This is a genomic window from Geothrix terrae (assembly GCF_022808775.1).
GTDB classification, from domain to species: Bacteria; Acidobacteriota; Holophagae; order Holophagales; family Holophagaceae; genus Geothrix; species Geothrix terrae.
This window is the reverse complement of the sequence record NZ_JAKZLA010000003.1, coordinates 390,771-504,479: the sequence shown is the minus strand read 5'-3', so window position 1 is coordinate 504,479 and position 113,709 is coordinate 390,771. Positions and strand designations below refer to the sequence as shown.

The 113,709-nt window shown below is 69.2% G+C and carries 93 protein-coding genes, 1 other RNA gene and 1 pseudogene (2 of these 95 running past the window's edge); 50 read left to right on the top strand and 45 right to left on the bottom strand.

Annotation, left to right across the window (positions count from 1 at the left end):
• The 9 genes in view from MLE42_RS08235 to MLE42_RS08195 are tightly spaced (at most 49 nt apart) and all read right to left on the bottom strand, a layout consistent with a single transcriptional unit that may run on beyond the window.
• Positions 1-1,700, bottom strand: partial view of an ABC transporter ATP-binding protein gene (locus MLE42_RS08235; RefSeq protein ID WP_243287392.1) — the 5' portion only. Its footprint begins 106 nt before the window's first position; the window shows 1,700 of its 1,806 coding nt (coding positions 1-1,700); its start codon is at positions 1,698-1,700; the stop codon falls past the left edge of the window.
• A gap of 49 nt (positions 1,701-1,749) precedes the next feature.
• Positions 1,750-2,571: a tetratricopeptide repeat protein gene (locus tag MLE42_RS08230; RefSeq protein ID WP_243287391.1), complete on the bottom strand. Its 822-nt coding sequence runs from the start codon at positions 2,569-2,571 to the stop codon at positions 1,750-1,752.
• Positions 2,568-3,254: a hypothetical protein gene (locus tag MLE42_RS08225; protein ID WP_243287390.1), complete on the bottom strand. Its 687-nt coding sequence runs from the start codon at positions 3,252-3,254 to the stop codon at positions 2,568-2,570. The genes MLE42_RS08230 and MLE42_RS08225 overlap by 4 nt, the downstream gene beginning before the upstream one ends.
• Entirely contained in the window at positions 3,251-3,841 is a 591-nt protein-coding gene (locus MLE42_RS08220) for an RNA polymerase sigma factor (RefSeq protein WP_243287389.1), read from the bottom strand. The genes MLE42_RS08225 and MLE42_RS08220 overlap by 4 nt, the downstream gene beginning before the upstream one ends.
• The gene (locus tag MLE42_RS08215; RefSeq protein WP_243287388.1) at positions 3,838-4,863 is read right to left on the bottom strand and encodes a hypothetical protein; all 1,026 of its coding nucleotides are present in this window, start codon (positions 4,861-4,863) and stop codon (positions 3,838-3,840) included. The genes MLE42_RS08220 and MLE42_RS08215 overlap by 4 nt, the downstream gene beginning before the upstream one ends.
• 42 nt (positions 4,864-4,905) lie before the next feature.
• Complete coding sequence (locus tag MLE42_RS16115) at positions 4,906-6,690, bottom strand: hypothetical protein (protein ID WP_275975781.1); 1,785 nt, start codon at positions 6,688-6,690, stop codon at positions 4,906-4,908.
• 11 nt (positions 6,691-6,701) lie between these two features.
• Complete coding sequence (locus tag MLE42_RS08205) at positions 6,702-7,418, bottom strand: HisA/HisF-related TIM barrel protein (protein ID WP_243287387.1); 717 nt, start codon at positions 7,416-7,418, stop codon at positions 6,702-6,704.
• A gap of 44 nt (positions 7,419-7,462) precedes the next feature.
• A complete protein-coding gene (locus tag MLE42_RS08200) occupies positions 7,463-8,170 on the bottom strand; it encodes a ribonuclease III family protein (RefSeq protein ID WP_243287386.1) in 708 nt (235 codons plus the stop codon).
• A 2-nt stretch (positions 8,171-8,172) separates the two neighbouring features.
• A complete protein-coding gene (locus MLE42_RS08195; protein WP_243287385.1) occupies positions 8,173-9,849 on the bottom strand; it encodes a serine/threonine-protein kinase in 1,677 nt (558 codons plus the stop codon).
• 158 nt (positions 9,850-10,007) lie between these two features.
• On the opposite strand from MLE42_RS08195, the gene MLE42_RS16285 reads away from it, so the two are divergent.
• Entirely contained in the window at positions 10,008-11,426 is a 1,419-nt protein-coding gene (locus MLE42_RS16285; RefSeq protein ID WP_243287384.1) for a tetratricopeptide repeat protein, read from the top strand.
• A 25-nt stretch (positions 11,427-11,451) separates the two neighbouring features.
• On the opposite strand, the gene upp is transcribed toward MLE42_RS16285, so the two are convergent.
• Positions 11,452-12,078 (bottom strand): uracil phosphoribosyltransferase, encoded by a 627-nt coding sequence (gene upp, locus MLE42_RS08185; RefSeq protein ID WP_243287383.1) that lies wholly within the window; start codon positions 12,076-12,078, stop codon positions 11,452-11,454.
• Positions 12,079-12,559: 481 nt separating this feature from the next.
• Here upp and MLE42_RS08180 point away from each other — a divergent pair, with 481 nt between their 5' ends.
• From MLE42_RS08180 to MLE42_RS08140, 9 genes are all read left to right on the top strand, one after another.
• The gene (locus MLE42_RS08180; protein ID WP_243287382.1) at positions 12,560-14,008 is read left to right on the top strand and encodes an indole-3-glycerol phosphate synthase TrpC; all 1,449 of its coding nucleotides are present in this window, start codon (positions 12,560-12,562) and stop codon (positions 14,006-14,008) included.
• Between the two features lie 82 nt (positions 14,009-14,090).
• On the top strand, positions 14,091-15,368 hold the full coding sequence (eno, locus tag MLE42_RS08175) for a phosphopyruvate hydratase (protein WP_243287381.1): 1,278 nt from the start codon (positions 14,091-14,093) through the stop codon (positions 15,366-15,368).
• 8 nt (positions 15,369-15,376) lie between these two features.
• On the top strand, positions 15,377-15,679 hold the full coding sequence (locus MLE42_RS08170; protein ID WP_243287380.1) for an FtsB family cell division protein: 303 nt from the start codon (positions 15,377-15,379) through the stop codon (positions 15,677-15,679).
• Between the two features lie 232 nt (positions 15,680-15,911).
• Complete coding sequence (locus tag MLE42_RS08165; RefSeq protein WP_243287379.1) at positions 15,912-16,475, top strand: diaminopimelate epimerase; 564 nt, start codon at positions 15,912-15,914, stop codon at positions 16,473-16,475.
• A gap of 127 nt (positions 16,476-16,602) precedes the next feature.
• On the top strand, positions 16,603-17,382 hold the full coding sequence (locus MLE42_RS08160) for a ParA family protein (RefSeq protein WP_243287378.1): 780 nt from the start codon (positions 16,603-16,605) through the stop codon (positions 17,380-17,382).
• Positions 17,382-18,251 (top strand): ParB/RepB/Spo0J family partition protein, encoded by an 870-nt coding sequence (locus MLE42_RS08155; protein WP_243287377.1) that lies wholly within the window; start codon positions 17,382-17,384, stop codon positions 18,249-18,251. Before MLE42_RS08160 ends, MLE42_RS08155 begins: the two co-directional genes overlap by 1 nt.
• Before the next feature lie 8 nt (positions 18,252-18,259).
• Entirely contained in the window at positions 18,260-19,114 is an 855-nt protein-coding gene (accD, locus tag MLE42_RS08150) for an acetyl-CoA carboxylase, carboxyltransferase subunit beta (protein WP_243287376.1), read from the top strand.
• On the top strand, positions 19,078-20,343 hold the full coding sequence (locus MLE42_RS08145) for a bifunctional folylpolyglutamate synthase/dihydrofolate synthase (protein ID WP_275975780.1): 1,266 nt from the start codon (positions 19,078-19,080) through the stop codon (positions 20,341-20,343). The genes accD and MLE42_RS08145 overlap by 37 nt, the downstream gene beginning before the upstream one ends.
• A gap of 20 nt (positions 20,344-20,363) precedes the next feature.
• A complete protein-coding gene (locus MLE42_RS08140) occupies positions 20,364-21,266 on the top strand; it encodes a cation diffusion facilitator family transporter (protein WP_243287490.1) in 903 nt (300 codons plus the stop codon).
• On the opposite strand, the gene MLE42_RS08135 is transcribed toward MLE42_RS08140, so the two are convergent.
• From MLE42_RS08135 to MLE42_RS16105, 3 genes are read right to left on the bottom strand one after another with little or no spacing between them, the layout of a single operon-like run.
• Positions 21,267-21,884 carry a flavin reductase family protein gene (locus tag MLE42_RS08135; protein WP_243287375.1) on the bottom strand — a complete coding sequence of 206 codons (618 nt, stop codon included), beginning with the start codon at positions 21,882-21,884 and terminating at the stop codon, positions 21,267-21,269.
• A gap of 2 nt (positions 21,885-21,886) precedes the next feature.
• The gene (locus MLE42_RS08130; RefSeq protein WP_243287374.1) at positions 21,887-22,321 is read right to left on the bottom strand and encodes a secondary thiamine-phosphate synthase enzyme YjbQ; all 435 of its coding nucleotides are present in this window, start codon (positions 22,319-22,321) and stop codon (positions 21,887-21,889) included.
• A 59-nt stretch (positions 22,322-22,380) separates the two neighbouring features.
• Positions 22,381-24,234 carry a PKD domain-containing protein gene (locus MLE42_RS16105; protein WP_275975779.1) on the bottom strand — a complete coding sequence of 618 codons (1,854 nt, stop codon included), beginning with the start codon at positions 24,232-24,234 and terminating at the stop codon, positions 22,381-22,383.
• A 146-nt stretch (positions 24,235-24,380) separates the two neighbouring features.
• Here MLE42_RS16105 and MLE42_RS08120 point away from each other — a divergent pair, with 146 nt between their 5' ends.
• Entirely contained in the window at positions 24,381-25,454 is a 1,074-nt protein-coding gene (locus MLE42_RS08120; protein ID WP_243287373.1) for a hypothetical protein, read from the top strand.
• Positions 25,455-25,485: 31 nt separating this feature from the next.
• Here the strand turns inward: MLE42_RS08120 and MLE42_RS08115 are convergent, their stop codons facing one another.
• On the bottom strand, positions 25,486-26,667 hold the full coding sequence (locus MLE42_RS08115) for a S1C family serine protease (protein WP_243287372.1): 1,182 nt from the start codon (positions 26,665-26,667) through the stop codon (positions 25,486-25,488).
• Positions 26,668-26,788: 121 nt separating this feature from the next.
• Between MLE42_RS08115 and MLE42_RS08110 the strand changes: the two genes are divergently transcribed.
• The 4 genes from MLE42_RS08110 to MLE42_RS08090 all read left to right on the top strand — a co-directional run bounded on the left by MLE42_RS08110 (position 26,789) and on the right by MLE42_RS08090 (position 34,013).
• Complete coding sequence (locus tag MLE42_RS08110; RefSeq protein ID WP_243287371.1) at positions 26,789-28,306, top strand: tetratricopeptide repeat protein; 1,518 nt, start codon at positions 26,789-26,791, stop codon at positions 28,304-28,306.
• A 73-nt stretch (positions 28,307-28,379) separates the two neighbouring features.
• On the top strand, positions 28,380-31,793 hold the full coding sequence (locus tag MLE42_RS08105) for a methylmalonyl-CoA mutase family protein (RefSeq protein WP_243287370.1): 3,414 nt from the start codon (positions 28,380-28,382) through the stop codon (positions 31,791-31,793).
• Positions 31,794-32,372: 579 nt separating this feature from the next.
• Complete coding sequence (locus MLE42_RS16100; RefSeq protein WP_275975778.1) at positions 32,373-33,230, top strand: transglycosylase SLT domain-containing protein; 858 nt, start codon at positions 32,373-32,375, stop codon at positions 33,228-33,230.
• An 81-nt stretch (positions 33,231-33,311) separates the two neighbouring features.
• The gene (locus MLE42_RS08090; RefSeq protein WP_243287369.1) at positions 33,312-34,013 is read left to right on the top strand and encodes an SDR family oxidoreductase; all 702 of its coding nucleotides are present in this window, start codon (positions 33,312-33,314) and stop codon (positions 34,011-34,013) included.
• 4 nt (positions 34,014-34,017) lie between these two features.
• Here MLE42_RS08090 and MLE42_RS08085 read toward each other — a convergent pair whose 3' ends face one another.
• Positions 34,018-34,392 (bottom strand): Hpt domain-containing protein, encoded by a 375-nt coding sequence (locus tag MLE42_RS08085; protein WP_243287368.1) that lies wholly within the window; start codon positions 34,390-34,392, stop codon positions 34,018-34,020.
• Between the two features lie 85 nt (positions 34,393-34,477).
• Between MLE42_RS08085 and MLE42_RS08080 the strand changes: the two genes are divergently transcribed.
• The 5 genes from MLE42_RS08080 to MLE42_RS08060 all read left to right on the top strand — a co-directional run bounded on the left by MLE42_RS08080 (position 34,478) and on the right by MLE42_RS08060 (position 38,643).
• Positions 34,478-34,951, top strand: a complete 474-nt coding sequence (locus tag MLE42_RS08080) for a hypothetical protein (RefSeq protein WP_243287367.1) — start codon at positions 34,478-34,480, stop codon at positions 34,949-34,951.
• A 147-nt stretch (positions 34,952-35,098) separates the two neighbouring features.
• A complete protein-coding gene (locus MLE42_RS08075; RefSeq protein WP_243287366.1) occupies positions 35,099-36,079 on the top strand; it encodes a PstS family phosphate ABC transporter substrate-binding protein in 981 nt (326 codons plus the stop codon).
• 135 nt (positions 36,080-36,214) lie between these two features.
• Positions 36,215-36,742: a Spy/CpxP family protein refolding chaperone gene (locus MLE42_RS08070; protein ID WP_243287365.1), complete on the top strand. Its 528-nt coding sequence runs from the start codon at positions 36,215-36,217 to the stop codon at positions 36,740-36,742.
• 24 nt (positions 36,743-36,766) lie between these two features.
• The gene (locus tag MLE42_RS16095) at positions 36,767-37,936 is read left to right on the top strand and encodes a sensor histidine kinase (RefSeq protein ID WP_275975777.1); all 1,170 of its coding nucleotides are present in this window, start codon (positions 36,767-36,769) and stop codon (positions 37,934-37,936) included.
• Positions 37,933-38,643: a LytR/AlgR family response regulator transcription factor gene (locus MLE42_RS08060; protein WP_243287364.1), complete on the top strand. Its 711-nt coding sequence runs from the start codon at positions 37,933-37,935 to the stop codon at positions 38,641-38,643. The genes MLE42_RS16095 and MLE42_RS08060 overlap by 4 nt, the downstream gene beginning before the upstream one ends.
• 484 nt (positions 38,644-39,127) lie before the next feature.
• On the opposite strand, the gene MLE42_RS08055 is transcribed toward MLE42_RS08060, so the two are convergent.
• Genes MLE42_RS08055 through MLE42_RS08045 form a run of 3 tightly spaced genes read right to left on the bottom strand, consistent with a single transcriptional unit; the run spans position 39,128 to position 43,617 of the window.
• Positions 39,128-39,502 carry a RidA family protein gene (locus MLE42_RS08055; RefSeq protein WP_243287363.1) on the bottom strand — a complete coding sequence of 125 codons (375 nt, stop codon included), beginning with the start codon at positions 39,500-39,502 and terminating at the stop codon, positions 39,128-39,130.
• An 18-nt stretch (positions 39,503-39,520) separates the two neighbouring features.
• Entirely contained in the window at positions 39,521-40,495 is a 975-nt protein-coding gene (locus MLE42_RS08050) for an SWIM zinc finger family protein (RefSeq protein WP_243287362.1), read from the bottom strand.
• Entirely contained in the window at positions 40,492-43,617 is a 3,126-nt protein-coding gene (locus tag MLE42_RS08045; protein WP_275975776.1) for a DEAD/DEAH box helicase, read from the bottom strand. The genes MLE42_RS08050 and MLE42_RS08045 overlap by 4 nt, the downstream gene beginning before the upstream one ends.
• An 86-nt stretch (positions 43,618-43,703) precedes the next feature.
• Between MLE42_RS08045 and rpiB the strand changes: the two genes are divergently transcribed.
• From rpiB to gcvPB, 5 genes are all read left to right on the top strand, one after another.
• On the top strand, positions 43,704-44,135 hold the full coding sequence (gene rpiB, locus MLE42_RS08040; protein ID WP_243287361.1) for a ribose 5-phosphate isomerase B: 432 nt from the start codon (positions 43,704-43,706) through the stop codon (positions 44,133-44,135).
• A complete protein-coding gene (gene rph / locus MLE42_RS08035; protein ID WP_243287360.1) occupies positions 44,135-44,854 on the top strand; it encodes a ribonuclease PH in 720 nt (239 codons plus the stop codon). Before rpiB ends, rph begins: the two co-directional genes overlap by 1 nt.
• On the top strand, positions 44,851-47,652 hold the full coding sequence (locus tag MLE42_RS08030) for a patatin-like phospholipase family protein (RefSeq protein ID WP_243287359.1): 2,802 nt from the start codon (positions 44,851-44,853) through the stop codon (positions 47,650-47,652). Before rph ends, MLE42_RS08030 begins: the two co-directional genes overlap by 4 nt.
• A 111-nt stretch (positions 47,653-47,763) precedes the next feature.
• Positions 47,764-49,116: an aminomethyl-transferring glycine dehydrogenase subunit GcvPA gene (gene gcvPA / locus MLE42_RS08025; RefSeq protein WP_243287358.1), complete on the top strand. Its 1,353-nt coding sequence runs from the start codon at positions 47,764-47,766 to the stop codon at positions 49,114-49,116.
• A gap of 10 nt (positions 49,117-49,126) precedes the next feature.
• The gene (gene gcvPB / locus MLE42_RS08020) at positions 49,127-50,656 is read left to right on the top strand and encodes an aminomethyl-transferring glycine dehydrogenase subunit GcvPB (RefSeq protein ID WP_243287357.1); all 1,530 of its coding nucleotides are present in this window, start codon (positions 49,127-49,129) and stop codon (positions 50,654-50,656) included.
• A gap of 46 nt (positions 50,657-50,702) precedes the next feature.
• Here the strand turns inward: gcvPB and MLE42_RS08015 are convergent, their stop codons facing one another.
• On the bottom strand, positions 50,703-51,143 hold the full coding sequence (locus MLE42_RS08015) for an Lrp/AsnC family transcriptional regulator (RefSeq protein WP_243287356.1): 441 nt from the start codon (positions 51,141-51,143) through the stop codon (positions 50,703-50,705).
• Positions 51,144-51,235: 92 nt separating this feature from the next.
• On the opposite strand from MLE42_RS08015, the gene MLE42_RS08010 reads away from it, so the two are divergent.
• A complete protein-coding gene (locus MLE42_RS08010) occupies positions 51,236-52,291 on the top strand; it encodes a S41 family peptidase (protein ID WP_243287355.1) in 1,056 nt (351 codons plus the stop codon).
• On the opposite strand, the gene MLE42_RS08005 is transcribed toward MLE42_RS08010, so the two are convergent.
• Genes MLE42_RS08005 through modA form a run of 3 tightly spaced genes read right to left on the bottom strand, consistent with a single transcriptional unit; the run spans position 52,292 to position 54,851 of the window.
• Positions 52,292-53,398 (bottom strand): ABC transporter ATP-binding protein, encoded by a 1,107-nt coding sequence (locus MLE42_RS08005; RefSeq protein WP_243287354.1) that lies wholly within the window; start codon positions 53,396-53,398, stop codon positions 52,292-52,294.
• Positions 53,383-54,057, bottom strand: a complete 675-nt coding sequence (modB, locus tag MLE42_RS08000; protein WP_243287353.1) for a molybdate ABC transporter permease subunit — start codon at positions 54,055-54,057, stop codon at positions 53,383-53,385. Before modB ends, MLE42_RS08005 begins: the two co-directional genes overlap by 16 nt.
• Positions 54,057-54,851: a molybdate ABC transporter substrate-binding protein gene (gene modA / locus MLE42_RS07995; RefSeq protein ID WP_243287352.1), complete on the bottom strand. Its 795-nt coding sequence runs from the start codon at positions 54,849-54,851 to the stop codon at positions 54,057-54,059. Before modA ends, modB begins: the two co-directional genes overlap by 1 nt.
• Before the next feature lie 189 nt (positions 54,852-55,040).
• Here modA and MLE42_RS07990 point away from each other — a divergent pair, with 189 nt between their 5' ends.
• From MLE42_RS07990 to folK, 9 genes are all read left to right on the top strand, one after another.
• Positions 55,041-57,635, top strand: a complete 2,595-nt coding sequence (locus MLE42_RS07990) for an ATP-binding protein (RefSeq protein ID WP_243287351.1) — start codon at positions 55,041-55,043, stop codon at positions 57,633-57,635.
• A 14-nt stretch (positions 57,636-57,649) separates the two neighbouring features.
• Positions 57,650-58,783: a hybrid sensor histidine kinase/response regulator gene (locus MLE42_RS07985; protein WP_243287350.1), complete on the top strand. Its 1,134-nt coding sequence runs from the start codon at positions 57,650-57,652 to the stop codon at positions 58,781-58,783.
• 48 nt (positions 58,784-58,831) lie between these two features.
• Complete coding sequence (locus tag MLE42_RS07980) at positions 58,832-60,631, top strand: M2 family metallopeptidase (RefSeq protein WP_243287349.1); 1,800 nt, start codon at positions 58,832-58,834, stop codon at positions 60,629-60,631.
• A 2-nt stretch (positions 60,632-60,633) separates the two neighbouring features.
• Positions 60,634-61,458, top strand: coding sequence for an Hsp33 family molecular chaperone HslO (locus MLE42_RS07975; protein WP_243287348.1), 825 nt, complete (start codon positions 60,634-60,636; stop codon positions 61,456-61,458).
• Positions 61,455-62,174: a lysophospholipid acyltransferase family protein gene (locus MLE42_RS07970; protein WP_243287347.1), complete on the top strand. Its 720-nt coding sequence runs from the start codon at positions 61,455-61,457 to the stop codon at positions 62,172-62,174. The genes MLE42_RS07975 and MLE42_RS07970 overlap by 4 nt, the downstream gene beginning before the upstream one ends.
• Positions 62,167-62,883, top strand: a complete 717-nt coding sequence (queC, locus tag MLE42_RS07965; RefSeq protein WP_243287346.1) for a 7-cyano-7-deazaguanine synthase QueC — start codon at positions 62,167-62,169, stop codon at positions 62,881-62,883. The genes MLE42_RS07970 and queC overlap by 8 nt, the downstream gene beginning before the upstream one ends.
• 18 nt (positions 62,884-62,901) lie before the next feature.
• Positions 62,902-63,285 (top strand): GxxExxY protein, encoded by a 384-nt coding sequence (locus MLE42_RS07960; RefSeq protein WP_243287345.1) that lies wholly within the window; start codon positions 62,902-62,904, stop codon positions 63,283-63,285.
• 109 nt (positions 63,286-63,394) lie between these two features.
• Positions 63,395-63,754 (top strand): preQ(1) synthase, encoded by a 360-nt coding sequence (gene queF / locus MLE42_RS07955; protein WP_420843088.1) that lies wholly within the window; start codon positions 63,395-63,397, stop codon positions 63,752-63,754.
• 4 nt (positions 63,755-63,758) lie between these two features.
• Complete coding sequence (folK, locus tag MLE42_RS07950) at positions 63,759-64,244, top strand: 2-amino-4-hydroxy-6-hydroxymethyldihydropteridine diphosphokinase (protein WP_243287343.1); 486 nt, start codon at positions 63,759-63,761, stop codon at positions 64,242-64,244.
• A 66-nt stretch (positions 64,245-64,310) separates the two neighbouring features.
• On the opposite strand, the gene MLE42_RS07945 is transcribed toward folK, so the two are convergent.
• From MLE42_RS07945 to gmk, 4 genes are all read right to left on the bottom strand, one after another.
• Positions 64,311-66,338 (bottom strand): dipeptidyl-peptidase 5, encoded by a 2,028-nt coding sequence (locus MLE42_RS07945; RefSeq protein WP_243287342.1) that lies wholly within the window; start codon positions 66,336-66,338, stop codon positions 64,311-64,313.
• A 13-nt stretch (positions 66,339-66,351) separates the two neighbouring features.
• Complete coding sequence (locus MLE42_RS07940) at positions 66,352-67,509, bottom strand: acyl-CoA dehydrogenase family protein (protein WP_243287341.1); 1,158 nt, start codon at positions 67,507-67,509, stop codon at positions 66,352-66,354.
• Positions 67,510-67,521: 12 nt separating this feature from the next.
• Positions 67,522-69,102: a S41 family peptidase gene (locus MLE42_RS07935; RefSeq protein WP_243287340.1), complete on the bottom strand. Its 1,581-nt coding sequence runs from the start codon at positions 69,100-69,102 to the stop codon at positions 67,522-67,524.
• 65 nt (positions 69,103-69,167) lie between these two features.
• A complete protein-coding gene (gmk, locus tag MLE42_RS07930) occupies positions 69,168-69,782 on the bottom strand; it encodes a guanylate kinase (RefSeq protein ID WP_243287339.1) in 615 nt (204 codons plus the stop codon).
• 82 nt (positions 69,783-69,864) lie between these two features.
• On the opposite strand from gmk, the gene MLE42_RS07925 reads away from it, so the two are divergent.
• The gene (locus MLE42_RS07925; RefSeq protein WP_243287338.1) at positions 69,865-70,398 is read left to right on the top strand and encodes a DUF1579 domain-containing protein; all 534 of its coding nucleotides are present in this window, start codon (positions 69,865-69,867) and stop codon (positions 70,396-70,398) included.
• A 21-nt stretch (positions 70,399-70,419) separates the two neighbouring features.
• On the opposite strand, the gene MLE42_RS07920 is transcribed toward MLE42_RS07925, so the two are convergent.
• The 4 genes from MLE42_RS07920 to MLE42_RS07905 all read right to left on the bottom strand — a co-directional run bounded on the left by MLE42_RS07920 (position 70,420) and on the right by MLE42_RS07905 (position 78,160).
• Positions 70,420-73,434 carry a PEP/pyruvate-binding domain-containing protein gene (locus tag MLE42_RS07920; protein ID WP_243287337.1) on the bottom strand — a complete coding sequence of 1,005 codons (3,015 nt, stop codon included), beginning with the start codon at positions 73,432-73,434 and terminating at the stop codon, positions 70,420-70,422.
• A 99-nt stretch (positions 73,435-73,533) separates the two neighbouring features.
• The gene (gene gdhA / locus MLE42_RS07915) at positions 73,534-74,883 is read right to left on the bottom strand and encodes an NADP-specific glutamate dehydrogenase (protein ID WP_243287336.1); all 1,350 of its coding nucleotides are present in this window, start codon (positions 74,881-74,883) and stop codon (positions 73,534-73,536) included.
• 242 nt (positions 74,884-75,125) lie between these two features.
• Positions 75,126-77,144: a molybdopterin oxidoreductase family protein gene (locus tag MLE42_RS07910; protein ID WP_243287335.1), complete on the bottom strand. Its 2,019-nt coding sequence runs from the start codon at positions 77,142-77,144 to the stop codon at positions 75,126-75,128.
• Between the two features lie 47 nt (positions 77,145-77,191).
• Complete coding sequence (locus MLE42_RS07905) at positions 77,192-78,160, bottom strand: helix-turn-helix domain-containing protein (RefSeq protein ID WP_243287334.1); 969 nt, start codon at positions 78,158-78,160, stop codon at positions 77,192-77,194.
• Positions 78,161-78,265: 105 nt separating this feature from the next.
• Here MLE42_RS07905 and MLE42_RS07900 point away from each other — a divergent pair, with 105 nt between their 5' ends.
• From MLE42_RS07900 to MLE42_RS07870, 7 genes are all read left to right on the top strand, one after another.
• The gene (locus MLE42_RS07900; RefSeq protein WP_243287333.1) at positions 78,266-78,901 is read left to right on the top strand and encodes a cysteine hydrolase family protein; all 636 of its coding nucleotides are present in this window, start codon (positions 78,266-78,268) and stop codon (positions 78,899-78,901) included.
• A gap of 81 nt (positions 78,902-78,982) precedes the next feature.
• Positions 78,983-80,266: a 4Fe-4S dicluster domain-containing protein gene (locus MLE42_RS07895; RefSeq protein ID WP_243287332.1), complete on the top strand. Its 1,284-nt coding sequence runs from the start codon at positions 78,983-78,985 to the stop codon at positions 80,264-80,266.
• 207 nt (positions 80,267-80,473) lie between these two features.
• Positions 80,474-81,535 carry an NAD(P)-dependent alcohol dehydrogenase gene (locus MLE42_RS07890; RefSeq protein ID WP_243287331.1) on the top strand — a complete coding sequence of 354 codons (1,062 nt, stop codon included), beginning with the start codon at positions 80,474-80,476 and terminating at the stop codon, positions 81,533-81,535.
• 24 nt (positions 81,536-81,559) lie between these two features.
• The gene (locus MLE42_RS07885; protein WP_243287330.1) at positions 81,560-82,555 is read left to right on the top strand and encodes an aldo/keto reductase; all 996 of its coding nucleotides are present in this window, start codon (positions 81,560-81,562) and stop codon (positions 82,553-82,555) included.
• 35 nt (positions 82,556-82,590) lie between these two features.
• Positions 82,591-83,193, top strand: a complete 603-nt coding sequence (locus tag MLE42_RS07880; RefSeq protein ID WP_243287329.1) for an NAD(P)H-dependent oxidoreductase — start codon at positions 82,591-82,593, stop codon at positions 83,191-83,193.
• Between the two features lie 129 nt (positions 83,194-83,322).
• On the top strand, positions 83,323-84,081 hold the full coding sequence (locus tag MLE42_RS07875) for a carboxymuconolactone decarboxylase family protein (protein WP_420843079.1): 759 nt from the start codon (positions 83,323-83,325) through the stop codon (positions 84,079-84,081).
• A gap of 74 nt (positions 84,082-84,155) precedes the next feature.
• A complete protein-coding gene (locus tag MLE42_RS07870; protein WP_243287327.1) occupies positions 84,156-85,118 on the top strand; it encodes an AraC family transcriptional regulator in 963 nt (320 codons plus the stop codon).
• Between the two features lie 18 nt (positions 85,119-85,136).
• On the opposite strand, the gene nadE is transcribed toward MLE42_RS07870, so the two are convergent.
• The 9 genes and pseudogenes from nadE to MLE42_RS07825 all read right to left on the bottom strand — a co-directional run bounded on the left by nadE (position 85,137) and on the right by MLE42_RS07825 (position 92,700).
• Entirely contained in the window at positions 85,137-85,973 is an 837-nt protein-coding gene (nadE, locus tag MLE42_RS07865) for an NAD(+) synthase (RefSeq protein WP_243287326.1), read from the bottom strand.
• A 42-nt stretch (positions 85,974-86,015) separates the two neighbouring features.
• Positions 86,016-86,543, bottom strand: coding sequence for a DinB family protein (locus MLE42_RS07860; protein ID WP_243287325.1), 528 nt, complete (start codon positions 86,541-86,543; stop codon positions 86,016-86,018).
• A 1,017-nt stretch (positions 86,544-87,560) separates the two neighbouring features.
• Positions 87,561-87,951: a transfer-messenger RNA gene (ssrA, locus tag MLE42_RS07855) on the bottom strand.
• A 131-nt stretch (positions 87,952-88,082) separates the two neighbouring features.
• A pseudogene (locus MLE42_RS07850) lies at positions 88,083-88,301 on the bottom strand (tautomerase family protein); the annotation flags it as partial.
• Positions 88,302-88,319: 18 nt separating this feature from the next.
• Positions 88,320-88,898, bottom strand: a complete 579-nt coding sequence (locus MLE42_RS07845) for a DNA-3-methyladenine glycosylase (RefSeq protein WP_243287323.1) — start codon at positions 88,896-88,898, stop codon at positions 88,320-88,322.
• On the bottom strand, positions 88,895-89,374 hold the full coding sequence (locus MLE42_RS07840; protein ID WP_243287322.1) for a YcxB family protein: 480 nt from the start codon (positions 89,372-89,374) through the stop codon (positions 88,895-88,897). The genes MLE42_RS07845 and MLE42_RS07840 overlap by 4 nt, the downstream gene beginning before the upstream one ends.
• Positions 89,375-89,583: 209 nt before the next feature.
• Positions 89,584-90,639, bottom strand: a complete 1,056-nt coding sequence (locus MLE42_RS07835) for a hypothetical protein (protein ID WP_243287321.1) — start codon at positions 90,637-90,639, stop codon at positions 89,584-89,586.
• Between the two features lie 118 nt (positions 90,640-90,757).
• Positions 90,758-92,005: a Glu/Leu/Phe/Val family dehydrogenase gene (locus MLE42_RS07830; protein ID WP_243287320.1), complete on the bottom strand. Its 1,248-nt coding sequence runs from the start codon at positions 92,003-92,005 to the stop codon at positions 90,758-90,760.
• A gap of 74 nt (positions 92,006-92,079) precedes the next feature.
• On the bottom strand, positions 92,080-92,700 hold the full coding sequence (locus MLE42_RS07825; protein ID WP_243287319.1) for a hypothetical protein: 621 nt from the start codon (positions 92,698-92,700) through the stop codon (positions 92,080-92,082).
• A 90-nt stretch (positions 92,701-92,790) separates the two neighbouring features.
• Between MLE42_RS07825 and MLE42_RS07820 the strand changes: the two genes are divergently transcribed.
• Together MLE42_RS07820 and MLE42_RS07815 are read left to right on the top strand one after the other, a co-directional pair.
• Positions 92,791-93,249, top strand: a complete 459-nt coding sequence (locus tag MLE42_RS07820; RefSeq protein ID WP_243287318.1) for a 23S rRNA (pseudouridine(1915)-N(3))-methyltransferase RlmH — start codon at positions 92,791-92,793, stop codon at positions 93,247-93,249.
• Positions 93,250-93,382: 133 nt separating this feature from the next.
• Entirely contained in the window at positions 93,383-95,431 is a 2,049-nt protein-coding gene (locus tag MLE42_RS07815) for an ATP-dependent DNA helicase (protein ID WP_243287317.1), read from the top strand.
• 47 nt (positions 95,432-95,478) lie between these two features.
• Here the strand turns inward: MLE42_RS07815 and MLE42_RS07810 are convergent, their stop codons facing one another.
• Positions 95,479-97,491 (bottom strand): M56 family metallopeptidase, encoded by a 2,013-nt coding sequence (locus MLE42_RS07810; RefSeq protein ID WP_243287316.1) that lies wholly within the window; start codon positions 97,489-97,491, stop codon positions 95,479-95,481.
• Positions 97,488-97,871, bottom strand: coding sequence for a BlaI/MecI/CopY family transcriptional regulator (locus MLE42_RS07805; protein WP_243287315.1), 384 nt, complete (start codon positions 97,869-97,871; stop codon positions 97,488-97,490). The genes MLE42_RS07810 and MLE42_RS07805 overlap by 4 nt, the downstream gene beginning before the upstream one ends.
• Before the next feature lie 222 nt (positions 97,872-98,093).
• On the opposite strand from MLE42_RS07805, the gene MLE42_RS07800 reads away from it, so the two are divergent.
• Complete coding sequence (locus MLE42_RS07800) at positions 98,094-100,673, top strand: PIG-L family deacetylase (protein ID WP_243287314.1); 2,580 nt, start codon at positions 98,094-98,096, stop codon at positions 100,671-100,673.
• 102 nt (positions 100,674-100,775) lie between these two features.
• Complete coding sequence (locus tag MLE42_RS07795; protein ID WP_243287313.1) at positions 100,776-102,485, top strand: sodium:solute symporter family protein; 1,710 nt, start codon at positions 100,776-100,778, stop codon at positions 102,483-102,485.
• Positions 102,486-102,594: 109 nt separating this feature from the next.
• On the opposite strand, the gene MLE42_RS07790 is transcribed toward MLE42_RS07795, so the two are convergent.
• Positions 102,595-104,049 carry a glycoside hydrolase family 130 protein gene (locus tag MLE42_RS07790; protein WP_243287312.1) on the bottom strand — a complete coding sequence of 485 codons (1,455 nt, stop codon included), beginning with the start codon at positions 104,047-104,049 and terminating at the stop codon, positions 102,595-102,597.
• Positions 104,049-106,331 (bottom strand): glycosyltransferase family 4 protein, encoded by a 2,283-nt coding sequence (locus MLE42_RS07785; protein WP_243287311.1) that lies wholly within the window; start codon positions 106,329-106,331, stop codon positions 104,049-104,051. Before MLE42_RS07785 ends, MLE42_RS07790 begins: the two co-directional genes overlap by 1 nt.
• A gap of 328 nt (positions 106,332-106,659) precedes the next feature.
• On the opposite strand from MLE42_RS07785, the gene MLE42_RS07780 reads away from it, so the two are divergent.
• Entirely contained in the window at positions 106,660-108,861 is a 2,202-nt protein-coding gene (locus MLE42_RS07780; protein WP_243287487.1) for an aconitate hydratase, read from the top strand.
• A gap of 6 nt (positions 108,862-108,867) precedes the next feature.
• Here MLE42_RS07780 and MLE42_RS07775 read toward each other — a convergent pair whose 3' ends face one another.
• Both MLE42_RS07775 and MLE42_RS07770 read right to left on the bottom strand, forming a co-directional pair.
• The gene (locus MLE42_RS07775) at positions 108,868-109,491 is read right to left on the bottom strand and encodes a trimeric intracellular cation channel family protein (RefSeq protein WP_243287310.1); all 624 of its coding nucleotides are present in this window, start codon (positions 109,489-109,491) and stop codon (positions 108,868-108,870) included.
• Positions 109,484-110,758 (bottom strand): amidohydrolase, encoded by a 1,275-nt coding sequence (locus tag MLE42_RS07770; protein WP_243287309.1) that lies wholly within the window; start codon positions 110,756-110,758, stop codon positions 109,484-109,486. Before MLE42_RS07770 ends, MLE42_RS07775 begins: the two co-directional genes overlap by 8 nt.
• A gap of 151 nt (positions 110,759-110,909) precedes the next feature.
• On the opposite strand from MLE42_RS07770, the gene leuS reads away from it, so the two are divergent.
• Positions 110,910-113,336 carry a leucine--tRNA ligase gene (gene leuS / locus MLE42_RS07765; protein ID WP_243287308.1) on the top strand — a complete coding sequence of 809 codons (2,427 nt, stop codon included), beginning with the start codon at positions 110,910-110,912 and terminating at the stop codon, positions 113,334-113,336.
• A gap of 4 nt (positions 113,337-113,340) precedes the next feature.
• A protein-coding gene (locus MLE42_RS07760; protein ID WP_243287307.1) for a PLP-dependent cysteine synthase family protein crosses the window boundary here: on the top strand, positions 113,341-113,709 show its 5' end (the start). 570 nt of this gene lie beyond the right edge of the window; 369 of the gene's 939 nt are visible here — the first part of the coding sequence; the start codon lies at positions 113,341-113,343; its stop codon lies beyond the right edge, outside the window.

Sequence of the window (113,709 nt, the reverse complement as noted above, 5' to 3'; positions counted from 1 at the left end):
CAGATGCGGGTGGCCCGCTGGATGGTGCTGAGGCGGTGGGCGATCACCAGCGTGGTGCGGTCCTGCATGAGGGTTTCCAGGGCGGCCTGCACGGCGCGCTCGCTCTCGGTGTCGAGGGCGCTGGTGGCCTCGTCGAGGATGAGGATGGGTGGATCCTGCAGCAGGGCCCGGGCGATGGCGAGGCGCTGGCGCTGGCCGCCACTGAGGCTGGAGCCGGTCTCCGCCAGGGGGGTGTCGTAGCCGTGGGGCAGGCTCACGACGAAGTCATGGGCGTGGGCCTTCTTCGCGGCCGCGATGACGGATTCGCGGCTGGCCTGCTTGCCGTAGGCGATGTTGTCGTGCACCGTGTCCATGAAGAGCAGGGTCTCCTGGGTGACGATGCCGATGATCTTGCGGAGCTCCCGGGGATCGAAGTCGCGGAGGTCGAGGCCGTCGAGGGTGATCCGTCCACCGGTGGGGTCGAAGAAGCGGGGCACCAGGTTCACCAGGGTGGTCTTGCCGCCGCCGCTGCCGCCCACCAGGGCCACGGTCTCACCGGCGCGAACCTCGAGGTCGATGCCGCGCAGCACGATGTGCTTGTCGTCGTAGGCGAATTCCACACCCTCGAAGCGCAGCAGGGCGGGCCTCGCGGGCACGGGCTTCGGATCCGGGTTCACGGGCAGCTCCGGCTTCCGGTCGAGCATGGAATAGACCCGGTCCAGGCTGGCGGAGGCCACCTGGATCTCGTTGTTGAGCTTGGTGAGGCGCCGCAGGGGATCGTATAGGGCGTAGATGGCCAGGATGTAGGTGAGGAAGTTCTCGGTGGTGAGGGTGCCGGACTTGAAGCGCCCGGCGGCGTACGCGGCGAGGCCCGCCAGCAGGAAGCCCCCCACCAGCTCCATGATGGGCGTGGAGAGGGCCGAGGCCCGGGCGCTCTTCATGCCCAGGCGGTAGAGCTCCTGGTTCTGGACCTGGAAGCGGCTCACTTCGTAGGACTCGCGGGCGAAGCCCTGGACCACGCGGATGTTGCTGAACACCTCCTTCAGGCGCTGCAGCAGGCGGCTGGAGGCCTCCTGGTTCCGGTGGTTCACCCGGCGGATGCGCTGGCTGAGCTTCTTCACGGGCAGCACCACCAGGGGGCCGGCCAAGAACAGGGTGAGGCTCAGCTTCCAGTCCATGTAGAGGACCGTGGCCAGCATCGTGAGGGCCACGCAGATCTCGCGCACGGCCTCCGCCAGCTGGTTGCTGGCGATGCCCTGCACGGCGCCCACGTCGCTGATGCTGCGGGTGATGAGCTCGCCCACGGGGTGCTTCTGGAAGAAGGCGGGCTCCTGGGTCAGCAGGTGCGCGAAGAGCCGTTCCCGGAAGGCCTGGGTGGCGCGAATGCCGCTGCGGACCATGAGCAGGGTGCCGGCGTAGGTGAAGAGACCCTTCAGGGCGAAGAGCAGCACCAGCACCAGCGGCACCAGCAGGCCCGTGCGCAGGGCGGAGGCCTCGGGCAGGTGGGCCAGGACCCAGGCCCGGAGGTGTTCGAGCTGGCCGAAGAGGCCCGTCTGGGCCCCGCTCAGGGCGTGCGCCTTGCCATCGTCGAACACGAACTTGATGGAGGCGATGAGGGCCCCCTGGCAGAGGCCCGCCAGGAGCAGGAGCAGCGAGGCCCCCGCGATGAGGGGGGCATGGGCCCGCAGATGGTCGTTGAAGAAGCGCAGGAGTCGCGACATGGTCAGCGACCAGCTTAGCCGCACTGGTTCATGCCGCCGTCACGGGCGGCTACTCGACGGTCACGGTCACCGTGCTCTTGCCGTCATCCAGGCTGAAGAGTTCCGTGCCCTTGGGGGCGTTCAGGGCCTGGTCCATGAGCCGCTCCAGGTCCACCCCCTTCTTCTTGGCCTGGCGCAGCTGCTCGTCCGAGAGGTAGCCGCCCACGGCCCGGGCCAGGCCCACGGTCAGCCGCACGGTCAGGGCCTCGGGCTTGGCCCGCTCCTTCACGCGGATCACCAGGAACCGGCCCTGGGCGGGGCCCGCGGCCTGGGGCTGGACCCCCATGGCCTGCAGGGCGAGGCGGCAGGCCTCGGAAGAGGCGTCCACCCGCAGCCCGGCCTGGAGCACGGGCACGGCGCGGGCATCCCGCCGCTTGGCCAGCTGGAGGGCGGCGGCGATGCGGACCTCCTCGCGGTCGTCGGACAGGGCGCCGGCCAGGCCGGCCTGGGCCGCGGGGCTGTTCCACTGGCGGATGCCCCAGCAGCGGACGCGGTTCAGCTTGGCCTCCTTGCCCAGCATCCGCTGGTCCGGATGCCGGGCCAGGAAGTCGGTGTAGGCCTCGGCGGCCTCATCCCACCGCTGGTCCTGCTCCAGGCTGGAGGCCAGCCAGTAGCGGGCGTCCGGGATCCGGGAGGACCGCGGGAACTCGCGGATGAGCGAACGGTAGGCCTGGGCCGCTTCGTACCAGCGCTGGGCGTAGCGGAGGTCGCGGCCCTGCCGGAACAGAGCGTCCGCGGGGCTCTCCGGGCCCGCCAGGACGAGGGGGACGGCGGGCTCCGGGGCGGCGGGCGCGATCAGCGCCGGCACGGCCACGAGGAGGGAGAAGGTCATGCGCCGTCTCCCCTGAGGCGCCGTTCCATGCGCTCGGACTCGCCCTCCAGGTTGTGGGCCGCGGCCCACTGTCGGAGCTCACGGGCCCGCTCGACGCTGAGGCAGTCATCCTCGAAGGCCACTTCGGACAGCCAGGCGTGGAGGTTGGCGCGGATGGCCTCGGCCTCCTGGATGGGCGCGCCCTGGGCGGCGAGCTGGTGGCTGGCCTCCAGCAGGGTCAGGGCCATCTCCCGCTCCTGGCGCCGGTCCTCCTCCCCCTTCTTGCACAGGGTCGGGTCCTGCTCGAAATCCTGGAGCAGGGTGGTGCTCTGCCGGAAGAAGGCGATCCAGGCGCGGTCCTGGGTGCGTTTGCGGGCCAGCTGCTCCAGCCGGGCCGTGTCCTGGGCCTGGGCGCGGAGGCTCTGGGTGTGCAGCACGGTGTAGGTGGCCGGGATCAGGGCCACCAGCAAAACCGCGGCGGCCGCCAGGGTCCAGGACCCGGTCCAGTGGAGGCGGGGGGGTGGGGCCAGGCTTTCGGCCAGGCCGGGGCCGTGGCTCTCCAGGGCGAGGTGGAGCTCGAGCAGCCCTGCCAGCTCGGCCTGCTGCGCCGGATCGTCAGGCCAGAGCTCGGGCCGTTCGAGCAGCTCGAAGCGGCGGGCCTCTTCCTGGGGATCAAGGCGGTTGGGGTCGGGGGCGGCGGTCATGGCTGGGGTCCAAGGGTCTTGCGGAGCTTCTGGAGGCTTTGGAACAGGGTGGCTTTCACGGTGCCTTCGGCGCAGCCCAGGTCCTGGGCGATGCGTTTCACCGGGTGCTCGTGGACGTAGTAGGCGAGCACCATGGCCCGCTGGCGGGGGGTGAGGCCCTCCAGGGCCCCGCGAAGGGCCTGGATGCGCCGGCTTTGGTCCACGGATTCCCAGGGTGAAGCCTGCTGGGGATCCGGTGCGTCAAAGGTCTCGGGAGGGGGTACCTCTCTCCCCCGTCTACGGAGGTGGTCGGTCGCCGCATTAGCCGCCAATGTAAAAAGCCAGGCAGCCACCGGGCGGCCTTCCTCGAATCGCTGACAATGCTGGAGACACTTGAGAAAAACCTCCTGGACCAGCTCCTGGACCACCCCGGCCTCGCCCTGCAGGCGCCGGTGGAGGAAGGCGCAGAGGGGGCGCTCGAAGCGGGCCATGAGGTGGGCCAGGGCCTCCTCCCGGCCGGCCTTGAGCTGGGCCATCCAGAACTCGGGGGACTCCGTCTCCGGCAGGAGGGGGCCGTCAGTCGGCGGCTGGGGGAGGGCCGCGCTCATGCCTTGGGGACTCGGACGGGGAGGGTGAAGGAGAAATCCGGTTGCCCCAGCTTCTCCATCACCAGCTTGAGCTGCTCGGGCGTCAGTGCACAGCGCAGCCCCACCCGGCGCTGTTCCTGCAGGAGCTGGGGGGCGGCGCCGGGGGCGGCCTGCACGGCATTGGCGGCGGCGACCAGCCGCTGGAGCCAGGGCGTGACCTGGTTGATCCCCTCGGGCGTGCCCGCCAGGGCCAGCTCGAAGCGGATGGCCTGCTCTTTTCCGGCGGGCTCCTTCCCGGCGGGCGGTGTGATGCTCCAGAAGAGGGCACTGACACCCTGGGGCAGGTCCTTCACGAGGGTCCCCTCCAGGTTGCGGCGCAGCCCGCCCAGCAGGGCCTCGGGCTGGAGGTAGCCCTGGAAGGGCGCCCGGGGGTTGATCCACTCGGCGGCGAGGGCCGCGTCCGGCCGGGTGGCGAGGCTGTCCTTGGCCGCCATGCGCTGGAGGGCCTCCAGCGAGCCGATCCAGATCTGGCCCTTCTCGTCGCTGGCGGCCCGGATGTGAGCCTTCGCCCCGCCGGCCTCCAGGTCGAGGATCACGTGGAGCGGCCAGTCCCGGCCTTGGAGGCGCAGGCTCCCCTCCTGGGGGAAGGATTCGGAGAGGGCCGCCACCAGCGACGTCGGATCGGCGAACTGGTTCAGCTGGATGAGGACGTGCTCAAGGCCTTTCTGGATGTTCGATTCGCCCTGTTGCGGCACGCCGATGACATGGAAGGTCACCCGGCCCGTCTCCGTGCGCGGGTTGATGCGCGCCTTCTGGAGGAAGAGATCGAGGGCCCGCTCCACCGAGGGATCCCGGGAGATAAGGGACTGGACCTCCTTGTGGGTGAGCATCCAGGCCGCTTCGCCGGAGAATGAGGCCACGCTGTCGGTCGGCGCGGACTGCACCCAGCCGGGAACACGGGGCTTAGGCCGGCACGAGGTGACGAAAGGCAGACAGACCAGCGCCACCGCGGCGGGGATCAGAATGGCGGCGGGGCGGCGCATGGGGGCTCCTGGATCTGGGTTACGGGGCGGTCCTGCCCCCGTTTACCCGAGGGTCCGCAGGGTCACGGGCAGGTGCGGGCTGCGGAGAAGTTGCTGCTGCTCGGCCTCGGACAGCAGACCCCAGATGCGGGCCGAGGCTTCCCGGGGCGTCTTGGGGTTCAGCAGCAGCTCGGACATGATCGCGGCGTGGGCCATGAGCACCGGATGCCCGGCGATCTGCTCCAGCACGGCGCGGGGGGTCAGCTTGTTCCGGGCGAGGCGGAGGAGGATCCCGGGATCCAGCTGGCGGTCGGACACCATGCGCCGCAACGTCTCCTCGTCCTGGAGCACCTCCTGGGGAAGGTGGCGCATCAGCTCACCGCCGGAGGTGCGGAGGGCGGTGATCCGGTCGGAGACGTCCATGGCCAGGTAGAGGGTGCGGAGGGTCTCCAGGGCCCGGCGCTTGACCTCCAGATGCTGGAGCCGCGGATCCCGCAGGATCTCGATGGCGGGCTTGAGGCCGGGCAGGTTCGCGAGCAGGCGGAGGGCCGTGGCTTCCGTCAGGTGGGGATGGTGCACCAGGGTTTCCGCCACCAGCGGATCTTCCTGCCACTTGGCGTGCGCGGCCACCTGCTCGGCCCGGTCGCGGTCCAGGGTGGGTAGGGTGGAGGCCAGCATCCGCGGCGTGAGGGCCGGATTGTCCAGGGACAGGTGGAACACCTGGGGATCCGGATCCTTGAGCACCTGGATGAGCTGGTCCTCCTGGGTGGCCTGGGTGGCGAGGAACACCCGCTCCTCGAGGCTGGCCCAGCGGCCGTCCTCGCCGCGCTCGGGCAGGGCGGTGGACAGCCCCGACCGCTGGCGGAGGAGGCGGTCGTAGAAGTATTTCACCACCCGGAGCAGGTGGGGGGACTGCCGCTTGGCCCAGTAGGTGACGAACTGGTACTCGCCTTCCTCCAGCTGGGAGAAGAGGCTCACGATGCGGCGCAGGGAGGCGGGCTTCGATGCGCCCCGTTCCAGCGTCGCCACGAGGAGGCGGGAAAGGGCCAGGCGGCGCGACAGCCCGGCGGGACAACCAGGGGCCTCCTGGATGCCCTCCCGCACGGGCTCCCGGAAGTACCAGCGGGCTTCGGCGTACACCTCCTCGAAGAGCTCCGGCACGGCGCTCTGGCCCAGGGCCCGGAGGAGGAGCTCCTCGGAGATGAGCGGGTTCTGGAGGGCGGCCAGGCGGAGATCCGCGTCCGGGTCCACCAGGAAGCCCACCAACTCGTCGGGCTGGGCGGTCTGCTGGGCCCGGGTGAGCCGATCCCCCTTGTTCGCCACTGGCGCCGGCGCCGGCGTGGCGGGGGCCTCCGGCAGGGTCGTGAGGGTCTCCCAATCGGGATCCTCCCCGGGCAGGGGAGGCAGCTCCTGGGTGGAGCCGGTGGCGGAGACGGACTTGGCGATCTGCTTCGCCAGGAGCTTGGCCACGGGCTTCAGCTCGGGATTCAGCTGGGCGTAGAGCGCCTTCACCGCCTCGGAGCGGTCCTCCTTCTCGGTAGTGGGCGCCTGGTCCATCTCCCGCATCTGGCCGAACAGGGAGACCACCATCTCCAGGTCGCGGCGGATGGCCTCGGGGGTGGCCTCGTTCTCCGCCAGCCCCAGGAGGATGGGCCAGTGGGCCAGCCAGTGGGGCGTGCGGGCCATGAGGGTCAGCAGGCGCGGCGAGTCCAGGGACCGGGCCAGGCCCTCCAGCATGAGGATCTGGCTTTCCGACGGCAGCTGCGGGCGCACCAGGGCCAGGTGGCGGAAGTGGATCCGTTCCGGTTCCGTTAGGCTGGCGAGGAACGCGCCTTTCGGTTCCGTCACGGGTCCTCCAGTCAGGCGCAGGCGGCTTGGAGGAGGGCCAGGAGTCCGGGATCTTCGCGGAAGAGGAGGGCGTCGACCAGGGCGCCCTTGAGGCCGAGGTGGGTGGGCGCGGCGTCCAGATGCCGGAGGGACGTGATGCTGCCGCCCATGACCAGCGGCAGGCCGGTGGCGGTGGCCAGCGCGATCGCGGTCTCGAAGTCGGGATCGGCGCCGGGCACTTCGGGGATGTCCACGAAGAGCAGCCGCTTGAAGCCATAGGCCTTGGCGCGCAGGGCGAGGTCGAGGGCGCTGAGGTTGGCCGTGTCCACCCAGCCCGAGCGATGCACCCTCCCGCCCCGGGCGTCGATGGCCGCGGTGAGGAAGGGCTGGAAGCGGGCCATGAGCTGTTCCGACACGAGGGACGACTTGTGGAGGATCGTGCCCGCCACCAGCCAGACCGCGCCGTGGTCGATGAAGAACTGGGCCTGGTCCGAGCTGCGGATGCCGCCGGCCACCTGGATGCAGACCTTCCGGCCCCGGGCATGGCAGCGCTGGAGGATCTGGGCGATGAGCTCGCGGTTGTTGCCCTTGCCCATGGCGGCATCCACGTCCACCAGCGCCATGCGCGTGGCGCCCTCGTCCAGCAGCCGGGCGGCGAGATCCAGCGGGGCCTCCGCCGAGGGCTCGCCCTGTCCCGTGGTGGGGATGACGCGGCCATGCTGGAGGTTCAAGGTTGGGTAGATCTTCAAGCGGACACCCCGGTAGACCGGTAGATGGGAGTGTAACGCAAGGGTTACGCCTGTGAGGATCCCGTCAGCAGATCCAGGAGGTGCCGGGCGGCGTCGCTTTCGGCCCGCTTGCGGGAGGACCCCCGGGCGTCGACGCTGCGATCGCCCACGGCCACCCGCACAGTGAAGAGGGGGGCGTGACCGGGACCGGATTGGGAGATCAGGGTGTACGCGGGAGTGGGCAATCCTAGCCGGGCGGCGGCCTCCTGGAGGGAGGTCTTGGGATCCAGGCGGGACCACGCATCCGGATGGGCCTGGCGGATGGGCTCCAGGAACCGGCCTTCCGCCAGGGCCATGGCGGCGGCGTGTCCATCCCTTCCCGAAGCCTGGGCGTCCAGGTAGACCGCCGCCAGCAGGGCCTCCAGGGCATCGGCCAGGGGTTTGGGTCCCATGGGGGGGGCCTTCCTGGGATGCGCGGCGCTCAGGGCGCGATCCAGGCCCAGATCCAGCGCCCACCGGTGCAGCGAATCCGTGCACACCAGCACGCCCCGGAACTTGCTCATGGGGCCTTCCTGCCAGTCCGGCCGCTCCCGGTGGAGCAGCAGCGCCACGGAGAAATTCAGGAGGGCATCCCCCAGGAACTCCAGCCGCTGGTTGTCCCGGCCCCTGGCGGCGGAGGTGTGGGTCAGCGCCTCCTGGAGCAGCGCGGGATTCGCGAACCGGTAGCCCAGTGCGGCCTCCAGGGCGGCCCGTTCTTCGGCGTGTTTCGCCATGGTCAGTCCGCCAGATCCGCAGGGAGCTTCCGGTTGAAACGGGCCTGGTTGAGGACGGCCCGGAAGCGGATGTTGCGCGCGGCCATCTGGCCGAGGATGCCCTGGCGCCGCGCCTCGCGCAACTCCTGGACGAATTCGGCATGGCGGCCCTGATCATAGAGCACGGTGGCCAGCCAGGCATGGGCGTTCACGTTGGTCGGATCAGCCTTGATGGCCTGCCGGAACCCGTGGATGGCCTTGTCGGGCTGGCTGTCCGCCAGCTGGATGGCCTCGCTCATGGAGACGTTGCCGAGGTTCAGGCGCTCGTGGGTCTGCAGCTTGTCGAGCTTTTCAGGCTGGTAGAGCTCGGGCTGATCGATCGCCCGGGATTCGGCCCGGGGTTCGCCGGTCCTGGCTTTGCCCGCATTCGGCTCGGCGGGTCCGGGGTCCTGTGCGCGCGGTTGCCCCGGCGCGGGCTCCGCAACCTGGGAGGCGCGAGAAGACGCAGCCTCGGGCTTGGCCCCTGCGGGAGCGGGGATACCGCCACCCGCCGAGGCGGGCGCTCCGGCGGATGGAGGCGTCGCGGTTTCCCGGGTTTCCGCAGGGAGCGTGGGCGCGGGAGCGGCGCTTCGATGGAGAGCCCACCAGCCCGCACCGCCGGCGCCCGCCAGAACGAGGGCCGCGAGGCCGATCCAGAGGACCGGCTTGCCTCCCGCCGGGCGGGCCGGGAGCGGAGTCGTCACCGGCGGACGCGGCGCGACCGGGGCCTGCATCGTGGGTGCCGAAGAGGCGGCCGCGGGGGCGGGTGCCGGCGGCGCCACCGGCGCGGTGGGCGTGGCGGCCTGGAGAAGGGCGGTCGCCTCCTCCAGCTGGCCTGTCCAGGAGGGATCCTTCGCAGCGCGCAGGGCCTTGGCGAGGTCCTCGGCCGTCTGGAACCGCGCGTCCGGATCCTTCGCCAGGGATCGGTCCAGCACCGAGCGGATGGCGGGGCTGATGCCTTGCAGCATCCCCACCTCGAGGGGCTCGGGCGCCTCGTTGACGATCTTATAGAGGACCGTGGGCGTGGTGTCTCCGGCGAAGGGCTTCCGTCCGCTCAGGCACTCGTAGAGCATGACGCCCACGGCGAAGAGGTCGCTGCGGGGATCGGGCTTCCCGGTGCGGATGTACTCCGGCGCCATGTAGCTCACCGTGCCCATGACCATGCCCGTGGCCGTCATGTCCGAGTTGCTGATCTTGGCCACGCCGAAGTCCATGACCTTGGCGTGGAGGCGCCGCCCGTCGCGCTGGACGCGGACGTTGGTGGGCTTGATGTCGCGGTGGACGATGTGCTGGCGATGGGCGAAGCCGAGGCCGTCGCAGACCTGGGCCAGCACCTCCAGGGTCTCGGAACGGGTGAGCGACTGGTCCCGCAGCAGCTCGTCCAGATCGTGGCCCTTGACGAACTCCATGGCGATGTAGAGCACGCCCTGGTCCTCGCCGAACTCATAGATGGTGACGAGATTCGGATGGTTCAGCACGCCGGCGGCGCGGGCCTCGCGGGCGAAGCGCTCCTTGGCCTCGTCGCCCTGGGCCGCGGAGGGGAGGATGGTCTTGATGGCCACTTCGCGGCCGATGGAGGGATCCTCGCCGAGGTAGACCTCGCCCATGGCGCCGTTGCCGAGAACGCGCTTGATCTCGAATTTTCCGAGCTTCTCGAACATGGGAAGGTCCCCCCGGATGGGATGAGGATGGAGGGACAGCATAGGTCCTGTCCTGCGCAGGTCCAAGGACTTGGGATAATTCGGCATCCAGAAGCCCCGTTTGGGCTGGCATCCGGGCAGGGAACATGCAAACTAGAATCCACCCTCCGGAGCCTCCGGTGCCCGAAGTCCGTCTTCGCTATTTCCTGCCAGCCCTCATGGGCTCGCTGCACCAGCAGCGGGCCGAAGGGGAGCTTGTGCTCGAGCAGAACGACGGCACGCGCCGGCTGTACTGGCGGGGAGGGGACCTCGTCTACCTGCGGAGCGATGCCGTCGGAGAGCAGTTCGGGAACTTCCTCATCCGCCGCGGCGTGCTGGACATGGCCTCGCTCAAGGAGCTGCTGGCCGACGGGGAAGGCTCCCGCATGGGCGATCGCGTGGTGCAGAGCGGGCTCATGACGGTCGCCGAGCGGGACAAGCGCCTGCACGAGCTGCTGGGATCGGTCCTGCTCCACGCCATGGAGCACCCCATCCTGAAGATGTCCTGGATGCCCGGCGTGCTCGAGGACAACCTGAGCGGGGATCTCCAGTTCTGGCTGGATCATCGGCGGCTTGTGTGGGACACCTTCCAGAGCGCCAAGGTGGACCTCGAGCTGGTGGAGATGTTCCAGAGCGAGCCGGATTGGCGGTGGGAAGCGAGGGCGGATCTCCTGGAGTCCCTCAGCGACCTGTCCCTCACGCCGACCTTGGCCTATGCCCTGTCGCTGCTGGGTTCTGAGCCGCTCGGCTACGAGACCATCAATTCTCTCTCGGGGCTCTCGCCCGGGGAGTCGGCCCGGCTGGTGGCCACCCTCTGGGCCTTGGGCGGCCTGAACCTGGTGCGGGGGGACCTGCCGCTGCTTCCCCGCGAATCCGCCCCGCCCACCCCGGCACCCGAACCCCTGGAACCTCCCGAGCCCGTGTTCGAATCCATCCCGGTCCTCGAACCCGAAGCGCCGCCGGAGCCGATCCTGCTGCTCGAGGAGGAGGACTTCCCGCCGCCCCGGGCCCACACGCCGCGCTCCCTGCCGCCGCCGGCGCCGGAGACGGTGGAGCGGGCCTTCAATGAACCCACGCCTTCGGTGCTTCCCCTGCTTCCTTCCAGGATGGATGAGGAGTCCCTCCCCTCGGCGGATCGGGCCCACCACCTCGTGGTGAAGGCCAAGTCATACGTGATGCAGAACCGCACCAGCGAGGCCATCCGGGCCCTCGAGCAGTCCATCAAGCTGGACGGCGATTCCCCGGCAGCCTATGAGGCCTGGCTGCTTCTTGGCCGGTTGAGGCTGACCAATCCCGCCTGGTCCACCCGGGCGGTCGAGGCGCTCCAGGTGGCTTCCCGCATCCGGCCCAGGGCGGCCGAACCCTGGGCCCTCATGGGAGAGCTCTACCACCGGAAGGGATTCCGCGCCAACGCGCAGGGCTGTTTCCGCCGGGCTCTCGAACTCGATCCCTCGGTGGCGGTGCCTTCCGATTACGGCGGCCAGGACGCCCCTGACGTGAGCCGGGGCGAGGGCCTCATGGGGCGCCTGCGCTCCATGCTCGGACGCGAAAAGGGCTGATGGGCCCCGTGCGTGCTCGAAGGGCCTAGGCGGTTCCGAACAGCCGATCCCCCGCGTCGCCGAGGCCGGGGAGGATGTAGCCCTTCTCGTTGAGCTGGCGATCCACGGCGGCGACGACGATGGTGAGATCCGGGTGGTCCGCGATCAATCGCTCCAGGCCTTCGGGTGCCGCGAGCAGCGCGACAAGGGTGAGGTTCACCGCGCCCGCGCCCTTGAGCTGACGCACGGCTTCTGAGGCGCTGCCCCCGGTGGCGAGCATGGGGTCCAGCACGAAGACGGGGCGATCCTCAAGCAGGGGGGGGAAGTTCCGGTAGTACGGAACGGGCACGAGGGAATCGTGGTCCCGGTAGAGCCCCAGGTGCCCCACCTTCGCCGTCGGCAGCAGCTTGAGGAAGGAGGGGAGGAGGCCGAGGCCTGCGCGCAGGACGGGCACCAGCACGGGATCCAGGGACTTCAGCCGCAGCGTGCTCGTGCGCTCGAGCGGGGTCTCCACCACCATCGATTCCACGGGGAGGCTGCGGGTCGATTCGGTCGCGAGGATCAGCCCCACTTCCTCGATGAGCGAACGGAAGAGGATGCCGGAGGTCTTCCGGTCGCGGATGAGGGAGAGCTTGTGATGCACCAGCGGATGGTCGAGCACATGGATCGTCATGGGGGCCTCTCGTCGCTTCCGGCGGGACCGCGAATGCCGCTTGCACAGGGCCCGGGGCGGAAGGCGCGAGTTGAAGCGTAGCAGGCGCGGACTCGGATGAGGGACACGAACCCCCGGGCTCCTGGAGCTCCCCGGAGAGGGTCCTGTTGGGGTCGCCAGCTGGTGGAGCCGACGATGCGACGGCACGCGGATCGCGGCTGATGGTGCGGGTTTCAGAAGGTGCGAACCGCAGCCGTCGGTGCGTGTGATGCGCGCACGGCGGCTCCCGTAGCGGACTCGGAGATCGTCCGAGAGGGGGTCCGGGAGGTCGGAAACGAATGGGGGGTGGGCGGAGAGGTAGCGTCAAAAAAAATGAAGATTTTTTTGATTTCTCTGTTGACCTCATCCGAATCACTGGTTTGATGTTGAATCAGAGGAAAAACGACCGATCATCTTCCCCATAGGGCCAGCAGCGAGGTATCTGAGATTTGGAGCGTGGGAAATGCTAAAGAAAGTCGCCATCTTCAAGGCCCTCGACGTGGAAATCAAAAAGCAGAGGGGCCCCGTGGCGGTGAAAGATGCCTACAAGGGTCACCACTCCCTGAAGGAAGAACTCAGCCAGCCTGGAATCACGATCTTGGGTGAAGTTGCCGGGGGGGACCCCGGCCGAGGTCAGGTCCGGGATTCTTACAAGGCCTCCACCCACGCCAAGAGTCTTGCCGAAAACGGCGCCAGGGTCCTCTCCGTCGCCACGGACAAGTTCCTCTATCACGGCGACGACAAGCACCTATCCGAGGTGCGGGCCCAGGTGAAGCTGCCCCTGATCCGCCGGGACTTCATCTTCGAGGAGTACCAGGTCGAGGAGAGCAAGATCCTCGGCGCGGACGCGATCTTCCTCATGCCCGCCCTCCTGGGCCAGGAGCGGCTCGAGACCCTGCTGAAGTTCGCCACCAGCAAAGGGCTCGACGTGGTGGTCGAGGTGACTTCGGAGGCCGAGCTTCAGCGGGCCGTGGAGGCCGGGGCTGACATCATCTGCGCCGTGGGCCGCAACCTCGACACCTGGGAGCCCTCCTGGGACCAGGCCGTCGCCCTGGTCAAGAAGATCCCCAAAAGCTGCCTGAAGCTGGTCGAGGGGGGCATCCACCGGCTGGATCAGATCAAGCAGATGGAGGCCCTGGGCGTCCATGGGCTGCTGATCGGCGACGCCCTCCTTGATGACTACTATCCCGGCAAGCGCCTGGCGCAGATCCTGGCAGGCGTCGAGCCCCCGAAAAAAGCCGCGAAGCCCAAAGGCAAGACCGGCTCTGCCGCCGATGCGGCGCATCCCCCCGCGGCTGCTGCCGCAGCCAAGGAACGCATATCCTCCCAGCGGAAAGACGCGACCCCAACTGGCACGAAAGGTGCCACTGACAAGCCATCTTCCCGCACGACCCCTTCCAACCTCGCCCAAAAGGGCGTAAAGGAGCCACCCATGGCCGAACTGACCAACATGGTCGCCACCCCCGCCGCCCCCGCGGCCGCGAAGCCCGCCGCCAAGAAGCCGGCCGCGAAGAAGGCCGCGCCGAAGAAGAAGGCCGCCGCCAAGAAGCCGGCTGCCAAGAAGGCCGCGCCGAAGAAGGCCGCCGCCAAGAAGCCGGCCGCCAAGAAGGCCGTGAAGAAGGCCGCGCCGAAGAAGGCCGCCGCCAAGAAGGCCGCGCCGAAGAAGGCTGCCGCCAAGAAGGCCGCGCCGAAGAAGGCCGTCGCCAAGAAGGCCGCGCCGAAGAAGGCCGCCGCCAAGAAGGCCGCGCCGAAGAAGGCCGCCGCCAAGAAGGCCGCGCCGAAGAAGGCCGCTGCCAAGAAGGTCGTGAAGAAGGCCGTGAAGAAGGCCGCGCCGAAGAAGGCCGCTGCCAAGAAGCCGGCCGCCAAGAAGGTCGTGAAGAAGGCCGCGCCGAAGAAGGCCGCGAAGAAGTAGACGGATTCCACCGAATCCATCTGCGCAACCTGGCTAACATCAGAGAGGCGCGCCAGCGCGCCTCTCTGAGCCGGGTGACGACATGATCACGATCGAACGGGTCTCTGCCCTCGAAGTCCTCGACAGCCGGGGGAACCCCACGGTGCTTGCCCGGGTGGAGCTCTCGGACGGGACGGTGGGCCAGGCGCTTGTTCCTTCCGGCGCCTCGACCGGCAGCCGCGAGGCCCTTGAGCGCCGGGACGGCGACAAGAAGCGCTACCTGGGGAAGGGCGTGCTCGGGGCGGTGGATGCCGTCAACGTGGAGCTGGCCCAGGCCCTCCAGGGCATGGATCCCTTCCAGCAGGCCGAGCTCGACGAGCTGATGTGCGACCTGGACGGGACCGACAACAAGGCCCGCCTGGGCGCGAACGCCATCCTGGGCGTCTCCATGGCCCTGGCGGACGCCGCGGCCAAGGCCTCCCGCCTGCCCCTGTATCGTTATCTCGGCGGTGCCTCGGCCCGCCTGCTTCCCGTGCCCATGATGAACATCCTCAATGGGGGTGCCCACGCCGACAACAACGTGGACATCCAGGAGTTCATGGTGCTGCCCGTGGGCGCACCGACCTTCCGGGAAGGACTCCGCTGGGGCGCCGAGGTCTATCACGCCCTGAAGGGGGTCCTGAAGGCCCGCAAGCTCCCCACCGGCGTGGGGGACGAGGGCGGCTTCGCCCCGAACCTCGGCTCCAACGAGGAGGCCCTGGAGCTCATCGGGGAGGCCGTGAAGAAGGCCGGCTACAAGCTCGGCAAGGAAGTCTTCCTGGGTCTGGACTGCGCTGCCAGCGAGTTCCATGACGGGAAGGCCTACGCCCTGGACGGGGCGAAGAAGACATCCGCCCAGCTGGTCGACTACTACGCGGGGCTGGTGTCCCGGCATCCCGTTATCTCCATCGAAGACGGCTTCGCCGAAGGCGACTGGAAGGGCTGGAAGCTCCAGACGGATGCCATGGGAGCCAAGACCCAACTGGTGGGGGACGATATCTTCGTCACCAATCCCGCCATCCTGGCCAAGGCCATCCAGGAGGGCGTGGCCAACGCCATTCTGATCAAGCTGAACCAGATCGGCACCGTCACCGAGACCCTCCGGGCCGTGGACATGGCCCACAAGGCCGGCTACCGGGCGGTCATCAGCCACCGCAGCGGTGAGACCGAGGACAGCTTCATCGCGGACCTGGCGGTGGCCACGGGGGCGGGCCAGATCAAGACCGGCGCCCCCTGCCGCACGGACCGGATCGCCAAGTACAACCGCCTGCTCCAGATCGAATGGGAGCTGGGGGCCGCGGCCCGCTATGCCGGCCGGGAGGCCTTCGGGTCCCGCCTCTAGGAGGCTCCATGAACGCCAACTGGCTCCTGAAGTCCTCCACCCTGTGGGGCGTGTTCGGGGCCTCGGCCTTCTTGTCCCTCATGGCGCTGCTCTTCTCCCAGGGGGGGCTGCCCGAACTGCGGAAGCAGGAGGCCGAGCTGGCTGCGACCCGCGCCCGGCTGCTGCAGCTCAACAAGCGCAACCGCGAGCTGCTCGAGGAGGTCCAGCGCCTCGCCGCGAAGGATCCCGAGCTGATGGAGGCCTTGGCGCGGCGCCAGGGCTACGCGCGTCCCGGCGAGACCGTCTACACCTTCGGAAACCGCGGGAAGTAGGTTGGACCTCTTCCTCGCCTCCGCGGCCGGCAACGTCTTTGGCTACCTCTGGGAGGAGGAGGCTAAATGTTGCAGCGGTTCGGATTGGGCCAAAACCCTTTGTCCAAGGGGGACGGGGTTCGGTTTAGATGGCCTTTTTTTGATGCAAAGGCCCGAAACGGGCCCCTGGGTTCTGGAGCACTGGGATACTGACGGAGCCAAGTCATTTTGTTCCAATGGTAGCAGGGCGGCCATGGCCGTCCCGGGGGCTCCGGGAGGGCCCCTGATCGAAGCCATCTCCAGCGGCGAGCGCATCCTCCTCCGGCAGGATCGCGAAGGCGGTGTCGGCATCCGCATGCCCGAGGGTAAGGGCTTCGCGCTTCGTGAAGTCCCCATGCCGACGCCCCATCCCGCGGGCTTCGGCTGGATCGGCAATCCCCAGCTGGTGCTCGAGGTGCCCTCGGTCGCGGCCGTGGACCTCCGCGATTACGCCCCGCCCCTGCGTCACCATGCCGCGCTGGCCGGCGGCACGAACGTGAACGTGGTCGAGGTGACCGCCCCCGGCGAAGCGAGGATCCGTTCCTGGGAGCGTGGCGTCGAAGGGGAGACCCTCTGCTGCGGGACCGGGTGCGCCGTCGCCGCGGTCTGGCTGGCCCGTGGCGGTGGACCCTGCACGTGGCGTTTGCGCACGGCCAGCGGAGAGGACGTCACCGTGACCTTCCTTCCCGAGGCAGGTGGTGGCTGGCACGACTTGTGGCTTTCCGGCCCGGTGCGGCGGCTGGGGCACGTGCAGCCGGATCCCTCGCTTCACCCTTGACCCCCCAAGGTTCTCCTGGGCTCTCTTGGCCGTGGAACCCGACCTGCTAGACTGGCGTGTTCCACACCCGAGGGGATGCCGAGATGCGTGGTTTGACCAGCGCCTGCGCGACGATGAGGGCCGCCTGATGCGCGCCCGGGTGGTGGCTCTCGCGAACCAGAAGGGCGGGGTGGGCAAGACCACCACGGCCATCAACCTCGCCGCGTCCCTCGCCATGATGGAGAAGATGGTGCTGCTGGTGGATTTCGATCCCCAGGGCCACAGCACCACGGGGCTCGGCTTCCCGAAACCCGACCATCGGGCCGGCGCCTATGCGTTGATGAAGGGCGCGCCCGCCGAGGCCCTGGTGCTGAGCACCGAAGTCCCGATGATGCAGGTCATCCCCGCGGGCAAGGATCTCGCGCAGCTGGAGTTCGAGCTCTTCGAGCTGCCCCAGCTCCAGGTGCTGAAGCAGGGGCTGGCTCCGCTCATGGACCGCTTCGACTACATCCTCATCGATCCGCCCCCGAGCCTCGGCATGATCACCCTGAATGCGCTGACCGCGGCGAACGAGGTCATCGTGCCCATGCCCTGCGAGTTCTTCGCCCTGGACGGCCTGGCGGAGCTGACCGAGACCCTGCGCCGCATCCAGGCGGGCCCCAACCCCAACCTGCAGCTGGGCGGCATCCTGCTCACCATGGCCGAGGAGCGCACCAACCTGGGCGCCGCCGTGGCCAGTGAAGTGCGCCACGCCTTCCCGGGCAAGGTGTTCGAGACCGTGATCCCCCGCAACATCCGGCTCGCCGAGGCGCCCAGCCACGGCAAGCCTGTGGCCTTCTATGACCTGCGCTCCAAAGGTGCCCAGGCCTACCTCAACCTTGCCAAGGAGTGGTTGGGACTGGAGCTGCCCGCGAGGAGGGAAGCCTGATGACCCAGCTGAAGCGTCCGGCCCTGGGCCGGGGACTCACCTCGCTCATGAGCCAGATGGCCCCCGAGGATGCCAATCAGCGGGAGCTCCCGCTGGGGAAGCTGGTGCCCAACCGCGCTCAGCCGCGCACCCACTTCGATGAAACGGCCCTGGCCGAGCTGGCCGAGAGCCTCAAGCAGCACGGCATGGTCCAGCCCATCGTCGTGCGCAAGGTGGGCGAACAGTTCGAGATCATCGCTGGCGAGCGCCGGTGGCGGGCCGCGCGCCTGGCCGGACTCGCCATGGCTCCCGTGGTCATCAAGGAGGTCCCGGACGACCGCCTCCTGGAATTCGCCCTGGTGGAGAACATCCAGCGCCAGGAGCTGAACCCCATCGAGGAGGCCACGGCCTACTGGCAGCTGGGCGAGCACCTGCGCCTCACCCAGGAGCAGGTGGCCGACCGCGTGGGCAAGTCCCGCCCGCAGGTGGCCAACACCCTCCGCCTGCTGCGGCTGCCCGCCGAGCTGAAGGCGGACGTGGCCCATGGCCGCCTCAGCACCGGGCACGCCAAGGTGCTGCTGGGCGTGCCCGACCCCCGGATGCAGGAGCAGCTCGCCCACGAGGTGGTGGCGCAGCAGCTCAGCGTCCGCGCCCTCGAGGCCCGCATCCAGCAGCTCCAGAAGCAGGCCAAGGCCAAGGGGGGGAAGAAGAAGCACCCCCAGGAGCTGTTCATCAAGGCCGCCGCGGAGGAACTGACCCAGTCCTGGGGCACCCGCATCGAGATCAAGGCCAAGGGCAAGACGGGCACCCTGGTCATGCACTACGGCAGCGAAGCGGAGCTGGATCGGCTCTTCGAGGCCCTCAAGCAAGGTCCGGTCAAGGGCCGGTAGGAGTCGTCATGTCCTGGTTCGTGAAGAAGCGTCAGCAGAAGACCGCCGTCGAAGAAAAGACCGTCCGGGTGCCCGAGGGCCTCTGGATCAAGTGCGAGGCCTGCAAGGAGCTGATCTACCGCAAGGAGCTGGTCAACACCCACAATGTCTGCCCCAAGTGCGGTTACCACTTCCGCATCGGCGTGGCGGAACGGCTTGAGAACCTCATGGACGAGGGCTGGACCACGCTCTTCAGCGACCTGCGGAGCGGCGATCCCCTTGGGTTCGTCTCCACCAAGAGCTACAAAGACCAGCTGAAGAAGCTGGAGCAGGCCGGGGAGACCGAAGACGCGGTGGTGATCGTGGAGGGCACCCTGTCGGGCCTGCCGGTGGTGACGGCCATCATGAACTTCGATTTCCTGGCCGCCAGCATGGGCAGCGTGGTGGGCGAGAAGCTGCGTCTGGGCGCCGAGCGGGCCCTGGCGAAGCAGTGCCCCTACCTCATCGTCAGCTGCAGCGGCGGGGCCCGCATGCAGGAGGGCACCCTCTCCCTCATGCAGATGGCCAAGGTCAGCGCCGCCCTGGCCAAGCTGGACAAGGCGGGCCTGCCCTACCTGAGCATCCTGACGGATCCCACCACCGGCGGCGTGAGCGCCAGCTACGCCATGCTGGGCGACCTGAACATCGCCGAGCCCAAGGCGCTCATCGGCTTCGCCGGGCCCCGCGTCATCGAGCAGACCATCAAGCAGAGCCTGCCGGAAGGCTTCCAGCGCTCCGAGTTCCTCCAGACCCACGGCATGGTGGACAAGGTCGTCACGCGCGACCACCTCAAGGACTTCATCGCCGCATGCCTGGCCTGGATGACGCCCTCGCCCAGGGACTGATGCGCGAGGGGCTCGAGCTCGTCTTCATCCCGCGCCTCCAGGCGCGCGGCCACATGGGGATCAAGTGCGGCCTGGAGAACATCCATGCCCTGCTCGACGGGCTGGGCCGCCCCGACGCGAACTTCCCCGTCATCCTCATCGCCGGCACCAACGGCAAGGGCAGCACCGGGGCCTTCCTCGCCCACATGCTGAAGGCCGCGGGCTTCGTGGTGGGATGGACCACCTCGCCGCACCTGGTGGACGTCACCGAGCGGATCTGGGTGGACGGGGAGCCCATCGGCGAAGGGGCCCTGGAGCTGCTGCTGGGGGAGGCCTTCGACTCCGAGGCCCGCACCGGCGTGAACGCCACCTACTTTGAACTGATGATCACGGCGGCCCTCTCCGCCTTCCGCATGACCGGCGTGGAGGTGGCGATCCTGGAGGTGGGCATGGGCGGGCGCTGGGACGCCACCAATGCCACGGACCCCATCCTCACGGTCCTCACCAGCGTGAGCCTGGATCACCAGCAGTACCTGGGGGATACGCGGGAGGCCATCGCCCGGGAGAAGCTCTGCACGGCCCGGGATGGCCGGCCCCTGGTGCTGGGGCCGACCTTGGACCCGGCGTGGATCCGTCCCCTGCTGCCCTGCGAGCCGGTGCTCTGCCCGGCTGCGCGCCTGGGTCCCGCGGATATCCGCTGGGACCACTCCCGCGTGACGGGCCGGCGCGTGGGTCTCGCGGGGTTGCACCAGCTGGACAACCTCGCCACGGCCTTCGAGACGATCCACCAGCTGCGGGGGCTGGGTTTCCCCGTGCCCGAGGACCGGCTCTGGGAAGGCGTGGCGGCCACGCGCTGGCCCGGTCGGCTCTGGGCCCCGCCGGGGCTCCAGGGCGTGTGGATGGACGGCGCCCACAATCCGGATGGCGCCCGGGTCCTGGCGGATCATGCCCTGGCCTGCGGGGTGCGCCCCCACCTGTTCTTCGGCGCCATGGGCGACAAGGATCTGGCCGGTGTCGCCCGGGAAATGAAGCGCATGCGCCCCCTGTCCGTCACCTTCATCCGGGGGGAGGCTCCCCGCTATGCCACGGCGGAGGCCCTGCGGGAGGCCTGGGGCCTCGAGGTTCCGATGCTCGACCTCCGCGAGGCGGCGGCGCTGCTGCACACGCCCGCGGAGGCCCCCCGCCTGGTGACGGGCTCCCTCTACCTCCTGGGCGACCTCCTGCGGGAGCTGGACATCCGGGCCTTCTGATCCGGCTCTATGCTGGATCCATGTCCACCGGATCCACTCGCGCCATCGCCCTGGCCCTCGCCGCCAACGGGGGCATCGCCGTCTCCAAGTTCGGCGTGTTCCTGTTGACCGGCAGCTCCAGTCTCCTCACCGAAGCCATCCACTCGACCGCCGACTGTGCGAACCAGGTGCTGCTCTTCCTGGGCATGCGACAGGGGACCCGCCCCGCGGGGCCGAAGCATCCGCTGGGTCACGGCCAGGCGGCCTTCGTGGCCAGCTTCCTGGTGGCCCTGCTGCTCTTCAGCGTGGGCGGCCTCTATTCCCTGGTGGAGGGGATCCACAAGATCCGCCATCCCGAGCAGCCTCACCACCTGGGTTGGGCCGTGGCCCTTCTGGTCTTCGCCATCCTCCTGGAAGGCGCCTCCCTTCGCGGGGCCCTCCGCGCGGCCGAACCCGAACGCCACGGCCGGTCCCTGGTGCGCTACCTGCGCCAGTCCAGCCGCACGGAGCTGGTGGTGGTGCTGGCGGAGGATATCGCCGCCCTACTGGGTCTGGTGTTCGCCCTGGCGGCCGTGCTGCTCACCCTGGCCACGGGCAACCCCGTTTGGGATGGGGTTGGCAGCGTGGCCATCGGGCTCCTCCTCATCGCCGTGGCCCTCTTCGTGGGCGTCGAGGTGGCGAGCCTGCTCATGAACGAGGCGCCGCCCCTGGCCCTGCGCGCCGCCCTCCGTAGCGCCGTGGAGGAAGCGCCCGCCGTGGACCAGGTGCTGGGCCTCGTGGCCGTCGTCGTGGGCAGCGACCGGCTCATGGTGGCCCTGAAGGTGAAGTTCCGCGACCAGCCCAGCGGGGCGGCCCTGGTGGTGGCCATCAATGCCCTGGAGCGGGATCTCCACCAGCGCTTCCCCCAGATCCAGCACCTGTTCGTGGAGCCCGACGAGGCTTGATCAGGGCAGCTCGGAAGGACCGAGGCTGAAGGTCTCGCCCAGGGCGCCATAGTTGGGCCCCACCACGGAGGCCAGCCGGACGACGGGCGTCCACTGGCTGGCGTCCGCGCAGTCATGCTCGGCATTCCAGATGCGCTCCGCGGCGTGGGCCATCACCACGTCCAGCAAGACCAGGGTGGTGGTGGGTCCCAGGTCCAGCTCCCGGTTCAGCCGGCACTCCAGGGCGACCGGGGCATCCCTCAGGCGGGGCGGGGCTACCTGGAGGGAGGATTCCGTGGCCAGCCCCAGGCGCGCGACCTCGCTGATGTCCGGTTCCACCTCGGCCCCGCTGGCGTGGAGGGGCCCCAGCAGGGGCAGGTCCGCCAGGTGGACCACCGCCTGGCCGTTCGCCTTCAGGTTGCGCTGGGTGTCCTTCAGGGAGCCGTCCCGGCGGCGGCTCACGGTGAAGGCCAGCATGGGTGGCCCGAAGATGCCCATGAAGCTGCTGAAGGGAGCCAGGTTCACCCGGCCCGCCTCATCCACCGTCGTGATCCAGGCGATGGGGCGGGGGATCACCAGGCTGGAGAGGATGCGGTAGGCGTCGCGCCTGGGGAGGGAGGCGAGGTCGCGGCTGATCATGGTCACTCCCCGAGGATCTTGATGAGGACGCGCTTGTCCCGGCGGCCGTCGAACTCGCCGTAGAAGATCTGTTCCCAGGTGCCGAAGTCGAGCTGCCCGCCGGTGATGGCCACCACCACCTCGCGGCCCATGACCTGGCGCTTGTGGTGGGCGTCACCGTTGTCCTCGCCCGTGCGGTTGTGGAGGTAGCCTCCGGTGGCGGGATCACTGCCGGCGTTGTAGGGTGCCAGCTTCTCCAGCCAGCGGAGGTAGTCCTGCTTGAGGCCGGACTCCTCGTCGTTGATGAAGACGCTGGAGGTGATGTGCATGGAGTTCACCAGACAGAGGCCCTCCCGGACGCTGCTCTCCCGGACCGCGGCGGCCACCTCGGCCGTGATGTTCACGAAGCCGGTTCGACCCGGCAGGTGGAGGGTGAGGACCTTCCGATGGCTCTTCATGGGCGAAGCATAACGAAAAACCCCGGGCCGGGGCCCGGGGTTCCTGGAACGCGGGTGGATCAGTAGCCGGAGATCTGGAAGTCGTCGAAGTTCACCCGGTTGGCGGTGCCGTCCGTCTTGCGGATCTGGAAGCGGATGGCGCCGGTCACGTTCACGGTAAAGGTGGCCGTGGCCAGGGTGGTGGAGGTGGTGGTCACGCTGCTTCCGGCCTGGATCCAGGTGGAGCCGCTGTTGGTGGAGTACCAGAGGCCCCACGTCGAGCTGGCGTCGGTGCCGTACTTGGCGTGCTTCACGGAGGCAGTCTTGGCGCCCGTGGCGAAGTTGAAGGCCATCGTTACTTTGCCGCTGTTGCGGGTGCGCACGCTCTGGGCGCCCACCTTCGGGTCCGAGGTGGTGTTGCCCAGGAGGGCGTCGTCCAGGGTCCAGGAGCCGGTGGAGAGGGTGACGGTGCCCACGGCGTAGGCGGTCTTGGTGCCCGTGTCGAAGGTCTCCTTCAGGCTGCTGCCGGCGCTGGCGGCGAAGGCGGCGGCGATGGTGTGGGCGGCGGTGACGTTGCTGAAGGTGTAGGAGCTGAGGGCGCCCTGGCTCACGCCGTCCACGGTGACGCTGCTGATGACGTAGCCGGTGGCCGGGCTGATGGTGAAGGTCTGGCTGCCGCCGGAGGCCACCGTGACGGCGCCGGAGGGGCTGATGGTGCCGCCGGTCCCGGCACTGGCCGTAATCGTGTAGGTGGCCGGGGTCACCGTGATGGTGCGGCTGGCGGAAGCCGACTTGCCCTGGTTGCTGGTGGCGGTGAAGGTGGCGGTGTAGGTGCCCGCAGCCGCGTAGGTGTGGCTGATGGGGCCCAGCACGGCGGCGGTGCCCCCGTCACCGAAGGACCAGCTGTAGGTCATGGCGCTGCCATCCGAGATGGTGGCGCTGCCCTGGAAGCTGACGGAGCCGCCGGCCGTGATCGTCACGTTGCTGGCGGGAGAGGTGATGCCCACCACGGGTGTGGGGGCCACGGGGCCCGCATCACCGGCGAGGTAGGTGGTAGCGTTGAGGTAGAAAGCCCGGTTGCTGTTGATCGAGTAGCTGGTGTGGAGGGACTTGCCGGCGGTGGTGGTGGTGCCGTCGTCCGAGGGGGAGCTGTCGCTGATGGCCACCACGCGGCCCGAGCCCACGGTGCAGGTCACGATGAAGGAGCCCGTGTCCCCGCTGATCTGGGTGTGGAGGATCTCCTTCACGTTCGGATTCTGGGCCGTGTTGAAGTTGAGGTACGAGTAGGAGTGGAAGTCCATCAGGCCCAGACCGCCGTAGGCGCCGTGGATGATGGCCTGCTCTGCCGGGCTGGTGCCGGTGGCGAAGGCGGTGCTGGTGGTGTTGGCCAGGGTGTCGCCGGGGCCGTGGCCGGGCACGAAGGTGAAGCCGTAGGGGTTGCCGCCGTTCACGGCCACCAGGTCGTTGAACACGGTGTAGGCGTCCGTGCCGCCGGTGCCGCTGTAGCGGATGGCACCCGGGTGGTTGCAGACGATGAAGAGGCCGCCGCCGTTCTGGACGAAGCTGAGGATGGCCTGCTTCTCCGCCGCCGTGAACAGCAGGTAGGGCTCGGGGATGACGTAGACCGCGTAGGCGGAGAGGTCCTGGGCATTGGTGGCGTCCCCGTAGGTCACGCGGCCCGCCGGGGGCAGGGACTGGACCTTGTACCCGGCCTTGTAGAGGTCGAAGGCCCAGGCGCTGATGCCGCCGTTCCAGTCGGTTTCGGAGGCGGGGGCCGCGGGGCTGGGATCGGGCTCGCTGGCGGAGCAGATCACCCACTCGGCGGAGGTGCCGGCCTCTTCGTGGCGGGTGTGGTCGAACAGGATCTTCTTGGGGGTCTGGGCCCCGAGCGCCACGGCCAGGGCCAGGCTCAAGAGGACGTGGAAGACACGCATGGTCACCTCGGGAAGGGATGGGTTCCCTCCCATTCCACCCAGACCGCCTGTGACCGCGGGGTGAATTTGATGCACTTAACAACAATTAACATTCAGGCGCTCCACCGGCCTCGCGGCACACTGGAGGAACCCTTCCCGGACCCCACATGCTGCTCCTCCCCGCCCTCCTCCTTCTGATGCAGACGCCTCCGGCGCCGGCCAAGCCGGACCTTGCGCCAGCCAAACAGGACCCTGCGCCAGCCAAACAGGATCTGGTCCCACCCGCCCGCATCGAGCTCACCACCCCCTTCCCGGTCCACCTGGGCAGTGTGGGTCCGCGCGAGATCCGCGAGGCGGCCTACGGCATCAAGAGCCTCCATGACCGGCCCTTCCGCCTGCGCGTGCTGGACCTGTCCCTGGGGCTCAACCTGGACGAGGCGCAGCTGGCGGCGCCCCTGCAACCGGGCGAGGTCCGCCTGGTGAAGGTGAAGGTGGATTCCACGGGCCTGGTGGGACCCATCAAGGGGGCCGTGCGCCTGGGCACCGACGATCCGGGCCAGCCCAACTACATCCTGCGCTACGACATGATGGTGCGGCCCGAGGTGACGGTGGATGCGGAGCGCAAGAGCTTCGGCGAGGTGGCCCCCCACGAGAGCCCCGAGCTGGACTTCCACTTCCGGCGGGAAGGGGGCGACCCGTTGAAGCTGGTGTTGGCCTCGGAGATCCCGGGCTACCTCGAGGCGGAGCTGGTGCTCGGGGATGGCGGGGGGAACCTGCGGCTGACCCTGCGGCCCCGGCGCCTGAAGCCGGGTGTCACGGCGGGCCTGGAGGTGCTGAAGGTGGCCACCAACGCGCCGAAGCAGCCCCTGTTCACCCTCTACCTGGACTGGCGCATCGCCCTGCCCGTGGTGCCCGAGCCTTCGCGCGTGGTGTTCACGGAGCCGAAGACCACCCTGCTGGCCCTGGAGCTCCGCGCCCGGGACGGCAAACCCTTCCGCATCCTGAAGACGGAGGTCCAGGGGCGCGGGTTCCAGGTGCTAGACGCGCCCGGATCCGAGGCCGCGCGCCAGGTTCTGCGGATCCGACGCACGGGGATCGCGCCGGAGGCCCTGCTGCTGGTCCACTGCTCCAACCTGGACGAGCCCCTCCGGGTGCCCCTGCACTACCTCGATCCCAGGGCCCGTCCAGCCAAGGGCGCGGTGCCGCCCTCGGCCGCGCCGGAGCCGCACCACCACCACTGAGGCTTGGCGCCGGCGGGCGCTATGAGGGCGCTCAGATGCTCGTGGGCTCCTTCTTCTTCGGAGCCTTGAGGTTCAGCTTCACCTTGATGACCCGCCCATCCCGGAGGACATCGAAGATCACCTCGTCGGCCGGGGACTCGAGCTCCAGCATCGCCATGAACTGGCCTTCGTTCTCGATCTGCCTCCCCTGGTAGCCCAGGAGGATGTCGCCCATGGTCTTGACGCGGCCCGACGCATCCACTTCGAGGGCGCGGAGGCCAGCCCGGCCGGCGGGCGAATCCGGATCCACCACCTTCACGACCAGTCCGTGCGTGATGCCGAAGATCTGCTGGGCCTCGTAGCTGCCCATGGTCTCGAAGCCCATGCGGGGGGGCTCCAGCCGGCCCTTCGCGATCAGCAGGGGCACCACCCGGTTCAGGGTGTCCACGGGAATGGCGAAGCCGATGCCCACGGAGGCGCCCGTGGCGGCGGCGATGGCGGTGTTCATGCCCACCAGGCGCCCGGCGCTGTCCAGGAGCGGCCCGCCGGAGTTGCCGGGGTTCACGGCGGCGTCCGTCTGGATGACGTTCAGGATATGGGTGTTGTAGCCCGTGCCGATCTCCCGGCCCAGGGCGGAGATGACGCCCCGGGTGAGGGTATGGTCGAGGCCGAAGGGGTTGCCGATGGCCGATACGGACTGACCCACCTGGAGGTCAGAGCTGCGCCCGATGGGAATGGGCCGCATGGCGCTGAGGGGTGCGAAGACCTGCAGCACGGAGATGTCATAGGCGAAGCTGGTGCCGATGACCCGGCCCTTGTAGGTCTTGCCATCCGCGAGGGTGACCTCCACCTCGTTCACGTCGCCGATGCGCTTGCCCTGGTCCTCCACGGTGATGACGTGGTGGTTGGTGACCACATGGCCCCACTCGTCCCACACGAAGCCGGTGCCCGTGCCCGTGGGGATCTTGGTGATGTCCCGGGTCCGCAGATCCTGGACGGGGGCGATGGCGGAGACATAGACCACGCTGGGCTTGGTCTCCTTGAATCGCTGAATGGTGTTCCGCTCCTCGGCGCTGAGGGGGGGGCGCTTGGCGACGGCGCGGGGGGCCGCGTGCGCGCGGAAGCGCTGGATGGTGGCCTCCTCGCTGGGCGGCTGAGCCGGCGACTGGGCCATGAGTGGCCAGGCCGCGAGGGTGGCCAGGACCGATAGGAGGCGGCGAGGGCTGGGGTTCATGGCGGCTCCTCGGAGATTATGCGGCCTTGCGGTGACGTGGGGCCAACCGGGGACCCGAGGTTTACCGAGCCACCTTCCTCCTATGGAGCATCATGAAAAACCCGTAATCTGGAATGACCCGATGCGTGAATCCACCTCTCGTCCTCGCCGCCCGGCCATGATCCTGGGCCTGATGTTCCTCGCCGCCCTCGGCGTGGGGGGCGGCCTAGCCTGGTGGCTGGCCGCCCGGGGCCTTCGCAGTCCCCTCCGCGTGCTTCTGATCACGCCCTCCCAGGGATCGAGCGCCGGGCTCGACACAGCCTCCTGCCGGGCCATCGGGGCCCTGGTGCAGGACCACCTGGAGGCCTTCGGCCAAGCAGCCGTCACCAGCGTCACGGAGCTGCCGGTGGACCTGGAGGACCTCCGCACCCAGGCCCAGACCCTAGTGGTGGAGCTGCAGCCGTCCCGACAGGGAGAGTCGCTGGAGCTCTCCTATCGCTATGCCTGGGGGGACAGCCTGGCGAAAGGGGCGCCCCCTCCCTGGAAGCGCGTCCAGGCGTCGCCGTTGAAGCCCGTGGAGGCCTTCGGGGCCTTCCTGGGCGGCTTCCCGAGGCGCATCCGTGTGCCTTCGGCCTCCCCGTTGGTCCCCCGGCAGCCCGCCGGTTTCTGGGACCTGATCCAGGCTGGCGCCTGGCGGCTCAAGAACGAGCACCTGGACGAAGCCCTGGCGCTCGCGGAGCGCTCCGCCACGGCGGAGCCGTCCTGCGCCAGCACCTGGATCCTCATCGGCAACCTCCGCTACCGGCGCATGTTGAACAATCCGGCCGCCTTCCGCCAGGAGCAGGCGGAGACGGAAAACCTCCTCCAGCGGGGGTTGGACCTGGCCCCCTACCATCCCAGGGGGCTCTTCCTGCTGTCGCTGCTGAAGACGGACGGCGGCGACCAGGGCGAGGCCCTGGACCTGCTGATGCAGGCGCGACGCCGGCAGCCCTACAACCCCACGCTGCTCACCGGCATCGCCTATGCGGCCCGGGGGGCCGGGCTCCTGCCCCTGGCGCGGCGCGCCATGGACCTCCGGGACCGGCTGGCCTTCGCCCATCTCCAGCCCCAGGCCGTGGACATCACCTGCCTGTACACCGGGGAGATCCAACGCTTTGAGGCCAGCCTCCAGGAACAGCCGGGCCACCTTCGCAGCACCTCCGGCGTGCTGCCCTTCTACCGGGGCTACCTGGCCCTGGTGCTGGGAGACCAGGCGCGGGCCCAGCGGGAGTTCAAGACGGCAGGCACCCTGGCCAACGGCTACCCGAACATCCGCCGCCTGAGCCAGATCTACGACCTGATCCTGGAGGGCCGGAAGGACGAGGCCTGGAAGCGGCTGCGGGAGTACGACCAGGAGCGCATCGGCATGCGCGAGCCCGACGGGGAGTTCACCCTCCGGCTGGCGGAGGCCTATGCCCTGATCGGCGATCGGGCCAGCGCCATGGACATGGCAGGGCGGGCCTTCGCCCGCGGGTTCGGCTGCACGGCGTGGTACGAGCGCAGCCCCATGCTGGAGCCCCTCCGGGGCCTGCCCAAGTGGAAAGCCCTCCTGCAGCACCTGAAGGAGCGGCAGAGCCTCATGGAGGACCGCTTCCCCGTCGGTCTGCTCGAGGACAACTGACCTCCGGGTGAACAGCCCTTCGGGAGGGGCGCAGGCCCCGGGTAGACTGAGGGTTCGCCCGATGGGGGGATCCATGTCCACACTCGCCATGCCCGAAGCCGCCCACGCGACGGACGGCTATACGCCCAAGCACAAGATCCGGTTCGTCACGGCCGCCAGCCTCTTCGACGGCCACGACGCGGCCATCAACATCATGCGGCGCATCATCCAGGCCACGGGCTGCGAGGTGATCCACCTGGGCCACAACCGCTCGGTGCAGGACATCGTCGAGACGGCCATCCAGGAGGACGCCCAGGGCATCGCCCTCTCCAGCTACCAGGGCGGCCACGTGGAGTTCTTCAAGTACATGGTGGACCTGCTGCGGGAGCGGGGCGCCGGCCACATCCAGGTCTTCGGCGGCGGCGGCGGCGTCATCGTCCCCGAGGAGATCCGCGAGCTGGAGGCCTACGGCGTCGCCCGCATCTACAGCCCCGAGGACGGTCGCCACATGGGCCTCCAGGGCATGATCGACGACATGGTGGCGCGCTGCGACTTCGACCCGCGCACCCAGCCCGCGGCGCTGCCGTTGGCCAGGAAGATCACCGAGATCGAGATGGGCGAGGCCGGTACCGCCAAGGTGCCGGCGAAGAAGGTGCCCGTCCTCGGCATCACCGGCACGGGCGGCGCTGGCAAATCGTCCCTCATCGACGAGCTTCTCCGCCGCTTCCTGGTTGATTTCCCTGAGAACCGCGTCGCGGTTCTCAGCGTGGATCCCACCAAGCGGAAGACCGGTGGTGCCTTGTTGGGCGACCGCATCCGCATGAACTCGCTCTACCACCCGCAGCTTCGGGACCGGGTCTTCATGCGCAGCCTGGCCACCCGCGGCGCGGCCCATCGGGCCACCAGCGAGGCCCTGGTGGCCAGCATCGCCGCCGCCAAGGCGGGAGGCTACGACCTGGTGATCGTGGAGACCGCGGGCATCGGCCAGAGCGACAGCGAGATCGCGGACCTGGTGGATCTGTCCATGTATGTGATGACGCCGGAATACGGGGCTGCCAGCCAGCTCGAGAAGATCGACATGCTGGACTTCGCGGACCTCGTCGTGCTGAACAAGGCCGACAAGCGCGGGGCCGAGGACGCCCTCCGCGACGTGCGGAAGCAGTATCAGCGGGCCCACAAGCGCTTCAGCGAGCCCACGGAGGACATGCCGGTCTACGCCACCTGCGCCAGCCAGTTCAACGACCCCGCCACCAACTGGCTCTTCGTGAACCTGGTGAAGGCCCTGGCGGCGAAGACGGGCGTGGACTGGGCCCCGATGCTGGAGGCCGAGCCCGGGAGCCCCCGCCGGGCCGCCATCATCCCCCCCGAGCGGGTGCGCTACCTGGCGGAGATCGCCGACGCCGTCCAGGGCTTCAAGGCCTGGGCCCGGCGGCAGGCGGAGACCGCCGAGCTGGCCCACGCGCTCTGGACCAGCCTCCTGGCCCTGGGCGACAAGGTGCCGCCCGCCGGAGCGTTCTACGATGCGGCCCGTCTCACTGAATCCGGGGAAGGGGACCAGGGCACGGCCATCCTGGTGCTGCGCCAGCGCTACCAGGAGCACCTGGGCGAGCTGCACGCCGAGAGCCGCCGCCTCATCCACGACTGGGCCGAGCTGAAGCGCAGCTACACCGAGCCCGAGAACGTCTACGTGGTGCGCGGCCGGGAGATCCGGACCCAGAACTACACCGCGTCTCTCAGCGGCTCCCTGGTGCCCAAGGTGGCCCTGCCGCCCTTCACGGGCTGGGGCGAGCTGCTGCGCTGGCAGCTGCTGGAGAACCTGCCGGGCCGCTTCCCGTACACGGCGGGCGTGTTCGAGTACAAGCGCGTGGGGGAGGATCCCACCCGCATGTTCGCCGGCGAAGGCACGCCCGAGCGCACCAACAAGCGCTTCCACTACGTGAGCAAGGGCCAGCCGGCCGTGCGCCTGAGCACCGCCTTCGACAGCGTCACCCTCTACGGCGAGGACCCCCACGTCCGCCCCGACATCTACGGCAAGGTCGGCAACAGCGGCGTCTCCGTCTGCACGGTGGACGACGCCAAGAAGCTCTATTCGGGCTTCGACCTGCTCTGCCCCACCACCAGTGTGAGCATGACCATCAACGGGCCCGCGCCCACCATGCTGGCCTTCTTCCTCAACGCCGCCATCGACCAGCGGGCCGAGGCCTGGCTGAAGGAACACGGGCAGCTGGAGGCGGCCCAGAAGAAGATCGACGCGATGTACGCGGCCAAGGGCATGACCCGTCCGCGCTACGGCGAGACCCTGCCCGAGGGCAACGATGGCCTGGGCCTGGCGCTCCTGGGCGCCACCGCCGACGAGGTGCTGCCTCCCGAGGTCTACGCCAAGCTGCGGACCGAAGCCCTCCAGACCGTGCGCGGCACGGTGCAGGCCGACATCCTCAAGGAGGACCAGGCCCAGAACACCTGCATCTTCAGCACGGAATTCAGCCTCAAGGTCATGGGCGACATCCAGCAGACCTTCATCGAGGAGAAGATCCGCAACTTCTACTCCGTGAGCATCAGCGGGTACCACATCGCCGAGGCCGGGGCGAACCCCATCAGCCAGCTGGCCTTCACCCTGGCCAACGGCTTCACCTTCGTCGAGTACTACCTGTCCCGCGGGATGCACATCGACGACTTCGCGCCGAACCTCAGCTTCTTCTTCAGCAATGGCCTGGATCCCGAGTACAGCGTCATCGGCCGCGTGGCCCGCCGCATCTGGGCCGTGGCCATGAAGGAGAAGTATGGCGCCAACGACCGCTCCCAGAAGCTGAAGTACCACATCCAGACCTCGGGCCGCTCCCTCCACGCCCAGGAGATCGACTTCAACGACATCCGCACCACGCTGCAGGCGCTCTACGCCATCTACGACAACTGCAACAGCCTGCACACCAACGCCTACGATGAGGCCATCACCACGCCCACCGAGGAGAGCGTGCGGCGGGCCATCGCCATCCAGCTCATCATCAACCGGGAGCTGGGCGAGGCGAAGAACGAGAACCCGCTCCAGGGCTCCTTCCTCATCGAGCAGCTCACGGAGCTGGTGGAGGAGGCCGTGCTGGCGGAGTTCCGCCGCATCGCGGACCGCGGCGGCGTGCTGGGGGCCATGGAGACCATGTACCAGCGCGGCAAGATCCAGGAAGAGTCCATGCACTACGAGCACCTCAAGCACAGCGGGGAGCTGCCCATCGTGGGCGTGAACACCTTCCTGAACCCGAAGCCCGCCGAGCTGGGCGCCCCCGAGCTGATCCGCAGCACCGAGGCCGAGAAGCAGCAGCAGATCCGAAACCTCGAGGCCTTCCACGCCCGCAACGCCGACCGCGCGCCCGCGGCCCTGGCCCGCCTGAAAGACATCGCCCGCGCCCGGGGGAACCTCTTCGAGGCCCTGCTCGACGCCGCCAAGGTCTGCAGCCTCGGCCAGATCAGCAGCGCCCTCTACGAGGTGGGCGGGCAGTACCGCAGAAACATGTAAGGCGAAGCCCAGACGGGTGGCGAGGGACGCTGCAGTGCAGCGTTCCGAGCCGGGACCCGTCGGGCTGAGCATCACAACCAGGTTGGCCACTCAGCCGACCGGAGCTGTTCCGAGCCGGGACCCGTCGGGCTGAGCATCACAACCAGGTTGGCCACTCAGCCGACCGGAGCTGTTCCGAGCCGGGACCCGTCGGGCTGAGCATCACAACCAGGTTGGCCACTCAGTCGACCGGAGCTGTTCCGAGCCGGGACCCGTCGGGCTGAGCATCACAACCAGGTTGGCCACTCAGCCGACCGGAGCTGTTCCGAGCCGGGACCCGTCGGGCTGAGCATCACAACCAGGTCGGCCACTCAGCCGACCGGAGCTGTTCCGAGCCGGGACCCGTCGGGTTGAGCATCACAACCAGGTTGGCCACTCAGTCGACCGGAGCTGTTCCGAGCCGGGACCCGTCGGGTTGAGCATAAGCAACCGGGTTGGCCACCACGCGGGGCAGCCTGCGAAGTCGGGATCCCACGCAGAGGCTATGCCACGAGCGCCCGGACAGGCATGGAAATCTCCGTGCACGTATCATGGAGTTCGATGGTCCGTCCGGTCCTCATCCTCCCCTTCGCCGCCCTGGTGCCAGCTCTGATGCTCGGCGCTGGGATGCCGAAGGCATCCAGGGCGGCGAAGCCCGGCGTCACCTACCTCTACACCTACTACGACAGGCAGGGCCGGCTGGTGATCAACAACCTGCCGCCCAGCTACGTCAAGAGCCAGGGCCTGGTGCTCAAGCATGTGGGCGTGGGCAAGGTGCGCCTCGCGGTGACCTCCGCGGAGATGGCCCGGGCCCTGAAGAGCCCCGAGCTCATCGCGCTGGTGGACGAGATCGCCCAGGCCGAGGGTGTGGACATCCACCTGGCCCGGGCCATCATCCAGGCGGAGAGCGCCTTCAACTACAAGGCCCGCTCCAAGGCCGGAGCCCTGGGCCTCATGCAGCTCATGCCCTCCACGGCCGAGCGCTTCGGCGTGCTCGATCCCTTCGATCCCCGCCAGAACATCAGCGGCGGCGTGAAGTACCTGAAGTGGCTCCACGGCTACTACGAGGGGGACCTGAACAAGGTGGTGGCGGCCTACAACGCCGGCGAGGGCGCGGTGAACCGCTACAAGGGCATCCCCCCCTTCCGCGAGACCCGGGCCTACGTGCCTAAGGTGCTGGATCTCTACCAGCGCAAGGCCGTCCAGCCCGATCCGAAGCTGGCGGGCAGCATGGCCCTGCTGAAGAAGGGACGCGGCGGGTTCAAGGTGGATGAAGAGAAGACCGTGCCCGAACCCACGGTCCAGCAGCGGGCCGCCACGCGCATCTACCAGTGGACCGACGCCACGGGCCGGGTGCAGATCAGCGATCAGCCGCCGCCCAAGGGTACGGTCGGTGTGAAGTCCTTCGGGGAGCCCTGAACCCCCGCCGGTAGACTGCTTCCTCGGGATGCCGGGCAGGCCGGGCCTGTCCGAGGGGCCCTGTCCAGGAGGAAGCCAGCCATGGAATCCAAGGTCGCCATCGTCACCGCCGCCGGCTCGGGGATCGGCGCCGCCTGCGCCAGGGAGCTGGCCGGGCGGGGCTACCAAGTGTCCCTCCTGGCCCGGTCGCCCTCTGTGGCCGATCTGGCGCGCGACCTGGGCGGGATCGCCACGGTGGGATCGGTGGCGGAGCCCGCAGATCTGGAACGGCTCGTGACCGGAACCCTCGACCGTTATGGACGCCTCGACGCCCTCGTGAACAACACCGGCCATCCCGCCAAGGGGGATCTGCTCGCCCTCTCCGATGAGGACTGGGAGGAGGGGCTGGATCTCATCCTCATGTCCGTGATCCGCCTGGCGCGGCGGGTGACGCCGATCTTCGAGGCGCAGGGGGGCGGGGCCATCGTCAACATCTCCTCCTTCGCGGCGCAGGAACCGAGCCTGCCGCGTCCCGTCTCGTCCGTGTTCCGCGCGGCCCTGGCGAGCTTCACCCGGCTCTATTCGGACCGCTACGCGGGCAGCCGCATCCGCATGAACGCCCTGCTGCCGGGTTGGGTGGAGACCTACCCGGTGGCCCCGGCCGATCTCGCGCAGATCCCGATGGGCCGGGCGGCCCAACCGGCCGAGGTGGCCCGGGTCGCCGCCTTCCTTCTGTCGGAGGATGCGAGCTACATCACGGGAGAGAACCTGCGGGTGGACGGCGGTCTGCTCCGCGGGCTCTAGGAAATCAGGCCCGCGGGGCCTGGCCCTCGCGCACATAGGCCTCCAGGGCCGCGAGGCTCTCCTGGAACAGGGCTTCCAGGCGGGGGCGCAGATCGGGGCCGGCCTCCACGGAGCCCTTGCGGCCCAGCGCCTCCAGGTCCGCCGCCAGGGCCCGGAGCGCCTTGGCCCCCAGGGCGCCGGCCCCGCCCTTGAGGGCGTGGGAGGCCCGGGAAAAGGCCTCGGCATCGTCCTGGCCTGCGGCCGCGAGGATGTCCTCGATGCGCCCCTGGGTATCGTCCCGGAAGATGCCGATCATCTCGACCACCAGCCCATGCTGGCCATCGTCCAGCTCCACCAGGTTCTGGAGCGTCGTCAGATCGAGCAGGTCCGATAGGGCCACGGGAACTCCTGCCCTCATGCTGAACCAGGGGAGGCCCTTCCGTCCAATGAGATGCGTCCGGAAGCGGCGGTAGTAGGCTGGGATCATGACCGAAGCCGTCCCCATGTCCGCGGCGGAAACCGCCCTGTCCCTGCTGTTCCGCAAGCTCCATCCACACCTGGAGGACGCGGCCCACGCCCTGGCCCGGGGGGCCGCCCGCCGGGACCTGGAGCGTCTGCATCTCAAGCTCCTCGCGGCGCGGTTGAAGACCGTGGCGCTCCTGGAGGCGGAGCTCGAAGGGCTCGCCGAGGACGCGCCGCTGGCGGAGATCCTGGAGACCCTGGCCGCCAACCTCACCCCCGTGGGGGAAAGCTACCGCCAGAGCCTGATCCTCACCCAGCTCTGCCTGGAGGAGGCCCCGGCGGACCTGCTGCCCCACGCGCCCGAAGGCTGCGTGTCCGGCTCGACCTGGGGTCCCCGCATGGCGGATTTCATGACCCGCCTGGAAGATCCAGCCTTCCAGGCGCGCCGGCGATGGGAGGGCATCGAGGAGGACATCGGGGAAACCGAGGAAGGGTGATCTCTGGTCTGCGGTTCCGACCCGGCCTGGTAAAAAGCCAAAAAAATAATCGCGAAATACAGTAAGCTGGAACTTTCCGGGATCTTGTAAAGATCCTACAAGTCGACTTGCGTCATGATTTTCGCGTTTGCCTAGGCAGGAGTTTCCGTGCGTCCATTCTTGTTCGCCATCGCCACCAGCACCCTGCTTCTCGGCCAGGGCGTGGTCCAGCATGCCTCCAAGCTGGATCCCGGCCTGCCCTCCTATGTCGCGACCCAGAACGTGAATGCGACCATCGAAAGCATCGGGGCCGACTCCCTGACGGATGTCTGGGAGGAGTGGAAGACCGGGTTCCGGGCGGTGCAGCCCCAGGCGCAGTTCCGGGTCGTCAACGGCCTGTCCACCGCCGCCGTGAAGGCGCTGATGGACGGCACGGTCCCCATGATCCACATGGCCCGGGAGCTGACCCTCGAGGAGCACCAGGCCTTCGAGAAGAAGTTCGGCTACGCGCCCACCAAGCTGGTGGTCTGCTACGACGCCTTCATCGTCTTCGTGAACGCCGGCAATCCCATCAAGGACATCGGGATGGACCAGCTCGACGCGGCCTTCTCCACCACCCGCAACGCCGGCTACCACAAGGACTCGGCCGTGGACACCTGGGGCGACCTGGGCGTCCGGGGCGACTACGCCAAGCGCCCCATCCACCCCTACATGCGGGCGGAAGGCACGGCCTCGCGTTCCGCCATCCGCGATCTGGTGCTCCTGAAGGGCAAGTACAAGACCACCGTGCATGACGAGGTGGACTGGCCGAGCATCGCGGAGGCCGTGATGACCGACGGCAACGGCCTCGGGATCGCCACGCTCTCCAACTGGCTATCGCGGAACAAGACGCTGGCGGTGACGCCCCTGCAGGCCAAGGACCCGGTGCCGCCCACCCAGGAGAACGTGGTGTCGGGCAAGTACCCCCTGTCCCGGACCTACTACTTCTACCTGAACCGGGCTCCGGGCAAGGCCCTCGCGCCGGCCCTCTCGGAGTTCCTGCAGTTCATCCTGTCCCGCCAGGGCCAGACGGCGGTGACGCAGGCCTCTCTCTACCCGCTGCCCGCGGAGATCGCCCAGCTCTACCGGAAGCGGCTGCGGAGCAACTGAGCGCCGTTCGACCCCCCACGGCTGCGATTCGGCCCCCTTCTTCTGCCGTTCGCAACCCGGGCTCCACCTTTCCCCTGCGGGGGGCATCTCCTGGTGTGGACGGATGATCCGTCCCCGACCCTCCAGGAGCTTCCCATGATCTCCCATCCCTTCCGATTCACCGCGCTCGCCGCCGCCGTGCTGGTCCTCGGCGTCTCCCTCGCCGCCCAGGACCGGGGCCCTGGCTTCGGACCCGGCTTCGCGTCTGGCCGGGGCCTCAGGGGCCTCCACCTCACCGAGGCCCAGCAGACCCAGGTGAAGGCCATCCATGAGCGCCACCAGGTGGCCATCCAGGCCAAGGTGGAAGCCGCCCAGACGGCCCACCGGGCCCTGCGGGAGGCCATGGCCAGCGCGTCCACCGATGCCAAGACCCTCCAGGCCCTGCATGAGAAGGCCTCCGCCGCCCAGTTCGCCGTGATGCTGGAGCATCGCGCCGTCCGGCAGGAGATCGTCCCGCTCCTGACGCCCGAGCAGAAGTCCCAGTTCGAGAAGATGCCCCTGGGTCCCGGCATGGGACACGGCGCGGGCATGGGGCCCCGCCACGGCCGCGGTCCCGGCGCTGGTCCTGGCATGGGCCCCGGCTTCGGCCCCGGCATGAACCCCGATTGCCCGATGGCCCAGTAGCGCCACCGATTATCCTGAAGCTCCATGCGCGCTTCTGCGGTCTTCCAGGCCACCTGGCAGCGGACGCGGCGCCCCCGGACCTGGGGCGCCGCGCTGCTGTTCGGCCTCGTCTGGAACGGCACGCGGGCGGCCATGGGCTGGGGTGGTCCGGATCTGGCGGAAGCGCTCGCGCCCTCCCTGTGGGTGGTCCTGTTCCTGGTGCTGGCGCCGGTGCCCTGGCAGTGGAGCGGGGACGAGGCGCCCATGGCGGGGACGTTCCGGGGAGGGGTCCAGGCCCTGCCCTGGATGGCCGCGCTCACGCTGGCGGTCCTGCTGGCCCTGGGCGCCATCGGCGCGGGGCCCAGGTCCATGGGACGAGGCCCCGGACCGGGCCCTGGCCTAGGTCCTGGCCCAAATCCCGGCATGGGCCCCGGCACGGGCATGATGGAGCGGGGCGGGCCCCGGCATGGGGGCATGAACGGCCCCATGATGGGGCGTGGGGCGGAGCCGCGCTGGCTGCCCGTTCCGCCACGCTTCTGGGCCCTCGGCGTCGCCCATCTCTGCTTCGGCCTGCTCCTGGGCTGGGTGCTGGCGGACCGCGAGCGGGCCGAGCTCCAGGAGGCGGCGGCCCGCCGCGCTGCGAAGGAGGCGCAGGCCCGGGCCCTCCAGGGCCAGATGAACCCCCACGTGCTCTTCAACGCCATCAGCGGCCTCACCGAGCTGGTGCGCGAGGATCCGGAGGCCGCCGAGGCCGCCCTGGTCAACCTGTCGGACCTGCTGCGCGCCCTGCTGGACCAGGGCTCCCGCCTGCGCGTGCCCCTGGGCGACGAGCGCCGTCTGGTGGAGCGGCACCTGGCCCTGGAGCGGATCCGCCTGGGCCGCCGCCTGCGTGAACGCTGGGACTGGCCTTCGGCTCTGGATCACCTGGAGGTGCCGCCGCTGATGGTCCAGCCCCTGGTGGAGAACGCCCTCAAGCACGGCGTGTCCAAGACCGTCGGGGGCGGCGAGCTGGAGGTCGTGGTGCGCGGCGAGGGAACCCGCCTCCACATCCGCGTGGCCAACACCGGACCGGCCCCGGAGGGGAACGGCAAGGGCCTCGGCCTCGCGAACCTGCGGGAGCGCCTGGACCTGCTGGGGGCCGGGGCCGACGCCCTGCGGCTCCGGCGGGAGGGGGACTGGACGGTGGCGGAGCTGGATCTGGAGGTGGCGCCGTGAGGCCCCTGCGCGTGCTCGTGGCCGAGGACGAGCCCTTCAACCTGCGGCGCCTCACCCGGCTGCTACGGGAGGCGGGCTGCGAGGTGGTCGCCGCGCTGGAGGACGGCCCCTCCGCACTGGCCTGGCTGGGGCGGGGCGAGCCGGTGGACGCCCTCTTCCTGGACATCCAGATGCCCGGTCTCACGGGCCTGGACGTGTCCGCGGACCTGCCCCGGGAGATCCCCGTGGTGTTCGTGACCGCCTATGCGGAGCACGCCGTGAAGGCCTTCGAGCAGGCCGCCGCGGACTACCTGCTGAAGCCCGTCACCGCCGAGCGCCTGACGGCGACCCTCCAGCGGCTGCGGACGCGGATCGAGCGGGAGGGCGCGCGGACGCCGGGCCCCTTCCGCGTGCCCGTCCGGGCCAGCGGGGGCGTGGTGCTCGTGGACCTGGCCCGCACCACCCACTTCACGTTCGAGGACGAGGCCGTGTGGGCCTTTGCCGGGGACCGTCTGCGCACCACCTGGAAGACCCTGGCCGAGGCGGAGGCGGCCCTGGGCACCCGCGTGGTGCGCGGCCATCGCCACCTGCTGATCCGGCCCGAGGCCGTGGTGGGCGTCCGCGTCGGCGACTCCGGGCGTCTCCTCGTACGGTTGACGGGGGGCATCGAGGTGGAAGTGAGCCGCGGCGCCGCCCCGGTTCTCAAGGTGAGGCTGGGGCTCGGCTGATGAGACGCCCCTAGACTTCGGCGATCAGCTCGACCTCGACCGGGGGTCCCACTCCGCGAACCGAAGGCGAGTGGGAGCAGAGGGCGGTGCCCTGTGCGTTCGTGGGCTGCCAGGGCCGCGTGCGCCGAGGCGCAGCCGAGCGCCCAGCGGCCAAGGGGGAGACCGTGCCTACACTTCGGCGATGAGTTCGATCTCGACCGGGGGCCCCACTCCGCGAGCCGAAGGCGAGTGGGGGCAGAGGGCGGTGCCCTGTGCGTTCGTGGGCTGCCAGGGCCGCGTGCGCCGAGGCGCAGCCGAGCGCCCAGCGGCCAAGGGAGAGACCGTGCCTACACTTCGGCGATGAGTTCGATCTCGACCGGGGGCCCCACTCCGCGAGCCGAAGGCGAGTGGGAGCACAGGGCGGTGCCCTGTGCGTTCGTGGGCTGCCAGGGCCGCGTGCGCCGAGGCGCAGCCGAGCGCCCAGCGGCCAAGGGAGAGACCGTGCCTACACTTCGGCGATGAGTTCGATCTCGACCTTCGCGCCGCGGGGCAACGCGGCCACAGCCACGGTGCTGCGGGCGGGCTTGGCGGCGCCCAGGGCCTTCTCGTAGGCGGCGTTGAAGGCCGCGAAGTCGCCCATGTCCGTGAGGAAGACCGTGGTCTTCACCACCCGGTCCCAGCCGGTGCTGGCGGCGGCGAGCACGGCGCTGAGGTTCTTCAGCACCTGTTCGGCCTGGGCCTCGATGGGGCCGGTGACCATCTCCATGGTTTCCGGGACGAGGGGGATCTGGCCGGAGGTGAACAGGTGGCCGCCGGAGATCTGGGCCTGGCTGTAGGGGCCGATGGCGGCGGGGGCGGTCGGCGTGGAGATGGCGCGCATGGGAACTCCTGGAACAGACTATTGTCCTTGTTTTTTGCCCCAGCGCCGCTTCTTGTGGCGCCAGTTCCGGCCCGCCTTGGCCGGGGGCGGCAGGGGCGTGTCGAAGGGCGAGGCGGGCTGCTCAGGCTCGCCGTCGCCTTCGCCGTCGTCGAGGCGGCGCGGGCCTTCTTCGATCTGCTGCAGCACCCACTGGGCGGTGCGATGCATGAGGGCCGCCAGGCAGAGGCTGGTCTCGATGCGGGCGTGGGGCAGGGGGCCCAGCTGGGTGAACACGGACGGATCGGGCGGGATCATACGGGGGATGGCGATCTCGGGGAGGGGCATGGGCAGGGCGTCGTAGGCCTCCTCGGGAAGGTGCCGCCAAGGCTCGGGCTGGGCCTGCTCCCGCTTGAGGAGATCCGCCACCGTCGTCTGCTTCTTGGGAGGACGGCCCCGCTTCTTGGGAGCGGCCACGGCGGCGGCCCCCAGGGCGGTCTGGAGGGCCTGCATCACCTCGTCGCGGCTCTTGCCGCGCAGATCGAAGAGCAGCCAGGGATCGCGGTCCAGGGCCTCAGCCATCACGTAGCAGACGGCGGCCACGTGCTTGCAGGGGTTGGCCCAGTCGGGGCAGTCGCAGTGGGTCTGCAGCTCCTTGGGCACGCGGGGGTAGAGGCTGGCGCCCGCCTCCCGGAAGGTCTCGTCCAGGCCCTGGGGCATCTCGCCCGCCAGCAGCGAGGCCACGAAGCGGCTCTCCTGCGCGATGCGGGCCAGGGCCTTCTCCCACTGGGCGGCGGTGAGGGCGGGCAGGCCCAGGGTCACGTTGTAGGTCTTGCGGCCGTGGACGCGGGCCTGGATCTCGCCGGGCTGGACGCCGAAGTGCGAGACGTGGCCGTCCTCCGCGTACTTCTTCCCGCGGGGCAGGCGGTTCTCGTAGTCGTCCCCGAGCTTCTCGAGGCCCTGGATCCAGAGGCGGCCCCACCAGGTGGTGCCGAAGCGGTCGGCGTGGCTTATCATGGCGCCACCTCCTTCGCCTTGCGGCGGACCGGCCTGGGGGCCTGGTCCTCCCCACCGCCTTCATCGGCATCCATCAGCTCGGCGTCCGGATCCAGCGCCACCAGGCGGCGCAGGGCCTCGTCGTCCAGCTCCGTGAGCCAGCCTTCGCCTGTGCCCACCACGCGGTCCGCGAGGTCGCGCTTGGACTCCAGCAGGGCGTCGATCTTCTCCTCCAGGGTGCCGATGGTGACCAGCTTGTGGACCTGCACGTTCTTGGTCTGGCCGATGCGGTAGGTGCGGTCCGTGGCCTGGTCCTCCACGGCCGGGTTCCACCAGCGGTCGAAGTGGAAGACATGGGTGGCGGCCGTGAGGTTGAGGCCCACGCCGCCGGCCTTGAGGCTCAGCAGCAGCACCGGCGAGGAGTCGGGATCCTCCTGGAAGCTGCGCACCAGCTCGTCGCGGCCTTCGCGGGTGGTGCCGCCGTGGAGGAAGGGCGGCTCGAAGCCGAGGGCATCCTGGAGGTGCACTTGCAGGCGGTCGCCCATCTCCTTGAACTGGGTGAAGACCAGGGCGCGCTCGCCAGCCTCGACGACCTCCTCGAGCATCTCCGTGAGGCGGTCCAGCTTGCCGCTGCGGCCGCGGTAGGGGCCCTGGGCCTTCAGGAACTGGCTGGGGTGGTTGCAGATCTGCTTGAGGTGGGTGAGGAGGGCCAGGATGCGTCCCCGGCGCTCGATGCCGCTGGCGGCGGTCAGCTCCTCGTCCATCTTCTCGACGCGGTACTGGTAGAGCTCCGCCTGCTCCCGGGTCAGCGTCGTGAAGACCTTCATCTCCTGCTTGTCCGGCAGGTCCTGGATGATGGCCCGGTCGCTCTTGAGGCGGCGCAGGATGAAGGGGCCGATGCGTTGGCGGAGTTCCTGGGCGGCATCGGGATCCCGGTACTTCTCGATGGGCGTGGCGAAGCCCTCCTTGAAGTGCGACTCGCTGCCCAGGTAGCCGGGAAGGGCGGCGCTGAGGATGGACCAGAGCTCCGTGAGCCGGTTCTCGATGGGGGTGCCCGTGAGGGCCAGCCGGAAGCTCCCCCGGAGGCGCCGGACCGCCTTGGCCTGGGCCGAGCCCGCGTTCTTGATGGCCTGGGCCTCGTCCACCACCACCATGCCCCAGGCGCGGGCGGAGAACGTGTCCTCCTCGCGGCGCACCACGCCGTACGTGGTGAGCACGAGGGTGTGCGGCTTGAAGGTGCCGGGCAGGGGATCGCGGTTGTTGCCGTGGTGCACGAAGACCGGCAGGCTGGGCGCGAACTTGGCCAGCTCGCGCTCCCAGTTGCCCAGCAGCGAGGTGGGGCAGACCAGCAGGGTGGCGGGTCCGTGCTCGGGGCTCTGCTCCTGGCGGTGCAGCAGCAGGGCCAGCACCTGGATGGTCTTGCCCAGGCCCATGTCGTCGGCCAGGATGCCGCCCAGGCCCAGGCGCGACAGGCCCTCCAGCCAAGCCAGGCCGCGCAGCTGGTAGGGGCGCAGCTGGCCATGGAAGGTGACGGGCTGGGTGATGGGCTTGTCGGGCAGGATCTTGAGGTCCTCCAGGGCGGCGCCGAAGTCGCCGGCCACCTCCACTTCGATGGCCTCGCTCACGCCGGGGATGCGGGCGGTGCCCGTGAGGGCGGCGGCCAGGGCCTCGCCCTTGGTCATGCTCTCGAAGCCGGCGCCCCGGCTGGCCTGGAGGACCGTGGAGATCTGCTTGAGGGTCTCGGGATCCAGGGCCACCCACTTGCCCTTCCAGGCCACCAGCGGGTGCTTGAGGCTCGCCATCTGGGCGAAGTCCTCCACGCTCAGGGCGTCGTCGCCCAACATGAGCGACCAGTCGGCGCTGACGCTGCCCTCCAGGCCCACCTGGGTGGCGGGGGCCGATTCGATGACGCTGCGGGCGCCCAGGCGCACCTTGGCGCGCAGCCGCTTGGCACCGCCGAAATCCGCCAGGGCCTCGGGGATGTGGACGAGGAAGCCGGCCTCCTTCAGCTGGGCCGCGCCCCGGGTCAGGAAGCTCCAGGCCTCGGTGGGGCGCAGCAGCAGGTCCTCGGGGCGCTGTCCCGCCAGGGCCCGCTCGAGTGCGGGGAAGAAAGGCACGGCGCGGGCCAGGCCCCGCAGGAGGATCTGGCGCGCCTGGAGCACCTCGGGCTCGGTGCTGGGCTCCCAGAGCTTGGCGACGCCGATGTCCACGCCCGCTTCGGTCTCCAGGCCCACCTTCAGGATCCACCCCTCCTCCACGAGCCGGTCGGCCTCCTGCACGGCCTGGCTGTGGGTGGGCACGGGCGGGGCCTCCAGGGCCAGGCGGGGCCGCACCCACTGGGGCCGGGCGCCCTCGCTCCATTGCGCCAGCTGCTCGCCCAGGGTGCGCTCGGTGATGCCGATGGTGGGAAACTCCGGGAGCTGGTGGGACAGGGCCACCATGAGGCGCTCGTCCCAGGGCAGGCGGTCCCGCTTGTGCCCCCGCAGCCGGTGGATGAGGCCCAGGCGGGGATCATCGCCGGCCCGCAGGCCGCCGGCCACGAAGCGCATGATGAAGTCCGCCCCGTCCTCCAGGAAGGCCGACAGCACGGCGTCCACGGAGGGCGGCATGGCCAGGTCGTCCTCGATGTCGAAGGCGTCCAGCTCCCCCAGGGCCACGGTCTTGGTGAAGGCCCAGGTGTCGTTCTCGGGGAAGGCCAGGGCCGCCGGAGGCATGGCCTCCGCCAGCTGGCGGAGGGCGGTGCGGTCCGAGGGGCTGGTGAGGCTCACGCCCCAGCGGGCCTTCCAGGGGTTTCCGCGGGTGTCCAGCTGGGGCAGCAGGGCGCCGCGGACCACGAGCGACTGGAGCAGGCGCAGGGCCGTGGCCCAGTAGCGGAGGGTGGGCCCGGCGTGGGCCGGGCGGAGGGCTAGGGAGGAGAGCCAGGGGTAGGCCCGCTGCCAGCGGAGGGGCACCGCGTGCATCTCCACCAGGGCGGCGTCCGGCAGGAAGATCTGGGCCTTGGCGGGGGTGAGGCGCTCGCGGCCCTGCAGCTCGCCCGGGAGGGTCCGGAGGGCGCGTGCCCACTCGGCGGGTTCCACCGCCTCGGGCATGCAGAGCAGGAAGCCCCGATCCTGGGGGCGGTACTGGAGGAAGGGGTTCAGCATGAAGAGGCGGACCCTAGATATCGGGTGGCGCGCGCGCCGGCCGATGTAGGCTTGGGGCTATGGGGCGCGGCCCAGGGAGCAGGACGATGAGACTCGGCTTTGCAAGCGATCATGCGGGGTTCGACCTGAAGGAACGGCTGAAGGCGTGGGCCCTGGGTCAGGGACATGAGGTGGTGGATTTCGGCACGGACGGGACGGTCTCGGTGGACTACCCGGATTTCGCGCACCGGGCGGCGCAGGGCATGGATCAATGGGAGCGCCTGGTGCTGGTCTGCGGCTCCGGCATCGGCATCAGCATCTCGGCCAACCGCCATGCCGGCATCCGCTGCGCGCTGGTGACCTCCCCTGAGCACGCGGCACTGGCACGGCAGCACAATGACGCGAACGCCATCGCTTTCGGCCAGCGGCTGACGGATCCGCTCAAGGCGGAATACTACCTGAAATTGTTCCTGGAAACACCTTTTGAAGGCGGGCGCCACCAGCGGCGTGTGGACAAGATCGAGTGGAAGGGGTGCTGATGCGTCGCGGCGACGACCTTCGAAGCCTGGAATTTGAAACCGGCGTCCAGCTCCACGCGGCCGGATCCTGCCTGATCCGGATGGGCCGCACCCATGTGCTCTGCGCCGCCAGCCTGGAGGAGAAGGTGCCCGGCTGGATGAAGGGCCGGGGCACGGGCTGGCTCACCGCGGAATACGGCATGCTGCCCGCGGCCACGAACACGCGGTCTGACCGCGAAGCCGCCCGGGGGAAGCAACAGGGCCGCACGGTGGAGATCCAGCGGCTCATCGGCCGCAGCCTCCGCCAGGCGGTGGACCTGGGCGCGCTGGGCGAGCGCACCCTCACGGTGGACTGCGACGTGCTGAATGCCGACGGAGGCACCCGCTGCGCCTCGATCACCGGAGCCTGGGTGGCCGCGGCGCTGGCCCTGCGGGCCCGGGGGCTAGAGGCGGCCCTGGTCCGCCAGGTGGCTGCGGTGAGCGCGGGCATCGTGGAAGCGGGCGACGGACGCCGGGGCCTGGTGCTGGACCTCGAGTACGAGGAGGACCATCTGGCCGCGGTGGACTGCAACCTGGTGGCGGCTCGCGCGGCCACCGGGGGAGGCGAGCTGATGCTGGTGGAGCTCCAGGGCACGGGCGAAGGCCGCCCCTTCAGCCGCGCCGAGGCCGACGGGCTGGTGGACCTGGGCCTTGCGGGATGTGCGGCGCTGATGGAGGCACAGCGGGCGGCGCTCGCATGAGGCGGGGGCTGCTGGCCCCGGCCGTGCCGGCCCTGCTGACCCAGGCCGTACCAGCCCTGGTGGCCCTGGCGGTGCCGGCCATGCTGGCGGCCCAGGCCGTCCCCCCCGCCCAGTCGCCCGCCCTTCCCCGTCGCATCGAGGTCCAGGTCCAGCCGCCGGACATGGTGTTCCGCTTCGTGCCCCGGGTGGAGATCCCCGGCATGCCGCGGGTGGCCCTGGCCCTCAGCGGGGGCGGGGCCCGCGGCCTGGCGCACATCGGGGTGCTGCAGCGCTTCGAGGAGGTGGGTTTCCCCCTGGACAGCGTCACGGGCACCAGCGCCGGGGCCCTGGTGGGGGCCCTCTACGCCAGCGGCTTCACGGGCGGCGAGATCGAGGATCTCTTCCGCCGCCTGGACCTGACCCGCGCCTTCCTGGAGCCGCTGCTCCGCAACCCCGGCGAGACCCTGGACGAGCAGGAGGACCGCGAGTCCACCCTCATGTCCATCGAACGCAAGAACAAGCAGACGACCTTCGCGCAGGGGCTGCGGAGCGGCGTGGAGGTGCAGCGCACCCTCCAGGGCCTGCTGGCCCGGGGCGCCTACTTCTCTGAAGGGGACTTCGACCGGCTCCGGCGGCCCCTCCGGATCCTGGCCACGAACCTGGAGACGGGCCAGGGGCGGGTCTTCGGCAACGGGGACCTGGTGGAGGCTGTGCGCGCCTCCATGGCGGTGCCCGGGGGCTTCCGGCCCGTGATGATCGAAGGGCAGCAGTACGTCGACGGCGCCCTGGTGGAGAACCTGCCCGTGTCCACGGCGAAGGAGGCCTTCCATCCCGACGTGGTCATCGCGGTGGACATCAGCAACCCCCTTGAGCACCGCCAGGCCACCAGCATCTTCTCCGTGGCCTCCCGCAGCCTGGACCTGGTGGTGGAGCGCCGCCAGTGGGAGAGCCGCGCCGCGGCGGACTTCCTCATCCGGCCCGACATCCGCGACGCCCCCTTCCTGGAATACGGGAGCCTGGCGCCGAAGCTGGTGCTCCAGGGCCGCGAGGCCTTCGATGCCCGCCTGGAGGCACTCGCGACCTTCCTGCGCGGGAAGACTGCGGGGCAGGAGGTCCTGCCGGCGGATCGGGTGGTCTTCGAGAGCCCCCTTCCGGTCGGAGAGACCCTGGAGGGAATCCTGTCCGCGACCCTGAAAACCGTCCCCGGCGCCGCCCCCGGTGCGGGCGGTTTCTCCCTGCTGGATGTGCGGATCCTCCTCCAGCAGGTCCTGGTCCACGGGCTCGCGCGGGAGGCCTGGGCCACGGTGGAGCCCGACCGGACCCTGACCGTCCACCTGCGGCCCTATCCGCGGGTGACCGAGCTGGCCGTGAACGCGCCGCCGGCCTGGATCCCCCGCGTCGAGCGGGCCGTGGCCAGCCGGATCAAGGTCGGTACCCCCTTCAATCCCAAGACCTTCGGGGACGTGGTGTCCCAGGTGGTCTACAGCCTCCTGATGGACGGCAGCCCCCTCGTGGATGCGCGCGGATCCGGCTTCGACCCCGAGTCCGGCCGCCTCAGCGTGGTCCTCCGGGAACCCCTGATCACCCAGGTCAATGTGTGGCCCGCGTCCGGCCCGGCGGTGGACGAGGCCCACCTGCTGCGGATCCTGGGCCGCCTGGAGGGCTGGCCCTTCCGGCCGGTCAGCCTCCAGCAGCGCATCGCCCTGGCCGAGCATCGACTCCATCTGGCCGAGCTGCACTACCTCACCCGCCCCGACGGCCGGGGGGGAACCATCCTGACCCTGATCCCCGTGCCCCAGCGGCAGGATCGGCTCGACCTGTCCCTCGGCTACGAAAGCACGCTGGGCGGGCAGCTGGGCCTGACCTACCAGGCCCTCAACCTGGGCTTCACGGGCTCGGAACTGGAACTGAGCGCGGCCCGCAACCGGCTGCAGCAGCAGGCCACCCTCGCCCTGCGGGCCCCCTTCAGCTTCTCGCCGGGAGCTGGGATGGAGCTCAGCGGGAACTACTGGCAGCAGCGCCTGGAGGTGCCCCCGCTGTGGCCCGTCCCCCAGCTGCCCATCGGCGGTGTGGAGGGGCGCATCAGCGCCTCGGATCTGGTGCTGCGGACCTACTTCCGGTTCAGCAACCTGGGGACGGGGAAGGTGAGCTTCGACCTGGAGCGGCGGAACGTGGCCTTCCTGGAGGAGGGGCTACGCCAGACCCAGGCCCAGGACGCGGCCTTCCTCTTCGCGGAATGGGACAACTTCGACCGGCACACCCTGCCCCGGGAGGGGCTGCTCCTGAGGCTCCGGGGCGGCGCGGGCCGGACGAAGGCCGGCGCCCTCCCCGGCGGTGACTTCCAGCAGGCCTACTTCCGGGCCCGGGGCCTGCATGCGTTCACCGAGTTCGTGGGGGCCGACCTGGATCTGGAGTGGGGCCAGGGCCGCCGGCTGCCCCTGGACCGCTGGTGGGTCCTGGGAGGGCCCTCCTTCGTCCTCGGCTCCCGGGCCTCGGGCCTCGTGGCGCCCAACTTCGGGGTGGCGAGGTTCGGCGTGCCCTTCCGCATTTACAGCGGCCTGGGCCTCACCCTGGAAGTGGTGCCGCGCTTCGACCTGGCCTGGCTGTCCCGGGAGGCGGACACCCTCTTCCACGTGGACACCGACTACCGGGCCGAAGGCAAGGGGCTCCTGGTGCGCACCACCCTGCTGTCCAAGTTCTATGTGGAGCTGTCCTATGGGTTCCTCAAGCTGAGGACGCCCCAGGGAACCCACCCGGCCACGGGCAGCTTCGACGTGGTCATCGGGACCCAGCCCTTCGACTTCTGGAAGCGAAGGTAAGGGTAGTGGTCTGTGCCGGGGTGGTCTGTGATCGCCTGCACAGATGGGGCTCCGGCCCTGGGCTGATACCCTGAAGAGCTGGGATTTCCTCCGCTCTCACCCGAGGCCGTCATGCGCTACCTGCCCTCTTCTCCTGCCGAAGATCGAGCCCTGCTGGACACGATCGGCGTCGCCCGCGCCGAGGATCTCCTCTCGGGCATTCCGGAGGGGTTGCGCCTGAACCGGGACCTGGACCTGCCCACCCAGGGCTCCGAGCAGGAAGTGGCCTGGCAGATGCTGGATCTGGCCAACAAGAACCGCCGCTTCTGCGCGCAGTTCCTGGGGGCCGGCGCCTACGACCACTTCGTGCCCGCGGCCATCGACGCCATGGTGAGCCGCCAGGAGTGGTTCACGGCCTACACGCCCTACCAGCCCGAGATCAGCCAGGGCACGCTGCAGCACATCTTCGAGTACCAGACGCTCATCTGCGACCTGACGGGCCTGGACGTGACCAACGCCAGCCTCTACGACGGCGGCACCGCCTGCGTGGAAACCGCCCTCATGGCCGTGCGCGTCCAGAAGAAGCGCCACACCGTGCTGGTGAGCCGGGGCCTCCACCCCCTCTACCGCGAGGTGCTCAAGACGGCCTTCGCGCCCCACCAGGATCTGCACCTCGTCGAAGTGGGCCTCAAGGATGGCGTGACGGATGCGGCTGACCTGCAGGCCAAGCTGAACGAGGATGTGGCCGCCGTGCTGGTGGGCTACCCCAACTTCCTGGGGGCCGTGGAGGACCTCACGGCCCTGGCCGGCCCCGTCCATGCCGCCGGCGCCCTGCTGGTGAGCGTCACCCAGGAGGCCCTGGCCTTCGGGTGGCTGGAGGCGCCTGGCAAGGTGGGCGCCGACATGGCCTGCGGCGAGGCCATGTCCTTCGGCAACCGGCCCACCTTCGGCGGGCCCTACCTGGGCTTCCTGGCGGTGAAGGACGCGCACAAGCGCGAGATCCCCGGCCGCGTGGTGGGCCAGACCAGGGACCTGGACGGCAAGACGGGCTACGTGCTGACGCTCACCGCCCGCGAGCAGCACATCCGCCGCGACAAGGCCACCAGCAACATCTGCTCGAACCAGGGTCTCGTGACCCTGCGGGCCAACCTCTTCCTGCAGCTCGCCGGCCCCGAGGGGCTGAAGGGCCTGGCGGAGCAGAACGTGGCCAAGGCCCAGCACCTGCGCCAGCGCCTGCTGGATCTGCCTGACATGGAGCCGGTCTTCGAAGCGCCCTTCTTCAACGAGTTCGTGCTGCGCTACAAGGGCGACATGGCCGCGCTGCAGGAGGCCTGCTTCGCGGAAAGCCTGCTGCCGGGCCTGGACCTGGGCCGCTTCTACCCCGAGTACCAGGGCTGCCTCCTCTGGTGCGCCACGGAGCTCCATACCCGCCGGATGATCGAGAGCCTCGTCGAGATCCTGGCCCGCGTCCCGGCTACGGTTTAAGGAGAGAGCCATGTTTCTTCGTCAGCGCGAACCCCTCTCCTTCGAACGCTCCGTCCCCGGCAAGCGGGGCATGGACCTCCCGAAACTCGACGTGCCCGCCGCCAAGGACACCCGCCCCGCCCACCTCAAGCGCAGCGGCTTCGAGGCCCTGCCCGAGCTGAGCGAGGTGGAGGTCATCCGCCACTTCACGCGCCTCTCCAAGTGGAACTACGGCGTGGACGACGGCATCTACCCCCTCGGCTCCTGCACCATGAAGCACAACCCGCGGCTGAACGAGAAGGTCGCCGGACTGCCCGGCTTCACGGACAGCCACCCCATGGCGCCGGACGCCCTCGTGCAGGGCAACCTGGAGCTGCTCTACACCCTGCAGGAGTGGCTGAAGGAGATCACCGGCCTGCCCGGCGTCACCCTCCAGCCCAGCGCCGGCGCCGCCGGCGAGCTCACGGGCGTCATGCTGATCCGGGCCTACCACGTGGCTCACGGCGCCAAGCGCCGCGTGATCCTCATCCCCGACAGCGGCCACGGCACCAACCCCGCCACCGCCGCCATGGCGGGCTACGAGGTGGTGGAGCTGCCTTCCCGCCCCGACGGCACCATCAGCTTCGAGGATGTGACCGATCCCGTGAACGGCAAGGTCCGCAAGGGCCTGAAGACCCTGGTGAACGAGCTGGGCGCCGAGATCGCCGGTGCCATGATCACCAACCCCAACACCGTGGGCGTCTTCGAACACCGCTTCAAGGAGATCAGCGACCTGCTGCACAGCGTGGGGGCCCTGGTCTACATGGACGGCGCCAACATGAACGCCCTCGTGGGTGTGGCCCGTCCCGGCGACTTCGGCGTGGACGTCATGCACCTGAACCTGCACAAGACCTTCTCCACGCCCCACGGCGGCGGCGGCCCCGGCGCGGGTCCCGTTTGCGTGGGCGAGAAGCTGCTGCCCTTCCTGCCCGTGCCTGTCGTCGTGCGCGACACGGTGAAGGTGGGCGAGGGCGAGGTGCCGAAGCACACCTACCACTGGGACTGGAACCGGCCCCAGAGCATCGGGAAGGTGCACACCTTCTTCGGCAACTTCGGGATCCTGGTGCGGGCGCTCGCCTACTGCCTGAGCCACGGCTCCGACGGGCTGCGGGAGGCCACGCTGCGGGCCATCGTGAACGCCAACTACATCCGCGCCCGGCTGAAGGGCGCCTACGCCCTGCACATCGACTCGCCCAGCCTGCACGAGGTGGTCTTCAGCGACACGCTCCAGGCCAAGCACGATGTCCACACCCTGGACATCGCCAAGCGCCTCATCGACCACGGTTACCACCCGCCCACGATCTACTTCCCCCTCATCGTGCCCGGCGCGCTGATGATCGAGCCCACGGAGAGCGAGGACAAGGGCGAGCTGGACGCCTTCTGCGACACCCTCCTCGCCATCGCGAAGGAGGTCGAGGCGGATCCCGAGGCCCTGCACCAGGCGCCGACCCTGGCCCCCATGCGCCGGATGGACGAGACCACGGCCGCCCGCAAGCCTGTGCTTCGGTGGACCAAGGGCTGACCTGAGTGTCCACGGAGAACGGGCCCCGATCGGGGCCCGTTCTGTGTCAGCGCCGGTCGAAGCGCGCCGCCATCACCAGCAGGGTCTGGGTGGAGGCGATGCCGGGGAGCTTCGCCACCTCGTCGCGGATGCGGTTGAGGTCCTCCAGCCGCTCGGCCTCCAGCTGCAGCACCAGGTCGATGTCGCCGCTCACGCTGTCGGCCACCCGCACCTCGGGAAAGGCCTCCAGCCTCTTCAGGGCCCGCTCGTGGCTGGGGCCGCTTCCGCGCACCAGCAGGTAGGCCCGGACGCCGGGCCGGGAGTCGTGGCCCAGGCGCAGGGTATAGCCGAGGATGACGCCGTCCCGCTCCAGCCGCTTGAGCCGCTCCTGCACGGCGGAGCGGGACAGGCCCACCCGCGCCGCCAGGGCCACCTGCGTCAGCCGCGCGTCAGCGCCCAGTTCCGCGAGGAGGCGGCGGTCCAGGTCGTCCAGGTCGGGCTTGGGCATGCCGCATGATGGCACCCTGCCGGTCTTTCGGCATCCTGCCGGCTAGACCGGGACACCGGTCCGCGCGAAACCTGAGTCATTCCGGAGGCCCCATGCATCCGTTCCTTCCCGTCCTGCTGCCCGGCCTGATCCTGGCCCTCCCCGCCCAGGAACCTACCCCCGTCCGGCCCGACCAGCGCAAGGCCGTGGTGGAGACCCTCGCCCAGGAGCTGAAGGCCCGCTATGTCTTCCCCGAGGTGGCCGAGAAGGTTGGCGCCGCCCTGAAGGCCAGGGCCGCCGGAGGGGCTTATGACGGCGCGGCCACGGCCGGGGCCTTCGCCGAGGCGCTCACCCGGGACCTCCGGGAGCTGGGCCAGGACGGCCACTTCCGCGTGCGCTACAACCCGGCCTTCAAGCCCATGAGCGATGACGAGGACAAGCCGCCGACGCGGGAGGAGCTGGCCGAGATGAAGCGCTTCGCCCAGCGCGTCGCGTTCGGTGTCGCCCGGGTGGAGCAGCTGCCGGGGAACGTGGGCTACCTGGACATCCGGGGCTTCGGGCTCACGGAGCTCGTGGGCCCGGCGTTCTCCGCGGCCCTCTCCCTCCTGTCGGGCACCGAGGCCCTCATCCTCGACCTGCGCCAGAACGGGGGGGGCGACCCCGAGAGCGTGGCCTACCTAGTCAGCCACTTCTTCGAGGAGGGCGACGCGCGCCACCTCAACTCCATCTACAACCGGCCCCGGAACGCCACGCGCCAGTACTGGACCACGGCCACCGCCTCCCCCCGCTACCTGAAGCCCGTCTACGTCCTCACCTCGAAGCGGACCTTCTCCGGCGGCGAGGAGTGCGCCTACGATCTCCAGACCCAGAAGCGGGCCACGCTGGTGGGCGAGACGACGGGCGGCGGCGCCAACCCCGGCGGTGCCGTGCTCCTGGGCCACGGCTTCCACGCCTTCATCCCCACCGGCCGGGCCATCAACCCCGTGACGAACACCAACTGGGAGCGCGTGGGCGTGAAGCCGGACGTGGCCGTCCCGGCGGCCGAGGCGCTGCGGACCGCCCACACCGCCATCCTCCGGTCGCTGCTGGCCCAGGCGCCGGATCCCGCCGGGCGGCGCGACCTGGAGCGGGCCCTCGCCGACCTCGAGCGGGGCGCGGCCAGGCCTTGATCAATCGTGCGGAATCAGGTGCACGGCCGCGGCCTTGAGGATGGCACAGACCTGGTCGCCTTCGGCCAGGCGCAGGTCCGCGCAGGCCTGGCGCGTGACGAGGCCCTCCAGCGGGAAGCCCGCATCCAGGGCGACCCGCACCAGGGAGCCTTCCGGCTGCAGGGCCGTGATGCGGGCGGGCAGGCGGTTGCGGACGGTGGATCCGGGTCCGGGGCCGCAGCCGCGCTCCACGGCCACATCCTCTCCGCGGATGCAGACGAAGACCTGCCAGCCGAGGCTCCCCGGATCGGCCGCGTGGATCTGCGCCGAGCCCACGGTGATGGTGGCCATGCCGTCGGCGATGGATTCGATGCGGCCCAGCACCACGGTCTCGACGCCCAGGATGCGCGCCACGGCGGGGTCCGTGGGCCGGTCGAAGACCTGGCCGATGTCCCCGCTCTGGCAGACGCGGCCCTGGTCCATCACCACCAGCCGGTCGCCCAGCTGGAGGGCCTCGGCACGGTCGTGGGTGACGAGGACCGTGGGGATGTCGAGCGTCCGCAGCAGCTCGCGCAGCTCCTTGCGGAGACGCTGCTGGGAGGGCCGGTCCAGGGCGGAGAGGGGCTCGTCCAGCAGCAGCAGGCGGGGCTTCCGGGCCAGGGCCCGGCCCAGGGCCACGCGCTGCTGCTGGCCTCCGGAGAGCTCCCCGGGGAGGCGGCCGCCGAGCCCCTCCAGACCGAGCAGCGGGATGAGTTCCGCCACGCGGGCGGGCCGCTCTGGCGCCGTCAGCCCGTAGCCGAGGTTCGCGGCCACCGTGAGGTGGGGGAACAGGTCGTAGGCCTGGGAGAGGAAGCCCAGGTGGCGGGCCTGGGGTGGGCGGTGGACCCGGGCCCGGGCGTCGGACCACGTCTCGCCGTCCACGCGGATGCATCCGCGATCCACGGGTTCCAGCCCCGCGAGGAGACGCAGGGCGGTGGTCTTGCCCGATCCTGACGGCCCGAAGAGCACGGTGATGGAGAAGCCAGGCTCGGGGATCTCGAAGCGCGCCTCGATGGTGGGCCCGCCCGGGAAGCGTCGCTCGGCCTCCGCCTGCAGGTAGGGGCCGCCGGAGCTCAGGTGAGTGTCCACGGCTTCCTCTGGCGGCGTTGCAGGGCGTAGGTGAAGGCCAGGACGAGGAAGGACACGCCCAGCAGCAGGGCGGCCGTGCGCCCCGCCGGTGCGTAGTCCATGGCCTGCACCTGGTCGTAGATCGCGATGCTCACGGTGCGGGTGCGGCCCGGCAGGTTGCCGCCCACCATGAGCACGACGCCGAACTCGCCCAGGGTGTGGGCGAAGGTGAGCACCAGGCCCGTGAGGATGCCCGCCCAGGAGAGGGGCGTGATCACGCGGAGGAAGGTGCGGGCCCGGGATTCGCCCAGGCACCAGGAGGCCTCGATGAGGCTGCGGTCCACGGAGGCGAAGGCCGCCGCCAGCGGCTGGATCATGAAGGGCAGGCTGTAGAGCACGGAGGCGATGAGCAGGCCCTCGAAGGAGAAGGGCAGCGTGCTGCCGAAGAGGCTCTCCCAGGCGCGGCCCAGGGGGCTGCGGGGACCCATGGCCAGCAGCAGATAGAAGCCCAGCACCGTGGGCGGCAGCACCAGGGGCATGGCCACCACCGCCTCCACCAGGAACTTCCAGCGCCGCCGCGAGAAGGCCAGCCAGTAGGCCAGGGGAAGGCCCAGGACCAGCAGGGCCGCCGTGGTGAGCGAGGCGAGCCAGAGGCTCAGGCGGATGGCCTGCCAGTCCATCAGGGGGCGTCCGTGGTGAAGCCGTACTTCCGCAGGATGGCCTTCCCCGCCGGGGACATCATGAACTCCCGGAAGGCCAGGGCGGCGGCGCGGTTCCGGGCGTGGCTGGGGATCACCCCTCCCTGGTCCAGGGGGGGATGGGCGTCCGGGGGCAGCTCCCACATGCGGCCCGTGGCCGTCATGGCCGGGGCCTTGGCCAGGGAGAGGGCGAGGATGCCGATGTCCGCGGCGCCGGTCTGCACAAACTGGGCGGTCTGGGCGATGTTCTCCCCGAAGACCAGGCGGGGCCGCACGGCGTCCAGAAGGCCGAGCTTCGCCAGGGCGGCCTCCGCGGCGCGGCCGTAGGGTGCGTGGCGCGGGTTGGCGATGGCCACCTTGCGGGCGGCGGGATGCAGCAGCGCCGGCATGCCCTGCTCCACCGGGATGGGCGAGCCCTTCGGCACCCACAGCACCAGGCGGCCCCGGCTGTAGCGGAATTCGGTGCTGCCGTCCGCCAGGCCCGCCTCCACCAGCTTCTTCGGATAGGCGAGGTCCGCGGACAGGAAGAGGTCGAAGGGCGCCTTGTTGGTGAGCTGGGTGTAGAAGTTGCCGGAGGAGCCGTAGGTGAGGGTCACCGCCTGGCCGGGATGGGCCGTCAGGAAGGCCGTCTTCACCTCGGTGAGGGCGAACTGCAGGTCCGCCGCGGCGGCGATGGCCAGGGGCGGGGCCGGCGGAGGCGCGGCGGGCGCCACACCGAAGCCCAGGACGCCGAGGGCCACGAAGGCGGAGCGCAGGCGGAGGCGGAGGGTGGGCATGGTGGGTTCCGGGCTGGGCGCGGCGGACGCCAGGGCGCTGGTTCGATTCTAAGCCGGCGGGACTGGAAACATTGCCGCCAGCGGGGCGTCCCGTCATCATTCCACGGAACCACCGCCACACCACTGGCCGGACCCCCAGGGGTTCCCATCCTGGGCCGAACCGGCCATCGGACCCCGAGGGAAGGCCGCATGACCGTGTTCCTCAGCCGGTTTCGCATCGCCACCAAACTCTGGCTGGGGTACAGCGCCGTGGCCGCGATCCTGGCGGGGCTGGCGCTGATCCAGCTCGGCCTGCTCCACCAGGAGGAACAGCAGGCCATCCGGGTCTTCGAGAACCGCATGGTACCGGTGCGCCACTTGAAGGTGGTGTCGGACGCCTACGGCATCCGCATCCTGTTTGCCGCCCGCCAGGTGCGGGGAGGCACCCTGGAGCCCGCCGAGGGGCTCGCGCAGGTGCGCTCCGCCCGGCGGGAGGCGGGCCGCCACTGGGCGGAGTTCAAGGCCTCCGCGCCGGCCCAGACGTATGCGGACGCGCTGGTGCGCGTGGACCACCTCTCGCTCTACCTGGCCTCGGACCTCGACCGGCTGGAGGAGCTCCTGGCCGAAGGCCGGCTGCCGGAGCTCGGGCGCTTCGTGGACGACGACCTGCTGCCGGAGATCCTGCCGCTGACCAACCTGCTCGCGGGGCTGGTGCAGGCCCAGGAGGACGCGGCCCAGCAGACCCTGGAGGCCATGGCGGCGCGGGCCCGCCGGACCCGGGTGCTGTCCTACGCCATGATCTTCGCCGGGCTGGTCACGGCCCTGGGCTTGGGCTACCTGATCGCCCGCGACCTCTCCGGCAGCATCCGGGGGATGGTGACGCAGGTGCGCCGCGCCGCCGAGGGCGATCTGGCGGCCCGGGTCGAGATCCGGGGGCGGGACGAGCTCGCGGACCTGGGACACGAGCTGAACCGCATGGTCGCGCGGCTGCGGGAGACCATCCAGGCCCTGGCCGAACAGGAGGCCGGCGAGCGCGCGGTGCTGCAGAACGCCCAGGTGGCCGTCATCGTCCGCGACCGGGACGGCTTGGTGCGCCGGTTCAATCCCTATGCGGAGACCCTGCTGGGCTACCGCGCCGACGAGGTCCTGGGCCAGCCGTCCGCGATCTGGCTCGATCCGGAGGAAGTGGCGGCCCGGGCCGAGGAGCTGGCCCGGCGCGCGGGCCGGCCGGTGGCCACCGACCTCGAGATCATCCGCCTGCTCACGGAGACGGGGCCCGACCAGAGGGAATGGACCTTCCGGGCCAGGGACGGGCGGCGCGTCCCCATGCTGGTGGCCCTCTCCCAGGTGACGGGCGCCGAGGGGGAGCCGATGGGCTATCTGAGCGTCGCCTCGGACCTGTCGGAGCGGAAGGCCCTGGAGGCCGGCCTGCGGGCCAGCGAGGCGAACGCCCAGGCGGCCAACCGTGCGAAGAGCGCCTTCCTCTCCAACATGAGCCACGAGCTCCGCACGCCGCTGAACGCCATCCTCGGCTACGCCCAGCTGATGGCGCGGCGGTCCGGGCGCAGCCCGGAGGATCACGAGCAGCTGGGCCGCATTCTGGCCGCCGGCGAGCACCTGCTGTCCCTCATCAACGACGTGCTGTCCCTCAGCAAGATCGAATCCGGCGGCCTGGAGCTGCGTCCGGAGCCCTTCGGCACCGCCGCCCTCCTGGAGGGGGTGGTGGACATGCAGCGGATCCGGGCCGAGGCGAAGGGGCTGGAGCTGCGGCTGGAGGTGGATCCGGCCCTGCCGCCCCACCTGGAGGGGGATGCGCCCAAGCTCCGGCAGGTGCTGGTGAACCTGCTGGGGAACGCCGTGAAGTTCACCCGGCAGGGGTCGGTGACCCTCCGGGCGGGGTACGTGGCGGGCCGGGCGACCTTCGCCGTGGAGGATACGGGCCCGGGGATCTCCGAAGAGGACCAGCGGCAGCTTTTCCAGGCCTTCTTCCAGGCCTCGACCCAGCCGCTGGCGGCCGAGGGCACGGGCCTGGGCCTCCACATCAGCCGCTCCCTGGTCCACCTCATGGGCGGAGACCTGCGGCTCCAGAGCCGGCTGGGCGAAGGCAGCCGGTTCAGCTTCGAGCTGCCCATGGAGGAGGCGGAACCGCCCCTGGAACTGGCGGGAGGCGGCCAGGTGGTGGGCTTGGCGCCCGGGCAGCGGCGCCCCGCGGTGCTCGTGGTGGACGACCGGCCCGAGAACCGCGACCTGCTCGCCCAGCTTCTGGCCTCCGTCGGCTTCCAGGTGCGCACGGCGGCCGATGGCGTCGAGGCCCTGGAGCTCTGGGAGCGCCACCGCCCGGACCTGATCTGGATGGACCTCCGGATGCCGCGCATGAGCGGCTTCGAGGCCCTGCAGGTCCTGCGCGGGAAGGAGCTGGAGCAGGGGCTTGCGCACACCTTCGTCGTGGCCATCTCCGCGAGCGTCATCGACCTGGACCGGGAGACCCTCCGCAGGGCGGGCTTCGACGACTTCCTGGGCAAGCCCTTCCGCGAGGCGCAGCTCTTCGAGGTGGCCGGCCGCCTGCTCGGCCTGCGCTTCCTCACCCGGGAACCCGAGGTCCCGCCAGCGCCCGGCGACTTGGCCGGCCTCCAGCTCCAGCCGGAATCGTGGCGGGCCTCGCTGAAGGAGGCGGTCGTCACGGGCGACACCGTGGCGGCCCTGGCCCTGGTGGACGGGCTCGGCCACAGCGCGCTGGCGGAGGACTTGCGGCGGCTGCTCAAGGCCTACAAGCTCGAGGCACTGCTCGAAGCGCTGAACCGATGAATCAGGAGGCCGACATGCTGGTTCCCCAGGGCGACATCCTCATCGTGGACGACAACGCGGCCAACCTCGATCTGCTGGGCGCGGTGCTGCGGGAGCGCCAGTACCGGGTCCGAGCCGTGCCCTCCGGCGCCATGGCGCTGGCGGCCGCCCGCCGCCATCCGCCCGAGCTGGTGATGCTCGACGTGAACATGCCCGGCATGGACGGCTACGAGACCTGCGAGGCCTTCAAGCAGGATCCGGTGCTGGCCCGCATCCCCATCATCTTCATCAGCGCCCTGGACGACCCGCTGGACAAGGTCAGGGCCTTCCGGGTGGGCGGACGTGATTACGTGACCAAGCCCTTCAGCGCGGAGGAGGTGCTGGTGCGGGTGGAGCATCAGGTCAACCTGGGCCGGCTCCAGCGCGAGCTGGAGATCCAGAACCAGAACCTGATGGACGCCAACCTCAAGCTCAAAGAGGTGAACACCCTCAAGACCAACTTCACCACCATGCTGGTCCACGACCTCCGTTCGCCGCTGACCGTGCTGGGGCTCGTCCTGGAGCGGCTGCGGGAGGGCGGCCCGGCGAGAGACGGGGCGCTGGACAAGGCCGAGGCCTCCGTCGGGCGGATCAAGACCCTGCTCGACGAGATGCTGGAGATCTACCGCAGCGAGAGCGGGCAGCTCCCCATGGAGTTCGGAGAGATCGACCCTGGCCCCTGGCTGCGGGCCCTGATGTCCCCGTACCCCCTGCGGGCCGCCTCGGCGGGCCTTGAATTCCAGGTGGCGGTCCCCGAGGGCCTGCCGATGATCCGTGGGGACGTGTCGAAGCTGGACCGTGTCCTGGTGAACCTGGTGGACAACGCATTCAAGTTCACCCCCAGGGGCGGGGCCGTGCGGATGGAGGCGGGGGTCGAGTTCGGCTCCGGCGTGGAGGCCGGCCTGCGCTTCCTCCGCCTGTCGGTCATCGACACGGGGCGAGGCATCCCGGCGGGAGACCTCCCGTACATCTTCGACCCCTTCCGGCAAACCGAGCGCGGCGATGCCAGCCAGGGGGTGGGGCTGGGCCTGGCCATCGTCCAGCGCCTGGTGGCGGCCCACAAAGGCCAGATCCGCGCCCAGAGCCAGGTGGGCTTCGGCTCCAGCTTCAGCATCCTCCTCCCCTGCTGACGGCCGTCCGTCCCGAAGGCACAATAGAGGGCTCCCCGGAGCCTCCGCATGCGCCTCCTCCCGTCCCGCCTCCCCGCCCTCATCCCCGCCCTTGTTCTTGGTGCCCCCCTCATGGCCCAGGCCCTCTCGCCCGTCCAGGAACGGGCCGACCGCTTCCTCAAGCTGGTGAACGCCGGCTACCAGTCCCTCTACTACGTGAGCCAGCAGGCCACCTGGGCCGCCTCCACGGACGTGAAGCCCGAGCACGACGCCGCGGCCGAGTGGGCGGGCAAGGCCTTCGCCGCCTTCAACGGCAACCCCCTCGTGATCACCGAGGCCAAGGAACTGCTCAAGCACCGCGCCCAGCTCGACGACAAGACCGTGCGCCAGCTGGAGCGGGTGCTGCTCATGCCCTACGGCGCCGAGGGGCCCATGACCAAGCCGGAGCTCGTGGCCGCGCGCATCGAGGCGGAGACGAAGCAGGTCTCGATCATGAACGGCTACCAGTTCAAGGTGGGCGGCCGGCCCGTCAGCGCCAACGACATCGACAACAAGCTCGCCTCCAGCCGCGACCTGGCCGAGCGCCGGATGTGGTGGGAGGCCAGCAAAGAGATCGGCGTGCCCCTGAAGGACGGCCTGGTGCGCCTGCGGGACCTGCGCAACGGCGTGGCCCAGGAGCTGGGCTACCCCGACTACTTCGCCCTCCAGGTGGCCCGCTACGGCCTCACCACCGACGAGATGATGGCCTTCAACCGGAAGTTCCTGGCGGAGCTGAAGCCCCTCTACCTGCAGCTCCACACCTGGGTGAAGTACGAGATGGCCAAGAAGTACGGCCAGCCCGTGCCCAAGGCCATCCCCGCCCACTGGATCAACAACCGCTGGAGCCAGAACTGGACCGGGTTCGTCAGCGCCGTGGACTTCGATCCCTACTTCAAGGGCTGGCAGCCCGAGCGCATCGTGAAGACCGCCGAGGCCTTCTACGTGGGCCTGGGCTTCGAGCCGCTGCCGGCCAGCTTCTGGGCCAAGTCCGACCTGTACCCCGTGAAGGCCGGCGATCCCCGCAAGAAGAACGCCCACGCCTCCTGCTGGCACCTGGACCTGGACCACGACATCCGCTCCCTCATGAGCGTGGAACCCAACGCGGAGTGGTTCGAGACGGTGCACCACGAGCTGGGCCACGGCTACTACTTCATGAGCTACACCCGCCCCGACGTGCCGCCCCTCCTCCGCGACGGCGCCAACCCCAGCTTCCATGAGGGCGTGGGCGAGCTCATCGCCATGGCCACCCGGCAGATCCCGTACCTCAAGACCGCGGGCGTGCTTCCGGCGGACTACAAGGCCGACCAGATGCAGGTGCTGCTGAACGACGCGCTGGAGGTGGCCATCCCCTTCATGTACTGGGCCTGCGGCACCATGCCCGAGTGGGAGGCGGAGTTCTACGGCAAGGGCATGCCCGCCGACCAGATGAACGCCCGCTGGTGGAAGCTCGTGCGCGACGAGCAGGGCGTGGAGCCGCCCAGTCCTCGCGGCGAGCAGTTCTGCGACGCCGCCACCAAGACCCACATCAACGACAACCCCGCCTACTACTACAGCTATGGCTGGGCCACGGTCTTCAAGTTCCAGATGCACGACCACATCGCGCGGAAGATCCTCCACCAGGATCCCCGCAGCTGCAACTACGCCGGGAACAAGGAGGTGGGCGCCTTCCTGAAGAAGATCCTCGAGAAGGGCGCCACCGAGGATTGGCGGAAGGTTCTGAAGGAGGCCACGGGCGAGGACCTCTCCACACGCGCCATGATGGACTACTTCAAGCCCCTGATGGCCTGGCTGGAGCAGCAGAACAAGGGCCGGCAGATCGGCTGGGAGTAGCGATGGCAGAGGTCCCCAAGGCCCGGGTGGTCAAGTCCCTCACGAGGGACCGCCACATCCGCCTGTCCTCGGTGGACGCCAGCCCCCTGTGGGACGGCGTCCGGCGGGGGCATCCGCACCTGGAGCCAGCGGCCTGCGCCTGCCTCACGGAGCTGCTCACCTCCACCGCCCTGCTCCAGAGCCGCACGTTCTTCGCCGAGCGCCTGCAGCTGCTGGTGAAGGGATCCGGCAGGGCCAAGGCCGTGGTCTCGGACAGTTGGCCCGATGGCACCATCCGGGGCGTGCTGGACCCCGGACCCGAGGACGTCCTGGCGTGGATCCAGGGCCCCGGCGTCTTCCAGGTGATGCGCTCCAACCTCACGGGCCAGCCCTACGTGGGCCACCTCCCCGTGGTGGAGGGCGGCATCCAGGTGCAGGTGGAGCACTACCTCCAGCAGTCGGAGCAGATCCAGGCCAGCCTCACCCTCTGGTGCGACGCGGGCACGGGCGAGGCCGGGGGCCTGCTGGTGGAACCCCTGCCGGACTGCCCGCCGGAGCGCCTCGCACGGCTCGTCCAGGCCATCGAAGGTCTGGAGGTGGTGCCCCTCTGGGAGCGCACGCCGGACTTCCTGGCCGCCTGGGTGTCCCAGGGCGAAGGGGCCGACGAGCTGGCCGCCACGGACCTCTTCTACCGCTGCCGCTGCACCCGCGAGGCCCTGCTGGAGACCCTGCGCCGCTTCCCCGAGGACCAGAAGGCGGACCTCTTCAGGGAGCCGGGCGCCCTGGAGGTCCGCTGCGACTACTGCGGGACGATGTACCCCATCACCCGCGAGGATCTGCTGCCATGAAGACCCGCGTGGCCATCGCCGAGCGGGGCCGTCCCCTGGGCTCGCCCCTCTCCGTGTGGCTGAATTTCCGCGTGGTGCCTTTCCTGGTGGCGGGGCTCACCAAGCTCTGGTCCTACACCCTGCGGGTGCGCCGCGAGGGCTTCGATCCCGTCGAGGATCTCGTGGACCGGGATCAGCGCATCATCCTGGCCTTCTGGCACCGCCGCCTCTTCATGATGCCCCTCTCGTACCCCTTCCACCGGCGGAATGAGCGGGGCGAGACGCGTGGCGTGGCCATCCTCTCCAGCGACAGCAAGGATGGCGAGCGCAGCGCCGCCACCTGGCGCTGGTTCGGCATCCACGCCGTCCGAGGGACGGCGAGCGAGGATGGCGCCAAGGCCCTGGTGCGCATGATCCAGGCCGTGAAGCAGGGCTGGGATTTCGGCATCACGCCCGACGGTCCCCGCGGCCCCCTCATGCAGCTGAAGCCCGGCACCATCGCCCTGGCCCGCAAGACCGGCGCCTGGATCATCCCCGTGAGCCTCACCTACGACCACAGCTTTGAGCTGAAGACCTGGGACCGGATGGTGATCCCCTATCCCTTCGCCACCTGCGTGATCAAGTACGGAGTCCCGTACCAGGTTCCGCCGAAGGCGGACGATGGCGCTGAGGCCGTGCAGCTTCAGCGCGGGATGGACGACCTGGAGACGTGGGCGGAGGGCTTCTCCCGTGGCTGAGCTGGCCGTCGTCTCCCTCTCCGGCGGCATGGATTCCTGTGTCACCGCCGCCATCGCGAGGGCCCAAGGCTTCGAGCTGGCCCTGCTCCATGCGGACTACGGCCAGCGTACTCAAGCTCGCGAAAGGCGAGCCTTTCGCGAGATCGCGGACTTCTACGGCGTGCCGGCCTCCCGGCGGCTCATCATCGGCTTCGATACGCTGAAGGCCATCGGCGGCTCGGCGCTCACGGATGCCTCCATCGACCTGCCCGAGGGCGACCTGGACCGGCCCGGCGTGCCCGTCAGCTACGTGCCCTTCCGCAACGCCCACCTGCTGGCCACCTGCGTGAGCTGGGCCGAGGTGCTGGGCGCCACGGCCATCTTCGTGGGCTTCGTGGAAGAGGACAGCAGCGGCTACCCCGACTGCCGCGAGGCCTTCCTGAAGAGCTTCGAGCAGACCGCCAACCTGGGCACCAAGCCCGAGACCCGACTCACCTTCCACGCACCACTCATCCACCTCCGCAAATCGGAGATCGTGCGGAGGGGCCGCGAGCTTGGGGCACCGCTGCACCTCAGCTGGTCCTGCTACCAGGGCGAGACGGAGGCCTGCGGCCACTGCGATTCCTGCCACCTCCGCCTGCGCGGGTTCAAGGAGGCCGGGTATCCCGACCCCATTCCCTACGGGTACATTCCCGAAGAACTGAAAACCGCCAACCGCGGAGAACGCTGAGAACGCGGAGAAAAGATTATGGAGCTCGATCTGTTGGCGGAACAAGTCGTCGGAGCCTGCATCGAGGTCCACCGGCACCTGGGGCCTGGGCTCCTGGAATCGGCCTACGAGGAATGCCTTTGCCACGAGCCCAGGCTTCGAGGTATTCCTTTCCAGCGGCAGGTGCCCCTGCCGGTGACTTACAAGTCAGTCCGGCTTGATGCCGGCTACCGGCTCGACCTCGTCGTGGACAGCCGGATCATCCTGGAACTGAAAGCCTGTGACACGGTTCCTCGGGTGGCTCGGGCCCAGGTCATCAGCTACCTCCGCCTGATGGGATTGACACTCGGCTATCTGATCAACTTCCACGCATACCGTCTGACGGAAGGCATCCAGAGGATCGTCCTCAATCATCCTGATTAAGCTTTACTCTGCGCTCTCCGCGTTCTCTGCGGTGAGCCAACCGATTGGATTCGCCATGGCCACCAAGAAGACCTCCAAGCCCACGCTCCCGACGAATCTGCCGAAGTACGTGGTGACGCGCCCCACGGGGGAGCTGGACACTTTCGCCAGCCCGCGGCCGGGGCGGCCCTTCACCATCACCTTCGAGACCGAGGAGTTCACCTGCCTCTGTCCGCTCACGGGCCAGCCGGACTTCGCCAAGCTGCGCATCCTCTACCAGCCCGACCAGCTCTGCGTGGAGTCGAAGTCGCTCAAGCTCTACCTCTGGAGCTTCCGCGACCGGGGCGCCTTCCATGAGGCCGTCACCAACCAGATCCTGGACGACCTGGTGAAGGCCACCCAGCCCCAGTGGATGCGCGTCGAGGGCGACTTCCTCATCCGCGGCGGCATCCGGACGCTGGTGGTCGCGGAACACGGCAAGAAGCAGTGATTCCATGAAGGCCGTCATCGCCCTCGGCTCGAATCTCGGCGACCGCCGGGCGCATCTCGATGCGGGGCTGGCGGCGCTGCGGACGCTGGGGACCGTGCTGCCCTCACCGCTGGTGATGGAGACGCCGGACGAGTCCGGTCGGGGGCCCGCCTACCTCAACACCGTGGCGATCCTGGTGACGGACGAGGCCGATCCCCGGCGCCTGCTGGAGTCGCTGTTGCGGCTGGAGCTGGCGAACGGCCGTGACCGCAATGCGGGGAGGAACGCGCCGCGCACCCTGGATCTGGACCTCATCACCACGGATGGCCCGCCGGGTTCCTGGACCTGGGAGACGCCCGACGGCCTGCGCGCCCTGGGACCGGAGCTCACCCTGGAGCTGCCCCATCCCAGGGCCTTCAGCCGCCCCTTCGTGCTGGAACCCTGGCGCGCCCTGTCCGATCCCGGTGTGTGCGGGGGCGTCATTCCGAAAGAGAGAAACGCCCACCGCTAAGACTGCAGAGAACGCGGAGAACACAGATTCTCTCTGCGCTCCCCGCGTTCTCTGCGGCGGGAGACCCTACTTCGTCCAGCGCTCGCACCAGCCGAGGACGGTGTCGTACCAGAGCTTGCTGTTCTGAGGCTTGAGGACGAAGTGGAACTCGTCGGGGAAGTAGAGCAGCTCGCTGGGAATGCCGCGGAGCTGGAGGGTGTTGAAGAGCTGGAAGGCCTCGCCCACGGGCACGCGGTAGTCCAGCTCGCCGTGGACGACGAGCATGGGCTTCCTGAAGGCGGCGGCGGCGCTGCTGGGGCTCTGGGACTGCCAGCGGGCCTTGGTCTCGGCGCTCTCCCAGGGCCAGCCCTTGAACTCCCAGCGGGGGAACCACAGCTCCTCGCTGCCCACCTGCATGCTCTCGGTGTTGAAGATGCCCGCGTGGGTCACGAAGGCCGCGAAGCGGTCGGCCTCATGCCCGGCCAGCCAGTTGGTGGCGTAGCCGCCGTAGCTGCCGCCGCAGGCGACCACGCGCTTGGGATCGGCGTTGGGGAACTGCTTGAGGACGGCGTCCAGGGTGTTCATGAGGTCGGTCATGACGGCGCCATTCCAGTCGCCGCTGATGGCATCCGTGTAGGCCTGGCCGAAGCCCGTCGACCCACGGGGATTGGGGAGCACGGTGATGAAGCCGCGGCCGGCCCAGGCCTGCGCGTTCCACCGGGGGTGCCAGCTGTCGGCCCAGGCGCCCTGGGGCCCACCATGGATGACGAAGGCGACGGGATAGGTCTTGGCTGGATCGTAGCCCACGGGCTTCACGATGAAGGCGTGGGCCCTGGTGGGCTTGCCCTGCACGGGCACCGTGTCCACCCACAGGTCCTCACCGGGGTTGAGGCCCAGCTCCCTGGCCAGGGCCTCATTGTGGTGGGAGGCGCGGGCGACCTTCCCCGTCTTCAGGTCCAGGGTGTAGAGGTCCTGGGGGGTGGTGAGGCTGGTGGAGACCAGCACGGCGTGGTCTTTCGCCACGGCGGAGCCGCTCGGGGGCAGCGCGAAGCCCTCGATGTGAAGGCCCCTGCTGAGGCGCTGGAGGCCCTGGTCGTTCCAGCGGAAGAGGTCGGCGTGGCCCTGCTGGTCGCTGACGCCCACCAGGTCCTGGCCCTGCCACTGGAAGTCGCCGAAGCTCTGGTCGAAGGCCTGGGTGGTGCGCACGACCTTGCCGGCGGCGCGATCGAACACCCACAGCTCGAACTTGTCGGATTCAAAGCCCGGACGGCGCTGGGCGCGCCAGGCGAGGGCCTTGCCGTCCGGCGAGTAGCGGGGCGTGGTGTCCATGGCCGGGTTGTCGGAGAGCTTCTTGGCGGGGCCGCCGGAGAGGGCCACCTCGTAGATCTCGCCGTTGGTGCTGATGGCCCGGGTCTGCTCGGGGTGGGTCTCGAAGGCCAGGGCCTTGCTGTCGGGGGCCCAGTCGAAGCCGTCCCCGGCCGCCACGTCGGCGAAGTTGGGCACGTCCGTGGCGAGGCCCGCCGTGAGGTCCCGCGGCGCGGCGCTGCCGTCGGCGGGCACCACGAAGAGGTGGCTCACCTGGCGGTCATCTTTCCACTCGTTCCAGTGCCGGTACATGAGGTGGGTGATGACCCGGGCCTTGACCTTGCTCTCCTCCTGGCGCTTCAGGAAGGCCACGTTCTCGGCTTCGCTCCCCGAAGGCACGGTGGTGGAGAGGAAGGCCAGCCACTTGCCGTCGGGGCTCCACACCTGGCCTTCGGCGCCGCCGCTCAGCTTCGTGAGCTGGCGCTTCTCATGGGTGCCGAGGTCCACGATCCAGATCTGGCCGCCGGACTGGTAGGCCAGCTTCTTCCCGTCCGGGCTGAAGCGGGGCCGGGTCTGGCTGCCGGCGCCCAGGTCCAGGGCCTTCGCCTCGCCGCCGGCGGGCTTGTACCAGACGTGGGTGGTGGTCTTGTTGGCGGCGATGTCCGGAGTGCCCACCTGGTAGGCCAGGGCTCCCGCGGCGGAGAGCTGGGGATCGGTGACGCGCTTGACCTTGAACAGGTCGTCCACCTGGAGGGGGCGGCTGGCGAGCAGGGGCAGGCCTGCGGCGAGGAGGAGGATCTGGGCCTTCATGGGGACTCCGCGATCAGTATTCAGAGAGGAGGTGGCGGGCGATGACGGTGCGCTGGATCTCGCTGGTGCCTTCGCCGATGGTGCAGAGCTTCACGTCCCGGTAGTACTTCTCCACCGGGTAGTCCTTGATGTAGCCGTAGCCGCCGAGGATCTGCACGGCCTGGTCCGCCACGCGGCAGGCCACTTCCGAGCTGTAGAGCTTGGCCATGCTGGCGGCCTTGGCGTAGGGCAGGCCCTGGTCCTTCAGGCCCGCGGCGCGGTAGATGAGCAGGCGGGCGGCCTCGATTTCGGTGCCCATGTCCGCCAGCTTGAACTGGATCCCCTGGTGGTCCGCCAGGGGGCGGCCGAAGGTGTGGCGGATCTTGCTGTAGCGGAGGGCCTCCTCGAAGGCGCCCTGGGCCATGCCGAGGCCCAGGGCCCCGATGCTGATGCGGCCGCCGTCGAGGGTCTTCATGGCCTGCTTGAAGCCCACGCCCTCCTCGCCCAGGAGGTTGGCCTCGGGCACCTTCACGTCCTCGAGGATCAGCTCGGAGGTGTCGCTGGCCCGGAGGCCCAGCTTGTTCTCCTGCTTGCCGGCCCGGAAGCCGTTCATGCCCTTCTCGAGCACGAAGGCGCTGATGCCGTCGGCGCTGCTGCGGCCGGGCAGGGCGGGACGGGTGCGGGCCATGACCACGAAGATGTCGCCCACGGTGCCGTGGGTGATGAAGGTCTTGGTGCCGTTCAGGACGTAGTGCGAGCCATCCTTCTTGGCGGAGGTGCGCAGAGAGCCCGCATCGCTGCCCGACCCCGGCTCCGTGAGCCCCCAGGCGCCGATGGCCTTCCCACTGGCGAGTGGCTTCAGGTAGGCCTGCTTCTGGCGCTCGTCGCCCATGGTGAAAATGTGGTTGCTGCAGAGGCTGTTGTGGGCGGCCACGGTGATGCCCACAGAGCCGTCCACCCGGGAAAGCTCCTCCACCACCACCGCGTATTCCTGGTAGCCCATGCCGGCGCCGCCGTATTCCTCGGGGAAGATGACGCCCATCATGCCCATCTCGCCCAGCTGCTTCACCACGCCCATGGGGAAGGTCTTGGTCTCGTCCCAGGCCATGACGTGCGGGCGGATCTCCTTTTCGGCGAACCGGCGCACTTCCTGGCGCAGGGCCTCAACGTGCTCGGGGAGCGTGACATCCATGGGGGCCTCGATTCAGCGGAGGGTGGCTGTGCTGGGGGCGGGGGCGCGATTGATGAGCTGCTTTTTGCGGAGCAGGGTCTCGGCCTCCGGCATCACCTCCAGGCCCTTGAGGATCACCGGATCCTTCTCGCACTGGAGCTTGAAGCCGGCCTCCACACCGAAGGCGACGTTCTGCATCTCGATGGAGAGCTGCTCCCGCATGGCCTCCAGATGGCTCTCCCAGTCCTTGTCGCTGATGGTGAGCTTCTGCTCCTGGGCCCAGGCGCGGAACCGCGCCATCACGGCGTCGTCCGCGCGCTCGCCGGGCCGGATGCCGAAGCGCTCCTTCTCCTGCACGGCGTACCGGAAGAAGGCGGAGTACCGGAAGCGGAGGTTGATCATGAACTCATCGAGGCGGATGAGGGGCATGGGATAGTCCGGATTGATGCCGCCTCCGCCGTAGACCGTGCGGCCCAGGTCGGTCTTGAAGGCCGGGCCCTGGGGCTTGGGGTCCTTCTCGTCCTCGGGGTTGTAGTAGTCGTCCAGGCCGTGGGTGTAGTCCCGCTGGATGCTCCGCCCCGAGGGGGTGTAGTAGCGGGCGGTGGTCAGGGCCAGGCCCCGGGAGCGGTTGATGGGCAGCACGCTCTGGACGAGCCCCTTGCCCCAGCTGGTCTGGCCGACGACCACTCCGCGGTCGTGGTCCTGGACGGCCCCGGTGACGATCTCGCTGGCGCTGGCCGATCCGCGGTTGATGAGGACCACCAGGGGGAAGGGATCGAGCTGCGCCCCCTTGCTGGTGCGCGTCTGGTTCTCGTCCCGGCCGTCCCGGCCCTTCTGGCTCACGATGAGCTGGTCGGGGCCCAGGAGCTGACGGCAGATGCCGATGGCCGAATCCAGGACGCCGCCGCCATTGCCGCGGAGGTCGAGGATGAGCTGCTTCATGCCCTGCTTCTTGAGGGTGGCCACGGCCTTCTCGAACTCGTCGGAGGTGGTTTCGCCGAAGTCCTTGATGAGGATGAAGCCCGTCGTGGGATTCAGCATGAAGCTGTAGTAGACGCTGTTGGTGGGGACCTCGGCGCGGGGGATGGAGAAGCGGAGCAGGTCGGCGAGGCCCGACCGCTGGACGGCGATCTCCACCAGGGTGCCCTTCTCGCCGCGCAGCTTCTGGAGGGCGGCATTGGAGGTCATGCCCTCGGTGCTCGTGCCGTCGATCTCCTTGATGATGTCGCCGGACCGGACACCCAGGCGCTCGGCCGGCCCGCCCTTCATGGGGCTGATGATGGCGATACCCTGGTCGTGCTGCTGGATGATGGCGCCGATGCCGAAGAAGGAGCCCTTCTGCTCTTCGCGCAGCAGGCGGAACTCGCTCTCGTCCATGTAGTTCGAGTGGGGGTCCAGGGTGTGGAGCATGCCCTGGATGGTGGCGTGGGTGATCTGGCGGGGGGTGGGCGGCTCGGGGCTCTGCTTCTGCACCAGGTCCATGACCTCGGTGAGGGTGTCCAGGCCTCGCTGGCGGGCGCCCTCGGCGCCGGACCGGGCGAGCAGGGGCCCCGCCACGGCGACCGTGGCGGCCACCACCATCCACATCCAATTGCGCTTGATGAAACGGGCCATGAGGCTCCCGGGGAGTGTCCCTCCAGGATACGCCCCGCCCGCAGGGAGGGCGAAGCGCGGTTTTATCAGAACCCCTCGAGGATCCGCCGGGCCGTGGGGGCCATGCGCTCCCGGCTGGCCCGGGTGGCGTGGACGATGCCCTCGAACTGCCGGTAGGCGAGTTCAAGGTCGTCATTGAGGATCAGGTAGTCGTAGGCGGGGTACAGCTCCAGCTCATGGCGGGCATGCTCCAGGCGGATGCGGATCTGCTCGTCCGAGTCCTTGCCCCGGCTGCGCAGCCGCTGCTCCAGGGAGGCGGCGGAGGGGGGCAGGATGAAGATCATCCGCGCTTCGGGCATGGCCTGGCGCACGTTCAGGGCGCCGGTGGTCTCGATGTCGAGCAGCACGTCTCGCCCCGTGCCCAGCACGTCCTTCAGCCAGGCGCGGCCTGTGCCGTACCGGTGGCCGTAGACCTGCACCCACTCCACGAAGCCGCCCTCCCGCACCATGGCGTCGAACCGGGCGTCGTCGATGAAGAAGTAGTCCCGCCCGTCCACCTCGCCCGGGCGGGGCTTCCGGGTGGTGAAGGAGATGGAGAAGATCAAGTCCGGGACGCTCTGCACCAGCCGCTGGGTCAGCGTGGACTTGCCCGCGCCCGACGGCGCGGAGACCACGAACACGTTGCCGGGATGCTGGATCAAGGGCCCCTCCTCCCCCCCACTTTAGCGGAAGCCGGGCTGGTGCCGGGTTCCGGCGGGGGTAGCATGGGCGCCTGGAGGTCCCATGCGCGCCCTGATCCTCTCCCTCGCTTGTGTCCTGTCTCTGTCCGCCCAGGAAAGCCCCCTTCCCAAGCCCACGGCCCATCACCTGGCCCTGAAGGAGCAGGCCGGCACCTGGATCGCCGTGGCGAAGATGTACATGGACCCGTCCAAGCCGCCCGTGGTGTCCAAGGGGACGGAGATCAACACCCTCGTGTCGGGCGGATTGTGGCTGAAGTCCGAGATGCGCGCCGAGATGATGGGCCAGACTTTCGAGGGCCATGGCCTCTTCGGCTACGACACCCACCAGAACGCCCATGTGGGCAGCTGGGTGGACAACGGCGGCACCTGGATGGCCGTGTCCAAGGGGACCTGTACCAAGGACTGCCGGGAGATGACCCTCTTCTTCGATGGCTACGACGAGGCCGGGAAGCCCCTCACCTTCAAGGAGGTCCACACCCAGCCGGACCACGACCACCGCTTCGCGGCGATGTTCGTGAAGGGCAAGGACGGCGCCTTCGTGAAGCTCATGGAGATGGAATACACCCGGGCGAAGTAGGCCCGCCGCCCCTCGGCGCTGCTACTGGAACTCCTCGGGCTCTTCGGGCACGGGCTCCGGCGCGCGCTTGAAGATGGCCGAGGCGCTGCGCCGCCCATCCATGACGATGTGGACGGGCTCGTCCAGCCGCGTGTGCACCAGGCAGCCCGAGCGCCAGACCTCCGGCTGCCGGCGCAGCCAGTCCCAGTCGAGCAGGCTCGTGCCCCGGGGGTAGGGCACCGTGAAGTAGCCGATGTTCAGGGAGGTCACGTTGTGGAAGAAGTGTGAGCCCAGCGAGGCGTCCGCCTGGAAGTTCTCCATGGCGTACTCCACGATCACCTGGGCGCAGGAGATCATGGACCACACGATGGGGATGCCCAGGTGGCGGTCGTTGCTGCCCCAGCGCCCGGGGCCCAGCAGGACGTACTTCCCGCCCTCGGCGCGGAAGCGGTCATTGAGCTTCTCGATCTCCGCCGCCAGGGTGGGCGTCTCGAACTTGTCGAAGCCCTCGGGGTCCACCCACACGACGTCCCGCAGGCCCTCCACGATGCCGTTCCCCACGCACTTCTCGGAGAAGAGGAAGAGGTCGGCCGGATCGAGGTCCGCCGAGGACAGGTTCACGTCCCCCGTCTCCATGAGCTGGTGCTTGATCTGGAGGAGGGTGAAGGTGGGCTTGCCGTTGTGGGGATCGGGGTCGAGGTTCACGGCGAACTCGAGCTCCACCGGCGTCTCCATGGCCCCGCGGATCAGCTCCAGCAGCCGCTGGAGGATCGGGGCCAGGGGGAACTGGTCGTACTTGAGGATGTTGCGGAAGTTCACGATGCGGGGCCCCGGGCGGTCGAGGCCGTCCTGGATGCGATCGTCGTTCCAGTCCCAGACGGAGGCGCAGTGCTGCAGGGCCCCATCCGCCTCCGCCTCCTGGATGTCGAGGCTGAGCAGGGTGGCGTCCTCCCCGGCGTAGAGGTCCACGGAGGTGCGGCTCATGTCCAGGGCGTAGAAGCGCTTCTGGGTGGTGCGCAGCTGCTCCCTGGGGGGCAGCATGTCCATCTCGGGGTAGGGCGGCGCGAAGCAGTAGGCCTTCTCGCCTTCCACCACGTACTTGCCCAGCCCCACGGCGATGCTGGCGATGCCGTCCTGCGGCAGCGTATAGGCCACGGGATAGTAGTTGAAGGACTGGGCCACGCCTGAGATGTGCGGGTAGAAGCGGCTGCCGAAGCGGCGTCCCGAGACCTCCTGGATGAGGATGGCCATCTGCTCTTCCTCGATCTTGTAGTCGATGGCCTGGAAGTAGGCGCGGGAGGCCTTCGAGTAGACCGAGGCGTAGACCAGCTTGATGGCCTCCATGAGCTGGACCTCGCGCACGGCGGGGTCGGCGTCGTTGTTGGGCAGGAAGAAGGTGCTGTAGAGGCCCGCGAAGGGATGGGAGAGGCTGTCCTCCAGCAGGCCCGAGGAACGGACGGCCAGGGGCACCTTGGCGTGCTTGGTGAGGAAGAGGCGCAGCTTGGCGATCAGCTCCGGCGACAGCGAGCCCATGAGGAAGCGCCGCTTGATGGCGTCGTCGTCGGCGTCACTCTGGACCATCTGCCTCAGGCCGTTCCGGTGGATGAAGCCGGTGAACTCCTCCGTGCCGATGATGGCGGAGCGGGGGATCCGGATGTTCGCGCCGGGAATCAGGCTCTCCAGGTCCAGCCGGGAGAGCAGGGAGTGGGTGAAGGCCACGCCCCGCGCCTTGCCGCCCATGGAGCCGGAGCCCAGGCGGAGGATGTTGGGCTCGTCCCGGGGCGTGGATTCCGTGAGGGGAATCACCTTGCCCAGGGTCCGCATGCGCTGCACGTAGTCGCCCACGTCGATGAGGAAGGTCCGCATGTCCTCCGGATCCCGGTAGTCGGAGATGCGGAAGCGGGCCAGGACCTTGGCGACCTGGACCTCGCCGCGGGCCATGATCCAGGAGGAGAAGTGGTTGCGCAGGGCGTGGTAGACCAGGGACTCGGCGGGCACGGTGCGCAGCTTCTCCCGCAGGTCCTCCATGTCCGTGGCCCGGGCGATCTCCTCGCCGGCCTGGTTCCGGAAGATGAAGTCGCCGAAGCCCAGGCGTTCGTAGAAGAAGCTCGAAAGCTCCGCGCCCAGGGTGAACGAGTTCTTGTTGAGGAAGCCGCTGCCCAGGGCCGTGGCCCAGGATTCCTTCAGCGGATCCGAGGACTGGAGCAGGGTCGGCAGGTCCGGGATTCGCTCCTTCAGGGCGCGGATCAGCTTGATGCCGGCCTCGCGGTCGAGGGTGCCGTCCTTGGGGAACTTGCGGTCCGAGATGACGCAGAGCAGGCAGTCCTGGAACTGGTCGCAGAAGGCCATGGCCTCCTCGTACGAGGTGGCCAGGATCACCTTGGGGCGGACCCGCATGGACAGCGTGCGCGTCATGCGGTCCATGTTCTGTTCCTTGGCCAGGCGCGTGGTCTGCTTGAGGATCTCGCTGTAGAGGATGGGCAGGTACCGCGAGTAGTAGCGGATGCTGTCCTCCACCAGCAGGATCACGCGGGTGAGGCCCACCTTGGTGTCGTTGAGGACGTTGGCCCGGTCCTCCATGAACTTCACCATGGCCATGAAGATCTCGGGGTTCCCGTTCCACACGAAGATCTGGTCGTAGTGCCGCAGCAGCTCCTGCCGCCGGCGGTCCATGACGCCCACTTCCACGTTGTCGTTGAGCAGGAGGTAGATGGGGATCCGCGGCGCGGCCTTCCGCAGGGCCCGCGACAGCTCCACGTGCCCGCCCTGGCCCAGGCGGCTCATGACGATGATGATGTCGAAGTGGCGGCTGGCGCAGCGGTCCAGGGCCTCGTCCACGGTGGACACGTTGGTCACCCGGGGCGGGTTGCTCATGTTGAGCTGGTAGTAGCCGTCGAAGAGGATCTCGGTCAACAGGCCGTCCTGCTCCAGCGTGAAGGCATCGAAGGCCGGGGCGACCAGGAGGATCTCCCGGGTGCGCAGGGGCATCAGCTCGTGGAAGATCTCCTTGTCCGTCGCGTACTTGTGGAAGATCTCATTGAAGTCGCGGCTGATCATGCGGGGGCCTCGGTTCCACCGCAGTTTACTGGCCTGGGCACAAAAAGGGGGGCCGCGGGCGGCCCCCCTTTTTGTGCCTTGGTGGAAAGCAGGAAACGGCTACACCAGGCCCTGGTCGATCATGGAGTCGGCCACCTTGATGAAGCCGGCGATGTTGGCGCCGTTCACGTAGTTGCCGGGGGTGCCGAAGCGGGCGGCCGCGTCGGCGCAGGACTTGTGGATGTTGATCATGATCTGGTGCAGGCGGGCGTCGACCTCTTCGGCGGTCCAGCCCAGGCGCATGGAGTTCTGGCTCATCTCCAGGCCCGAGGTGGCCACGCCGCCGGCGTTGGAGGCCTTGCCGGGGGAGAAGAGGATCTTGCCGGTGTTGGCCTGGAAGAACTCCACGGCGTCCAGGGTGCTGGGCATGTTGGCGCCTTCGATCACGGCCATGCAGCCGTTGGCCATCAGGTTCTTGGCCTCGTCGAGGTTCAGCTCGTTCTGGATGGCGCAGGGCAGGGCCACGTCCACCTTCTGCTCCCAGGGGCGCTTGCCGGCGTGGAACTGGGCCGTCTTGAACTTCTGGGCGTAGGGGGCCACGGACATGCGGTCGATGCGGAGCATCTCGGTCATGTACTCGATCTTCTCGCCGGAGATGCCGTCGGGATCGTAGATGTAGCCGTCGGGGCCGGAGATGGTGACGACCTTGGCGCCCAGCTGGGTGGCCTTGGTGACGGCGCCCCAGGCCACGTTGCCGAAGCCGGACACGGCCACCTTCTTCCCGCCGATGGACTCGCCCTTGGTCTTCAGCGCCTCTTCGGCGAAGTAGACCACGCCGTAGCCCGTGGCCTCGGGACGGATGAGGCTGCCGCCCCAGTACTGGCCCTTGCCCGTGAGCACGCCGGTGAACTCATTCCGGAGCTTCTTGTACATGCCGAACATGTAGCCGACCTCGCGGCCGCCCACGCCGATGTCACCGGCCGGCACGTCCGTGTCGGCGCCGATGTGGCGGAAGAGCTCCATCATGAAGGACTGGCAGAAGCGCATCACCTCGGCGTCGGACTTGCCGTTGGGGTCGAAGTTGGAGCCGCCCTTGCCGCCGCCCATGGGCAGGCCCGTGAGGCTGTTCTTGAAGATCTGCTCGAAGCCCAGGAACTTCAGGGTGTCGAGGGTGACGTTGGGATGGAAGCGGATGCCGCCCTTGTAGGGCCCGATGGCGCTGCTGAACTGCACGCGCCAGCCGGGATTGACGCGGATCTGGCCCTTGTCGTCCACCCAGGGCACGCGGAAGCCGATGGCGCGCTCGGGCTCAATCAGCCGCTCCAGGATGGCGTTCTTCTTGTACTTGGGCTCCTTCTCGAGGACTGGGGCCAGGGAGTGGAGGATTTCGGTGGCGGCCTGGATAAACAGGCTTTCCCAGGGGGCCTTTTTCTTGAGGCCCTCAAGGACTTCATTGACGTACTGGCTCATGGTTCCTCCGGGAAGGAAGGGGGTGTGGAGGCGGAACCGGGGCTCCGGCCGGGAAAAGCATTCGTGCTGAGATCCCGCGGGGCCGTCCCGAGGCGTCCGCGGCGCGATGCAGGGGCAAAAACAGGACGACATGACTCTAGCCGCACGGGCTGCCCCGAGGGAGGGTGGAGTATCAAGAGGTGATGCGAAGCACTAAAAGAGGGCCATCTGCCTGGAGCATCGGGCATTTTGTTGACGATCCGTCAAAAGGACCAACCCGCCCGCAGGTCCACCCGGTTGTCGTAGAACGTGCTGCCGCCGCCACGGTCCGTGAGGCGCTGGGAGGTCAGCGCGTTCACGGTGCGGTCGCCGGGAGCGTGGCGGCGCCACCACACCCCCTCGGCCACCGCGACCCCGGCGGGCACCTTGTCCGTCACCTCCAGGGTGAAGGCCACCTCGCCCAGGCCGTTGAACGCGGTCACCGGATCGCCGTCCGCCAGGCCCCGGGCCGTGGCCTCGGCGGGGTTCACCCGGAGGGTCATCCGGCCCATGCGCCGCCGCAGGTCCTCCCGCTCGTGGAAGGTGGAGTTGAGCCCCTGCACGGCCGGGGCCGTGACGAGTTGAAGCGGATGCGGGTCCCCGTCGCTGTGGGGCGGCAGGAAGCGGGGCAGGGGTTCCGGATCGCGGGGGTTGAGGACCTCCACCTTGCCGCTGGGCGTGCCGAACTGGAGCGCCTGCCGGTGGGGGTCCAGCTCCACGGCGAAGCCCTCGGCGAGGCGCGCCGCGTCCACGCCTAGCCGCCATGGATGGGGCTCGGCCAGGAGAGCGTCGATGAGGTCGTCCGCCGACTGCGAGAACACCGCCTCCGTGAAGCCCATCGCCTTGGCCAGGGCCTGGAACACCTCGAGGTTCGAGCGGCTCTCCCCCACCGGCGGCACCACGGGTCGCGCCCGCTGGATGGCGTAGTGCCCGAAGGCGCGGTAGAGGTCGCTGTGCTCCAGGGAGGAGGTGGCGGGCAGGACCAGGTCGGCGAGCCGGGCCGTGTCCGTCATGAACCGCTCGTGCACCACGGTGAAGAGATCCTCCCGCGCGAGGCCCTTCAGCACGGCGTTCTGGTCCGGCGCCACCACGGCGGGGTTCGAGTGGTAGACGTAGAGCGAGGCCACCGGCGGGTCCTGCAGCTCGTTCAAGGCGCGGCCCAGCTGGTTCATGTTGAGGGTTCGGACAGGGCGGGGCAGCAGGTCCTCGCGCTCGACGAGGCGCATGGGGAACACGCCCCCGGTGCTGGTGGAGGCGAAGGCCCCGCCGCCGGGCTTGGCGTAGGCCCCCACGAAGGCTGGAAGGCAGGCCAGCGTGCGCAGGGTCATGGCCCCGTTGCCGTAGCGGGAGATCCCGTTGCCCGGGCGCAGGTGCGGATCGCGGGCGCGGCCGTAGGCCTCCGCCAGCTCGCGGACCGTGGCCGCGGGCACGCCCGTGATGGCCTCCACCCGCTCCGGCGGATAGTCCGGCAGGATGCGTTCTCGAAGCTCCGCCGCGCCCTGGACGTGAGCCGCGAGGAAGCCCTCGTCACATAGACCCAGGCGGTCCAGCAGGTGGAGGATCCCCAGGGCCAGGGCGCCGTCCGTGCCCGGCCGCACCAGCACCACGCGGTCGCAGAGGGGCGCGGTGGCGTGGGCGTAGGTGTCGATGAGCCAGACCTGGGCGCCCTTCCGCTTGGCCTCGCGCACGGCGTGGAGGGCGTGGACGGTGGTGGCCGCGGCGTTGATGCCCCAGAGCAGGATGAGGTCGCTGGCGGCGCAGGCGTCCGGGTGCGGCGCGGGCGTACCGCCCATGACCAGGGCCCAGCCCTCGTTCTTGGCCGGCGAGCAGATGGTGCGGTCCAGCTTCGAGGCCCCCATCCGGTGGAAGAAGGCATGCCCGGCGTTGCGCTGGACCAGGCCCATGGTGCCCGCGTAGGAGTAGGGCAGGATGGCCTCGGCGCCGTGGATGGTGATGATCCGCCGCCAGCGGTCCGCGATCTCCCCGATGGCCTCGTCCCAGGAGACGGGCGCGAATGCGCCCTCGCCCTTGGCGCCGGTGTGGCGCAGGGGCGTCGTCAACCGCTCCGGATGGTGCACCGTGTCCTGGTAGCGGTTCATCTTGGGGCAGAGGGCGCCCCGCGTGAACGGATGCTCCGGGTCGCCCGCAACCGCCACGGCGCGGCCGTCCTCCACCTCGACCACGAGGCCGCAGGCGTCGGGGCAGTCATAGGGGCAAACGGAACGGTGATGGGTGCGGGGCATGGGACACCTCCGGGGGGTTCCATCATGGCCGCAGGCGCGGCTCCTTCCTAGTCGCCCTGGAAGGCCCGGCGGTAGGCCGTGGGCGAGGTCTTCAGGATCTGGCGGAAGTGCAGGCGGAGGGAGACCGCCGAGCCGAAGCCGGCCAGGGTGGCCACGTGCTCCACCGGGTGCCCGGTGGTCTCGAGGAGCCGCTGCGCGAAGGTGAGGCGCCGCTGGAGCAGCCAGGCCCAGGCGGTGGTGCCGGTCTTCCGCCGGAAGTGCCGGGTGAAGGTGCGCCGGCTCATGCGGGCGCGCGCCGCGAGGGTGTCCACGGTGAGGGGGCGGTCCAGGTGCCGCTCTGCCCAGGCCAGGGCCTCCGTGAAGGGATCCCGCCCCGACGCGGGCGCGACGGGCTGCTCGATGAACTGCGACTGGCCTCCGTGGCGGTGCGGCTGCACGACCATCCGCCGGGCCACCGCATTGGCGACCTCGGCCCCGCACTGGGATCGGAGGAGGTGGAGGCAGCAGTCGAGGCCCGCGGCCGTGCCCGCCGAGGTCACAACATCCCCCTCGTCGACGTAGAGCACGCCTGGGTTCAGCCGGACCCGCGGGAATTGCCGGGCGAAGCATTCGACCCAGTTCCAGTGGGTGGTGGCCTGGCGCCCATCCAGGAGGCCCGCCTCGGCCAGGACGAAGGCGCCCAGGCAGAGGCCCACCACCCGCGCGCCCCGGGCATGGGCCCTCCGGAGGGCGGCGAGGAGGGCTTCGGGCGGGCGCTCCTGGGGATCCCGCCAGCTGGGGACGATGATCGTGCCCGCGCCGCCCAGGCCCCGCAGGCCATGGGGGGCCTGGAGGGTGAAGCCGGCCGAGGTGCGGAGGGGTCCCGCCTCTACCCCGCAGATCCGCAGGCGGTAGGGCGGGACGCCGAGGTCCGGCCGGTGCTCGAAGACCAGGCAGGGCACCGAGAGGTGGAACGGACTGATCCGGTCGAACACCACCACGGCCAGGGTGTAGGGGTCCAGCGGGGAAGGCGCCATGGCCTGATCTTATCGAACATTGTCATTCAGGCCACTTTCTTCCTCCCGATGCGGGGCACAGCATGAACGCAGCCCGGTTCCGCCGGCCCCTTCAAGGAGAAGTCCATGCCCGCCTCCCCCCGCCGCGCCCTCATCGTCATCGATGTCCAGGAGGAGTACGTCACCGGCGACCTCCCCATCGAGTTCCCGCCCATCGCCGAGTCCCTGGCGAACATCGGCGCCGCCATGGATGCCGCCCGGGAGGCGGGCATTCCAGTGATCGTCGTCCAGAACCATGCGCCCGCCGGGGCGCCCCTCTTCGCGAAGGGCAGCCCCACCTGGGAGCTCCACGACGTGGTCCGCGCGCGCCCGCACGACCACTACCTGGAGAAAACCCTTCCCAGCGCGTTCACGGAGACGGATCTCGCCGAGTGGCTGGGGACCCGGGGCGTCGACACCCTCGCCGTCGTGGGCTACATGACCCACAACTGCGTGGACTCCACCATCAAGCACGCCATGCACGCCGGACTGGCGGTGGAGTTCCTGGCCGATGCCTCGGGCTCGGTGCCCTACGAGAACGCCGCGGGGCGGGTCAGCGCCGAGGTGATCCACCGGACCTTCTGCGTTGTCCTCCAGTCCCGGTTCGCGGCTGTCACGGACACCCGCGCCTGGGTGGCGGCCATCCGGGGGGAGGCGCCGGCACCGACCCGCGGCACCATCTATGACTCCAACCAGCGGGCCCGGGGCCGCCACCCGAAGTGACCCCCGAGGTGACCTTCGAAGTGCCCCCGAAATGAAGCTGCGCCCGGGGTGAAGGAGGTATCCTGGCGCCGGGACGTTCCCATGGCCCACGCCCTCCTTCCCTCCGGCCACGGCACCTATGAGCGCCTGGTGGCGCGCCTGAACCGCTTCCCCCAGGGCGCGCCGCCGTCGGAGCGGCTGTTCCAGATCCTCCGGCTCCTGGTGACCGAGGAGGAGGCCGGCCTGCTGGCGCAGGTCCCCATCCGCCCCTTCACGGCCCGCCGCGCCGCGGCGATCTGGAAGCTCCCGGAGACGAGGGCGCGCAGGATCCTGGAGGCCCTGGCCGGGCGCGCCATGCTGCTGGACCTTGTCCGGGACGGCGAGACCCGCTACGTGATGCCGCCGCCCATGGCCGGCTTCTTCGAGTTCTCGATGATGCGGGTGCGGGGCGATGTGGACCAGAAGGCCCTGGCGGAGCTCTTCCACCAGTACCTGAACGTGGAAGGGGATTTCCTCCGCGCCCTGTTCGCCGATGGAGAGACCCAGCTGGGCCGGGCCTTCGTGGACGAGACCGCGCTGCCCCGGGAGGACAGCCTCGTGGTGCTCGACCACGAGCGGGCCAGCGAGGTGGTGCGCACGGCGGGGGCCATCGGGGTCGGCACGTGCTACTGCCGCCACAAGATGGCCCATCTGGGGAAGGCCTGCGACGCGCCCATGGAGATCTGCATGACCTTCGGCACCTGCGCGGATTCCCTGACGCGCCACCAGGTGGCGCGGCGCGTGGAGGCCGCGGAGTGCCTCGACCTGCTCGATCAGGCCCGGGAGCGCGGGCTGGTGCAGTTCGGGGAGAACGTGCGCGAGCAGGTCAGCTTCATCTGCAACTGCTGCGGCTGCTGCTGCGAGGCCATGGTCGCGGCGCGCCGCTTCGCCTTCATGAAACCGGTCCACACCACGAACTTTCTCCCGGAGCTGGATGGCGGGCGGTGCACCGGATGCGGGAAGTGCATCGGCGCCTGCCCCGTGGAGGCGCTCAGCCTCGTCTCGGCCCACGATCCACGCCGTCCAGCCGCGCGGCGGGCGCGGCTGGACGAGGACCGCTGCCTGGGTTGCGGTGTGTGCGTGCGGAGCTGTGCCCCAGGGGCCATCCGGCTGAAGCCGCGCCGGGCGCGGGTGCTGACCCCCGCCAACACGGCCCACCGCACCGTGCTGATGGCCCTCGAACGCGGCCAGCTGGCGGAGCTCCTGGTGGACGGGCAATCCAGCCATGGGCACCGGGCTGTGGCCGCCATCCTCGGCGCCGTGCTCAGGCTCCCGCCCCTCCAGCGGGCGCTCGCCTCGAAGCAGGTGAAGTCGCGCTACCTGGACCGCCTGATGGCGGGCAGGTGAGGCCGGCCGCCAGCCCTTGGAGGATTGGGACAGAAGTTCGGAGTAATGGGCAAGCCGACCGATCGGCCGGCTCCTAGACTTCCTCCTGCCACCTCGTGGACCGAAGCGGCCCCAGGCCGGGAAGGTCCTTACGCACAGCCGCGGGCGCCCACCCCTGGCCTCACATCTGGCCTCACATCTGGCCCCACATCTGATTTGGAGGAATACATGACCCTGAACGTCCTCGGCTACGCCGCCCAGTCCCCCGCCTCGGCGCTGGCCCCCTTCCCCTTCGAGCGCCGCGATCCCCGGTCCGACGACGTGGTGATCGATATCCTCTACTGCGGCGTCTGCCACTCGGACCTGCACACGGCCCGCAACGACTGGGGCTGGACCACGTACCCCATCGTCCCCGGCCACGAGATCATCGGCCGCGTTCGGGAGATTGGCGCCGCCGTGACCCGCTTCAAGGCCGGCGATGCCGTCGGCGTGGGCTGCCTGGTGGACTCCTGCCGCCACTGCAAGCCCTGCGAGCACGGCGAGGAGCAGTACTGCCAGAACGGCTTCACCGGCACCTACGGCGGCACGGACCGCCACGACGGCCGGCCCACCCAGGGCGGCTACTCGGATCAGATCGTGGTGTCCGACCGCTTCGTGCTGAAGGTGCCGGACAGCCTGGACCTCCGCGGCGCCGCGCCCCTGCTCTGCGCCGGCATCACCAACTGGTCGCCCCTGCGGCACTGGAAGGTCGGGAAGGGCAGCCAGGTGGCGGTGGTGGGCCTCGGCGGCCTCGGCCACATGGGCCTGAAGCTGGCCAAGGCCCTGGGTGCCGAGGTGACCCTCTTCACGCGCTCCAAGGGCAAGGAGGACGACGCCCGGCGCCTGGGCGCGGACCGCGTGGTGCTGTCCACGGACCCCGCGCAGATGGCATCGGTCGCGGGCCGCTTCGACCTCATCGTCGACACCGTGCCCTACGTCCATGACCTGAATCCCTACGTCCCCACCCTGGCCACGAACGGCACCCTCGTGCTGGTGGGCTACCTGGGCGGGCTGGAGCCCATGCTCAATACCGTGCCCATGGTCCTCGGCCGCAAGTCCGTGGCGGGCTCCCTCATCGGAGGCATTGCCGAGACCCAGGAGATGCTCGACTTCTGTGGCGAGCACGGCATCACGTCCGACGTGGAGGTGATCCGCATGCAGGACATCAACGGGGCCTACGAGCGCCTGCTGAAGAGCGACGTGAAGTACCGCTTCGTCATCGACATGGCCTCGCTGAAGACGAAGAACTGAACCCGACCCACCAGGAGAACTCACATGAAGATGCGAACACTCGGTACCAACGGCCTGAATGTCTCCGCCCTCGGTCTGGGCTGCATGGGCCTGAGCTTCGGACTCGGCCCCGCCGTTGATAAACAGGAAGGCCTCGCCCTCATCAGGGCCGCCGCGGAGAAGGGCGTCACCTTCTTCGATACGGCCGAAGTCTACGGGCCCTGGGTGAACGAGGAGCTGGTGGGCGAGGCCCTGGCGCCCTTCAAGGGCCGGGTGGCCATCGCCACCAAGTTCGGCTTCGCCATCGACCAGGTCACAGGCCAGAACCCGGGCGGCCTGAACAGCCGGCCCGAGCGCATCCGGGCCGTGGCCGAGGCCTCCTTGAAGCGCCTTCGCGTGGACGCCATCGACCTCTTCTACCAGCACCGTGTGGATCCCGAGGTGCCCATCGAGGACGTGGCCGGCACGGTCAAGGACCTCATCGGGGAAGGCAAGGTCAGGCACTTCGGCCTCTCCGAAGCCGGCGCGGCCACCATCCGCAAGGCCCACGCCGTGCAGCCCGTGGCCGCCCTCCAGAGCGAGTACTCCCTGTTCTGGCGGGAGCCGGAGGTGGAGATCCTCCCCACGCTGGAAGAGCTGGGCATCGGCTTCGTCCCCTTCAGCCCCCTCGGCAAGGGCTTCCTCACCGGCAAGATCGACGAGACCACCACCTTCGATCCCACCGACTTCCGCAACATCGTGCCCCGCTTCACGCCCGAGGCGAGGAAGGCGAACCTCGCCCTGGTGGAGGTGCTGAAGGGCCTGGCGGCGGCGAAAGGTGCGACCCCGGCCCAGCTGGCCCTCGCCTGGCTGCTGGCCCAGAAGCCCTGGGTCGTCCCCATTCCGGGCACCACCAAGCTGCATCGGCTCGAAGAGAACCTGGGGGGCGCCGCCCTCGAACTCAGCGCCGACGACCTGAAGGCCATCGACGCCGCCGCCTCCAAAGTCGAATTGCAGGGCGCCCGGTACCCGGAGCACCTGCAGAAGCTGGTGGGCCGCTGACCGGCATGGAACCAGGACACGATGGAGACAGACCCATGAACGTGCTCATCATCAATGCCCACCTGGCCTATCCCGGATGGTCCGAGGGCAAGCTGAACCTCGCCTTCATGGATCTGGCGAAGGCGTTCTTCCTGGCGCGCGGACACCGGGTCACGGAGACCTTCGTCGAGCGCGGCTACGACCCGGAAGAAGAGGTGGGCAAGCATATGGCCGCCGACCTGGTCATCCTCCAGACGCCGGTGAACTGGTTCTCCGCGCCGTGGATCTACAAAAAGTATGTGGATGAGGTCTTCAACGCAGGGCTGACCACGAAGACCCTGCTTGAAGGCGATGGCCGCACGCGCCAGGACCCAAGCCGGCAGTACGGAACGGGTGGCCTCATGCAGGGGAGGGCCTTCATGGTCTCCGCCACCTGGAATGCGCCAAGGGAAGCCTTTGACAACCCCAACGGCGTGTTGTTCGGCGGCAAGGGCACGGCTGACCTGTTCCTTCACCTCACCTCGAACTACAGGTTCATGGGGTTCGACATCCTCCCGGATTTTGGGGTGTTCGATATCTTCAAGGCGCCCGACATCCCGCGCGCGCTCGAGGACTACCAGCGGCATCTGGAGAAACACTGCCTCGGAGAAGGTTCATAAGGAGGCTGCGATCCCTCCCGCATATCCCCAAGAGTCACCCAGCGGAGGCTTGATGGCGTACCTGCCACGTGGAAGCATCCATCAAATCCACCGCCAGCTCCAGCAATCACGGACCAGGGAGAGGCACCGATGACCATGTCTGAAACCGCTCACCGGAACCACGAGCGCTGGTTCCCGAGTCATCAATCCACCCTGAAGGTCACCGACCCGGAGTTCATCGAGCTGTTCGACCATTTTGCCTTCGACGAGGTGGCTTCCTACGGGACCCTGGACGACCGGACCCGCCTGATGGCCATCCTGGCGGCCCTGATCGCGGGCCAGGCCCTGGGCGAGTACAAGGTCATGCTCCGGGCCGCCCTGACCGTGGGCGTCACGCCGGTCGAGGTGAAGGAGCTCGTCTACCAGGCGGTACCCTACTGCGGCATCGCCGTGGTCTTCGACTTCCTCCATGCCACCAACGAGATCCTGGCGAGCGCCGGGGTGAAGCTGCCGCTGGAGGGCCAGTCCACGACCACGCGAGAGACGCGGATGGCGCGTGGACTGGGGGTGCAGAAGGCGATCTTCGGCGAGACGATCGACCAGATGCGCGAAGCGTCGCCGGCCGACCAGCGGCACATCCAGGACCACCTCTCCGGCAACTGCTTCGGGGACTACTACACGCGGACGGGGCTGGACCTGCGCCTGCGGGAGCTGCTCACCTTCTCGATGCTGCTCGCGCTGCGCGGCTGCGAAGCCCAGGTGAAGGGGCACGTCCGGGGCAACCTCCAGGTCGGCAACGACCGGGGCACGCTGGTGAGTGTCATCACGCAGCTGCTGCCCTACCTCGGCTATCCGAGGACCCTCAATGCCCTGCAGTGCCTGAATGACGTCCTGCCCGCATCCGCGTAGGCGGGAGGCCCCCTCGAACGTGGAACACCCCGCAAACCGGCTCCCCGGGCTGGCCTGAAAGGAGACAATGGCTCATGGCCCGCATCTCGACGCCACCCCTCCCCCAAGGTTCCGAGCCGGAACCCCTTCGGCCCGACCTGGCCCGGCTCGCAGACCTGCTGCTGGCCCACGCCCCCTACGACGGCACCTTCGAGCTGCGGCTGCCGGGGGTGCATGTCTCCCGGGCCTCCCGCGCCCACGCGGCCTTCCACCACGCCGTGCAGCGGCCGGCCCTCTGTCTGGTGGCCCAGGGCGCCAAGCGGGTGATGCTGGGGCAGGAGCTCTACGAGTACGACGCCTCGCGGGTGCTGGTCTATTCCGTCGATGTCCCCGTGTCCGCCCAGGTCACGCAAGCCAGCCTGGACGCGCCCTACCTCGGCCTTCGGATCGACCTGGATCCGGCGCGGATCGCCGACCTGACGGCCAGGGTCTACCCCCTGGGCCTGCCCCGCCGGGGCGAGGGCCGCGCCATCTGCGTGGACCAGCTGGACGCCCCGGTGATCAACGCGGTGGTGCGGCTGATGGAACTGGCCTCCCGGCCCGATGAGGCGGAGCTCCTGGCCCCCCTCGTCCTCGACGAGATCCTCATCCGGCTCCTGCGGAGCCCGCTGGGCCCGCGGGTGGCGCTGATCGGCCAGGAGGAGAGCCAGCTCCACCGCGTCGCCAAGGCCGTGTCCTGGGTCCGCACCCACTTCGACCAGCCCCTGGACGTGGAGCGCCTGGCCACCCTGGTCCACATGAGCCCGTCGTCCTTCCACCAGCACTTCAAGGCCGTCACCGCCATGAGCCCCCTGCAGTACCAGAAGGCCATCCGCCTCCAGGAGGCGCGGCGCCTCATGTTGCTCACCCGCCTCGACGCCGGCACCGCCGGCCGGCGCGTGGGCTACCAGAGCCCCTCCCAGTTCGCCCGGGAGTACGGCCGGTACTTCGGGAATGCGCCCACCAAGGACGTGGCGCGGCTGCGGGAGCAGGCGGAGGGGCTGGGGGCCGGGGAGTGACGCAGGAATTTACAGCCATCAAGATCTGCCGGGGATGGTTTTGATCCCACTGGGGCGAAGCTTGTGGGAATTGGCCCTGTGGCGGTTCCATACGAAGTCGACCACCTTCATGAAGCCGGGGTCTGGAAGGGGCTTGTCAGCAAATCCGTCCTTCCCGAATCGTTGGCAATACAGAATGGCCGGGGCCATCTCGTCGTAAGTGAAACCCAGCTCTCCTTCATCCGTTTGGCCCGGCCATAGGCCTGCCGAGGGGACCCGGTCGATGTGAGTCTCGTCTATGAGGCCGCTGGCGGCGAAGTGGTCGAGAGCCATATAGACTTCCTGCTTGAAGAAGTCGCTGATCGGAAAGATGTCGCATGCGCCATCCCCCCACTTCGTGTCGTAACCGATGTAGTCCTCACTGAGGTTGCCGGTGCCGATGACACGCACGCGCCTGCCCGGATTGGCTTCGCCGAGCGCCATGCAGGCGAGGTAGAGGTGGGTCATCCGAAGACGCGCACGGGTATTCCCTGTATTGAGGGCGGAGGTTTCATGGATGCCGAAATGCCCCATCTGCTCCTCCCAGCCCGATAGGACGGCAGAAACAGCCTTTTTGATATCGAGGGTCATATGGTTGATGCTCAGCTTGTCAGCCACGGAAGCTGAACGGGCGTTAAACGTCGCGTCGTCAATGGAGCTGGCGGGCATCGAGATGCCGAAGACATTCTCTGCGCCAAGGGCAGAGACGGACAGACAGGCGCAGAGGGTCGAGTCCGCTCCTCCGGATAGGCCGATGACCGCGACATCAACCTCTTTTTTGATGCCATCCATGGCAGCCTGAATGGCGGGTCGGATGTCGGTGACGAAAGGCGACATGTTGTGATCTCCTATCCTTGCGCCGCGGCTTGACAGCACGCCTCAGGGTGCAAGGTACCGTTCCCGGATCACCTTCATGTGCCAGCGTTCGTGACCGGCCATGTGATAAGCGATGGCCCGAACGCTCATGATGTTCCCGGATGCGATCCCGGAACGGAGGAGCACCTCATCGCCAAGCCCGGCATAAAGCGAAAGCGTTGCCGCGCGGACCGTGGCGAATTCATCGATCAGATCATCAAGGGTGCGGATGTTCGCTTGGGTCTCCGGGGTGTAAGCATCTTGGTCGAATCCAGGGAGCTCGGTCGTGTCACCGCGGGCGAATCGCAGGGCCCGATAGGCGTATATCCGCTCGTCGTCACTGAGGTGCTGGATGATTTCCTTGATCGTCCACTTCCCTGGGGCATACCGGTAATGAAGCAGGTCTGAGGGCAGGGAGCGAAGAAACGCCGAGGTCTCGATGAGATTCTCTCGAAGGTGCTCGAGCACCCGCCCATCGCTTGGTATCAGATTGAAATATCGCAGCACATATTGAACATGTTCGCCGGGGCCTGGCTTCTCGATCTTCCTCACGAACCGGCTCCCACTGATGCTTGATCGCGCCTGGATGACCTAACCACCGTGATTCATTTTAGCTCTGCCCTGGCCATCCCTCATGACGCCAAGCCAGGGCATCCGGCGCCGCTTTACGAAACGTCCTTACCCTGAATCAACGGTAAGACCGAGTGGTTCTTCTCCAGGGCGGAGTGGGTCTCTAGGGTTCCTCCCGCCGCAGGAGACTGGAACCGAAGGATGGTGCGGGCGCTCGCTCATGCCGTGGACCAGGGGGGAGTTCCTCTCGGCGAAGGAGCACCGCGCTCATCTTGGTAGCGTGCAGATGCGAAGGTTCCAAGCCGGGTCCTGTTCTTACGAAGGCGGCGAACGCCTGCATGGCCTTGATGTCTTCGGGGTGGGTGGCGGTGATCTCGAAATAGGGGTGCAAGGCTCCATCCTCAAGGAACAGAGCCAAGACTAGGTTTGGGATGGTCCTCGAAAAAGGTCCAAATTTGAAAATCCAGATAGACCATCATCCCGGAATAAGCCCGTAGAGCCTCGTCGCTGAACACCATGACTGAGGAGCCAGGGTCCGGCCGCGCGAAAGCCCGGCACGCCGCTTAACGCCTCCGGCAGTCCCCCGGACGGCCTCAGGCTACGGCTACCTGCCAGCATTTCAGTGACTTCGAGTCCCACCACCTCCACCACGCAAGAAGCCCCGCGGATGCGGCTCGGTAGCACTCCCGGTGGTGGGACTCCCTCCGCATCATCCTGTGGGTGACGCTCCGGCCGCGCGAAATGCTGGCACGCCGCTTCACGCCTCCGGCAGTCCCCCGGACTGCCTCCGGCTACGGCTACCTGCCAGCATTTCAGCGATTTCGAGCCCCGCCTTTTACCACAACAAATTGAGGCCCCGAATGAGAGGCGCTTGGCGTGTCGCTGCTGGGCACGGCGCTGATCCTCCGGGCAGGACATCAAGTCCTGCCCTCCGGGCGCCTACCTGCCCGCAGCGGCAATTCCACCAAAGCAAAGCCCCCGCAGGCGGGGGCTTTGCTTTGGTGGAGGTGGTGGGAGTCGAACCCACGTCCAAGACATGCCGGATGGCGGCTCTTCCACAGGCTTGGTCCGCTCTTGAAACCTCCCGGCGGGGAACGGACGAGCCGCTCGGGACGTGTGCCCCCTGGTCTCGGCCGCCGTCAGGGGGCGTCGCGGCGGCCCATCTGGTGCCTCCGTCCGGCAGGCCGAAGCCACCCTTTCGGAGGTTTAACGAGCCCGGTACCCAGAGATCCCGGGGACTCGCTCGGAGCCTAGGTTGCCCTAGGCAGCGAGAGCCAGTTCGAAGTTATCGTTGGCAGTTTGATTTGGGCGGCTTGATGAGGGGGCCAGCCGTCCAACCCCCGCCTGCACCAGGCACCCGGATCACGACCTGTCGAAACCGGTCACCCCCGTGGTGTTCTGATCACCGGACCTGGGATGCGATCGCTCCCGTGTCCGCTGCCGTCCGTTCGTCCCCCGCGAGGGCGCGAATCGGGCGGATCCTGAGTATGGGTGCGGGATGGCGGATGCACAAGAGCGCGTTCAGTGACCCTGCTTCCGGCGGGCGGTCACGGTCTCGCCGCCGATGCCCCAGTTGTCCATCTCCACTTCGTCGATGACGACGACGGTGGTCTGGGGGTTCTTGCCCAGCACGTCCACGAGGAGCTGGGTAGCGCCCTGGATGAGCCGGGCCTTCTGCTCGGCGGTGGCGCCTTCGCGGGTGATGCGGATGTTCACGTAGGGCATGGCGGCCTCCTGGACGCCTCCAAGATAAGCGCCTCAGCGGGGGAGGAGGGCGGTCCGCTGCAGCACCGCCCGGCTGTCCCCGTCGGCGAAGCGCCAGGGACGGGCCTGATCCTCGGGGGTGGCGAAGGCGATGCCCAGTCGGGGCCCGGTCAGGATCCGGGCCGGGGGTGGGCCCGGGCGCAGCTCCAGGCCACCGGGCGCCAGCAGGTCGTGGCCGTCGAAGGCCCGGTCGAGGCCCAGGGCCTGGGCCACCTTGCCGGGCCCCGCGCAGAGCTGGGGTGTGGGCCGGGCGGCCTTTCGCCGCGCCAGCACGGTCTCGAGCCCGGAGACCACCTCGACCCCGCGGATGAGCACCGCGCAGGCCTCGCCTTCGGGTCCGGTCACCACGTTCAGCATCCAGTGCACGCCGTAGCAGAAGTAGAGGTAGGCCCGGCCCGGCGGGCCCCACATGGGGGCGTTGCGGGCCGTGCGTCCATGGCGGGCGTGGCTGGCGCTGTCCTCGGGCCCGGCGTAGGCTTCCACCTCCGTGATGCGGAGGACGACGTCCTCGCGGGCGAGGCGCGCGCCCAGGAGGCCGGGCGCCACCTCCCAGACGGGACCGGCGAGGTTCATCGTCCCATCAGGCCGCGGCCCTGGAGGAAGGCCGCCAGCTCGGCGGCGGCGGGGCCCTCGAGGGCGCGCTCGGGCACGAGCACGGCCTGGGAGGGGCCGACCCGGAAGATCCAGAACCCGCTCCGGCGGACGACCCGGGTGAAGGCGCTCCAGGGCAGGCCGCCCTCGGTGGCCTCCGTGCGCAGGGTGAGGCCTTCGTCGTCCAGGCGCACCTCCATGGGCGGGTAGGCCTGGCCGCCGCGGCGCCGGCGCCCCCAGCGCAGCACCGCCTCGGGAAGGACGATCAGGAGCAGGCCGTTGAGGGCGAGGAAGAGGCCCGGGCCCGGCTGCCCCGGCGTGAGCCCGGCCCGGCCGAGGCCCCCCATCAGCAGCAGGGCGCCGCACAGGACCGACAGGGCGTACCAGAGGCGCTTGAAGGCGCGGGTGCCCCGCAGGGCCTCATCGGGCGACAGGGTGTAGGTGGCGAGGATCTGCATGGTCGTTCCGGAAGGCCCGGGTCGCACCTGCGGCCCGGGTAGGAAAAGGATTTCACGAGAAAGGGCCCGCTCGGGGGCCCTTTCTCCTTACTCGAATCGCGAAGCGATTCGAGCCTGCGGGCGTGGCGACCCACGCCGACATGATTCTGATCCGTGCGGGGCCCCGCTTCGTGAAGCCCCCCGGGCTTCACTGCGCGACCCGCATCGAATCAGACCTCATCGAAGAAGTACGGCTTCAGCACCTGGATGCGCTCCTCGAAGTCGTCCGGGTGGATGAAGTGCAGGGCGGCGGCCACGCTGGAGAGCAGGCTGTTGCCGTCCTGGGGCGTGAAGCAGAAGCCCACCACGCGGTTCTCGCTGGGCATGGTGAGGGTGCTGAGGGGGATCACGGTCTGGTTGAGGATGCGGCCGTAGTGGCCCTGGTCGCGGCCGAAGGAGAACACGGTGTTGGCATCCTTCTTCTCGGTGATGGCGATGCGGTCGTTGGCCTTGATGCGGGCCTTGAGGCTCTCCAGCGTGGTGGGGCGCTTCAGGCGCAGGTCGAACCAGAGGCTGTGCATGTACTGGGTGGAGAGCTTGATGGCGCTGCTGAAGAGGTTCAGCTCCAGGCCGCGGGTCTGGAACAGGTGGTAGGCGTCGCGGGCGTGGTGGGTGCCGAACTTGCCGTCCTTGTGGGTGCCGACCTGGGGGGCGGGGCAGAAGTCCTTCACCTGGCTGATGTCGTTGGCGCGGCGCATGCAGACGAAGCTGCCTTCCAGCAGGTTGTCGTCGCCCTCGGCCAGGGCCAGCGTGTCGATGATGCAGGAGAGGTTGTGGGTGTTGCAGCTCACGACCTGCACGTACTGGCCGCTCTTCTTGAGCACGTCGTCGTTGATGCCGCGGGCGTACATGGTGCCGAAGCCGAACTCGCTGCCCTGGGCGATGAAGCCCCGGGTGTTGTGCTCGTAGTGGGTGTAGAACTTCTCCTTCATGTCCAGGCCCTTGGGGCTGCAGTCGATGACGACCGTGGCCTCGTTCAGGGCCTGGTCATGGAACATGGCGGGCTCGATGCCCCAGGCCTTGAAGCCTTCCGCCTTGTCGGGGTCCACCACCAGCTTCGCGCCGCGGCGCAGCAGGGCCTTCACCTTGGGGCGGTCGCTGACGCTGTTCTTGTGGAACGTCACGTCATCGATGCCCAGTTCCTTCTTGTACTCGGTCAACAGGCCGATCAGCGGCTCGCCGATGGTGCCCGTGCCGACCACGTGCACGATGTTCTTCTTGGACATGGGTCCTCCCTGGCCGGATTTTCGGGACGCCCCCCGGCCCAACTGAGGATTTTCCCAGGCGGCCGCAGGAAAAGCCACCCGCAAACGCCGGATGCGGATCCCTTGTGACGGGAAGCCCCTACCAGCCCCGCAGTTCGTTGGCCTTCCGCACGCGGTCCAGGGCCAGGACCAGAGCCCCGGTGCGCCAGGTGCAATGGTGCCGGCGCACCTGCTCCTCGACGTCGCGGAAGGCCTGGAGGAGGACCTTCTCCTCCTTCTCGAAGATCTCGGCCTCCTCCCAGAAGAGGTGCTGGAGGTTCTGCACCCACTCGAAGTAGGACACGGTGACGCCCCCGGCGTTGGCCAGGATGTCGGGCATCAGCAGGATGCCCCGCTCCCGGAAGATCCGGTCGGCCTCGGGGGTGGTGGGGGCATTGGCTCCCTCGACGATGAGGCTGGCCTTCACGGTCGGAGCGGTGGCTTCGGTCAGCACGCCGCCGAGGGCCGCGGGAATGAGGATGTCGCCCTCCTGGGCCCAGATCTCGACGGGGTCGAAGGGCTCGCCGCCCGGGAAGCCGGCCACGGTGCCCCGGTTCTGGCGCGCGTGGGCCAGGAGGGCCGGCACATCCAGGCCCTCCTGGCGCCGGACCGCGCCGCCGAGGTCGGCCACGGCCACCACGCGGGCGCCCATGTCGGCGAGGAACCGGGCGCTGTGGCCGCCCACGTTGCCAAATCCCTGGAGGACCACCCTCGCGCCTTTCAGCTCGCGGCCCAGCACGCGCGTCCAGGCCTCCCGCGCGCAGATGGCCACGCCTTTGCCGGTGGCAGCCTCCCGGCCCTGGCTGCCGCCCAGCTCCAGGGGCTTGCCGGTGACGCAGGCGGGCTGGTGGCCGTTCTTCCGGCCATATTCGTCCATGACCCAGGCCATGATCTGGGCGTTGGTGTTCAGGTCGGGGGAGATGATATCCCGGGTGGGGCCCAGCACCATGGAGATCTTGGAGATGTAGCGGCGCGTGAGCATCTCCAGCTCGTGCAGGGACAGCCTCGAGGGATCGCACTGGATGCCCCCCTTGGCGCCGCCGAAGGGGATGTTCACCACCGCGGTCTTCCAGGTGTTGAGGCTGGCCAGGGCCCGCACGTCATCCAGGGCCAGGTCCGGATGGAAGCGGATGCCGCCCTTCTGGGGCCCGCGCACGCCGTTGTGCTGCACGCGGTAGCCCTTGAACACGCGCAGTGTCCCGTCTTCCATGCGGATGGGCATGGCCACCGTGATCTCGCGGTAGGGCGTCTTGAGCAGCTCCCGCAGCTCCTGGGAGAGCTGGAGGATATCCGCGGCCTCGTCAAACTGCCGGTTCACGTTCTCGAAGAGGTTCATGGGTCCGGTCATGGGAACCCCCACCGGCGCCTAGCATAGCGCGGCCCCGGGGGACCGGGGCCGCGGAGAGGGGCTGGCGGATGAACCTACTGCTTCAGGCCCTGGAGGGAGACCAGGTACCGCATGAAGGAGACGCCGTAGGTGCCATCGGGCTTCTTGAGGCAGCTGACGGAGAGGATCTTGTTGCCGTCGAAGCCCAGGGACATGTCCTTGACGACGGTCTGGGAGCCGAACTGGCGGGCGGCCGTGTTGTCCACGATGCCCATGTGCCGCATCTTGCCCCAGGACTTGGCGGTGAGGCCCTTGGTCAGGCGGTAGATGCCGGCGTTGTAGGCCAGCCGGGCGTCCTTGATGGTGTAGTCGGGGAAGTTGACGGGGTCGGGGCCCCCCGGCAGGGCATCGAGCTTGTCGGCCAGGTGCTCCACACCCAGGCCCTTCAGCTCTTCGGGGGTGAGCGTGAGGCCCAGGGCCTTGGCGTCCATGTGCATCTGCCGCGCGGAGGGGAACACCACGTCGGGCGTGATGGGCGCGATCAGGGTCACGTGCTTGTAGTCCTTCCGCACCGCCAGGTATTGCAGGTGATAGAGGATGTCGGCGGGTTCGGTGGCGGCGGGCGGGGGCGTGGTGGGAATCGCGTCACCGCCGCAACCCACGAACGCGGGCACGAGGAGCAGGCTGGCGAGGGGCAGCATCAGGGTACGTCGCATCGATAGGCCTCCGGAACGGGGTGGTCTGGATGATTGTGAGGATGCAGTCTTCCCACTGCGCTGCCAAGGGAAATTCATCACAATGGGATCGTGTATCCCATCGGTCTCATCGCTTTCGGCCGCCTGCGCCTGGAACCCTGCCGGGGGCTGGAGCGGCACTACCTGGACATGCTGCGCCCCTACGCCCGGATCGAGGTGGCGGAATTGGCGGAGGGGAAGGGCGATCCCGCCCGGCAGCTCCGGGAGGAGGCCGAGCGCCTGCGGCCGAAGCTGAAGGCGGTGGCCTGCCCGGTCCTCCTCACGCCGGAAGGAAAACTCCGGGACAGCGAGGCCCTGGCCAGGTGGCTGGGCGAGCGCATGGACCGGGGGGAGAGCCTGGCCTTCGTCCTCGGCAGCAGCCACGGCTTCGACCCCGGGCTCAAGGCGGAGGTGAAGGAGCAGCTCAGCCTCTCGCCCCTGACCTTCCCCCACGAGCTGAGCCGGGTGATGCTCCTGGAGCAGCTCTACCGGGCCTTCACCATCCTGCGGGGGAAGGCGTATCACAAATAATCAAGGGGGACCACCCGGCGGCCTCGCCGCCTCTGCGTCCCCCTTGAATCCTGGGCTCGGGCGCCGTCATTCCTTGCGACCCACACGGGCGAGGTTATTCGCCCTTTTTCCGCCTTTGAGGGACACTGGTCGAATGGCGCATCCCATGGACCGCTACTTCGCCCCGCCGGAGGGACGGATCTTCGCCTGCTTTCCCGGGGCCGAGGACCGGCCCGGCCAGCGGCGCATGGCGGAGCTGGTCCACAACACCGTCGTGGAGGGCACCGCGCGCTTCCAGCGCTGGCGGGACCAGGGTGGCGAGCCCGACACCCGCCCCGAAGCCGTCATCCAGGCGGTGGAGGCCGGCACGGGCACGGGCAAGAGCCTGGGCTACCTGGTGCCGGCGCTCGCCGCGGGACGTCGGCCCGTCCTGGTGGCCACGCGCACCAAGCAGCTCCAGCGCCAGCTGCTGGAGGAGGATGTGCCCCGGGCCGCCGGCATCCTGGGCCGGCCCATCAAGGCCGTGCTGGCCAAGGGCCGCGCCAACTACCTCTGCCGCACGGCCTGGGAGGCGGTCTCCACGGACCCGCACCTGGAGTTCACCCGCGCCGACCAGCAGCTCTGGCTGGCCCTCCAGCGCTGGACCCGGGAGACCCAGGACGGCGATCGCGAGGGCCTGGGCCGCTTCGGCGAGGGCGAGTCGCCCCTCTGGGACAAGCTCAATGCCCGGGCCGAGCGCTGCACGGGCCGCCAGTGCCCCCGCTTCGAGGACTGCTTCCTCACCAAGCTGCGGGCCGAGGTGGCCGAGGCGGACCTCATCATCGTCAACCATGCGCTGCTGCTGGCGGACCGGGTGCTGCGGGAATCCGCCTTCGGCCAGGTGCTGCCGGACGCGCCGGTGCTCATCCTGGACGAGGCCCACGACCTGGAGGAGCAGCTCACGGAGAGCTGCGCCGAAGCCTGGTCCAGCCGCGCCATGCAGCTGCTCTTCACGGACCTGCGCGACGCCGCCAAGGGGTCGGGCGCGGGCCTGCTGGCCCTGCTGGAGCCCTGGGAGCGCGCCTGGGCGGACATCCTCACCTGGGTGCCCCTGGAGGGCGGCGTACTGCCCCTCCTGTCGCCGGGACCGGAGATGAAGGCCCTGGCCGATGCCGTGGGCGCCTGGGTGGAGGCGGGCCATCCGCTGTGGATGGAGGCGCGGCGACTGGCGGGGGCCGACCCGGAGAACCCGCTGTGGATGCGCCTGGCGGAGCGCGTGGGCACGGCGTTCTCGCGCATGGAGCAGATCTTCGCCCAGCCCGAGGGTTGGGTGTCCACCGTGAACCGGGAGGGCTCGCACCTGGTCCACTTCAAGTCGAACCCGGTGGACGTGCGACCCTTCTTCCATCAGCACGTGCGGCGCGGCTTCGAGAGCGTGGTGCTCACCAGCGCCACCCTGCGCGACGGCAGGGGCTTCAACGGCCTGGGCCTGCGCCTGGGCCTCACCCGGCCCGAGGTGGAGGTCGCCGAGCACGTGGAGAGCCCCTTCGACTTCGAGGCCCAGGGCCTGCTCTTCGTTCCGCCGGACCTGCCGGAGCGCCGGGCTTCCGGAGGCGGCGTGGGCGATCCCGCCTGGATCGAGGCCTCGCTCTCGGCTATGGAGCGCATGCTGCGGGCCAGCCGGGGCCGGGCCCTGCTGCTCTTCACCAGCCGCAAGATGCTGGCGGCCTTCCGCCCGCGGCTGGAGGACGCGCTGCCGGAGCTCACCTTCTTCGTGCAGGGCGACGGCCTCTCCCGCACCCAGCTCCTGGATCGATTCCGCGCCACGCCGTCGGCCGTGCTGCTGGGCCTCGCCAGCTTCTGGCAGGGCGTGGACCTGCCGGGCGATGCCCTGAGCCTGGTGGTGGTCTCGGCGCTGCCCTTCGCGCCCCCGGACGATCCCGTGCTCCAGGCCCGCATCCGCGAAGCGGACGCGCAGCGCGACGGCCTGGGCTTCATCGGCATCCAGGTCCCCCAGATGACGCTCAAGCTCAAGCAGGGCATCGGCCGCCTCATCCGCACCCGCGGCGACCGCGGCGTGGTGGCCGTGCTGGATCCGCGCCTCATGCTGCCCAGCGAGGACCGCCTCGGGAAGCGCTACGCCGCCCAGGTCCGAGCCGCCCTGCCGCCCTTCCCGGTGACCCGGGACTGGGAGCGGGTGGAGACGTTTCTGCGGCAGCTATGAAGAAGGGCCCGCGTCGCGGGCCCGTTCACGAATAGAGCAGGGCAAGGTCAGTTTCCGGGTTCCGTGGGAGGCGCGGGCGGCGCCGGAGGTGCGTCCGGCACTGGAGGCGGCGGCGGGGGAAGGGGTGCAGGTTCGGGGGGCTTCGGGGCCCGGGGGGCCTTGGGCGGGTTCGGGGTGGTGGCCATCTGATTCTGGAGCTGATCCAGGCGCTTCTGCATGGACTTCATGGCGGACTGGAGGGCGCGGATCTCCACCTGGGGATCGGCTTCGACGCCCGGGTGGTCGATGTGGATCTCGGGAATGTGGATGGGGGGGATGGTGATGTCCCCGGGGACCTCCACGACCATGTCCTGGTCCTCGGGGCCGACGAAGGTCCAGGTGCCGCCCTCGCCCTTCTTCACACCACGAACCTTCACGCGCTTCTCGATGACGTCCTTGCCATCCACCCTCTTGCGGATCACGACCGTGTCGGGACCCACGTCCTCGGTGAGGATCTCCACGTTCTTCCCTGCCTCGCCCTTCTTCCGGATCACCTCCATCCGCACCTTGCGGCGCTCGGCACGGGCCTTCTCGATCTCCGCCCGCGCCTTGTCAATGTCCGCGCGGACCTTGGCGCGCTCTTCGGGGCTCAGCTCCGGGAGGCGGTCGAGATCCTTCAGATGCGCGTCCAGCTCCTTCAGGTGGGTGTCCAGTTCGCGGGTCTGCGCGTCCATGCGCCGCGTGCGGACCTCGATGTGATGGGCCTTGTCCCGGGCCTTCTGGGCTTTGGTCGCCTCCTTCACGGCCTCCCGCAGCCAGGCCTCGCCTTCGGCGTCCAGGGGCTGCTCCTTCCCGTCCACGGTGTAGGTGCGCCGGCTCTTGGAGGCGGTGTAGGCGCGGGTCTTCCCGCCCCGCTTCTCCTCCACGCGGAAGCTGCCGTCCCCGGGGACGGCCACGGGCTCCTTGGCGGCGGCGTCGAGCTGGACGTCGCCCTTCACCTGCAGGTCCAGCTTGCGGTCGCCGTCGATGACCTTCATGCGGGTGACCGGTTCGGGCTCGGCTGCGGGTTCCTTCCCCTTGTCCTGGAGGACCACGCCGGCCCCCAGCAGGGAGGCGGCCAGCAGGGCCAGGGCCGCGGCGCGGGCGGCGTTGGAGGCGGGCAGGGCGGGCTGGAGCAGGTGGCGGACGCGGTGCATGAGGGAACCTCCGTTGGCGGCCAGGGCCAGGTGGGGGGCGGGGGACGCGGCCTCGCGCAGGGCCTCCAGATCCGTGAGGGCGCGGGCCAGGAGCAGGGGATCGCCGCAGAGGGAGGCGGCCACGTCATCGCAGCAGAGCTCGCGCTCATGCCGGATGCGGGCCGACAGCCACCACACGGCGGGGTGGTAGAAGAGGGCGACCTCCACCAGGGACTGGAGCAGGTTCACCAGGAAGTCGCCCCGGCGGATGTGGGCCAGCTCGTGGGTGAGGATGGCCTCCAGCTGCTGGGGCGCCAGGCCCGCCAGGGCGCAGGCGGGCAGCAGGATGACGGGGCGCAGCCAGCCCAGGGCCGTGGGCACCTCCACCGCCGCGGACCGGAGCAGGCGCACGGTGCGGGAGAGCTTCAGCTCCCGGCAGAGCCGCGACAGCACCAGATGCCATTCCGCGGGGGCCGGGGCGGTCCCGTGCCGGCGCAGGCGCTGCACGCGGGCCCAGCCGCCGAGGAAGCGGGCGGAGAGCAGGACCACGCCCAGGGCCCAGGTCCCCAGCAGCCAGGGCAGGGCGGGATCCAGGGCCATCTTCATCCGAAGGGGCAGCGGCGCCTCAGGAATCAGGATCCCGGAGGCTTCCACCCCCAGGCGCAGGGGCTCCGCCAGGGCCGCCTGGCGCTGGAGGAACAGGAAGGTGGCCACCGGCGCCGCGGCCATCAGGAGGAGGGCGGCGCAGGCCACGCCGTAGCGGGTCCGGGCGCTGGCGCCCCGCAGCAGGGCCAGTCCCAGCCAGGCCAGCAGGCCCAGGGCGGCGCCCTGCCAAAGGAAATGGAGAAGGCTCCAGCCCAGGGACTGGGCCCAGGGCTCACGGACGACAGAGAGCAGGGGATTCATCGCTTCCCTCCTTCGGCCTGGTCGAGCAGCTTCCGGATCTCCGCCAGCTCCTCGCGGCTGGCCCGGCGCGTGGCCAGGGCCTGCATGACGAGGCTGAGGGACGAGCCCCCGAAGGCCTTGTCCAGCAGATCGTCCAGCAGGTGCCGCTGGGTCTGGACCTGGGACTCGCGGGCGGAGAACACATGGGTCCGGTCCGTGACGTCCCGCGCCACCAGTCCCTTCTCATGCATGATCTGGAGCATCTTCAGCACGGTGGTGTAGCCCAGCTCCCGCTCGGACGCCAGCACCTCGAAGACCTGCCGCACCGTGCTGGGCCCCCGCTCCCAGAGCACCCGCAGGATGGCGAGCTCGGCGTCCGTGGGCTTGGGGGAAGGGGTCATGGGAAGGGGCTCCAGGAGAGGAATGCCGAAAAGATACGACATGTTTCGTAGCCGTCAACGAAAATCTTCGTAGATGATTCAGAGGCTCCATTTGGGGACGAACCGAACTCACGAAGCCACCCTCTGGCGGGCGCTGCCGGTTCCCAGGCCGCCATGCAATGTCTCTTCCTTGGAGACGCCCGGCTGGCACTCTATGCTGGCCGTTCGGACCAAGGGACTTCCATGCAGCCAGGCTCCTCCACGCGCGCCCTTCCCCCCGCCACTGGCTTTGGACGCTCCCCAGGGCGGACCCTGCGCTGGATCCTCCTCCTCGTCCTGGGGGCGGTCCTGGGCCCCTGGCTCGGGGCCCAGGTACCCGTCCGCGATGGGGCAGACCTCCAGAAGCAGCTGGACCGCCTCCAGACCGTGGGCAGCGTCCTCTACATCGCGGCTCACCCGGATGACGAGAACACCGCCGTGCTCGCCACCCTGTCCAAGGGGCGCAACCTCCGCACGGCCTACCTGGCCCTCACCCGGGGCGGGGGCGGGCAGAACCTCATCGGCCCGGAGCTGGGCGGCGGCCTCGCGGCCATCCGCACCCAGGAGCTGCTGGCCGCGCGGCGCATCGACGGCGCCGAGCAGTTCTTCACGTCGGCGGTGGACTTCGGGTTCTCCAAGACGGCAGAGGAGTCCCTGCGGATCTGGGGCCACGACCGGGTCCTCGCCGAGGTGGTACGGACCATCCGCGCCTTCAAGCCGGACGTCATCCTCACCCGGTTCCCGCCCGATGCGCGGGCGGGGCACGGCCACCACATCGCCTCGGCCCTGCTGGCCATCGAGGCCTTCAAGGCCGCCGCGGATCCGGGCCGCTTCCCGGAGCAGATTGCGGCCGGCCTCCGCCCGTGGCAGGCCACGCGGCTGCTGTGGAACCACTACCTCTTCACCGACGACGCCCCGGCGCCCCCCGCCGGGAGCCTCACGCTGGATGTGGGCGCCTTCGACCCGCTGCTGGGCCGCTCCTATGGCGAGCTGGCCGCCGAGAGCCGCAGCCAGCACCGCAGCCAGGGCTTCGGCGTGCTGGCCCAGCGGGGCCGGCGGCTGGAGACCTTCGAGCGCCTCGACGGCCGGCCCGCCACGGGGGATCTCTTCGAGGGGATCGACCTCACCTGGTCCCGCTTCCGCGGCACCCGCGGCCTCGCCGCCCTCCTGCGCGAGGCCCGCGAGGGTTTCCGGCCGGACCACCCCGTCGCCAGCCTGCCGCCGCTGGTCCGTGCCCTGCAGGCCCTCCGCGCGTTGCCCGCCGAGACCTTGGCCGAGCCGGTGGTCCAGGCCAAGGCCGCGGAGCTGGAGGATGCGATCCGTGCGGCGGCCGGACTCTGGGTGGAGGCCATCGCCGACCGCCAGCGCCTGGCACCCGGCGACCGGCTCACGGTGAATGCCGCGCTGCTGGCGCGCGGCGGCGCGTCCCTGACCCTCGAATCCCTCGCGCTGGAATCGGTCCGGCCGGAGGGCAGCCGTGTCCTGGAGTCGCGCACGGAGGGCGCATTCCTGCCGGACAATGCGCCGAAGAAGACCGCCTTCTCCTTCACCGTGCCGGTGGACGCGCCCCTGGGTCAGCCCCACTGGCTGGGAGGGCCGGGCGCGGAAGCCTGGGCGGGCCTCCCCGAATCCCCGGCGCCCTTCCGCCTCCGGGCCCGCCTGGAGACCGCGGACGGCCCCTTCGAGGTCACGGTGCCCGTGAAGTTCCGGTTCCGGGATCCGGTCCTGGGCGAGCGGTACCACCCGCTGGCGGTGGTGCCGGCTGCGCTCGTGACCTTCGCCGACTCCGTCCTGGCCTTTGAGACGCCGGCCGCGAAGGAGGTGCGCCTCCAGGTGCTGGCCGGCGGCGCGGCCGCCTCGGGGCGTGTGCGCCTCCGGGTGCCCGCGGGCTGGGCCGTGAACCCGTCCGGGCAGGCCTTCGCCCTGGCCCATGCCAGCGAGAAGAAAGAGCTGGTCTTCCACGTCACGCCGCCGGCCGCGGCCGCTTCCGGCGAGCTGCGCGCCGAGGTGGACCTGGGCGTGGGCTTCACGGGCGCCCGCAGCCTGGTGGTGGTGGACCACCCGCACATCCCCCTGCAGACGCTGCTGCCCGAGGCGAAGGTGCGCCTGGCGCGCTTCGACCTGAAGCACGACGGCCGCCGCATCGGCTATGTCATGGGCGCCGGCGACGACATCCCCCAGGCCCTGCGGCGCGTCGGCTACGAGGTGGAGCTCCTCACGGACGAGGCGCTGGCCCGGGAGGACCTCGGGCGGTTCGATGCCCTCGTGCTGGGCATCCGCGCCTTCAACACGCGACCGGCCCTCCAGACCCTCAAGGAGCGGCTCCACGCCTATGTGGCCGCAGGCGGCACCGAGCTGGTGCTCTACACCGTGAACACGGGCATCCCCGGGATCAACGCCGCCATGGTCACAGAGGCCATCGGCCCCTATCCCTTCAAGGTGGGCCGGAAGCGGGTCACCGTGGAGACGGTGCCGGTCCGGCTCCTCCAGCCGGGACATCCCGTGTTCCACTGGCCCAACGAGATCACCCCGCAGGATTTCGACGGCTGGGTCCAGGAGCGTAGCCTCTACCATGCCGAGGGCTGGGATTCCCGCTACACGCCCCTGCTGGGCATGGCGGATCCCGGCGAAGCCGAGGACGCCGGGGCCCTGATCGTGGCGCGGCACGGGAAGGGCCACTACGTGTACACGGGCCTGTCCTTCTTCCGCCAGCTGCCAGACGGGGTGCCCGGTGCCACCCGGCTCTTCGCCAACCTGCTGGCCCTGGGGCACGCCCATGACTGACGCCCCGCCGCTCATGGGCACCTGGAAGCGCCTGTACCTGCTGGTCCTGGCCGACCTGCTGCTCTGCGTCCTGGGTCTTCGCCTCCTCGCCTGGGTCTTCTCGTGAGCCGGCTCGACTGGCTCGTCCTCGGCGGCGCCCTGCTGGCCGTGGTGTGCTGGGGCCTCTACAAGGGCCGCGGCGTCACCTCGGGAGAAGCCTACATCGGCGGCGGGCGCGATCATCGCTGGTGGCTCATCGGCCTCTCGATCATCGCGACGCAGATGAGCGCCATCACCTTCCTCTCCACGCCGGGCCTGGCCTACGTGGACGGTATGCGCTTCGTGCAGTTCTACTTCGGCCTGCCGCTGGCCGCCATCGTCCTCTCGATGACGGCCCTTCCGCTCTACCACCGCCTGAAGGTCTCCACCGCCTACGAGATCCTGGAGGCCCGCTTCGACCTGAAGACCCGGCTCCTCGCCGCCGGCCTCTTCCTGATCCAGCGCAGCCTCTCGGTGGGCATCACGATCTTCGCGCCGGCCCTGGTCCTCTCCGTGCTGCTGGGCTGGAGCATCCACGCCAACATCCTGCTGGTGGGCGTGCTGGTCATGACCTACACGGTGGTGGGCGGGACCCGGGCCGTGGCCTGGGCCCACAGCTCGCAGATGGTGATCATCGCCTTCGGGATGATCCTGGCGGGCGTGATGACCATCCACCGCCTGCCCGCCCATGTGAGTCTCGGCGATGCCCTGCATGTGGCGGGAGGGCTGGGGCGGCTCAACGCCGTCGACCTGCGCTTCGACCTGAACAACCGCTACAACCTGTGGTCGGGGCTCATCGGAGGCTTCTTCCTCATGCTCTCCTACTTCGGCACGGACCAGTCCCAGGTGCAGCGCTACCTCGCGGGCAGCTCCCTCACCCAGGGGCGCCTCGGCCTCCTGCTGAACGGCATGGTCAAGGTGCCCTTGCAGTTCCTCATCCTGCTGCTGGGCGTGCTGGTCTTCGCCTTCTACCAGTTCCACGCGCCGCCGCTCTTCTTCAACCCGGGCCCCGTGAAGCAGGTCCTGGCGGGCCCGGAGGCTCCGGCCTACCGCGCCCTCGAGGCGGACTACGCCCGGGCCCGCGAGGCCCAGCGCCAGCGGGCCGAGGCCTTCGTGGCCGCCCGGCACGCCGGGGACGCGGGGACGATCGCCGGTGCCAAGCGGCAGCTCCAGCAGGCGCAGGCGGAGAGCGATGCCGTGCGGCAGAAGGGGCTGGCCCTCATCGAAAAGGCCAATCCGGGTACCCATCCCAGCGACGTCAATTACATCTTCCTGGCCTACGTGCTGAGCAGCCTGCCCGCCGGGCTGGTGGGCCTGGTGCTGGCCGCCGTCTTCTCGGGCTCCATGTCCTCCATGTCGGGCGAGATCAGCGCCCTGGGCGCGACCACGGTGGTGGACCTCTGGCGCCGCCTCATCGGCGGCAGCCGAGGCGCGCGCGAGGTGTGGGTGGGGCGCATCGCCACGTTCGCCTGGGGCTGCTTCGGCATGGCCTTCGCCGAATACGCCGCCCGCCTGGGCTCCCTCATCGAAGCGGTGAACATCCTCGGCTCCCTCTTCTACGGCACGATCCTCGGCATCTTCATCACGGCCTTCTACGTCAAGCGCGCCCGCGGCGGCACGGCCTTCTACGCTGCCCTCGCGGCGGAAGCCGGCGTGCTGCTCTGCTTCACGTTCACCCGCATCTCGTTCCTCTGGTACAACCTCATCGGGTGCGCCGCCGTGGTGGCCCTGGCCTACGGGTTCAGCCTGTTCGACAGGTCCGCGCGATCCGCGCGCCGGCTGGACCCCGTGTGACACCACCCGGCGTTCAACGCTGGAGACCCATCATCGCCGACGCCACAGAGGGGTCCGGAGATCTCCATGCCGGTGTGGCGGATCCTTCCGCATCGAACGCGGATCGGCATCAGGCCCGCAACGCCTCGAGCAGGTCGTCCAGGCGCAGGCTCACGATGGTCGAGGCCCGGTCGCTCATGGCGTAGGGAAGGACGAGGTCCCGGCCGTGCAGGAGGGCGCCGCAGCTGTAGACGACGTTGGGCACGTAGCCTTCCCTTCCGGCACCCTCGGGCACCAGCAGGGGGTCCTGCAGGCGGCCCAGGACCCTGGTCGGATCGTGAAGGTCGAGCAGGGCGGCCCCGATGCAGTACTTGCGCATGGGCCCGACACCGTGGGTGAGCACCAGCCACCCCGCCTCGGTCTCGATGGGCGAACCGCAATTCCCGATCTTCACGGATTCCCACATCTCCGCGGGCCGGAGGAGCACGGTGGAATCGCTCCAGTGGTGGGGGTTATCCGAGAACATGATGAAGAGGTTCTCGTCGTCCTGGCGGGAAAGCATCACGTAGTTGCCATCGATCCGCCGGGGGAAGAGCGCCATGCCCTTGTTCTGGACCGCGGTGCCGTTGAGCGTGAGGATGCGGAAGTGGAGGAAGTCCTTGGTCTCGATGAGCTGGGGCAGGATGGCGTGCCCGTTGTAGGCGGTGTAGGTGGCGTAGTACATCGCCGCCCCATCGTCCTCGACGAGCCGGACGAAGCGGGCATCCTCGATGCCGTGGCTCTCGTTCGTCGATACCGGGAAGATGATCCGCTCGCTCATGGCGAGCTTGGGGGCGAAGTGGATCTCGTAGTTGGAATCGGCGAGCCACTGGATGCAGCGGAGCGTGTTGTTGAGATCCTGGGTGAGGGGCCTGGTCTCGCGCCGGATGCGGAGGACGCAGCGGTTCAGGTCGCTCCGGGTGAAGCTCTCCCCAAGCGCGTCCATCACCATGGCGGCATTCCCGTTCTCGAAGCCCATTTCGTGCAGCTTGACGGTGAAGGGCAGCTTTTTATAGTCGGGGTTGGGGTTGATCTCCGGCAGGTTGACGAAGGGTGAGATGGGATCCAGGTGGATGTCCCCCCCGGCGTCGATGAGGCCGGTCCGGAACTCGATGGAGGAGATGTGGCCTTCTCCGGTGGCCCGCAGGCTCATGATGAACCGCAGGGCGCCCGGCGGGACCCCTGCCTGGTCGGGATGCGGGACCATCGAGGGGTTGAAGAGGGCCGCAGACTCGAGCGAGTACTCCCCGGAGAAGAGGGCGCCGATGAGGAGCTTGCGCGCGTGGGACAGAGGGCGGTGCGTGAAGATGTGGGGAAGCACCCGCTCGAAATTGGCTAGCAGCGGGGTTTCGATGTCGAGATGGCGGGACGCGAATTCCGTCAGCATGGATGCCAGATTCCGCTCCGCCTCGGCTTCGCTCAGCGCCAGCGCCCGCCCGAGGATGGTGGTGATGCGATGCGAGCTGGAGGGGATGAACGGGCGGATGATGACCCGGGCGCTCTGGGGAAGGAGCGTCACATCGTGGGTACGGAGAGGGATCGTCATCAGGAGGTATGGGTGGGGGCTGGCGCCATGACGTGTTCGGCGACATTCATCTCGGCGAGGGACAGATGGAAGGCCAGGGTGGATTCCGCGCCCTGGTTCTCGTTGATCCGATCCGAATGGAGCCCGTCACTGCACCCCCCGCTGTTGGAGTCGTACAGCGGCAATCCCAGGTCGTTCCGGCCCAGGAACCATTCGAAGGCCCGCTTCGCCTCCCGCAGCCAGACGTCCTCCTGAGTGACGCGGAAGGCGGTAAGGCACGCGGAGACCATGGATTGGGCCTCCACGGGCTGCTGGTCGAAGTAGGCGCGGACGCCGCCCCGCACATAGAAGCCATTGCTTCCGATGGGGCGGAAGTGGCCCTCCTGGGTTTTCTGGACGGAAATCAGCCAGGCCAGGGACTTGAGCCCGATCGTCTGGGCCTCGGGAAGGGCCATCTCCTGGCTGCTGTTGAGCAGGGCCTGGCAGAGCCGGGCGTTGTCGTAGGTGGCACTGGATTCGAACCAGGGCCAGTCCTCGGTGGCACCAGCCTCCCACAACCCGATGAGCCTGGCCGTCAGGATCTCGCGCAGGGACCTGGCCTGGGAATGATCCGGGAAGGAGTGGAGGAATTCCTGGATGCCCAGCAACGTGAAGGCCCAGGCGCGAGGGGAGGAAAAGGCTTCCGTGGCCGGCAGGCTCCGCTCGAAAAGCTGAGCCGACAGCTTCCGGTGGCCCGGGTTGCGGGAGCGGCTCGCGCCCGTGCCCACCGCCCAGAGCGCGCGGGCGTGGCTGTCTTCGCTGCCGGATTCCTCCAGCCATTGCCGCCCGAAGCTCATGAAATTCCTGAAGCGGCCGGTGTCGGGATTCAAGGCCGCGGCCAGGAAGGCGAGGTAGCTCGTGGCCAGGCGGTCGATGCTCTCCGAGGGGGGACGGCCTCCGAGCTCGTCCAGCAGGTTGCACAGCACGAAGGCCCTCGCGTTGTCATCGGCGCAATAGCCTTCATGGAAGTTCGGCACGGTATAGGTGGCGTGCTGGAGGATGCCCGTGCTGTCGCTCATGCGCGCAATGTGATCGAGCCGGAGCGGAGGAAGGTCGTAGGGCCGGCTGGCGAGCGTCCATCCGGCGAAGGCCGATCGCGGGATCGCCCGGCGCTCGGAGCGGGCCCGTTGGAAGGACTCCAGAAAGTTCTGGGCCACCGCGGGCCAGATCATCGCGCGCCCCAGCCGGTAGGCCTCACGCCGCGTCGTTTCCAGGCGGGCCGGGTCGTCCAGGTAGGCGCAGACGCCTTCGGCGATGGCCCGGGGATCACGGAAGGGGACGAGGATGCCTCGACCGTCGGCGAGCAATTCCTGGGCATGCCAGTAGGGAGTGGAAACCACAGCCTTGCCGGCGCCGAAGACATAGGCGAGGGTGCCCGAAGTGATCTGCGCCTCGTTGAGATAGGGCGTGAGGTAGATATCCGTCGCTCCGATGAATTCCTTGAGGTCCTCCAGGGATACGAAGCGGTTGTAGAAGATCACGTGCTCCTTGACGCCGCGGTCCTCGGCCAGCCGCTCCAGGCTCAGGCGGTAGTTCTCGCCATCGCGGGCCACGAGGTGGGGATGCGTCGCCCCCAGCACGAGGTAGACCACATTCGGGTGCCGCTTCACGATGTCCGGAAGCGCCTCGATGGCGTATTCGATGCCCTTCCCGGGTCCAAGCAGCCCGAAGGTGAGCAGCACCATGCGCCCTTCCACGCCGAGCTGGGTTTTGTAGAAGCTGGAGTCGATGAACGGCATGTCCGGAATGCCGTGGGGGATGAGGTCCACCTTGGCATCCGGCACCGCGTAGGTGTCATGCAGGATCTGCGCGCCCTTTTCGGCCATGACCACCAGGCGGTCGCTGCGGCGGACGAGCTCTTCCATCACCTTCCGCTGGGCCGCGTTGGGATCGGACAGGATGGTGTGCAGGGTGGTGACCACCGGCATTCGGACTTCCCGGAGCAGCGCCAGGAGATGGCTTCCGGCCGCTCCCCCGTAGATGCCGAACTCGTGCTGGATGCAGAGGACGCCCGCGTTGTTGAAGTTCAGGAAATCCGCGGCCCTCCGGTAGGAATCCAGATCCTTCTCATCCAGCTCGAAGCGCACGCGGGAAGGGTACTCATAGCCTTCGGGGCGATCGTTCACGGCTCCGGCGAAGCACTGGGTTTCGGGTGCCGCCTGGGCGACGGCCTCGCAGAGGTCGGAAGTGAACGTGGCGATGCCGCATAGCCGCGGAAGGTAGCCGCCCAGGAAGGCGATGCGGTCGGGCAGGGGGGAGGGCATCTCGGCATCCCTCTCAGAGTGACGGGCGAACCGTCCCTCGAACTGGTGTGGCACTGCTTTTCATGGGACCCCCGGAGGGTGCCGAAGTTGGAAGGCCAAGCCAGCCGTCAGAGGATTCCCGGACGGGATCGACTCTTCCACGCCTCTGATCCTGCGCCTGAAATGTTCAACATGCCAGAGGTAATGATGGGAAAAACGCGCGATGACAATAACGATCCTAAATGGCTGGAATCCGGTGGAATCGGACTACACTCCCAGGGACCAGGAGGGTTCCGCCGTGGCGCAGATTGAATCCACTCCCTCGTTCGTGAAGGCCGTCTACGACCGCATGGCCGCCAACCTGAAGGTCGTGCGCCGGCGCCTGAACCGGCCCCTCTCCCTGGCCGAGAAGATCGTCTACGGCCACCTGGACCACCCGGACCAGGCGGAGATCCTGCGGGGGAGGAGCTATCTGGAGCTGCGCCCCGACCGCGTGGCCATGCAGGATGCCACGGCCCAGATGGCCCTCCTCCAGTTCATGACCTCGGGACTGCCGGATGTGGCCGTGCCCTCCACGGTCCACTGCGACCACCTCATCCAGGCCGAGGTGGGCTCCAGCCCGGACCTGGCCCGGGCCAACACCGAGAACAAGGAGGTCTACGACTTCCTGTCGACCGTGTGCGACAAGTACGGGCTGGGCTTCTGGCGGCCGGGCAGCGGCATCATCCACCAGGTTGTGCTGGAGACCTACGCCTTCCCCGGCGGCCTCATGATCGGCACCGATTCGCACACGCCGAACGCGGGCGGCCTGGGCATGGTGGCCATCGGCGTCGGCGGGGCGGACGCCGTGGACGTCATGGCGGGCCTGCCCTGGGAGCTGAAGGCGCCCAAGCTCATCGGCGTGAAACTCACCGGCGCCTTCCGCGGCTGGACCTCCCCCAAGGACGTCATCCTCAGGCTGGCGGGCATCCTCACGGTGAAGGGCGGCACCGGCGCCATCGTGGAGTACTTCGGCCCTGGCGTGGACGCCATCTCCTGCACGGGCATGGGCACCATCTGCAACATGGGTGCCGAGATTGGCGCCACCACGAGCCTCTTCCCCTTCAACCACCGCATGGCGGACTACCTGCGGGCCACGCGCCGCGGCGAGATCGCGGCGCTGGCCGAGGGCTTCGCCGAGCACCTGAAGGCCGACGAAGGCTGCCAGTACGACCAGGTGGTGGAGATCGACCTCAGCACGCTGGAACCCCACATCAACGGCCCCTTCACGCCGGACCTGGCCTGGCCCCTGTCGAAGTTCGCCGCCGCCGTGAAGGAGAAGGGCTACCCGGAAGAGCTGAAGGTGGGCCTCATCGGCAGCTGCACCAACTCCAGCTACGAGGACATGGAGCGGGCCGCCAGCGTGGCGAAGCAGGCCCTGGACCACGGCGTGAAGGCCAAGTCCACCTTCACCATCACGCCGGGCAGCGAGCAGATCCGCGCCACCATCGAGCGCGACGGGCAGATGTCCATCTTCACGCAGGTGGGTGGCACCGTGCTCGCCAACGCCTGCGGCCCCTGCATCGGCCAGTGGAAGCGCCACGACATCCAGAAGGGCGAGCGGAACTCCATCATCACGAGCTTCAACCGCAACTTCGCCGCCCGGAACGACGCCAACCCCGAGACCTGCGCCTTCGTGGCCTCGCCAGAGATCGTCACGGCCTTCGTGCTGGCGGGCCGCCTCACCTTCAATCCCGAGACGGACGCCCTCACCGGGGCCGATGGCAAGCCCTTCAAGCTGGTGCCGCCCAGCGGCGACAGCCTGCCGAAGAAGGGCTACGACCCCGGCCAGGCCACCTACCAGGCGCCACCCTCGGACCGGCACCGCATCGACGTGAAGATCGATCCCGCCAGCCAGCGCCTCCAGAAGCTGGAACCCTTCAAGGCCTGGGAGGGCAGGGACCTGGCGGATCTGCGCATCCTCATCAAGGCCCAAGGCAAGTGCACCACCGACCACATCTCCGCCGCCGGGCCCTGGCTGCGGTTCCGGGGGCACCTGGACAACATCAGCAACAACCTCCTCATCGGCGCCACCAATGCCTTCAATGGTTCGGTCAACCGCGTGAAGAACCTGCTCACCGGTGCCACCGACGAGGTGCCCAAGGTGGCCCGGGCCTACAAGGCCGCAGGCGTCGACTGGGTGGTCATCGGCGACGAGAACTACGGTGAAGGCTCCAGCCGCGAGCACGCCGCCATGGAGCCCCGCCACCTGGGCGGCCGCGCCATCATCGTGAAGAGCTTCGCCCGCATCCACGAGACGAACCTCAAGAAGCAGGGCATGCTGCCCCTCACCTTCGCCGACCCCAAGGACTACGACAAGCTCCTGGAGGATGACCGCCTCGCCATCCAGGGGCTCACCACCTTCGCGCCCGGCAAGCCCCTCACCCTGGTGGCGACGCACGCGGATGGCCGCGAGGACCGGATCCCCCTGAACCACACCTTCAACGAAGGGCAGATCGCCTGGTTCAAGGCCGGCTCGGCCCTGAACCTCATGGGCAGGACCCGGCAGTAGACTCCCTCAGGCGGCCCGCCGCCCGAAGCGGGGCATGTTCCAGCCGAAGCGCAGCGAGAGGTAGCGCAGCCCGAAACAGGCCAGGAGGCCCGGCCAGGTGGTCCCGGCCGGACCCCACCGGAAGTGATCGCCCACCACCACCAGCAGCGAGCCCAGCAGGGCCGCGGAGGCGTAGATCTCCCGCTCCAGCACCACGGCCACCCGGCTGAGCAGCATGTCGCGGAGGATGCCGCCGCCCACAGCGGTCATCATCCCCAGGAGGACGGCGGTCTCGGCGTTGCGGCCCATCCCCAGCGCCTTCTGGGTGCCCGCCACGGCGAACATGGCCATCCCCACCGCGTCGAAGAGGAGCACCGGGTAGCGCAGGCGCCGCACCCAGCCATAGGCGCCGAGGGTGGCGAAGGCGCCCAGGGTGGCGCAGGCCAGGTAGCGCCAGTCCGCCAGGCCCACGGGGGGCAGGGCGCCGAGACAGAGGTCGCGCACGATGCCGCCGCCGCAGGCAGTGACGAAGGCCAGGGCCACGATGCCGAACAGGTCCAGGTCCCGCTCCCGGGCCGCCGCGGCGCCGCTGATGGCGAAGACGAAGATGCCCGCCAGATCGAGGAACTCGAAGAGCGCGTGCTCAGGCATGGCTGGTGGGCTCCTCGGGGCCGAGCCAGGCCCCGGCCGCGGCCAGCATGGCCTGCAGGCCGGTCTTCAGGGTGGGATGCAGCACGGGGGCGTACCGCGACGAATGGTTGCTGGGAAGGCGGTTGATCTGCCCGTCGGCCTTCGCCCTGGCGTGGACCTCGGGATCGGTGCCCCCCACGATCCAGAACACGTAGGGCACCTTCCAGGCGCGGCCGAAGAGGCTGAAGTCTTCGCTGGCCGCGGCGGGCGCCGTCTCGTAGGCCCCCTCGCCGAACTGGGCCCGGAAGGCCTTCGCCACCCGCGCCGTGGCTTCCGCGTCGTTCACGGTCATGGGATAGCTGTTCAGGGGGGTGAACTCGGGCTCCTGCGGGGCGTTCGAGGCCGCGCACTCCGCCCGGCAGATCCGCTTCACCGCGGTCAGGACGTGGTCGCGGACGCCCTCGTCGTAGGTGCGGATGTTCAGCTTGAGGGTGGCTTCCTCGGGGATGATGTTCTCCTTGGTGCCGGCCTGGAGCGAGCCGATGGTCAGCACCGCGCTGTCCAGGGGCCCCACCTCGCGGGAGACGATGGTCTGGAGCCGCAGGACGGTGGAGGCCGCCATGACCACGGGATCGATGGAGGTCTGGGGCTGGGAGCCGTGAGACCCTCGCCCGAAAAGCCGGACCTTGAGGCTGTCCCCGGCCGAGAGGATGGTGCCGCTGCGGGTGCCCACCGTGCCCGCCGCCCCCACCATCACGTGCTGGGCCAGGATGACGTCGGGGCGGGGGAAGCGCGTGGTCATGCCGTCGTCCACCATGGCCTGGGCGCCGCGGGCGACCTCTTCGCCCGGCTGGAACACGGCCAGGAGGGTGCCCTGCCAGAGGTCCCGGTGCTCACTGAGCACGCGGGCCGCGCCCATGAGCCAGGTCACGTGCAGGTCGTGGCCGCAGGCGTGGGACACGCCCACCTCCACACCCTCGTCGTTCGTGGCCTTGGCCGTGCTTGCGTAGGGCAGGCCCGTGGCTTCCGTGACGGGCAGGGCGTCCATGTCCGCCCGCAGCATCACCGTGGCCCCGGGGCCGTTATGCAGGAGCCCCACCACGCCCGTGCCGCCCACGCCGGAGGTCACCTCGAACCCGTGCCGAGTGAGGTGCTCCGCCGCGAGCTTCGCGGTGCGCACCTCCTGCATGGACAGCTCCGGGTGGTGGTGCAGGTCCTTGTAGACCGCCTCCAGCTCCGGCAGGAGGGCGTCCAGGTGGGGATCGAGCAGCTTGGCCAGCGGGTCCATGGGTGCCCCTCCGTGGGCAGATATCTTGCGCTGATTCCAGGCCAGGGTGGGAATTCGATGGGGCGAGCCGTGTCCGTGCTTCTGACGCCATGCGGAGGCTGGAGGCGAGGAGGTTTCCTTGTAGAATCAAGGGTTCTACCGGAGTTTCGCCATGCCCTTCCAGCCCCTGACCCAGGAACCCGAGATCCAGCGCCGCTGGCTCGAGTCCGGCGCCTTCCACGCCAAGCGGGCCTCGGAGCTGCTGCCCGGGTCGAAGACCTTCTACATGCTGGTGATGCTGCCCTACCCCAGCGGCCGCATCCACATGGGGCATGTGCGCAACTACACCCTGGGTGACGTGACGGCCCGCTTCCGCCGCATGAAGGGCTTTGAGGTCATGCACCCCCTCGGCTGGGACAGCTTCGGCCTCCCGGCGGAGAACGCCGCCATCAAGCACGGCATCCACCCCGCCATCTGGACCCGCAAGAACATCGAGGAGATGAAGGGCCAGATCCAGAAGATGGGCATCAGCTACGACTGGGACCGCGAGATCGCCAGCTTCCAGGACGACTACTACCGCTGGAACCAGTGGCTCTTCCTCAAGATGTGGGAGGCGGGCGACGTGTTCCGCGCCATGCGCACCGTGAACTGGTGCGAGGCGCTGGGCACGGTGCTGGCCAACGAGCAGGTGGTGGATGGCAAGGACGAGCGCACGGGCTTCCCCGTCGTCCAGAAGCCCCTGGAGCAGTACTTCTTCAAGACGACGAAGTACGCGGATGAGCTGCTCGAGTGCCTGGACGGCCTCGACTGGCCCGAGAACGTGAAGACCATGCAGCGCAACTGGATCGGCCGCTCCGAGGGCGCGCGCCTGGCCTTTGACCTGGAAGGGGATGGCCGGATCGAAGTCTTCACCACGCGCCTGGACACCCTCTTCGGCGTCACGTTCATGGCCCTCAGCACCGAGCATCCCGCCATCGAGAAGGCCGCCGAGACCGATGCGGCCCTGAAGGCCTTCTGCGACCAGGTGGCCTCCGTGAGCCGCGAGGAGCGCCTCACCAGCGACGTGAAGCTGGGCCACCGCACGGCCCTCTCCGTGATCCACCCCTTCACGGGCGAGAAGGTGCCGGTCTTCGCCGCCAACTACGTGCTCATGGACTACGGCACGGGCGCGGTCATGGGCGTTCCCGCCCACGACGAGCGGGACCACGAGTTCGCGAGGAAATACGGCCTGCCCATTCCCCAGGTCATCGAATCGGAAAGCGAGTGGGATCTCGGCACCCTGGTGAACAGCGGTGAGTTCACGGGCATGAAGAGCGAAGACGCCGTGACTGCCATGATCGCCAAGCTCGGCGCCCGCGCCGAGAAGACGACCACCTACAAGCTCAAGGACTGGGGCCTCAGCCGCCAGCGCTACTGGGGCACACCCATTCCCACCGTGCATTGCGATGCCTGCGGGGTCGTTCCCGAGAAGCCCGAGAACCTGCCCGTGCGGCTGCCCGAGGACGTGGCCTTCACCGGCCACGGCCCCTCGCCCCTCACCACGTCGAGATCATTCCTCGATTGTGTCTGCCCGGTCTGCGGAAAGCCTGCCCGGCGCGAGACCGACACGATGGATACCTTCGTGGACAGCAGCTGGTACTGGCTGCGCTACCTGGATCCCAAGAACACGGAGCTGCCCTTCGCCAAGGCCGAGAGCGACGCCTGGATGCCCGTGGACCTCTACGTGGGCGGCATCGAGCACGCCACCATGCATCTCATCTACGCCCGCTTCTTCTACAAGGTGCTGCGCGACCTCGGCCTGGCCTCGGGCCCTGAGCCCTTCCAGAAGCTCATCTGCCAGGGCATGGTGCTGAAGGATGGCTCGAAGATGAGCAAGTCCAAGGGCAACATCGTGGATCCCGACGAGGTCATCTCGAAGTACGGCGCGGATGCACTGCGGCTCTTCATGATCTTCGCCGCGCCCATCGAGAAGGAGATCGACTGGACGGGCTTCGAGGGCATCGAGGGGGCCAGCCGCTTCCTCAAGCGCGTCACCCGCATGGTCGAAGATCACGGGGTCACGGGCGAGGCGCTGCCCGCCAAGGACCAGCTGGCGCCTGCGGAGAAGGCCCTCCTCATCAAGCTCAACCAGACCATCGCCCGGCTCACAGACGACCTGGAGCGCCGCTACCAGTTCAACACCGTGGTCTCGGGCCTCATGGAGCTGTCCAACGCGCTGGGCGACCTGCCGGCGGACGCGCCGCACCGCGGGGCCGTACTGCAGCATGCCCTCGATGCCTTCGTGCGGATGATGTCGCCCGTGGCGCCCCACCTGGCCGAGCAGCTCTGGAACCAGCTCGGCAAGGCCGGTCTCTGCATGCAGGCCGCCTGGCCCGAGGCGGATCCCGCCTTCCTGGAGGCCGACGAGGTGCTGGTGGTGGTGCAGGTGAACGGCAAGGTGCGCGGCCGCATCACCGTGCCGGTCCACGCCGGTGAGGAGCAGCGCCGCGAGGCGGCCCTGGCCTGCGCCGAAGCCCAGCCCCACCTGGCCGGCAAGGAAATCGTGAAAGTGGTCCTTCCTCCGGGCGGCAAGCTCGTGAGCATCGTGGTGAAAGGCTGATTCCGTGGCAAAGACCCTCCCCCCCGTCGTCGACACCGTCCTGGACCTGGTGGGGAACACCCCCCTGTTGCGCCTGACCCGCTTCGCGCCGGGCCTCCAGCTCTTCTCCAAGCTCGAGTACCTGAACCCCGGCGGCAGCGTGAAGGACCGCATCGGCGTGGGGATGATCAAGGCCGCGGAGGCGCTCGGCCAGATCAAGCCCGGCGTGAGCACCATCATCGAGCCCACCGCCGGCAACACCGGGGTGGGCCTGGCCATCGCGGCCAAGGCGCTCGGCTACCGCTGCATCCTCTGCGTGCCGACGAAGTACAGCCGCGAGAAGATGATGCTCATGAAGGCCCTGGGCGCCGAGCTGGTGCTCATCCCCAAGGAG

Coding starts and splice junctions, on each gene's coding strand:
- MLE42_RS08160 (WP_243287378.1), top strand. CDS start 16,603: ATGCGCGCCCGGGTGGTGGCTCTCGCGAACCAGAAGGGCGGGGTGGGC.
- MLE42_RS07900 (WP_243287333.1), top strand. CDS start 78,266: ATGCCCGCCTCCCCCCGCCGCGCCCTCATCGTCATCGATGTCCAGGAG.
- eno (WP_243287381.1), top strand. CDS start 14,091: ATGATCACGATCGAACGGGTCTCTGCCCTCGAAGTCCTCGACAGCCGG.
- MLE42_RS07780 (WP_243287487.1), top strand. CDS start 106,660: ATGGCCGCCAACCTGAAGGTCGTGCGCCGGCGCCTGAACCGGCCCCTC.
- MLE42_RS07825 (WP_243287319.1), bottom strand. CDS start 92,700: ATGCGACGTACCCTGATGCTGCCCCTCGCCAGCCTGCTCCTCGTGCCC.
- leuS (WP_243287308.1), top strand. CDS start 110,910: ATGCCCTTCCAGCCCCTGACCCAGGAACCCGAGATCCAGCGCCGCTGG.
- MLE42_RS07790 (WP_243287312.1), bottom strand. CDS start 104,049: ATGACGATCCCTCTCCGTACCCACGATGTGACGCTCCTTCCCCAGAGC.
- modB (WP_243287353.1), bottom strand. CDS start 54,057: ATGGACTGGCAGGCCATCCGCCTGAGCCTCTGGCTCGCCTCGCTCACC.
- folK (WP_243287343.1), top strand. CDS start 63,759: ATGAAGGCCGTCATCGCCCTCGGCTCGAATCTCGGCGACCGCCGGGCG.
- MLE42_RS08090 (WP_243287369.1), top strand. CDS start 33,312: ATGGAATCCAAGGTCGCCATCGTCACCGCCGCCGGCTCGGGGATCGGC.
- MLE42_RS08080 (WP_243287367.1), top strand. CDS start 34,478: ATGACCGAAGCCGTCCCCATGTCCGCGGCGGAAACCGCCCTGTCCCTG.
- MLE42_RS08030 (WP_243287359.1), top strand. CDS start 44,851: ATGAGGCGGGGGCTGCTGGCCCCGGCCGTGCCGGCCCTGCTGACCCAG.
- MLE42_RS08220 (WP_243287389.1), bottom strand. CDS start 3,841: ATGAGCGCGGCCCTCCCCCAGCCGCCGACTGACGGCCCCCTCCTGCCG.
- MLE42_RS07830 (WP_243287320.1), bottom strand. CDS start 92,005: ATGACCGGACCCATGAACCTCTTCGAGAACGTGAACCGGCAGTTTGAC.
- MLE42_RS07785 (WP_243287311.1), bottom strand. CDS start 106,331: ATGCCCTCCCCCCTGCCCGACCGCATCGCCTTCCTGGGCGGCTACCTT.
- MLE42_RS07805 (WP_243287315.1), bottom strand. CDS start 97,871: ATGACCCCTTCCCCCAAGCCCACGGACGCCGAGCTCGCCATCCTGCGG.
- MLE42_RS08230 (WP_243287391.1), bottom strand. CDS start 2,571: ATGACCTTCTCCCTCCTCGTGGCCGTGCCGGCGCTGATCGCGCCCGCC.
- MLE42_RS08145 (WP_275975780.1), top strand. CDS start 19,078: ATGCCTGGCCTGGATGACGCCCTCGCCCAGGGACTGATGCGCGAGGGG.
- MLE42_RS08225 (WP_243287390.1), bottom strand. CDS start 3,254: ATGACCGCCGCCCCCGACCCCAACCGCCTTGATCCCCAGGAAGAGGCC.
- MLE42_RS07940 (WP_243287341.1), bottom strand. CDS start 67,509: ATGGATGTCACGCTCCCCGAGCACGTTGAGGCCCTGCGCCAGGAAGTG.
- MLE42_RS08130 (WP_243287374.1), bottom strand. CDS start 22,321: ATGAAGAGCCATCGGAAGGTCCTCACCCTCCACCTGCCGGGTCGAACC.
- MLE42_RS07875 (WP_420843079.1), top strand. CDS start 83,323: ATGACCATGTCTGAAACCGCTCACCGGAACCACGAGCGCTGGTTCCCG.
- rpiB (WP_243287361.1), top strand. CDS start 43,704: ATGAGACTCGGCTTTGCAAGCGATCATGCGGGGTTCGACCTGAAGGAA.
- MLE42_RS07945 (WP_243287342.1), bottom strand. CDS start 66,338: ATGAAGGCCCAGATCCTCCTCCTCGCCGCAGGCCTGCCCCTGCTCGCC.
- MLE42_RS07775 (WP_243287310.1), bottom strand. CDS start 109,491: ATGCCTGAGCACGCGCTCTTCGAGTTCCTCGATCTGGCGGGCATCTTC.
- MLE42_RS07970 (WP_243287347.1), top strand. CDS start 61,455: ATGAAGACCCGCGTGGCCATCGCCGAGCGGGGCCGTCCCCTGGGCTCG.
- MLE42_RS07840 (WP_243287322.1), bottom strand. CDS start 89,374: ATGCAGATCCTCGCCACCTACACCCTGTCGCCCGATGAGGCCCTGCGG.
- MLE42_RS16095 (WP_275975777.1), top strand. CDS start 36,767: ATGCGCGCTTCTGCGGTCTTCCAGGCCACCTGGCAGCGGACGCGGCGC.
- upp (WP_243287383.1), bottom strand. CDS start 12,078: ATGACGATCCATGTGCTCGACCATCCGCTGGTGCATCACAAGCTCTCC.
- MLE42_RS08215 (WP_243287388.1), bottom strand. CDS start 4,863: ATGCGCCGCCCCGCCGCCATTCTGATCCCCGCCGCGGTGGCGCTGGTC.
- MLE42_RS08170 (WP_243287380.1), top strand. CDS start 15,377: ATGAACGCCAACTGGCTCCTGAAGTCCTCCACCCTGTGGGGCGTGTTC.
- MLE42_RS07925 (WP_243287338.1), top strand. CDS start 69,865: ATGCGCGCCCTGATCCTCTCCCTCGCTTGTGTCCTGTCTCTGTCCGCC.
- MLE42_RS08015 (WP_243287356.1), bottom strand. CDS start 51,143: ATGCCCAAGCCCGACCTGGACGACCTGGACCGCCGCCTCCTCGCGGAA.
- MLE42_RS07870 (WP_243287327.1), top strand. CDS start 84,156: ATGGCCCGCATCTCGACGCCACCCCTCCCCCAAGGTTCCGAGCCGGAA.
- MLE42_RS08045 (WP_275975776.1), bottom strand. CDS start 43,617: ATGCTGAACCCCTTCCTCCAGTACCGCCCCCAGGATCGGGGCTTCCTG.
- MLE42_RS07885 (WP_243287330.1), top strand. CDS start 81,560: ATGAAGATGCGAACACTCGGTACCAACGGCCTGAATGTCTCCGCCCTC.
- MLE42_RS07800 (WP_243287314.1), top strand. CDS start 98,094: ATGCAGCCAGGCTCCTCCACGCGCGCCCTTCCCCCCGCCACTGGCTTT.
- MLE42_RS08165 (WP_243287379.1), top strand. CDS start 15,912: ATGGCCGTCCCGGGGGCTCCGGGAGGGCCCCTGATCGAAGCCATCTCC.
- MLE42_RS07980 (WP_243287349.1), top strand. CDS start 58,832: ATGCGCCTCCTCCCGTCCCGCCTCCCCGCCCTCATCCCCGCCCTTGTT.
- MLE42_RS07890 (WP_243287331.1), top strand. CDS start 80,474: ATGACCCTGAACGTCCTCGGCTACGCCGCCCAGTCCCCCGCCTCGGCG.
- MLE42_RS08155 (WP_243287377.1), top strand. CDS start 17,382: ATGACCCAGCTGAAGCGTCCGGCCCTGGGCCGGGGACTCACCTCGCTC.
- MLE42_RS08200 (WP_243287386.1), bottom strand. CDS start 8,170: ATGGCGAAACACGCCGAAGAACGGGCCGCCCTGGAGGCCGCACTGGGC.
- MLE42_RS16100 (WP_275975778.1), top strand. CDS start 32,373: ATGGTCCGTCCGGTCCTCATCCTCCCCTTCGCCGCCCTGGTGCCAGCT.
- MLE42_RS08050 (WP_243287362.1), bottom strand. CDS start 40,495: ATGATAAGCCACGCCGACCGCTTCGGCACCACCTGGTGGGGCCGCCTC.
- MLE42_RS07975 (WP_243287348.1), top strand. CDS start 60,634: ATGGCAGAGGTCCCCAAGGCCCGGGTGGTCAAGTCCCTCACGAGGGAC.
- MLE42_RS08115 (WP_243287372.1), bottom strand. CDS start 26,667: ATGAACCCCAGCCCTCGCCGCCTCCTATCGGTCCTGGCCACCCTCGCG.
- MLE42_RS07905 (WP_243287334.1), bottom strand. CDS start 78,160: ATGGCGCCTTCCCCGCTGGACCCCTACACCCTGGCCGTGGTGGTGTTC.
- MLE42_RS07935 (WP_243287340.1), bottom strand. CDS start 69,102: ATGGCCCGTTTCATCAAGCGCAATTGGATGTGGATGGTGGTGGCCGCC.
- accD (WP_243287376.1), top strand. CDS start 18,260: ATGTCCTGGTTCGTGAAGAAGCGTCAGCAGAAGACCGCCGTCGAAGAA.
- gcvPA (WP_243287358.1), top strand. CDS start 47,764: ATGCGCTACCTGCCCTCTTCTCCTGCCGAAGATCGAGCCCTGCTGGAC.
- MLE42_RS08070 (WP_243287365.1), top strand. CDS start 36,215: ATGATCTCCCATCCCTTCCGATTCACCGCGCTCGCCGCCGCCGTGCTG.
- MLE42_RS08135 (WP_243287375.1), bottom strand. CDS start 21,884: ATGATCAGCCGCGACCTCGCCTCCCTCCCCAGGCGCGACGCCTACCGC.
- MLE42_RS07985 (WP_243287350.1), top strand. CDS start 57,650: ATGCTGGTTCCCCAGGGCGACATCCTCATCGTGGACGACAACGCGGCC.
- MLE42_RS07770 (WP_243287309.1), bottom strand. CDS start 110,758: ATGGACCCGCTGGCCAAGCTGCTCGATCCCCACCTGGACGCCCTCCTG.
- MLE42_RS07835 (WP_243287321.1), bottom strand. CDS start 90,639: ATGTCCAAGAAGAACATCGTGCACGTGGTCGGCACGGGCACCATCGGC.
- MLE42_RS08180 (WP_243287382.1), top strand. CDS start 12,560: ATGCTAAAGAAAGTCGCCATCTTCAAGGCCCTCGACGTGGAAATCAAA.
- MLE42_RS07815 (WP_243287317.1), top strand. CDS start 93,383: ATGGCGCATCCCATGGACCGCTACTTCGCCCCGCCGGAGGGACGGATC.
- modA (WP_243287352.1), bottom strand. CDS start 54,851: ATGCCCACCCTCCGCCTCCGCCTGCGCTCCGCCTTCGTGGCCCTCGGC.
- nadE (WP_243287326.1), bottom strand. CDS start 85,973: ATGTCGCCTTTCGTCACCGACATCCGACCCGCCATTCAGGCTGCCATG.
- MLE42_RS07810 (WP_243287316.1), bottom strand. CDS start 97,491: ATGAATCCCCTGCTCTCTGTCGTCCGTGAGCCCTGGGCCCAGTCCCTG.
- MLE42_RS07910 (WP_243287335.1), bottom strand. CDS start 77,144: ATGCCCCGCACCCATCACCGTTCCGTTTGCCCCTATGACTGCCCCGAC.
- gdhA (WP_243287336.1), bottom strand. CDS start 74,883: ATGAGCCAGTACGTCAATGAAGTCCTTGAGGGCCTCAAGAAAAAGGCC.
- MLE42_RS08110 (WP_243287371.1), top strand. CDS start 26,789: ATGCGTGAATCCACCTCTCGTCCTCGCCGCCCGGCCATGATCCTGGGC.
- MLE42_RS08055 (WP_243287363.1), bottom strand. CDS start 39,502: ATGCGCGCCATCTCCACGCCGACCGCCCCCGCCGCCATCGGCCCCTAC.
- MLE42_RS07920 (WP_243287337.1), bottom strand. CDS start 73,434: ATGATCAGCCGCGACTTCAATGAGATCTTCCACAAGTACGCGACGGAC.
- MLE42_RS07880 (WP_243287329.1), top strand. CDS start 82,591: ATGAACGTGCTCATCATCAATGCCCACCTGGCCTATCCCGGATGGTCC.
- MLE42_RS07895 (WP_243287332.1), top strand. CDS start 78,983: ATGGCCCACGCCCTCCTTCCCTCCGGCCACGGCACCTATGAGCGCCTG.
- MLE42_RS08010 (WP_243287355.1), top strand. CDS start 51,236: ATGCATCCGTTCCTTCCCGTCCTGCTGCCCGGCCTGATCCTGGCCCTC.
- gcvPB (WP_243287357.1), top strand. CDS start 49,127: ATGTTTCTTCGTCAGCGCGAACCCCTCTCCTTCGAACGCTCCGTCCCC.
- MLE42_RS08105 (WP_243287370.1), top strand. CDS start 28,380: ATGTCCACACTCGCCATGCCCGAAGCCGCCCACGCGACGGACGGCTAT.
- MLE42_RS08140 (WP_243287490.1), top strand. CDS start 20,364: ATGTCCACCGGATCCACTCGCGCCATCGCCCTGGCCCTCGCCGCCAAC.
- MLE42_RS16105 (WP_275975779.1), bottom strand. CDS start 24,234: ATGCGTGTCTTCCACGTCCTCTTGAGCCTGGCCCTGGCCGTGGCGCTC.
- MLE42_RS07960 (WP_243287345.1), top strand. CDS start 62,902: ATGGAGCTCGATCTGTTGGCGGAACAAGTCGTCGGAGCCTGCATCGAG.
- MLE42_RS08120 (WP_243287373.1), top strand. CDS start 24,381: ATGCTGCTCCTCCCCGCCCTCCTCCTTCTGATGCAGACGCCTCCGGCG.
- MLE42_RS07845 (WP_243287323.1), bottom strand. CDS start 88,898: ATGAACCTCGCCGGTCCCGTCTGGGAGGTGGCGCCCGGCCTCCTGGGC.
- MLE42_RS07990 (WP_243287351.1), top strand. CDS start 55,041: ATGACCGTGTTCCTCAGCCGGTTTCGCATCGCCACCAAACTCTGGCTG.
- rph (WP_243287360.1), top strand. CDS start 44,135: ATGCGTCGCGGCGACGACCTTCGAAGCCTGGAATTTGAAACCGGCGTC.
- MLE42_RS08195 (WP_243287385.1), bottom strand. CDS start 9,849: ATGTTCGAGAAGCTCGGAAAATTCGAGATCAAGCGCGTTCTCGGCAAC.